Annotated in this window: 114 protein-coding genes, 2 tRNA genes and 1 pseudogene; 53 read left to right on the top strand and 64 right to left on the bottom strand. The window is 66.4% G+C overall.

All coding sequences use genetic code 11. From position 1 onward, the window contains the following. Positions 1 to 7 precede the first annotated feature (7 nt). The gene (locus HNQ08_RS20800; protein WP_184136433.1) at positions 8 to 523 is read left to right on the top strand and encodes an HD domain-containing protein; all 516 of its coding nucleotides are present in this window, start codon (positions 8 to 10) and stop codon (positions 521 to 523) included. A gap of 13 nt (positions 524 to 536) precedes the next feature. Here HNQ08_RS20800 and HNQ08_RS20795 read toward each other — a convergent pair whose 3' ends face one another. Then, positions 537 to 1034, bottom strand: coding sequence for a hypothetical protein (locus HNQ08_RS20795; protein ID WP_184136431.1), 498 nt, complete (start codon positions 1032 to 1034; stop codon positions 537 to 539). 88 nt (positions 1035 to 1122) lie between these two features. Further along, positions 1123 to 3111 carry a hypothetical protein gene (locus HNQ08_RS20790; protein ID WP_184136429.1) on the bottom strand — a complete coding sequence of 663 codons (1989 nt, stop codon included), beginning with the start codon at positions 3109 to 3111 and terminating at the stop codon, positions 1123 to 1125. 65 nt (positions 3112 to 3176) lie between these two features. On the opposite strand from HNQ08_RS20790, the gene alr reads away from it, so the two are divergent. The 3 genes from alr to HNQ08_RS20775 are packed head-to-tail and all read left to right on the top strand — an operon-like array spanning position 3177 to position 5954. Beyond that, a complete protein-coding gene (alr, locus tag HNQ08_RS20785) occupies positions 3177 to 4250 on the top strand; it encodes an alanine racemase (protein WP_184136427.1) in 1074 nt (357 codons plus the stop codon). A gap of 13 nt (positions 4251 to 4263) precedes the next feature. Beyond that, entirely contained in the window at positions 4264 to 5127 is an 864-nt protein-coding gene (prmC, locus tag HNQ08_RS20780; protein ID WP_184136425.1) for a peptide chain release factor N(5)-glutamine methyltransferase, read from the top strand. After that, positions 5124 to 5954 carry a VC0807 family protein gene (locus HNQ08_RS20775; protein ID WP_184136423.1) on the top strand — a complete coding sequence of 277 codons (831 nt, stop codon included), beginning with the start codon at positions 5124 to 5126 and terminating at the stop codon, positions 5952 to 5954. Before prmC ends, HNQ08_RS20775 begins: the two co-directional genes overlap by 4 nt. 59 nt (positions 5955 to 6013) lie before the next feature. Here the strand turns inward: HNQ08_RS20775 and coaD are convergent, their stop codons facing one another. The 3 genes from coaD to HNQ08_RS20760 are packed head-to-tail and all read right to left on the bottom strand — an operon-like array spanning position 6014 to position 7384. Next, complete coding sequence (gene coaD / locus HNQ08_RS20770) at positions 6014 to 6544, bottom strand: pantetheine-phosphate adenylyltransferase (RefSeq protein WP_184136421.1); 531 nt, start codon at positions 6542 to 6544, stop codon at positions 6014 to 6016. Continuing rightward, positions 6541 to 7089 (bottom strand): RsmD family RNA methyltransferase, encoded by a 549-nt coding sequence (locus HNQ08_RS20765; protein ID WP_184136419.1) that lies wholly within the window; start codon positions 7087 to 7089, stop codon positions 6541 to 6543. Before HNQ08_RS20765 ends, coaD begins: the two co-directional genes overlap by 4 nt. 22 nt (positions 7090 to 7111) lie before the next feature. Further along, a complete protein-coding gene (locus HNQ08_RS20760) occupies positions 7112 to 7384 on the bottom strand; it encodes a hypothetical protein (protein ID WP_184136417.1) in 273 nt (90 codons plus the stop codon). A 47-nt stretch (positions 7385 to 7431) separates the two neighbouring features. On the opposite strand from HNQ08_RS20760, the gene HNQ08_RS20755 reads away from it, so the two are divergent. Beyond that, on the top strand, positions 7432 to 7695 hold the full coding sequence (locus tag HNQ08_RS20755; RefSeq protein ID WP_184136415.1) for a DUF3248 domain-containing protein: 264 nt from the start codon (positions 7432 to 7434) through the stop codon (positions 7693 to 7695). Between the two features lie 25 nt (positions 7696 to 7720). Next, positions 7721 to 8224 (top strand): DUF3809 domain-containing protein, encoded by a 504-nt coding sequence (locus tag HNQ08_RS20750; RefSeq protein WP_184136413.1) that lies wholly within the window; start codon positions 7721 to 7723, stop codon positions 8222 to 8224. Between the two features lie 95 nt (positions 8225 to 8319). Here the strand turns inward: HNQ08_RS20750 and rsfS are convergent, their stop codons facing one another. The 5 genes and pseudogenes from rsfS to cdaA form a co-directional block, all read right to left on the bottom strand. Beyond that, entirely contained in the window at positions 8320 to 8712 is a 393-nt protein-coding gene (gene rsfS / locus HNQ08_RS20745) for a ribosome silencing factor (RefSeq protein WP_229790211.1), read from the bottom strand. Beyond that, positions 8709 to 10031 (bottom strand): LCP family protein, encoded by a 1323-nt coding sequence (locus HNQ08_RS20740; protein ID WP_184136411.1) that lies wholly within the window; start codon positions 10029 to 10031, stop codon positions 8709 to 8711. The genes rsfS and HNQ08_RS20740 overlap by 4 nt, the downstream gene beginning before the upstream one ends. Beyond that, a complete protein-coding gene (gene yqeK / locus HNQ08_RS20735; protein WP_184136497.1) occupies positions 10028 to 10588 on the bottom strand; it encodes a bis(5'-nucleosyl)-tetraphosphatase (symmetrical) YqeK in 561 nt (186 codons plus the stop codon). Before yqeK ends, HNQ08_RS20740 begins: the two co-directional genes overlap by 4 nt. A 270-nt stretch (positions 10589 to 10858) precedes the next feature. Further along, the gene (locus HNQ08_RS20730) at positions 10859 to 11851 is read right to left on the bottom strand and encodes a CdaR family protein (protein WP_184136409.1); all 993 of its coding nucleotides are present in this window, start codon (positions 11849 to 11851) and stop codon (positions 10859 to 10861) included. Between the two features lie 184 nt (positions 11852 to 12035). Then, a pseudogene (gene cdaA / locus HNQ08_RS20725) lies at positions 12036 to 12780 on the bottom strand (diadenylate cyclase CdaA); the annotation flags it as partial. A 125-nt stretch (positions 12781 to 12905) separates the two neighbouring features. Between cdaA and HNQ08_RS20720 the strand changes: the two are divergent. Beyond that, a complete protein-coding gene (locus tag HNQ08_RS20720; RefSeq protein ID WP_184136407.1) occupies positions 12906 to 13586 on the top strand; it encodes a metal-dependent hydrolase in 681 nt (226 codons plus the stop codon). 19 nt (positions 13587 to 13605) lie between these two features. Here HNQ08_RS20720 and HNQ08_RS20715 read toward each other — a convergent pair whose 3' ends face one another. The 7 genes from HNQ08_RS20715 to HNQ08_RS20685 all read right to left on the bottom strand — a co-directional run bounded on the left by HNQ08_RS20715 (position 13606) and on the right by HNQ08_RS20685 (position 20226). Then, positions 13606 to 14346, bottom strand: coding sequence for a segregation and condensation protein A (locus HNQ08_RS20715; RefSeq protein ID WP_229790213.1), 741 nt, complete (start codon positions 14344 to 14346; stop codon positions 13606 to 13608). 13 nt (positions 14347 to 14359) lie between these two features. Next, a complete protein-coding gene (gene trpS / locus HNQ08_RS20710) occupies positions 14360 to 15358 on the bottom strand; it encodes a tryptophan--tRNA ligase (protein ID WP_184136405.1) in 999 nt (332 codons plus the stop codon). 146 nt (positions 15359 to 15504) lie between these two features. Next, positions 15505 to 16212: an ABC transporter ATP-binding protein gene (locus HNQ08_RS20705; protein ID WP_184136403.1), complete on the bottom strand. Its 708-nt coding sequence runs from the start codon at positions 16210 to 16212 to the stop codon at positions 15505 to 15507. Further along, positions 16205 to 17008 (bottom strand): ABC transporter ATP-binding protein, encoded by an 804-nt coding sequence (locus tag HNQ08_RS20700; protein WP_184136401.1) that lies wholly within the window; start codon positions 17006 to 17008, stop codon positions 16205 to 16207. The genes HNQ08_RS20705 and HNQ08_RS20700 overlap by 8 nt, the downstream gene beginning before the upstream one ends. Next, on the bottom strand, positions 16995 to 18005 hold the full coding sequence (locus HNQ08_RS20695) for a branched-chain amino acid ABC transporter permease (protein ID WP_184136399.1): 1011 nt from the start codon (positions 18003 to 18005) through the stop codon (positions 16995 to 16997). Before HNQ08_RS20695 ends, HNQ08_RS20700 begins: the two co-directional genes overlap by 14 nt. Continuing rightward, on the bottom strand, positions 18002 to 18862 hold the full coding sequence (locus HNQ08_RS20690) for a branched-chain amino acid ABC transporter permease (RefSeq protein ID WP_184136397.1): 861 nt from the start codon (positions 18860 to 18862) through the stop codon (positions 18002 to 18004). The genes HNQ08_RS20695 and HNQ08_RS20690 overlap by 4 nt, the downstream gene beginning before the upstream one ends. A 224-nt stretch (positions 18863 to 19086) precedes the next feature. Next, entirely contained in the window at positions 19087 to 20226 is a 1140-nt protein-coding gene (locus HNQ08_RS20685; protein ID WP_184136395.1) for an ABC transporter substrate-binding protein, read from the bottom strand. A 192-nt stretch (positions 20227 to 20418) separates the two neighbouring features. Between HNQ08_RS20685 and HNQ08_RS20680 the strand changes: the two genes are divergently transcribed. From HNQ08_RS20680 to HNQ08_RS20630, 11 genes are all read left to right on the top strand, one after another. Next, on the top strand, positions 20419 to 20880 hold the full coding sequence (locus HNQ08_RS20680) for an acyl-CoA thioesterase (protein ID WP_184136393.1): 462 nt from the start codon (positions 20419 to 20421) through the stop codon (positions 20878 to 20880). 198 nt (positions 20881 to 21078) lie between these two features. After that, the gene (locus tag HNQ08_RS20675) at positions 21079 to 21888 is read left to right on the top strand and encodes a response regulator (RefSeq protein ID WP_184136391.1); all 810 of its coding nucleotides are present in this window, start codon (positions 21079 to 21081) and stop codon (positions 21886 to 21888) included. 334 nt (positions 21889 to 22222) lie between these two features. After that, entirely contained in the window at positions 22223 to 23488 is a 1266-nt protein-coding gene (locus tag HNQ08_RS20670) for an argininosuccinate synthase (RefSeq protein ID WP_184136389.1), read from the top strand. 2 nt (positions 23489 to 23490) lie between these two features. Next, the gene (locus HNQ08_RS20665; RefSeq protein ID WP_184136387.1) at positions 23491 to 23967 is read left to right on the top strand and encodes a GNAT family N-acetyltransferase; all 477 of its coding nucleotides are present in this window, start codon (positions 23491 to 23493) and stop codon (positions 23965 to 23967) included. After that, positions 23964 to 24431: a GNAT family N-acetyltransferase gene (locus tag HNQ08_RS20660; protein ID WP_184136503.1), complete on the top strand. Its 468-nt coding sequence runs from the start codon at positions 23964 to 23966 to the stop codon at positions 24429 to 24431. Before HNQ08_RS20665 ends, HNQ08_RS20660 begins: the two co-directional genes overlap by 4 nt. Then, the gene (locus HNQ08_RS20655) at positions 24428 to 24814 is read left to right on the top strand and encodes a hypothetical protein (RefSeq protein ID WP_184136385.1); all 387 of its coding nucleotides are present in this window, start codon (positions 24428 to 24430) and stop codon (positions 24812 to 24814) included. Before HNQ08_RS20660 ends, HNQ08_RS20655 begins: the two co-directional genes overlap by 4 nt. A 16-nt stretch (positions 24815 to 24830) precedes the next feature. Then, a complete protein-coding gene (argH, locus tag HNQ08_RS20650; protein ID WP_184136383.1) occupies positions 24831 to 26240 on the top strand; it encodes an argininosuccinate lyase in 1410 nt (469 codons plus the stop codon). Positions 26241 to 26243: 3 nt separating this feature from the next. Further along, the gene (locus HNQ08_RS20645) at positions 26244 to 26774 is read left to right on the top strand and encodes an HIT family protein (protein ID WP_184136381.1); all 531 of its coding nucleotides are present in this window, start codon (positions 26244 to 26246) and stop codon (positions 26772 to 26774) included. Continuing rightward, complete coding sequence (locus tag HNQ08_RS20640) at positions 26771 to 27268, top strand: GNAT family N-acetyltransferase (protein ID WP_184136379.1); 498 nt, start codon at positions 26771 to 26773, stop codon at positions 27266 to 27268. The genes HNQ08_RS20645 and HNQ08_RS20640 overlap by 4 nt, the downstream gene beginning before the upstream one ends. Before the next feature lie 123 nt (positions 27269 to 27391). Next, on the top strand, positions 27392 to 27862 hold the full coding sequence (locus HNQ08_RS20635; RefSeq protein ID WP_184136377.1) for a GNAT family N-acetyltransferase: 471 nt from the start codon (positions 27392 to 27394) through the stop codon (positions 27860 to 27862). A 91-nt stretch (positions 27863 to 27953) separates the two neighbouring features. Continuing rightward, complete coding sequence (locus HNQ08_RS20630; RefSeq protein WP_184136375.1) at positions 27954 to 28481, top strand: N-acetyltransferase; 528 nt, start codon at positions 27954 to 27956, stop codon at positions 28479 to 28481. Here the strand turns inward: HNQ08_RS20630 and xseA are convergent. Then, a complete protein-coding gene (gene xseA, locus HNQ08_RS20625; RefSeq protein ID WP_184136373.1) occupies positions 28465 to 29691 on the bottom strand; it encodes an exodeoxyribonuclease VII large subunit in 1227 nt (408 codons plus the stop codon). The genes HNQ08_RS20630 and xseA overlap by 17 nt on opposite strands. A gap of 10 nt (positions 29692 to 29701) precedes the next feature. Next, positions 29702 to 30082, bottom strand: coding sequence for a fluoride efflux transporter CrcB (gene crcB, locus HNQ08_RS20620; protein ID WP_184136371.1), 381 nt, complete (start codon positions 30080 to 30082; stop codon positions 29702 to 29704). Positions 30083 to 30146: 64 nt separating this feature from the next. On the opposite strand from crcB, the gene HNQ08_RS20615 reads away from it, so the two are divergent. Continuing rightward, positions 30147 to 31064: a magnesium transporter CorA family protein gene (locus tag HNQ08_RS20615; protein ID WP_184136369.1), complete on the top strand. Its 918-nt coding sequence runs from the start codon at positions 30147 to 30149 to the stop codon at positions 31062 to 31064. Positions 31065 to 31119: 55 nt separating this feature from the next. Here the strand turns inward: HNQ08_RS20615 and HNQ08_RS20610 are convergent, their stop codons facing one another. Together HNQ08_RS20610 and HNQ08_RS20605 are read right to left on the bottom strand one after the other, a co-directional pair. Beyond that, positions 31120 to 31755 (bottom strand): cyclic nucleotide-binding domain-containing protein, encoded by a 636-nt coding sequence (locus HNQ08_RS20610; protein ID WP_229790214.1) that lies wholly within the window; start codon positions 31753 to 31755, stop codon positions 31120 to 31122. A 203-nt stretch (positions 31756 to 31958) separates the two neighbouring features. Then, positions 31959 to 32873: a histone deacetylase family protein gene (locus HNQ08_RS20605; RefSeq protein ID WP_184136365.1), complete on the bottom strand. Its 915-nt coding sequence runs from the start codon at positions 32871 to 32873 to the stop codon at positions 31959 to 31961. Between the two features lie 374 nt (positions 32874 to 33247). Between HNQ08_RS20605 and HNQ08_RS20600 the strand changes: the two genes are divergently transcribed. Next, positions 33248 to 34594, top strand: a complete 1347-nt coding sequence (locus tag HNQ08_RS20600) for a S8 family peptidase (RefSeq protein ID WP_184136363.1) — start codon at positions 33248 to 33250, stop codon at positions 34592 to 34594. A gap of 87 nt (positions 34595 to 34681) precedes the next feature. Here HNQ08_RS20600 and HNQ08_RS20595 read toward each other — a convergent pair whose 3' ends face one another. From HNQ08_RS20595 to HNQ08_RS20550, 10 genes are all read right to left on the bottom strand, one after another. Further along, positions 34682 to 34948, bottom strand: a complete 267-nt coding sequence (locus tag HNQ08_RS20595; protein ID WP_184136361.1) for a hypothetical protein — start codon at positions 34946 to 34948, stop codon at positions 34682 to 34684. 127 nt (positions 34949 to 35075) lie between these two features. Continuing rightward, complete coding sequence (locus HNQ08_RS20590) at positions 35076 to 36185, bottom strand: enolase C-terminal domain-like protein (protein WP_184136359.1); 1110 nt, start codon at positions 36183 to 36185, stop codon at positions 35076 to 35078. Next, entirely contained in the window at positions 36182 to 36961 is a 780-nt protein-coding gene (locus tag HNQ08_RS20585; RefSeq protein WP_229790215.1) for an AAA family ATPase, read from the bottom strand. Before HNQ08_RS20585 ends, HNQ08_RS20590 begins: the two co-directional genes overlap by 4 nt. Positions 36962 to 37021: 60 nt before the next feature. Then, positions 37022 to 38335, bottom strand: a complete 1314-nt coding sequence (locus tag HNQ08_RS20580; RefSeq protein WP_184136357.1) for a VanW family protein — start codon at positions 38333 to 38335, stop codon at positions 37022 to 37024. A 71-nt stretch (positions 38336 to 38406) separates the two neighbouring features. Next, positions 38407 to 38886 carry a fasciclin domain-containing protein gene (locus HNQ08_RS20575; RefSeq protein WP_184136355.1) on the bottom strand — a complete coding sequence of 160 codons (480 nt, stop codon included), beginning with the start codon at positions 38884 to 38886 and terminating at the stop codon, positions 38407 to 38409. Positions 38887 to 39138: 252 nt separating this feature from the next. Beyond that, positions 39139 to 40392 (bottom strand): glycerate kinase type-2 family protein, encoded by a 1254-nt coding sequence (locus HNQ08_RS20570; protein ID WP_184136353.1) that lies wholly within the window; start codon positions 40390 to 40392, stop codon positions 39139 to 39141. Positions 40393 to 40478: 86 nt separating this feature from the next. Next, positions 40479 to 41366, bottom strand: coding sequence for a 2-hydroxy-3-oxopropionate reductase (locus HNQ08_RS20565; RefSeq protein WP_184136351.1), 888 nt, complete (start codon positions 41364 to 41366; stop codon positions 40479 to 40481). 48 nt (positions 41367 to 41414) lie between these two features. Beyond that, a complete protein-coding gene (locus tag HNQ08_RS20560) occupies positions 41415 to 42206 on the bottom strand; it encodes a hydroxypyruvate isomerase family protein (RefSeq protein WP_184136349.1) in 792 nt (263 codons plus the stop codon). Positions 42207 to 42317: 111 nt separating this feature from the next. Continuing rightward, positions 42318 to 44093: a glyoxylate carboligase gene (gcl, locus tag HNQ08_RS20555; RefSeq protein ID WP_184136346.1), complete on the bottom strand. Its 1776-nt coding sequence runs from the start codon at positions 44091 to 44093 to the stop codon at positions 42318 to 42320. Positions 44094 to 44376: 283 nt separating this feature from the next. Continuing rightward, a complete protein-coding gene (locus tag HNQ08_RS20550; protein ID WP_184136344.1) occupies positions 44377 to 44958 on the bottom strand; it encodes a MarR family winged helix-turn-helix transcriptional regulator in 582 nt (193 codons plus the stop codon). 323 nt (positions 44959 to 45281) lie between these two features. On the opposite strand from HNQ08_RS20550, the gene rpmH reads away from it, so the two are divergent. From rpmH to yidC, 4 genes are all read left to right on the top strand, one after another. Further along, complete coding sequence (gene rpmH / locus HNQ08_RS20545; RefSeq protein ID WP_184136342.1) at positions 45282 to 45425, top strand: 50S ribosomal protein L34; 144 nt, start codon at positions 45282 to 45284, stop codon at positions 45423 to 45425. An 87-nt stretch (positions 45426 to 45512) separates the two neighbouring features. Next, positions 45513 to 45944: a ribonuclease P protein component gene (rnpA, locus tag HNQ08_RS20540; protein WP_184136491.1), complete on the top strand. Its 432-nt coding sequence runs from the start codon at positions 45513 to 45515 to the stop codon at positions 45942 to 45944. Next, positions 45941 to 46288, top strand: a complete 348-nt coding sequence (gene yidD, locus HNQ08_RS20535; protein WP_184136340.1) for a membrane protein insertion efficiency factor YidD — start codon at positions 45941 to 45943, stop codon at positions 46286 to 46288. Before rnpA ends, yidD begins: the two co-directional genes overlap by 4 nt. After that, entirely contained in the window at positions 46288 to 47940 is a 1653-nt protein-coding gene (gene yidC, locus HNQ08_RS20530; RefSeq protein ID WP_184136338.1) for a membrane protein insertase YidC, read from the top strand. Before yidD ends, yidC begins: the two co-directional genes overlap by 1 nt. Before the next feature lie 151 nt (positions 47941 to 48091). Here yidC and HNQ08_RS20525 read toward each other — a convergent pair whose 3' ends face one another. After that, positions 48092 to 49186, bottom strand: coding sequence for an App1 family protein phosphatidate phosphatase (locus HNQ08_RS20525; protein ID WP_184136336.1), 1095 nt, complete (start codon positions 49184 to 49186; stop codon positions 48092 to 48094). Between the two features lie 79 nt (positions 49187 to 49265). Next, entirely contained in the window at positions 49266 to 49592 is a 327-nt protein-coding gene (locus HNQ08_RS20520) for an HNH endonuclease (RefSeq protein ID WP_184136334.1), read from the bottom strand. A gap of 93 nt (positions 49593 to 49685) precedes the next feature. Between HNQ08_RS20520 and HNQ08_RS20515 the strand changes: the two genes are divergently transcribed. From HNQ08_RS20515 to HNQ08_RS20500, 4 genes are all read left to right on the top strand, one after another. Continuing rightward, positions 49686 to 50480, top strand: a complete 795-nt coding sequence (locus HNQ08_RS20515; RefSeq protein WP_184136332.1) for a thymidylate synthase — start codon at positions 49686 to 49688, stop codon at positions 50478 to 50480. Next, positions 50480 to 50995: a dihydrofolate reductase gene (locus HNQ08_RS20510; protein ID WP_184136330.1), complete on the top strand. Its 516-nt coding sequence runs from the start codon at positions 50480 to 50482 to the stop codon at positions 50993 to 50995. Before HNQ08_RS20515 ends, HNQ08_RS20510 begins: the two co-directional genes overlap by 1 nt. A 544-nt stretch (positions 50996 to 51539) precedes the next feature. Beyond that, entirely contained in the window at positions 51540 to 52865 is a 1326-nt protein-coding gene (gene der / locus HNQ08_RS20505) for a ribosome biogenesis GTPase Der (protein WP_184136328.1), read from the top strand. 72 nt (positions 52866 to 52937) lie between these two features. Next, positions 52938 to 53354 carry a pyridoxamine 5'-phosphate oxidase family protein gene (locus HNQ08_RS20500; RefSeq protein WP_184136325.1) on the top strand — a complete coding sequence of 139 codons (417 nt, stop codon included), beginning with the start codon at positions 52938 to 52940 and terminating at the stop codon, positions 53352 to 53354. A gap of 68 nt (positions 53355 to 53422) precedes the next feature. Here HNQ08_RS20500 and HNQ08_RS20495 read toward each other — a convergent pair whose 3' ends face one another. After that, entirely contained in the window at positions 53423 to 55210 is a 1788-nt protein-coding gene (locus HNQ08_RS20495) for a copper amine oxidase N-terminal domain-containing protein (RefSeq protein WP_425321363.1), read from the bottom strand. 329 nt (positions 55211 to 55539) lie between these two features. Here HNQ08_RS20495 and ftsH point away from each other — a divergent pair, with 329 nt between their 5' ends. Further along, complete coding sequence (gene ftsH / locus HNQ08_RS20490; RefSeq protein ID WP_184136323.1) at positions 55540 to 57414, top strand: ATP-dependent zinc metalloprotease FtsH; 1875 nt, start codon at positions 55540 to 55542, stop codon at positions 57412 to 57414. Between the two features lie 122 nt (positions 57415 to 57536). Here the strand turns inward: ftsH and HNQ08_RS20485 are convergent, their stop codons facing one another. From HNQ08_RS20485 to HNQ08_RS20465, 5 genes are all read right to left on the bottom strand, one after another. Continuing rightward, on the bottom strand, positions 57537 to 58154 hold the full coding sequence (locus tag HNQ08_RS20485; RefSeq protein WP_184136487.1) for a hypothetical protein: 618 nt from the start codon (positions 58152 to 58154) through the stop codon (positions 57537 to 57539). Beyond that, entirely contained in the window at positions 58151 to 58717 is a 567-nt protein-coding gene (locus HNQ08_RS20480; protein WP_184136321.1) for a GNAT family N-acetyltransferase, read from the bottom strand. Before HNQ08_RS20480 ends, HNQ08_RS20485 begins: the two co-directional genes overlap by 4 nt. 83 nt (positions 58718 to 58800) lie before the next feature. Then, on the bottom strand, positions 58801 to 59184 hold the full coding sequence (locus HNQ08_RS20475; RefSeq protein ID WP_184136319.1) for a diacylglycerol kinase: 384 nt from the start codon (positions 59182 to 59184) through the stop codon (positions 58801 to 58803). A gap of 4 nt (positions 59185 to 59188) precedes the next feature. After that, entirely contained in the window at positions 59189 to 59656 is a 468-nt protein-coding gene (gene ybeY / locus HNQ08_RS20470) for an rRNA maturation RNase YbeY (protein WP_184136317.1), read from the bottom strand. Between the two features lie 78 nt (positions 59657 to 59734). Then, on the bottom strand, positions 59735 to 60739 hold the full coding sequence (locus HNQ08_RS20465; protein WP_425321364.1) for a PhoH family protein: 1005 nt from the start codon (positions 60737 to 60739) through the stop codon (positions 59735 to 59737). 432 nt (positions 60740 to 61171) lie between these two features. Here HNQ08_RS20465 and aroE point away from each other — a divergent pair, with 432 nt between their 5' ends. From aroE to HNQ08_RS20445, 4 genes are read left to right on the top strand one after another with little or no spacing between them, the layout of a single operon-like run. Next, a complete protein-coding gene (aroE, locus tag HNQ08_RS20460; RefSeq protein WP_268240034.1) occupies positions 61172 to 62017 on the top strand; it encodes a shikimate dehydrogenase in 846 nt (281 codons plus the stop codon). Then, positions 62014 to 65577 (top strand): CHASE domain-containing protein, encoded by a 3564-nt coding sequence (locus tag HNQ08_RS20455; RefSeq protein ID WP_229790258.1) that lies wholly within the window; start codon positions 62014 to 62016, stop codon positions 65575 to 65577. Before aroE ends, HNQ08_RS20455 begins: the two co-directional genes overlap by 4 nt. Then, positions 65574 to 66782 (top strand): ATP-binding response regulator, encoded by a 1209-nt coding sequence (locus tag HNQ08_RS20450; RefSeq protein ID WP_229790257.1) that lies wholly within the window; start codon positions 65574 to 65576, stop codon positions 66780 to 66782. The genes HNQ08_RS20455 and HNQ08_RS20450 overlap by 4 nt, the downstream gene beginning before the upstream one ends. A 50-nt stretch (positions 66783 to 66832) precedes the next feature. Then, the gene (locus HNQ08_RS20445) at positions 66833 to 67420 is read left to right on the top strand and encodes a DUF1802 family protein (protein ID WP_184136311.1); all 588 of its coding nucleotides are present in this window, start codon (positions 66833 to 66835) and stop codon (positions 67418 to 67420) included. Positions 67421 to 67463: 43 nt separating this feature from the next. On the opposite strand, the gene HNQ08_RS20440 is transcribed toward HNQ08_RS20445, so the two are convergent. Continuing rightward, positions 67464 to 67925 (bottom strand): hypothetical protein, encoded by a 462-nt coding sequence (locus HNQ08_RS20440; RefSeq protein WP_184136309.1) that lies wholly within the window; start codon positions 67923 to 67925, stop codon positions 67464 to 67466. A gap of 208 nt (positions 67926 to 68133) precedes the next feature. Here HNQ08_RS20440 and HNQ08_RS20435 point away from each other — a divergent pair, with 208 nt between their 5' ends. From HNQ08_RS20435 to HNQ08_RS20410, 6 genes are all read left to right on the top strand, one after another. After that, entirely contained in the window at positions 68134 to 68913 is a 780-nt protein-coding gene (locus HNQ08_RS20435) for a class I SAM-dependent DNA methyltransferase (protein ID WP_184136307.1), read from the top strand. After that, positions 68910 to 69878: an NAD(P)H-dependent glycerol-3-phosphate dehydrogenase gene (locus tag HNQ08_RS20430; RefSeq protein ID WP_184136305.1), complete on the top strand. Its 969-nt coding sequence runs from the start codon at positions 68910 to 68912 to the stop codon at positions 69876 to 69878. The genes HNQ08_RS20435 and HNQ08_RS20430 overlap by 4 nt, the downstream gene beginning before the upstream one ends. 307 nt (positions 69879 to 70185) lie before the next feature. After that, positions 70186 to 73227 carry an adenosylcobalamin-dependent ribonucleoside-diphosphate reductase gene (locus tag HNQ08_RS20425; RefSeq protein ID WP_184136303.1) on the top strand — a complete coding sequence of 1014 codons (3042 nt, stop codon included), beginning with the start codon at positions 70186 to 70188 and terminating at the stop codon, positions 73225 to 73227. Between the two features lie 233 nt (positions 73228 to 73460). Then, positions 73461 to 73799, top strand: coding sequence for a hypothetical protein (locus tag HNQ08_RS20420; RefSeq protein WP_184136301.1), 339 nt, complete (start codon positions 73461 to 73463; stop codon positions 73797 to 73799). A gap of 69 nt (positions 73800 to 73868) precedes the next feature. Continuing rightward, positions 73869 to 74810 carry a diacylglycerol/lipid kinase family protein gene (locus tag HNQ08_RS20415; RefSeq protein WP_184136299.1) on the top strand — a complete coding sequence of 314 codons (942 nt, stop codon included), beginning with the start codon at positions 73869 to 73871 and terminating at the stop codon, positions 74808 to 74810. A 2-nt stretch (positions 74811 to 74812) separates the two neighbouring features. After that, the gene (locus HNQ08_RS20410) at positions 74813 to 75541 is read left to right on the top strand and encodes a PHP domain-containing protein (RefSeq protein WP_229790256.1); all 729 of its coding nucleotides are present in this window, start codon (positions 74813 to 74815) and stop codon (positions 75539 to 75541) included. Between the two features lie 674 nt (positions 75542 to 76215). On the opposite strand, the gene rny is transcribed toward HNQ08_RS20410, so the two are convergent. The 3 genes from rny to HNQ08_RS20395 form a co-directional block, all read right to left on the bottom strand. Next, on the bottom strand, positions 76216 to 77916 hold the full coding sequence (gene rny / locus HNQ08_RS20405; protein WP_184136297.1) for a ribonuclease Y: 1701 nt from the start codon (positions 77914 to 77916) through the stop codon (positions 76216 to 76218). Positions 77917 to 78337: 421 nt separating this feature from the next. Further along, positions 78338 to 78898: a dCTP deaminase gene (dcd, locus tag HNQ08_RS20400; RefSeq protein WP_342355715.1), complete on the bottom strand. Its 561-nt coding sequence runs from the start codon at positions 78896 to 78898 to the stop codon at positions 78338 to 78340. 30 nt (positions 78899 to 78928) lie between these two features. Further along, on the bottom strand, positions 78929 to 79129 hold the full coding sequence (locus tag HNQ08_RS20395) for a hypervirulence associated TUDOR domain-containing protein (protein ID WP_184136293.1): 201 nt from the start codon (positions 79127 to 79129) through the stop codon (positions 78929 to 78931). Positions 79130 to 79287: 158 nt separating this feature from the next. Here HNQ08_RS20395 and HNQ08_RS20390 point away from each other — a divergent pair. The 6 genes from HNQ08_RS20390 to HNQ08_RS20365 all read left to right on the top strand — a co-directional run bounded on the left by HNQ08_RS20390 (position 79288) and on the right by HNQ08_RS20365 (position 85543). After that, positions 79288 to 79361, top strand: a tRNA-Gln gene (locus tag HNQ08_RS20390). A gap of 209 nt (positions 79362 to 79570) precedes the next feature. Continuing rightward, the gene (locus HNQ08_RS20385; protein ID WP_184136291.1) at positions 79571 to 80182 is read left to right on the top strand and encodes a DUF4384 domain-containing protein; all 612 of its coding nucleotides are present in this window, start codon (positions 79571 to 79573) and stop codon (positions 80180 to 80182) included. A gap of 509 nt (positions 80183 to 80691) precedes the next feature. Then, positions 80692 to 82173, top strand: coding sequence for an O-antigen ligase family protein (locus HNQ08_RS20380; protein WP_229790255.1), 1482 nt, complete (start codon positions 80692 to 80694; stop codon positions 82171 to 82173). A gap of 3 nt (positions 82174 to 82176) precedes the next feature. Continuing rightward, positions 82177 to 83040, top strand: a complete 864-nt coding sequence (locus tag HNQ08_RS20375; RefSeq protein ID WP_229790254.1) for a WecB/TagA/CpsF family glycosyltransferase — start codon at positions 82177 to 82179, stop codon at positions 83038 to 83040. Between the two features lie 152 nt (positions 83041 to 83192). Then, on the top strand, positions 83193 to 84449 hold the full coding sequence (locus tag HNQ08_RS20370; RefSeq protein WP_184136287.1) for a cation:proton antiporter: 1257 nt from the start codon (positions 83193 to 83195) through the stop codon (positions 84447 to 84449). Between the two features lie 74 nt (positions 84450 to 84523). Further along, on the top strand, positions 84524 to 85543 hold the full coding sequence (locus HNQ08_RS20365) for an NADP-dependent oxidoreductase (protein WP_184136285.1): 1020 nt from the start codon (positions 84524 to 84526) through the stop codon (positions 85541 to 85543). A 13-nt stretch (positions 85544 to 85556) separates the two neighbouring features. Here the strand turns inward: HNQ08_RS20365 and HNQ08_RS20360 are convergent, their stop codons facing one another. The 4 genes from HNQ08_RS20360 to HNQ08_RS20345 form a co-directional block, all read right to left on the bottom strand. Further along, complete coding sequence (locus tag HNQ08_RS20360) at positions 85557 to 86186, bottom strand: thiamine diphosphokinase (protein WP_184136283.1); 630 nt, start codon at positions 86184 to 86186, stop codon at positions 85557 to 85559. Positions 86187 to 86210: 24 nt separating this feature from the next. After that, positions 86211 to 87224 (bottom strand): hypothetical protein, encoded by a 1014-nt coding sequence (locus HNQ08_RS20355; RefSeq protein WP_184136281.1) that lies wholly within the window; start codon positions 87222 to 87224, stop codon positions 86211 to 86213. 60 nt (positions 87225 to 87284) lie between these two features. Beyond that, complete coding sequence (locus tag HNQ08_RS20350) at positions 87285 to 88253, bottom strand: ABC transporter ATP-binding protein (RefSeq protein WP_184136279.1); 969 nt, start codon at positions 88251 to 88253, stop codon at positions 87285 to 87287. A 61-nt stretch (positions 88254 to 88314) separates the two neighbouring features. Beyond that, complete coding sequence (locus HNQ08_RS20345; protein ID WP_184136277.1) at positions 88315 to 89862, bottom strand: ABC transporter permease; 1548 nt, start codon at positions 89860 to 89862, stop codon at positions 88315 to 88317. Between the two features lie 165 nt (positions 89863 to 90027). Between HNQ08_RS20345 and HNQ08_RS20340 the strand changes: the two genes are divergently transcribed. The 4 genes from HNQ08_RS20340 to HNQ08_RS20325 all read left to right on the top strand — a co-directional run bounded on the left by HNQ08_RS20340 (position 90028) and on the right by HNQ08_RS20325 (position 93633). Next, on the top strand, positions 90028 to 91047 hold the full coding sequence (locus HNQ08_RS20340) for a 4Fe-4S binding protein (RefSeq protein ID WP_184136275.1): 1020 nt from the start codon (positions 90028 to 90030) through the stop codon (positions 91045 to 91047). Between the two features lie 81 nt (positions 91048 to 91128). Continuing rightward, the gene (locus tag HNQ08_RS20335) at positions 91129 to 92313 is read left to right on the top strand and encodes an acetyl-CoA C-acetyltransferase (protein WP_184136273.1); all 1185 of its coding nucleotides are present in this window, start codon (positions 91129 to 91131) and stop codon (positions 92311 to 92313) included. A gap of 1 nt (position 92314) precedes the next feature. Continuing rightward, the gene (locus tag HNQ08_RS20330; RefSeq protein ID WP_184136271.1) at positions 92315 to 92971 is read left to right on the top strand and encodes an ankyrin repeat domain-containing protein; all 657 of its coding nucleotides are present in this window, start codon (positions 92315 to 92317) and stop codon (positions 92969 to 92971) included. 110 nt (positions 92972 to 93081) lie between these two features. Further along, positions 93082 to 93633, top strand: coding sequence for a hypothetical protein (locus tag HNQ08_RS20325; RefSeq protein WP_184136269.1), 552 nt, complete (start codon positions 93082 to 93084; stop codon positions 93631 to 93633). A 64-nt stretch (positions 93634 to 93697) separates the two neighbouring features. Here HNQ08_RS20325 and HNQ08_RS20320 read toward each other — a convergent pair whose 3' ends face one another. The 8 genes from HNQ08_RS20320 to HNQ08_RS20285 form a co-directional block, all read right to left on the bottom strand. Next, positions 93698 to 94024, bottom strand: coding sequence for a non-heme iron oxygenase ferredoxin subunit (locus HNQ08_RS20320; protein WP_184136267.1), 327 nt, complete (start codon positions 94022 to 94024; stop codon positions 93698 to 93700). 71 nt (positions 94025 to 94095) lie between these two features. Next, entirely contained in the window at positions 94096 to 94728 is a 633-nt protein-coding gene (locus HNQ08_RS20315) for an SDR family NAD(P)-dependent oxidoreductase (RefSeq protein ID WP_184136265.1), read from the bottom strand. Positions 94729 to 94786: 58 nt separating this feature from the next. Further along, the gene (locus HNQ08_RS20310; RefSeq protein ID WP_184136263.1) at positions 94787 to 95173 is read right to left on the bottom strand and encodes a hypothetical protein; all 387 of its coding nucleotides are present in this window, start codon (positions 95171 to 95173) and stop codon (positions 94787 to 94789) included. Positions 95174 to 95219: 46 nt separating this feature from the next. Then, positions 95220 to 95765, bottom strand: a complete 546-nt coding sequence (locus HNQ08_RS20305) for a 2'-5' RNA ligase family protein (RefSeq protein WP_184136261.1) — start codon at positions 95763 to 95765, stop codon at positions 95220 to 95222. 11 nt (positions 95766 to 95776) lie between these two features. Then, positions 95777 to 97729 (bottom strand): acetate--CoA ligase, encoded by a 1953-nt coding sequence (gene acs / locus HNQ08_RS20300; protein ID WP_184136259.1) that lies wholly within the window; start codon positions 97727 to 97729, stop codon positions 95777 to 95779. 383 nt (positions 97730 to 98112) lie between these two features. After that, positions 98113 to 99687, bottom strand: coding sequence for a right-handed parallel beta-helix repeat-containing protein (locus tag HNQ08_RS20295; protein ID WP_184136257.1), 1575 nt, complete (start codon positions 99685 to 99687; stop codon positions 98113 to 98115). A 362-nt stretch (positions 99688 to 100049) separates the two neighbouring features. Further along, a tRNA-Pro gene (locus tag HNQ08_RS20290) sits at positions 100050 to 100126 on the bottom strand. 71 nt (positions 100127 to 100197) lie between these two features. Further along, positions 100198 to 102612 (bottom strand): putative bifunctional diguanylate cyclase/phosphodiesterase, encoded by a 2415-nt coding sequence (locus HNQ08_RS20285; protein WP_184136255.1) that lies wholly within the window; start codon positions 102610 to 102612, stop codon positions 100198 to 100200. A gap of 260 nt (positions 102613 to 102872) precedes the next feature. Between HNQ08_RS20285 and HNQ08_RS20280 the strand changes: the two genes are divergently transcribed. The 4 genes from HNQ08_RS20280 to HNQ08_RS20265 are packed head-to-tail and all read left to right on the top strand — an operon-like array spanning position 102873 to position 105161. Next, positions 102873 to 103664, top strand: coding sequence for a tetratricopeptide repeat protein (locus HNQ08_RS20280; protein ID WP_184136253.1), 792 nt, complete (start codon positions 102873 to 102875; stop codon positions 103662 to 103664). A 59-nt stretch (positions 103665 to 103723) separates the two neighbouring features. Further along, positions 103724 to 104287, top strand: coding sequence for a DUF2239 family protein (locus HNQ08_RS20275; protein WP_184136251.1), 564 nt, complete (start codon positions 103724 to 103726; stop codon positions 104285 to 104287). After that, positions 104284 to 104610, top strand: coding sequence for a GIY-YIG nuclease family protein (locus tag HNQ08_RS20270; RefSeq protein WP_184136249.1), 327 nt, complete (start codon positions 104284 to 104286; stop codon positions 104608 to 104610). Before HNQ08_RS20275 ends, HNQ08_RS20270 begins: the two co-directional genes overlap by 4 nt. Next, positions 104568 to 105161 carry a hypothetical protein gene (locus HNQ08_RS20265; protein ID WP_184136247.1) on the top strand — a complete coding sequence of 198 codons (594 nt, stop codon included), beginning with the start codon at positions 104568 to 104570 and terminating at the stop codon, positions 105159 to 105161. Before HNQ08_RS20270 ends, HNQ08_RS20265 begins: the two co-directional genes overlap by 43 nt. An 89-nt stretch (positions 105162 to 105250) precedes the next feature. Here the strand turns inward: HNQ08_RS20265 and rplL are convergent, their stop codons facing one another. The 9 genes from rplL to HNQ08_RS20220 all read right to left on the bottom strand — a co-directional run. Continuing rightward, a complete protein-coding gene (rplL, locus tag HNQ08_RS20260; RefSeq protein ID WP_184136245.1) occupies positions 105251 to 105616 on the bottom strand; it encodes a 50S ribosomal protein L7/L12 in 366 nt (121 codons plus the stop codon). Between the two features lie 76 nt (positions 105617 to 105692). After that, entirely contained in the window at positions 105693 to 106196 is a 504-nt protein-coding gene (gene rplJ, locus HNQ08_RS20255; RefSeq protein WP_184136242.1) for a 50S ribosomal protein L10, read from the bottom strand. 216 nt (positions 106197 to 106412) lie between these two features. Then, entirely contained in the window at positions 106413 to 107108 is a 696-nt protein-coding gene (gene rplA / locus HNQ08_RS20250; protein ID WP_184136240.1) for a 50S ribosomal protein L1, read from the bottom strand. Beyond that, positions 107101 to 107535, bottom strand: a complete 435-nt coding sequence (rplK, locus tag HNQ08_RS20245; protein ID WP_184136238.1) for a 50S ribosomal protein L11 — start codon at positions 107533 to 107535, stop codon at positions 107101 to 107103. The genes rplA and rplK overlap by 8 nt, the downstream gene beginning before the upstream one ends. Before the next feature lie 146 nt (positions 107536 to 107681). Then, positions 107682 to 108254: a transcription termination/antitermination protein NusG gene (nusG, locus tag HNQ08_RS20240; protein ID WP_184136236.1), complete on the bottom strand. Its 573-nt coding sequence runs from the start codon at positions 108252 to 108254 to the stop codon at positions 107682 to 107684. After that, positions 108251 to 108430, bottom strand: a complete 180-nt coding sequence (secE, locus tag HNQ08_RS20235) for a preprotein translocase subunit SecE (protein ID WP_184136234.1) — start codon at positions 108428 to 108430, stop codon at positions 108251 to 108253. Before secE ends, nusG begins: the two co-directional genes overlap by 4 nt. Positions 108431 to 108505: 75 nt before the next feature. Then, on the bottom strand, positions 108506 to 108673 hold the full coding sequence (gene rpmG / locus HNQ08_RS20230; protein WP_029479293.1) for a 50S ribosomal protein L33: 168 nt from the start codon (positions 108671 to 108673) through the stop codon (positions 108506 to 108508). Positions 108674 to 108827: 154 nt separating this feature from the next. Then, entirely contained in the window at positions 108828 to 109403 is a 576-nt protein-coding gene (locus HNQ08_RS20225) for a pyridoxamine 5'-phosphate oxidase family protein (protein WP_184136232.1), read from the bottom strand. Positions 109404 to 109469: 66 nt separating this feature from the next. After that, positions 109470 to 109564: EF-Tu C-terminal domain-related protein (locus HNQ08_RS20220; protein WP_133009300.1), on the bottom strand; the 95-nt coding region annotated here is incomplete at its 5' end.

Below are 109564 nucleotides of genomic sequence, written 5' to 3'. Positions count from 1 at the left end.
GCCGCTCATGACTTCCCGACGCCTGTCTGACCGTGTGGGACGCCGGGCGCTGGGCTATGCAGCCAAGGCACGGCGGCTGGCGCGTAGTGTGCGCGCCGGGGACGCCCACCCCGACGACGCCTGGGCCGTGTCCTTGCTCACCCCAGGCGAGGGGCGGGTGTACCAGGGGATGGACCCCCGTGACCGCGAACACGCCTGCCGCGTGACCCTGCACCTGTTGCGCGAACATCCGGCGGCTGATCCGGAACTGGTGGCCGCTGCTCTGCTGCACGACTGCGGCAAGAGCGTGCGCCCCTATCACGTGGCTGAGCGTGTGCTGGTGGGGCTGGTGCCCACCCGACTGGCCCGGCTGCTGCCGCCGCTGGGGGCGCTGGGCATCCGTGCGCAGCACCCGGAACTGGGCGCCGCTCTGCTGACCCGCGCCGGGGCCAGACCGAGAGTGGCCGATCTGGTGGCCCGTCACCACCGCCCCGCCGGGGATCCGGACGCTGAACTGCTCCACCATTACGACGATCAGGAGTAGGGCTGCAGACTGGTCAGCGGACCAGCGGCTGGGCCACGACGTTGCGGCTCTGGGCATCGCGCAGCCAGTAGGTCCGACCGCTGGCGTCCTTCAACTGGGCAATCACCCGCACGTCGTCGCCCGCCGCAAAGCCGCTCGCCCCCCCGCTACCCTGGGCGCAGATGCTGGCGAGGCAGTTGCGCGCCTGAGAGACGTCGTTTAGCTGAGGCGACTGCCACAGGCCCGAAGGCGTGACCACGTATAAGCCCGTGACTTTCAAGGTGGCGGGCGCGGCGGCGCGGGTGGCCGGGCCACTGGCCTTCACGGCGACCCGCACGCGGAAACGGTTCATCTCCTGCGACAGTTGCGGGTTTGCGGTGAGTCGCAGCACCTGTCCGCCCAGATTCAGGGTGGCCGGTGCCCCCAGCAGGTCCCCGGCCGCCGGCGTGGGGGCACTCCCCAGCGAACCGCAGCCCATCAGGCCGAGGCTGCCCAGCATCAGACCGCACCACAGGCCCCGGTTGAGTTTCATGCCCCCATGTTAACCGGAATCACCCGCTGTGGCTGGGGCAAACGCCTCATTTTCAGTCGTGCCCGTGCGCTTTCACCTGCCTCGCCTCCTACCAGCCCAGGTCCGGTGCGGTGACCACGCGGTCAGCGGGCAGATCGCTGAACAGCGTATAGGTCAGGGTGTAGGTGCCGGGAATCACGCGGCTCAGCAGAATGGCGTCGCCGTCCACGCGCGGCTGGACGTTGGCCAGGCTGGGGCCCTGCAGTTGCAGCGGGCCGCGCACACTGGGCTGGCCGCCGCCGGTGGGCAGCGGATCGATCAGGCGGACATTTTCCAGGGTGCTGTCCACGGTGAAGACTAGGGTGACCTGGTAGTTCTGTGCCCCGGCCTCCACGCTCTTGTTCAGGCTGGCCCGCGCTCCGCTTTGCACCGTGCGGGTCACGTTCGCGCCACCGGGATTACGAACCCGCGCCGCCCCGGTGATCCGCAGGCCAATCGGGTTCAGCACCGCCTCAGCCGTATCGCTGCGGCACACGCGCACGGGCACCTTCAACTTCAGCGGCTGGCCCCCGCTGAATTCCCCGGACAGTTCCAGCGGGTAATCGCTGGTCCAGCCGGTGGGCAGGTTCAGCGCCAGGCGTCCCGGCAGACGGTACGGAAAGTCGGTGCGGGCACTGGCGGTCAGCTGGGTCACGTCGCAGGCGTTCAGGATGTCCGGGGCCGTGATCAGGGTCACGTCGGTCAGCACCCGGTACTCGATGGTCACCTTGCCCGCCGTGCCGTCCGCGACGCGGCCCGGCAGCGGCGCCGTGAAAGTGCTGCCGGGAATCGGGGTAGGCTTGACCGGGTAATCGCCGGGCGAGAGCGGCACCGTGGCGGGGGTGTTCAGGGTGCGTCCGGCCACCTCGAAGGGCACGCCGGTCAGGGGAATGCGCTGATCGCCGTAGATCGCCACGGCGTCCACTGCCAGTTGCCCTTCCGGGGGCCGGGCCACGAAGCGGATCTTGGTGTAGCCCGGCTGGTAGCGCACCTCGGTGGGCGACACGATGTTGCCGGTGCCCTGCACGATGCTGGAGCTGATCGGCACGTAGCCGGGTGGCAGTTGCGGACGCACGCCGCTGGTACCGACGAGGGTATACGACGCCCCCGGAATGGGAAGGCCCTGCGGATCGACCACGTCCACCAGGAGTTGGTTGTCGACCTTCGCCCCGGCAGGTGGATTGAAGCCGCCCACCCGCGCCGTGACCGGCTGATCGCCCAGGCGGAACGAGTAGCGCACCGAGTTGCTGTACTGCTTGGTGGTGGGCAGCACCCGGATAAAGATCTGCCACTCGCCCACCATTTCCGGCGTGATGGTGAAGCGGTCCGTGCTGGTCTTGCCGTTGTCACTGGGTGTCAGGTCCGCGCGTTTGTTCCCCGGCTGGATCACGAAGGTCTCGGCCTCTTTGGGACCGTCGATGTCGTAGTTCAGGATGCTGACGGTCTTGCCCACCCAGTCGGGCGTTACATTCAACCGGGCAGCCAGCAGCGGCTCGGGCGTGTTGCTGCGGGCGTTCACGCTAAAGTCGCTGGTTTCCAGCGCGAACGGCGAGGCCACCCGCAGCGCATACGAGTTCTTGCCGTCGCCCCGGCTGTTGACCCGCAGGGTGTATGTTCCGGCCCCCAGGCCGCCCGCGAACAGGCTGTCCCAGGTGTGCTCACGGTTCTGGCCGTAGCGGCGCTCGGCCACCGTGCCGCCGGGACCCACCAGCGTGAAGGTGGTGTCGAAGGGTTCGTTCTTCTTGTACAGCTCGTCGCCGAAGTAGCCCGCCGCGCGCCGCCCGTCGACGTAATCGGCCAGATTGAAGGTCGGCGAGTACAGTTCCAGGCCCAGCGGTTTCCCGGCGTCCTGCGGGGAGACCTGAATGGTGTAGCTCTCCACGTCCTGAATCCACTTCTCGCCCACCGAGACCAGGGGAAGCAGCCCCCCCACCGGGGTGCCCTCTGCCGGTGCCGCCACCGTCTGGGCCAGGGCCACGGGTGAGAGCAGCAGGGCGGTCAGGAGGCTCAGGTGGACGGGCAGGCGACAGGCGGACCGGCGGGAGAAGACGTTGGGCATGACTGCGAAAATGATACACGCCCCCCTCCTGCCGCCGCCCACCCCGCGCTAGCATCGGCGCTGAGATGCCCCAGAACAAGCTCAGTGCCCGCGCCCATGCCCGCACGTCGGCCGCCGCCCTGGAGGGCAACCTCCGTGCCCTGTCCCGCCGCGCCGGGGTGCCGCTGCTGCTGCCGGTCAAGGCCGGGGCCTACGGTCACGGTCTGGACGTTGTGGCGCGCATCGCCGCCGGGCATCCCGACGTGTGGGGGCTGGCGGTGGCGACGCCGCAGGAGGCCGGGACGCTGGCGGGTCTGAATCCCGGCAAGCCCGTCGTGCTGCTCACGCCGCCGCGCCCCGCCGAGGTTCCGGTGCTGGCCGATCTGGGCGTGCGCCTGCCGGTCGCCTCGCTGGAGGAGGCCGAGAACCTGCCGCCCCACGCCCGCGCACACCTGAAGGTGGACACTGGCATGAACCGTCTGGGCGCACGTCCTGAGGACGCTGTGCGAATCGGGCTGCGGCTGGCCGAGCGCGGCGTGCTGGAAGGGGCCTACACCCATTTCGCCACCGCCGACGAGCCGGATCTGGCGTTCGCCTGGGAGCAGTTCCGGCGCTTTCAGCAGGTGCTGGCCCAGCTGCCGCCCCTGCTGGCGCACGCCTCCAACGGCGGCGGCATCCTGAGTCTGGGGGCGCTGCCGGGCATGGGACTGGCGCGGCCCGGTCTGGCGTCGTATGGCTTCGCGCCCGCGCACCTGAAAGACGTGCTGCCCCTGACCCCGATCATGACCCTGGAGGCCGAGATCACGCACCTGCATATGGCCCGCGCGGGCGAGACCGTCAGCTACGGCGGGTTGTGGCAGGCCACGCGCGACACGCTGCTGGCCACCGTGAGCCTGGGCTACGCCGACGGCTACCCGCGCAACGCCACCGGGCAGGCCCAGGTGATCGTGGCGGGCGAGCGCCGCCCGGTGGTGGGCCGCATCTGCATGGACCAGTGCATGGTGGACGTGACCGGACTGGCGGTGGCTGTGGGCGAATCGGTGCGCTTCTGGGGTCCGGACAGCATCACTGTAGGTGACGTGGCCGGGTGGGGCGGCACCAACGAGTACGAGGTGCTTACCGGGTTGGGCACGCGGGTCGAGCGCCTGGGTGCGGAATGAGGGTGCGGACGATTTGAAGCTGCGCGACCACCTTACCGCTGCCGTTCGGACCCTGCGGGCCGCGGGCGTGCCCTCGCCGGAACACGACGCGCGGGCGCTGATCCTGCACGGGCTGGGCCTCCCGCCCACGGCGTTTTTGCTGCGGGGCCTGGAAGAGGTGGGTGAGGTTGACGCTGCGCGCCTTGCCGCCCTGACCGCTCAACGGGCGGACCGGGTGCCGCTGCAACACCTGCTGGGCACGGTGGAGTGGGGTGGCGTGCAGCTCCGGGTAGACGGGCGGGCGCTGATTCCCAGGCCAGAAACCGAGTGGCTTCTTTCTCTGGCGCTCGCTGAGCTGAAAGCTGTCAGTGCGCCCCGTGTGGTGGATGTCGGGACGGGCAGCGGGGCGCTGGCACTGGGGATCAAACGGGCGCGGCCAGAGGCGACGGTGGTAGCCGGTGACCTCAGTGGTGACGCTCTGGCGCTGGCGGGGGAAAATGCGGCGCTCAATGCCCTGGACGTGACGTTCGTCGAGAGCGACCTGCTGGCTGCGCTGCCTGGTCCCTTCGATCTGATCCTCGCCAATCTGCCCTATCTGCCCGAGGAGGACCGCGCCCACGCCCAGCCGGAAGTGCGCCACGATCCCGAGCTGGCGCTGTATTCCGGCCCGGACGGACTGACGCTGGCCCGCCGCCTGATGCCGTCCGCCCACGCTGCCCTGGCCCGGACGGGGGTGCTATGGCTGGAACTGGATCCTCGCAACGCCCCCGCCTTCACCGCCGAATTGCAAGCTCAGGACTGGGACGCTGCGCTCCATGCCGACCTGACGGGCCGGGAACGGTTCGTGCGGGCCGCGCCATTGCCCTCACGCAAGGGTGAGACAATGCGGCCCGTATGAGCGACCCGGCCTCCGAACCCAATTCCACTGCCATGCCCCCCAAGAAAACCCGTGCCCGCGTGCCCAAAACCGTGTGGGACCTGGTCTTCACGTTGCTGATTCCCATTCTGATTCTCAGTCCCAACATGCTGGGCAGCGGCATCAGCATTGCCGATCAGGTGTTTGGGGGTGGGACGACGGGCAATGTGCGGGCCTACCTGCTGGCCGCGCTGATTCCGGTCGCGTACGTGCTGTGGGATCTGGGTGTCAACCGTAACGTCAGCCCAGTGGCCCTGATCGGTGGGGCCGGCGCGATCTTCTCCGGGGCGCTGGCCTTCTGGTACGTGGACGGTTTCTGGTACGCCATCAAGGACAGCGCGCGTTCCTACCTGACCGGCATTCTGTTCCTGATCAGCGCGGCGACGAGCGTGCCCCTGTTCCGCGTTTTTCTGGACGCCGCCAGTATCGGTGAGAAGCCCGAGGACCGCGCCGCCACGCAGCAGGCCATGCGTGATCCCGGCGTCCACCGGGGGCTGGTGCTGGGCACGGTGGTGTTTGCGGTGGTGGATCTAATCGGCGGTATGGTCAACAGCGTCGTCAATTACGCCCGCGTGACCGCTAGATTCGGCAGCGACGATTTCAACGCCCAGATCGCTGCCGTCAATGCCGTGATGCGTGTGCCGGGGCTGATCATCAGCCTGGTGGGCGTCTTCGCGGCGATCTGGTTCGTGCAGCGTGCCGTGAAAGTCCGCTTCGGGCCGGACGCCAGCCTGCTGGAGCCTGCCAAGCTGGCCGCCGTCATGCGCGAACGCGGCGAGGTGCGGAGCGAACAGGCTGGCCCTGTCTGATCAGGCCGGGACGTCAAGGCGATGCGCCAGCCTTGATCAGGGCTGGCGCATTCTCTTGTTCATTCCCGGGGAGCCGCAGTCATGGCACTGGTCCGTTCCCGCTCGTCGTACACGTCCGCGTATTTCACTCTTAAAGCGTCGGCACTGGCGCGCGGGACCATCTCACGGATGTCGCCGCCGTAGCTGGCGATCTCGCGCACCATGCTGCTGGACACAAAGCTCCAGCGGGTGGCAGCCATGATGAATACCGTTTCTACCTCCCCGATCTGGCGATTCAGGTGCGCGATCTGCAGTTCATATTCGTAGTCGCTGACCGCTCGCAGGCCGCGCAGGATGATCCCCTTCTGCTCCTGCGCCATGTAGTCGACGAGCAGGCCGCCGAAGGAATCCACGCCGACGTTTTCCAGATGCCCGGTGGCTTTGTGCAGGATATCGAGCCGTTCGTCCAGCGTGAACAGATGGCGCCCCTGCTTGCGGGCGTTGTGCATGACGGTCACGGTCACCGAGTCGAAGATGCGGCTGGCGCGGGTCAGCACATCCATGTGGCCGCTGGTGATGGGGTCAAACGATCCGGGGAAAACGGCTTTCATGCGTTCTCCACTGTATCCGCCTGTGCCTCACGCTGGTAGAGGGTCAGGCTGTTGCTGCCGTACTCGCGGACCTCGCGGGAGTAGCCGGGGTGCTCGGGCAGGGACAGGCGGTCCGGGTGCTGGCAGATCAGCAGGCCGCCCGCCGCCACCACGTCGCTGCCCAGCAGCTGGGTGGTCAGGGCGGGAAGATCGGCCTGGTACGGCGGATCGCTGAACACGATGTCGAAGCGGCCCAGCCGGGCCAGCAGCTTCTGGGACTCGCCGCGCACGATCCGCACGCGCAGGTTCAGGGCGCGGGCATTGGCTTCCAACGCCGCCACCGCGCGGGTGTCCTGCTCGATCAGCGTGACTGCGTAGCCCCGGCTGGCCGCCTCCAGACCAATGGCCCCGCTGCCGCCGTGCAGGTCCACGAACGTTCCCGTCGGCGCCCGGGCCGCCAGCAGATCGAACAGGCTCTTGCGAACCCGCGCGCCGCTGGGCCGGGCACTGTCGGGGACCTTCAGGCTGCGTCCCTTCGCGCTGCCCCCCAGAATCCGCAGGCTCACGTCAGGCTCCCCGGTGCGCGATTCATGGTGTCAGGGCTTCATACGCCCCGAAGCCGTCCAGCGCCCCCGGCTCCAGCTGCCAGTCGTCCTCGTGCTTGTGCGCCTGTCCGGCTTGCACCAGACGGTTCAGCTCGGCGTCTACCCGCTGGGACACGCGGCGCAGGGGCATCTCTTCGGCGTTTTCCACGCCGCGCCACGTCAGAAAGCGGCGGTGAAAGGCGGGCAGGGCGTCCAGACCCACGCGGGTTTCCAGTTCGCGCCACGACAGGGTGGGGGCAGAGGCATGGGGAGTCATCTCGTCTCCCGTTCTACCCCGCCCGGCCCGGCGGGTACAATGGTCTCATGAGCGACTCGCCGCCACCAGGTTCCAGCGCCGGGCCGGAGGACCTGCCCACTGGCATTCTGCCGCAGGAACTGGATGCCCTGGGCGGTCAGCTGGTCTGGCGCATCGGCAAGGACGAGGTCAGCGATGACGTGATCGTGCGTCTGGGCTACGCCTCGGCCACGCCGCGCTTCGCCCATCTGCCCAGATTGCGTAGCGCCAACGACGCCGATCTGCTGCTGGCCGTCAGTGAGGGCCGCGTGGTGATCGAGTGGGTGGACTGAGCGCGTCCGCCCGCCCGGTGGCGGTGTGATCATCGAGGCCGGGCGGCACTTTACCCTGCAGGCCCCCGGCTCGTCGGCGGACACCCTGGCTTTCGTGCGTGACCCGGCCCGCGCCCTGTCCCGCCTGCACTTTCTGCGCGGTCTGCAAGTTGATGGCGATCAGGTGCGCGGCGAGCTGCTGGTGCCGCTTCCGGTGCTGGGCGAGGCTGATCTGCCCTTCCTCTGCGTGCTGACGCAGACCCCCGACGGCGCGACGCTCACGCCTCAGCCCATCGCGGGCGAACGCGCCTGGGTGGAGGTCACCGGGCAGGCCCAGGTGCTGGAGGGCGTGCAGGCTGCCGGCAACGGCGAAACGGCGGTAGAGGTGGCCTTCAATTTCCTGTTCCGTGCCTACTTAGCCACTCCCGACGCTCAGGGCTGGGGCGGCGCGGCCTTTGAGAAGATGGTCCGGGCCGCTGCCGGGCGCACCCTGGAGCGGGTCACGCAGGAACTCCCCGAAGGCTTGCGCGAGGCGCTGGAGGCAGGCTGAGACCGCCCAGGAAGGGGCTGGTGGCTGATTGTCCTCAGCATGCAAAGGAGGGGCAGGCCAAGTGGCCTGCCCCTCCTTGTGCTCTGAAATCGCCCTCAGTCTTCAGGAAATTCCAGGGTGCGGGCATCGCTCCACAACCCTTCGAGGTCGTAATACTCGCGGGCTTCCTTGGTCATGATGTGAACCACGATGCTGCCGAAGGACAGCAGCAGCCAGCGCTCGCTGGGGCCCTCGACGCTGGGACGCGGCAACCCTGACTCCATCGCCTTATTGCGAATATTTTCTTGAACGGCGTTGAGCTGTAACCCGGCGGTGGCCGTGCAGATCACGAAGTATTCCAGGGTGCTGCTTACGTCCGAGAGGTCCAGCACGCGCACGTCCTCGGCGCGGCGCTCACGGGCGGCGTCCACAATGGCGCGCAACTGGCGCTGGTCGGTGTCGCGGTTGGAAGATTTGGCGGGGGCGTTGGCTTTGGTATTCAGGGTCATGGGGTCTCCGTGGGGGGTGGGGCACTGGGCGCCGGTAAAGCACTGGGCGTGACGGGTGGCGGTGCCTGCAACTGGGCATAGGGAAAAAGGGCCGCGAGATGGTCGCGGGCGTCTACGCCCAGCAGGATACCAACCTCGCCCGCCTCAACCGGGAAACGCTCACCCTGCAGGCGCGGCAGGCCCAGCAGCTCGGCCAACGCATTGGCGTCGGCCACGTCCTGGTCGGTAAAGACCTGACTGGCCTCACGGCTCTCGGGCAGCGTGCGGACCTCCACCCGCCCATACCCCAGGGTGTTCAGCGCGCGCTGAACGGCCCCGCCCAGTCCCGCGCCGCTGGCGTCCACCACGCTGACCTTCACGTTCGGCGTGGGCGAACTGGGCACGGGCTGGTCTCCCCACAGTTTGGCAAGCTGGTCGCGGTTGACAGCGAGGTTAAAGCTGCCGCGAATGGTGTCGGTGGGCAGCGTGGCAAAGCTGAGCTTGAGGTTGGACAGGTACGGGCGCAGCGCCGTGAGCAGTTCGGGATCGGCGTTGGTTTCCACCCCGTTGCCGATCCCGCCCAGGATGGTGGGCAGCGCGGCCAGCCCACGCGGACTGCGCAGTTTGGCCGCCAGTTGCGCCAGCGCCTGCTTCTGGTGATCGATGCGCCCGTAATCGTCCCCAAAGCCTTTGCGGACACGCAGGTACAGCACTGCCTTCTTGCCGTTCAGGTGGTGCGGCCCCGCCTCCAGCTTCAAATTGACCCCAGCTGCATTGTCCACCCACTCGATGCCGCCCTCTGGCACGGTCACGTCCAGACCGCCCAGGGCGTCGATCACCCGCTCGGCGTAATCGGTGCGGACGATGACGTAGGAATCTACCCGCTCGCCCACCACCGTTTCCACCGCGCGGGTCAGGGCTTCCGGGCCGCCGGAACCGTAGCGGCTGTTGATCTTCTGGACGCTGGGGCGTTCACCGGGATCGAAGGGACCGACATTGGTGTCGCGTGGAATGTTCAGCACCCGCACACGCGAGCCGTCTACCTTGACCAGCATCAGCGTGTCAGTGTTGGGCGGCTCCAGCGCCCCCTTGGGATTGTCCTGATCCTTGCAGGGCTGGTGGTAGTAGCAGTACACGATGTCGCGACCAGCCAACAGCACAGTGAATTGCGGCGCGGTCCCGGCGCCCAGCGCCAGCCCGGACGCGCCGCCCGCACCCTGTAGCAGGGCCAGCCCCCCCAACGTCAGCGCGGCCAGACTCAGACCAAAGGTCTGCAGCGCGCGCAGACGCGCCAGGGGACGATTCGGCTGGGGTGCGGCCGTAGAGGGGGAGGTCGTCACCGGAAAGCGGAGGAGGTCACGGGCTCGGCCGGAGGACAGGAAGCGGCCAGATGGGCGCAGCAGGGCAGCGCGTGGTAGGAGCGCAACGTACGTGGATGCACCGTAATGCCCTTGCCCTGCAGGTAACTGACCTTGGAGATGATGGCCCGTTCCAAAGCCGCAGTCAGGTCCTGCAGAGCCAGCTCGCGAATATCGGCATTGACGCCCCGTCCGGGTTCGGAGACATCCGCGATGTACACCGCCTGGGCCACCCCGTTCCCGCCACGCGGACCGGTGGTATGGTCCTCGACAGCCTCCAGCACCACTGGGTCCGCGTAGCCCCAGCGTTCCAGGAGACTGCGTCCGGCGCGGCCATGCAACGCCAGCGGGTGCAGCCCGTCAATTTCGCATTCTGGCGGCGCGAGGCGCAGCAGTTCGGCGTCTGGCAGATCGCGGGCGACGTCATGCAGAATCCCCGCGGCGTAGGCACGCGCCACATCAAGTCCATTGGCCGCCGCAATCTGGGCCGCCAGTTCAGCCACCCGCACCACATGCTCAAAACGCCGGGGCCGAACCATTAGGCGCACCCGCTCCTCCCAGCCGGTCCAGGCGGTGGGGTGGGCGTGCAGCGTTAGAACGGGGGCAATCACGAGGCGATCACCGGGCCATGTGGCCGATCCTCCACATCATTGGGCCACTATACGCTGCCTGTCTGACACTGAGTTGACCTGGACAACAGTTGGAATCAGTTCCAGTCTCATTGAGAACACACAAATTCTTTGGCATCACTTGGTGGCGGTGACCACCTCGAGATTAGGAAGGAAGGCTGGCACCCACTCCTGTCCCCTTTAGCGGGTCACAGGGGGGTTGGCTGGCACGACGCTCAGGCTCACGGTCACGTTCTCCAGGGCCTGGGCACCTGCAGGCAGGGCCAGCTGCACCGGAGCGCTGTAGCTGCCGGGGCGGTAGACCACCGTGCCGCTGATCTCGCGCAGGCGGGCAAGCAGATCGGGAGCCGCCACCACCCGTACGGCGCTGGGCTGGATGCTGCGGGCCGTGACCTTCAGGTTGGCTGGTGGAGCATTCAGGGTCACCGGCAGCGTCTTGATCGGCAACTGCCCAGTGTCCAGACGACGCACCGTGACTGTGGCCGGATTGGTCTGCACGCCTTCAACGGGCTGTCCTTCCTCGTCCAAGGCGATCAGCGGCACCTCCTGCTCGGAGGAGGCACCCAGGCTCTCCGGGCTGGTCACCAGTTTCGACACGTTCACGATGACCCGTCCGGGGCCGGTCACGCGGGCCTCTGTGGGCGTGACGGTGTAACGCGGCAGGCTGGCCTCCGGCGGCGTGACCACGCTCAGGACGATGGGCAGCGTGCGGGTGAGCTGGGTGTCCACGAACCCCTGCACGGTGTCCGGCGACTTGCGACTGACCGAGGTGCCGTTGGGCGCCGCCACCGTCACGGGCCGGGTGAAGCTGCCTTCCGGTGCGCCGGTCACGTCCACGATGGCCTCGATGTTTCCGGCGCGCAGTTCGCGCAGCCGTTCGGGGCGCCCGGACAGGGTCACGCGGACGGTGGCCGGGTTCAGGTCACTGGTGGCGCGGGTGCCCTCGCCGCGACCGCCCGTCGTGTCGCGCACCGTGACGGGCACATCGTAGCCCTGTTCCACATTGGCCCGGCGGTCCGCTGTCGCCACGAACCACAGCGTCAGGGCCACGGCCACCGCCAGCAGTTTCGGGCCGAGGTTGTGAATGCTGCGCTCCCACGCGTAGCGCGGTTCCAGCCAGCGCCGCCATGCCGCCCCCTCCTGCGGGGGTGTGCCGGAATCGCCGCCGCTCACGTCCCCTCCTTGCGGGCCTCAGAACGTGTTTCGGGCTGCACTTCAGCCCGCGAGTTAGGGGAAGGGCGGGCCTCTGCTCCAGCTTCAGCCCGCGCCTCTTCCGCGTCCCGCCCGTCTGCCGACTCCGCTGTCGCAGCCTTGGCTGTTGTGCCGGGCTTGACTGGTGTACTGGGGCGGCCCGCCGGATAGTCGTAGACCAATTCCCGCAGTTGCTCCCGCAACTCGGTACCGTTTAGGTCCGGGCCGAGGCGTCCGGCCAGGGCTATCCGCATGCTGCCGCGTTCCTCGCTGACCACTAGCACCACGGCGTCGGTCAGTTCCGACAGGCCAATCGCCGCGCGGTGGCGGGTGCCGTAACGGCGGTAGGTGCCGTCGGCGGGCTGCAGCGGAAACAGGCAGCCTGCCGCCACCACCCGCGCCCCCTGCAAGATGATGCCGCCGTCATGCAGCGGAGCGTTGCGGGCGAACAGCGCCTCCAGGAACGGCACACTGACCAGGGCATCGATGTTCACGCCGGTCTCGGCGTACTCGCCCAGCGGGGTGCGGCGCTCGATGGCGATCAGCGCGCCGGTCTTGCGCTCGGCCAGGCGTTCCATGGCGCGGGCCAGGTCCTGCAGCGCGGCCCCGCTGGCACTGGCGTCGCGTCCACGCGGGCGGCCCACCCGCTCCAGCGCAGCGCGCAATTCGGGCTGAAACAGCACCAGCAGCGCGAAGATGCCCACCGTCCCGGCCCGGCCCAGCAGAAAGCTCAGGGTGGTCAGCCCCAGCAGTTGCGCCGCCACCCACACGCCCGCGAACACCAGAATCCCGCGCACCACGTTCACCGCCCGCGTTCCGGCCACCAGCAGGTACGCCTGATAGATCAGGAACGCGACCACGACGATGTCCAGGATGTCCTGTACACCAATCTGGCCGAACGGGGTGGTCATCAGAGGAACGGAAGACTCCTTTAGAAAAATTGCGGGCAGGCAGACGGTCGAACGTGCGGGTTGCGCGCTTACTATACGGTCTGTCCGTCCGCCACGCTTCCGAACGCCCTTCAGGAGGACCATTCATGCACATCCGTTTTCTCGGCCACAGCACCTTTTTGCTCCACAGCGGTGAGCACCGCCTGCTGATCGACCCGTACATCACCGGCAACCCAAAGTCTCCGGTCACGTTGGAAGAGGCCCTGACCTGGCAGCTGAGCGCCGTGCTGATCAGCCACGCGCACGGCGACCACTGGGGCGATGCGCTGGCCTTCGGCAAGGCGGGCACGCCCATCATCGCCACCGCCGAGATCGGGGGCTATGCCCAGAAGCACGGCGCGGCCAATGCCGTGGGCCTGAACATCGGCGGCAGTTACGCCGCCGACTGGGGCAAGGTCAGCCTGACCCCCGCGTGGCACAGCAGTTCTTTCCCGGACGGCACCTACGGCGGCATGCCCACCGGACTGGTGATCGAACTGGGCGGCAAGCGGGTCTACTTCGCCGGGGACACCTGCCTGTTTTCCGACATGCGCCTCATTGGGGACCGGGGTCTGGACGCCGCGATCCTGCCAGTGGGCGATCACTACACCATGGGACCGGAGGAGGCCGCCCGCACGCTGGCATTGCTGCGCCCGAAAGTCGCGATCCCCATGCACTTCGCCACCTTCCCGCCGCTGACTGGCGATCCCCAGATTTTCAAGCGGGACGGCGAGGCGCAGGGTGTGGAGGTTCGGATCATGGAGCCGGGGGAAACGACCGAACTCTGAAGTGGGGCCGCCCCGCCTCTCAGCTTTCGGCCAGATGTGACTGCACGGCGATGTCTCCGTAGGTTTCGGCCTGCTGAACGCTGAATTCGCCCTCCTTGACGCCTTCGAGGAGGGCGGCGAAGTAGGTGGTTTGCTCCGGCCAGTCCTGCGCGGGCAGGCCTCGGAAAGTAAAGTGGCGCAGCCGGGTTCCGAAAGCGCGCAGGGCGTGCAGGGCGTCGGCCAGGGTCAGGCGGTCGCGCGACAGCAGCGGCGTGTCCACCTGCCGTACAGCGTTCTGCGCGGCGCGGACCAGTTTGGCCAGACTGCCCGCCGGGTTGCGCGGGCGTTCGCGGCGTGGCAGGTCCAGCGTCACGGGCCGCGCCGGGATCAGGCCCTCGCGTTCGCGGCGGCGGGCCATCAGAAAACCCACCAGCGTGTCCAATTCGGCCAGTGCCTCCACGCCTTCCAGCAGCTCCTCCAGCAACTCGTCGGGGGCGTCCTCGTGCCACGCTTCCGGCTCTGGCTGAGGCAGCAACAACCGGGCCTTCAGGGCAATGACGGTGGCCAGGGTGGGCAGCAGGTCCGGGTGCGCCTCGGCAAAACTGCCCCCGGTCAGCTGCTGGACCCAGGCCAGCACGCTGCGCGTCAGCGTCAGCAGGGCCACCTCCTGGGGCAGGACGCGCCCGCTCCGTAGGGCGGAGGCGAGTTCGGCCAGCGTGCCGCTGAAGGTGGGCAGCTCCACCAGAAAGCCGCTGGAGGGCGCAGATACGGCGACGGTCAAGCCCCCGGCCTCCTCACAGCTTCAGGAAACCCACCTTCTCGCGGACCTCCTCCATGATGGGCGCGGCGATGGCGCGGGCCTCCGTCGCCCCCTGTGCCAGCGCGTCGCGGATGTCGTCCGGGTTCCGGGCCAGTTCCGACGCACGCTCCTGAATGGGGGAGAGGCCAGCGGTCACGCCTTCCATCAATGCCTTCTTGCAGTCCACGCAGCCGATTCCGGCCCGGCGGCATTCCACGTCCACCATCTCAATGGTCGGCAGATCGGAAAACAGCTTGTGGTAATCGAAGATCAGGCACACGTCGGGATTGCCCGGATCGGTGCGGCGCACACGTGCCGGATCGGTCGGTGCGGCCCGAAGTTTCTGCCAGATACTGCCCAAGTCCTCCAGCAGGCCCAGGGTGCTGTTCTCGCCCTTGCTTTTGCTCATCTTGCCTTGGCCGTCCACGCCAGGAATCCGCAGGGCGTCCTTGGTGTACACGGCTTTCGGCTCCGGGAAGGTCTCGCCGAAGGTGTGGTTGAAGCGCCGGGCAATCTCGCGGGTCAGCTCGATGTGCTGGGTCTGGTCCTCGCCCACCGGCACGGTGTCAGCCTTATACAGCAGGATGTCGGCGGCCATCAGCACCGGGTACATCAGGAGCCCTGCGGGAATACTTTCCAGCTGGCCCGCCTTGTCCTTGTACTGGGTCATGCGCTCCAGTTCGCCCACCGGGGTCAGGTTGGTGAAGATCCAGCTCAGTTCCTGGTGTTCAGGAACGTGCGACTGGGCGAAGAACACCACCTTGCTGGGGTCCAGGCCCACCGCGAAATTCGCCAGCGCCATTTCATAGGTGCGCTTGGCCAGCAGCCTGGGGTCAAAGGCCGCCGGATTGGTCAGTGCGTGCAGGTCCACCACGCAGTAGATGCTGTCCTTGCCGTACTGCTCGCCCAGCGTGACGTAATTGCGCATGGCCCCGAAGTAGTTGCCGATATGGGGTTCACCGGTGGGCTGAATTCCTGAAAAGACGCGGGACATAACCGGGGCATTGTAGCGGGCCAGAGGGGAAGCGCTTTGTAGCAGCTGGCGGAGAAAAGGCAGGCGAAGGCGCAGCTCCTGCTGACCGGCCAGACGGCGAGGAGAGAGCTGCGCTCAGGGTGAAACGCTTGGCTGCTGAGAAGCCTTTAGACCCCCAGGTAAGCGCTCCTGACCCGGTCATCGGTCATCAGTTCCTGCTGGGTGCCCTGCAGGGTCAGCACGCCGCTTTCCATCACGTAGCCCCGGTGCGCGATGCCTAAGGCGGCAAAGGCGTTCTGCTCGGCCAGCAGTACGCTGACCCCGGCCTCGTTGACGCGCTGCACGGCGGCGAACACCTGTTCCACCACCAGTGGCGCCAGGCCGAGGCTGGGTTCGTCCAGCAGCAGCAGGGAGGGACGGGCCATCAGCGAACGGGCAATCGCCACCATCTGCTGCTGCCCGCCCGACAGGCTTCCGGCGGGGGCATGGCGTTTCTGTACCAGATCAGGAAACAGGGTATAGACGCGCTCCAACTCGCGGTTCGTGCCCGCCGTGTCCTTGCGGTGGACGAACGCGCCCAGCCGCAGATTCTTCTCCACACTCAGTTCGGGGAACAGCAGACGGCCTTCGGGGCACTGCGCGACGCCGTGCGCCACGTTGTATTCGGGTTTGCCCCCGGTCAGTGGCGTGCCGTTCCACTTGGCCGTGCCGCCGCTGGCCCGTTGCAGGCCCGACAGCGTGCGGAACAGCGTGCTCTTGCCCGCCCCGTTGGCCCCCAGCATCACCACGATCTCGCCGGGATTGACGTTCAGGGAGACGCTGTGCAGCGCAGTGAAATGGCCGTAATTGACGCTCAGATCCCGGACCTCAAGCATGGGACGCCTCCCCGGCCCCGGCTTGACCCATCTGGCCGCCGTGGGCGTGGCTGCCCAGGTACGCCTCGATCACGGCGGGGTTACGGCTGACCTGCGCGGGCGTGCCCTCGGCGATTTTCTGGCCGTGATGCATCACCAGGATCTCGTCGGCCAGCCCCATCACCAGGCTCATCTTGTGCTCTACCAGGGCCACGCTCAGGCCACCCCCCACCAGTTCGCGGATCAGGCCCATCAGATTGACGGTCTCCTCGGGGTTCATGCCGGCGGCGGGCTCGTCCAGCAGCAGCAGTTTGGGATCACTGGACAGCGCCATCGCAATTCCGACACGTTTCTGGCCCTCCTGCGTCAGCGCTCCGGCGGGGAGCCCCGCCTGCGCGGCCAGCCCCACGCGTTCCAGCGCTGCCATTCCCCCCGCGCGGCTTTCCTGCTCGTCGCGCCTCTCGCGTCCGGTGCGCAGCAGGGCGTCCCACAGCCCGGCGCGGGTGCGGACGCGGTGGCCGATCATGGCGTTGTCCAGCACGCTGAGTTCCCGGTAGATGGTGGTGGTCTGGAACGTGCGGGCAATGCCGCGCGCCACCACGTCGTGCGTGGCCAGGCGGGTGATGTCCTGGCCCAGAAAGTGAATGCTGCCCGAAGTCGGCTGGTAGAAGCCTGAAATCAGGTTGAAGAAAGTGCTCTTGCCCGCTCCGTTCGGCCCGATGATGGCGGTGATCTTCCCGGCTTCAATGCTGGCGGTCACGTCCTGAACGGCGTGGTTGCCCCCGAAGCGGATGCCCAGCCCCTTAACTTCCAGCACGGCTGGCCTCCTTCTGGGTGGGTGGTGCGGCGGGTGGCGGCGTGCGCCGGGCCGTCAGGCGACTCCACAGCCCCACCAGACCCTGCGGCGCGAACATGATCAGCAGCACCAGCAGCGGCCCGAAGACGATGTACTGGTAGTCCTGCAACCCTTTCAGGTTCTGCGCCAGCGTGTATAGCAGCGCTGGCCCCAGCAGCGGCCCTGCCAGGGTGCCCAGCCCGCCCACCAGCAGGTACAGCAGGATGGTGAAGGTCTGGACCGGGCCAGTGGCCGCTGAGCCCAGGAAGCCCACGTAGGTGGCGTACAGACCGCCCGCGAAGCCCGCGATGGCAGTGGACAGCATCATGGCCCTCAACTTGTGCGAGTAGACGTCGATGCCCGCGCTGCGCGCCAGATCGTCGCCGCCGCGAATGGCGATCAGGGAGCGCCCGAAGACGCTGCCCCGGGCACGGGCCACCGCGAGCACCGTCAGTGCCAGACTGATCAGCGCCAGATAGTAGAAACCCCCCGAGAGTTTCAGGCCCACGCTTCTGGACAGGGCTTCCAGGCCGGCGGGAGGAAGAATGCCGTTCAGGCCGTCGTTGCCGCCGGTCAGCGAGTCCCATTTGTTGATGACCAGCATGATGATCACGCCCACGCCCAGGGTAAAGATGGCGAAAGTGTCCCCCTTGGTGCGGAAGGCCACCAGTCCCAGCAGCAGTCCGGCCAGCGCGGTGATCACGACCGCCGCCGGCCACGCCAGCCAGAAGCTCCAGCCGGCCTTGAGGGTCAGAATGCCGGTGGCGTACGCGCCGATCCCGAAGAATCCGGCGTGCGCCAGCGGCAACTGCCCGGTGTAGCCCAGCAGCACGTTCAGGCCATAGGCCAGAATCGCGTAGATCATGATGTTCACGCCGATATCCAGCACGTAGCCTGACGGCCTGAACAGGGGAACCAGTGCGGCCAGGACGAACACGGCTACCCACCCCCACACTCCACCTGGCAGTCGCCCTGTCATACGCCCCTCTTGAACAGCCCCTGGGGCCGGAGCGCCAGCACCAGCACCAGCATGGCGAAGCCGATCACATCGGCAAAGTCCAGGTTGATGTAGTACCCGCCGAACACTTCCGAGAAGGACAGCAGGAAAGCGCCCACAATGGCCCCCGGCACACTGCCCATGCCGCCCAGGATGATGATGGCGAACACCTTGAGGTTCATGACCTCGCCCATGCTGGGGGCCACCGCATTGATGGGGGCGATCAGCGCCGCGGCGACGGCGGCCAGCGCCCCGGAGATGGCGAAGGTCATCGCGCCCACCCGGTTGGTGTTGATGCCCACCAGCCGCGCGCCCTCACGGTTCTGTGACATGGCCTCGATGGTCGCGCCGGTCAGGGTGCGTTTCAGGAAAAAATTCAGGCCCACCATGACGATCACGCTGGCGATGATCACGATCAGGCGTTGCCACGTAATGATTACGCCGCCCAGATTCACGATGCCGCTCACGGGTTCGGCAATCTGCTTGAAGTCCGGCCCCCAGATCAGTTGCACGGCGGCCTCCAGGAAGAACAGCACGCCAATCGCGGCGATCATGGGCGACACATGCGGCGCGTTTCTCAGCGGATAGAAGATCACCCGTTCCATCAGGGCGGCCAGCAGCGCCACCCCGATGGCGGCCACGATCAGCGACGGCACATAGCCGATGCCCAGCGCCGTCAGCGAGGCGTAGGTCAGGTACGCGCCCAGCATATACAAGCCGCCGTGCGCAAAGTTCGGCACGCGCATCACGCCGTAGACCAGGGTCAGGCCCAGCGCCACCAGGGCGTAGACCCCGCCCAGCGCCAGCGCATTGAAGAGTTGTTGCAAAAAAGTGGTCAAGGGGCAAGTCCTCCGGAAGGGGTGAGCGGGGCGGTCTTGGTCAGAAGAGGTGACCTGAGCGATGGGACTGAAAGGACTGAAACTGGAAGGTGGGGCCGCTTATCGGCGGGACCGTCTCCACACTCCGGCTTCCAGCAATCAAAACGCGCCCCGCAAAGATGCGTCGGGGCGCGGGCAGCGGGACGGGGCACTCAGGCAGACCCTGAGGCGTCGTCCCACCCGCCTTACTTGAAGACCTTGCCGACGCGCAGCTTGGTGTATTTACCGTCCTTGACGCTGGCGATGAGGAATTCGGCATCGGCGTGTCCGTCCGGGGTCACGCCCAGCATCTTGAAGACGGTCCTGTTCTGGGGCAGCGCTTTGGCGGCGGCGTCCAGCTTGGCCTTGATCTTGGTCGGATCATCGGTGGTCCCGGCCAATTCCATCGCCTTGGCGATCACGTTGATGCCCATGTAGTTCAGGGCCGCTTCGCTGGTGGGGATCTTTTTGTAGGCCCGCTGATACTGGTTCACGAAGAGCTGGGTCCCGGCGAACTCCTTGGTGGGCAGCACCCCCACCGAGCCGTTCAGGTACGACACCGGCACCACCTGATCCATCTGCTCGAACTTCGCCTGATCCATCACGATAAAGCCGCCCTTAAAACCCTGTTCGCGGGCCGCCTTGACCACCAGCGCGGTGGGCTGGCTGGGGCCGCCGATGAACAGCACGTCGGGCTTCTCCGACAGCGCCTTGGTCACGGCGGCGCTGTAGTCCACGGTGGTGCCGTAGTCCACGCCGTTGTCCGCGCCCACGGTGCCCCCCTGCTTCTTCCATTCGCCGGTCACGGCCTCGGCCCACTGCTTGCCGTAGGCGCTGGTGGTGCCGACCATGCCCAGCTTCTTGCCGAAGGCCTTCATCTGTGTGCTCACGAAGGGCTGCAGGTAGTTGTCGTAGCGCGGCGGCAGCATGAAGGTCAGCGGGTTCTTGGCCTCCAGAATCTTGGGCTCGCTGGAGTAGGCCACCAGCAGGAACTCGGGATCGCGGGTGGTCATCGGCTGCACGGTCAGGATGCCCCCGGCATGCGGCACGAAGACGATGTCGATGCCCTGCGAGGTCAGGCGCTTGACGTTGGTGGCCGTCTCGTTGGGCAGGTACCGGTCATCCAGGCTGACGAGCTTGAAGGTGACCTTCTCGCCGTTCACGGTCACGCCGCCCGCCTTATTGATGTCGTTGATGCCCATCTCGATGCCACTCTGGACATCCTTGCCGTAGAAGGCCGCGCCTCCCGAGAGGGGGCCGGAGTAGCCGATATTGACCACCTTATCGGCGTAGGCGGACCCGGCGAGGGCCAGAACGAGGGCAGGGAACAGAAGTCTGGTCTTCATGGATGAACCTCCGTGATCCAGTCGCGTGGGCCGGGACTGAGCCGTGCCTCTGGTGCGCTGAACGCAGTACAAGTTGTGCGTGCTCACATGCTGTCATGGGCAGGCGGGGGTGTCAAATGCTCGGCCCCCAATTGATGAAGTTCGCGGGTGAAAGGTCTGGGCCGGGTCAGGCACGCACTACACTTCTGGCCGATGACTGATCCGCTTGCCGCCCCACCTGCCGTCACCCCAGCCCCCCGCAGCCGCGCCCGCATGCTGGAACTGGTCTTTCCCAAGGACACCAATTACCTGGGCACGGCCTTCGGCGGCTGGGTTCTGTCTCTCATGGACAAGGCCGCCAGCGTCGCGGCGGTCCGTCACGGCGGCGGCAACGTGGTCACGGCCCGCATGGACGGCGTGGACTTCCGCGTGCCGATCCGGGTGGGGGACGCGGTGGCCCTGGACGCGCAGGTGGTGCGGGTAGGGCGCAGCAGCATGACCGTGCGGGTGGATGTGTACCGCGAGACCATGACGACCGGAGAACAGGAACTGGCCACCACTGGGACGTTCGTGTTTGTCTCCGTGGACGAGGAGGGTCGGCCCTCGCCGGTGCCCCCGCTCGCCGAGGGACAGGACACAGGCAGTGCCCAGCCGGATCCAGACGCCCGCCCCTGAAGCTGGCGCAAATGTGGCTTTGAAGGACCTGCGGAGGCGGGCAGTGCTTGGTACAGGCAAGAGCCGGGAGGGGCGGCCACGCCCTGAATGGATTTCATGAAGAAGTCCGCACCTTAATAAATCCTTGTGAAATTCTCATCTTTAGAGGGGAATGCCGTAAGGCGTGCGATACAGCCCCCTGCTTAGGCTCTGGGCACTATGACGGCCTCTTCGCCCCACCCTTCGGTGCTGATCGTGGACGACAGTCCTGGTGTTCTGCTGTCCATGCACCGTCTGCTCTCCCCACATGTCAGCGTGCAGATGGCGAGCAGCGCCCGCGCCGCGCTAGAAGTGCTGACGCCCGACACCGCGCTGGTGCTCAGCGACGTGCAGATGCCGGGGATGAACGGGCTGGAACTGGCGCGCCAGTTGCGCGAGGGCCATCCGCAACTGGCCGTGGTCCTGATGAGCGGCGTTGTGGAGGAGAATCTGCGGCTTCAGGCGCGCGAACTGGGCGTGCTGGACGTCATGCGTAAGCCGCTGCGCTCCGAGGAACTGCTGGCGTCTCTGCGGGGCTGGCTCAGCGGCGGGCTGGAAGACGCCCACAATGACGTGCCTGAGACTGGCCCGAACGATCTGATGCCCAGTACCCCGGTCCTGCAGCCCCCGGAACTGACCTTCCAGGAGGCGCAGGCATACGTGAGCGGGATCAATCTGCTGCCCGGCGTGCTGTCGTCGTGCGTGTTCGGTGAGCAGGGCGAGCTGATCGCGGGTTCGGCGCAGCTGCCCGCCCAGCTCGGCGCCTATCTGGGCTTTCTGTCCAGCACCTCGGCCTCACTCAGCACCCATCTGGGCGGCACCCTACCCATGCAGGCTGTGCAGATTGAGTTCGGGGACCGGGTGCTGGTGGTTTGCCCTTTCGGCACAGGCATTCTGACAGCTGTAGTTCACGACACCCCCGCTGCCAGCGGCGTCAAATCCTGGATGCGGACGCGAGCGATCGGCCCAGGGCAGCGTTCACTGCATTAATAGTCATTCTTTCGAAATGGAAATTAAGTAGAGGAGACGCTGTGGTATGGACTGCGGCGTCTCCTTTGCAGTCAATGACCTGAAAAATTGGAGTACCGTCAGATTCTGACGGCGCTCCAATCACTGCATTTCGGCGCTCTGGAACAGCTTGACCCACTACTGCTCGTCTGCTAGATTATGCATAGCTATGCGCTTTAGCGCATAACAATACACTCAATGCCGAACTCGAATTCCCGACGCTAAAGACACCGCCTGACCCGAATTCCGGGTATAGGCGGCGTTTTCACGCGCCGGAATTTTGCGTTGCCTGACCTTTCTAGGAGACAATCAGCCCATGACAGACCCCCACACAACCGACACCAGCAGCCGCGACAAGATCGTCCTTGCCTACAGCGGCGGCCTGGACACCAGCATCATCCTCAAGTGGTTGCAGACCGAGCGCAATTACGACGTGGTGTGTTTCACGGCGGATCTGGGTCAAGGCGACGAGGTGGAAGAGGCCCGTGTCAAGGCGCTGAATACCGGCGCGGTGGCCGCCTACGCCCTCGATCTGCGCGAGGAGTTCGTGCGCGACTACGTGTTCCCGATGTTCCGCTCCTCCGCGCTGTACGAGGGTTACTACCTGCTGGGCACCTCCATCGCGCGTCCGCTGATTGCTAAGAAGATGGTGGAGATTGCCGCGAGCGAGGGCGCGGTGGCCGTGTCGCACGGCGCGACCGGGAAGGGCAACGATCAGGTGCGCTTCGAGATGACCGCCTACGCCCTCAATCCCGACATCGTGACGGTGGCCCCCTGGCGTGACTGGGACTTCCAGGGCCGCGCCGATCTGGAGGCTTTTGCCCACGAGCACGGCATTCCGGTACCCACCACCAAGAAAGACCCCTGGAGCACCGACGCCAACATGCTGCACATCTCCTACGAGGGCGGCATTCTGGAAGACCCCTGGGCCGAGCCGCCCGCACACATGTTCAAGCTGACGGTTTCTCCCGAGGACGCCCCCAACGAGGCGCAGTACGTGGAAGTCGAGTTCGTGAACGGCGATCCGGTCAGTATTGACGGCCAGTCGTTCTCGCCCGCTGAACTGCTGCAGAAGGCCAACGAGATCGGCGGTCAGCACGGTATCGGACGCATTGATCTGGTGGAGAACCGCTTCGTGGGTATGAAATCACGTGGCGTGTACGAGACCCCGGGTGGCACGTTGTTGTACCACGCCCGCCGCGCCGTGGAAAGCCTGACCCTGGACCGCGAGGTCCTGCACCAGCGCGACGCTCTGGGCGTCAAATACGCCGAACTGGTCTACAACGGCTTCTGGTTTGCTCCCGAGCGTGAGGCGTTGCAGGTCTACATCGACCACGTCGCGCAGTCCGTCACAGGCACGGCCCGGTTGAAGCTGTACAAGGGCAACTGCGACGTGGTGGGCCGCAAAGCGCCGCAGAGCCTGTACGACAAGGATCTGGTGTCCTTCGAGGCGGGCGGCGATTACAACCAGCACGACGCTGGGGCGTTCATCAAGCTCAATGCCCTGCGGATGCGTGTCCAGGCACGGGTCAAGGACAGGGCTGAGCAGAACGCTGAGCCCAGGGAAGCGGCGAAGGTCTGAGCGTGACCCTTCCCCTTGGCCTGACCCTGCGCCCCGCTGGCCCCGCCGACGCCGAAGCCATCCAGGCCCAGCGTGACGCCATGTTCACCGATATGGGCAGCGACGTGGCGCGGGTCCAGGCGAGTTCGGTTCCCGGCCTGGTATGGCTTCGCAGCGCTCTGGCCGACGGCTCGTATTCCGGAGTCCTGATTCAGGAAGGGGAGAACGTCGTGGCCGGGGCGGGCGTGCTCTGGCAGACGCTGCCGCCCAGCCCACGCACCGTGACCCCTCTGCGGGCCTACATCCTGAACGTCTACGTGGCCCCATCTCAGCGGGGGCAGGGCCTGGCACGGCAGTTGATGCGGGTTCTGCTGGCCGAATGCCGGGCACGCGGGGTAGAGCAGGTCAGCCTGCACGCCTCCGATGCCGGGCGGCCCACCTACGAAAGGTTGGGTTTCATGCCCACCAACGAGATGCGCCTGACGCTGGAAGCTCCGTGATCCGGCCGGCCAAGTCCACTGACCTGCCCGCCTTCCACGCCGTGATGATGGCGGCGGGCATGGACGCCCGCTCCAGCTGGAACCGCACGACGCTGAAGGACCTGGAGGAATCGCTGTTCGCCCTCGCCGCAGGCGGCTTTGTGGCCGTGGATAGGGAAGAGGTGATCGGTTGCGTCGGCTTTCGCCCGGACGGCCCAGAGACGTTGACGCTCAGTCGCCTTGCCATCCTGCCCCAGTCCAGGGGCCAGGGCCTCGGCGCTGCGCTGGTGCGGGCGGTGGAGGGCCGGGCCGCCCAGCACGGATTCGGTCGCGTGCTGCTGGCGGTCTCGCAATTCAATCTGGACGTCGTGCCGTTCTACGAGCGGCTGGGATATAGGCAAAGCGACGAGCGATATGCGTTTGCCAGTCTGGGAAGTCCGGCGCCGCTGGTTCTGGTCAAAGCCATCAAAGAAGGTCTGTCATGAACCGTGTCCGTCTTGCCCTTTCCGTGCTCGCCCTCGGATGCTCGCTGGCCTCGTGCGCACCCTCCATGACCAGCCCCGGCGGTCAGCCGCTGCAGACTGTACGCGGCGAAGCGTTCATCTCGGCCCACACTATTGCGCTGGCGGAGCTGAACGCCCAGACGCCCGCCGACGTTTACGTGACCTTTCCCGATTGCACCGGGGTCGCCGTGCTGGTGGCCGATGTCCGCTCCTTCGGCCCCGCAGTGGCCGACGAGGCGTGTAAACGGGCAGCGGCGGCCGGCCCCAGCGCAGGAAAATACATTCTGATCGGCGCGAGCGGCGCCGTGCTGGGCTTCGTGGCGTTTCTGGCCCTGGTGCGCCTGTATGTCGGCAGCATTTCTTGAGACTGGGAGAAACCAGATGACCAACACCAAGGATAAGAAACTCTGGGGAGGCCGTTTCGCTTCGGCCACCGACAGCCTCGTGGAACTGTTCAACGCCTCCGTCTCCTTCGATCAGCGCCTGTACGAGCAGGACATTCGGGGCTCGTTGGCGCACGTCGCCATGCTGGGACAGGTAGGCATCCTGGCCGACGAGGAAGTTGCGCAGATCACGGACGGCCTGAACGCCGTGCTGGATGACATCCGTGCGGGGAATTTCGAGTGGCGTCTGGACCGTGAAGACGTGCACATGAACATTGAGGCGGCGCTCCGAGACCGCATCGGCCCTGTGGCGGGCAAGCTGCACACCGCCCGCAGCCGCAATGATCAGGTGGCAGTCGACTTCCGCCTCTTTACCAAGGAGGCCGCACTCGATCTCGCGGCCCAGACGCGAGCCCTGCGCGCCGTGATGGTCTTGGAGGCCGAGCGGGCGCTGGAGGCAGGCGTGATTCTGCCTGGCTACACGCACCTTCAGGTCGCGCAGCCCATCTTGCTGGCGCACTGGTTCATGGCCTACGTCGCCATGCTGGAGCGGGACGAGGGCCGTTTTCTGGATGCCGCCGCCCGCATGGACGAGTCGCCGCTGGGCAGCTCGGCGCTGGCTGGGACGCCGTGGCCGATCGACCGTCACACGGTGGCCACGGCGCTGGGGTTTGCCCGTCCCACCGCCAATTCCCTGGACGGCGTGGGCAGCCGTGACTTCGCGCTGGAATTTCTGAGCGCCTGCGCGATCCTGTCGGCCCACCTCTCGCGCCTGAGCGAGGAACTGATCGTGTACTCCACCTTCGAGTTCGGCTTTCTGACCCTGCCCGATTCGCACACCACCGGCAGCAGCATCATGCCGCAGAAGAAGAATCCCGACGTGTCCGAGCTGGCGCGGGGCAAGGCGGGGCGCGTTTTCGGCAACCTGATGGGCCTGCTGACGGTGGTCAAGGGCACCCCCCTGGCCTACAACAAGGACTTGCAGGAGGACAAGGAGGGCGTGTTCGACAGCTACGACACCCTGAGTATCGTGTTGCGTCTGTATGCCGACATGATGCCGAAGTGCGAGTGGCATGCCGAAAAGACCCGCAAGGCGGCGGCGCGCGGCTACAGTACCGCCACCGATGTGGCCGACTTCCTGGCCCGCCAGGGTGTCCCCTTCCGCGAGGCGCATGAGGTGGTGGGCGGGCTGGTGGGGCTGGCCTCCCGCAGCGGGCGACAATTGTGGGAGCTGACAGATGGGGAACTGGGGGCGGCCCACCCGTTGCTGAACGCTGAAGTCGCGGCCTCATTGACCGTGGAAGAGAGCGTCAAGAACCGCCTGAGTTACGGAGGCACCGCGCCCCAACGGGTGCGGGAGGCGATTGATGCCGCCAGGCTGGCGCTGGGCATGGTTGCGGAGGACTGACCCATGGACGTGACGGTCACGCTGGACGAGAACCTCCTGGGCAAGCGGCAGGCGGAGTGGGCGCATTGGCTGGCACACCCGCAGGAGAATCCGCTGCTGCCGGATGACTCTGGACAGCTCAACGGAGCCGGATCCACGATCCAGAACGAGTTGTGCGTCTACAGCCAGCTCCAGCCCCAGCATTCAGAGGGCCTGCTTCACTCTGGCATCATCGTCACCCGGCGTCCCTGTGCGAGCGTCTTTGACCTGACATCCGCCGAGGTGTCTGGTGTCCACGCCCTGCTGGCCGAGGTCCGCGCCCATCTGGACGCCACCGTCAGACCAGACGGCTACACCGTGGGCTGGAATGTCTTTCCGGCAGGCGGGGCGCACATTCCCCACGTTCACCTGCACGTCATTCCGCGCTGGAACACCGACGCCTCGGCGGGCGCGGGCCTGCGTTATTTCCTGAAAGCGGCGGTGGCGGCCAGTGAGCGACGACCCGAGAACGAGGCCGCCGCTCCTGCCCTTCCCGCCTCAGAGGTCCTGTCATGATATCCACCACCCATTCCAACCTGTCCGAAATGCACGTCAAGCTGCGTCAGGCTACGCCGGAAGACTTTCCCACTGTCCTCGCGCTGCTCGCTGGCTGCGGGCTCCACACCGCCAGCGTCACGCCGGAGGGTAGCACCTACTGGATCGCGGACCTCAACGGCGTACCAGGGGGCTGTATCGGTCTGGAGCACGGCGAGGGCGTGTCGCTGATCCGCTCGACGGCTGTTTTGCCCCAGGCCCGCTCGCAGGGGCTGGGGCGCGCGCTGGTGCTCTCGGCGCTGACCCACGCCAGCCTGCGCGGCGACCGCGGCGTGTACCTGTTCAGCCAGGAGGCCGGGGACTACTGGGCCCGCTTCGACTTCGTGCCGGTGGGTGCGGACGAGGTCAGCGCCGCGCTGCCGGACACGCCGCAGGTCAGGAGTGGGGTGCTCAAGGGCTGGATCCACGACGAGCAGGCATGGAAGCGTGAATTGAACCGGGGAGATCAGGCATGAACGCGGGAGGCCATTCGCAAGCGCGGGGCGTGCGCTATTCTTCCGACGTTCTCAATTCCTATGCGCCGGGACCGCTCGGCGAATACCGTTTCCTTTGCCTTTCCTTTTCCGGAGGACTATCCCATGACCGAGCAGAACGTTCAGATCAGACTGGCCAATGCCAGCGACAAAGAGACCGTGGTGCGCGTGTTTCACGACGCCGGGTTGGACACCGACGAGGCGATGGCGACGGGCACCACGTACTGGGTAATGGAGCGCGGCGGCCAGCCTATTGGCGCCATTGGCCTGGAGCACGGCGATGGAGCCTCGCTGCTGCGCGGCGCAGCCGTGATGCCGAACGCGCGGGGCAGCGGGCTGGGACGGCGGCTGATCATGAGCGCCATCGAGTACGCCCAGGGGCGTGGGGACCGTGCGGTCTACATGTTCAGCAAGGGCGGCGACTGGAGCACCTTCGGCTTTACCCAGGTGCCCATGGCCCTGGTGATGGGCGACGTACCCGACGCCCCGCAGGTCAAGGCCTACCGCTCCGGCGGCGAGCGGCCAGGCCAGACCACCTGGATGCGCGATCTGAGCAGGGGGGCCAGCAAGGCGTAAAGAGGCTTGCGCCCTGTGGCCGGTGGGCCGTGTGGAGAACACCGTCCACAATTCACCGGCCACGCGCCACAAGCCCGCGCCGGAGGCGCGCATGACCCTTTCTCTTGACTCCATTGCCATTCCCGACATCCACCCGCAGGCCCCTCTGAGTGGGCGCAAGGCCAGATTGTCGGACATTGAGGCGATTCACGAACTGATCGGCTACTGGGCGGCGCGCGGGCAGATGCTGGTGCGTTCGCGCGCCCTGCTGGCCGAGACCATCCGCGATTTCCACCTGATCTTCGCCGCCGAACATGAGGGGCAGCCGGGTGGACTGGCGGGCGTCTGCGGATTGCACCTGCTGGCCCCCGATCTGGCCGAGGTGCGTGGCCTGGCGATCCACCCCCACATGCAGGGGCGCGGGCTGGGCAAGCAACTGGTGGCGGCCTGCGAGCAGGAGGCACGCGCGATCGATCTGCCGGCGCTGTTCGCGTGGACGTATCAGCAGGTCTTCTTCGAGAAGTGCGGCTTCACGCGGATCGACAAGACCAACCTGCATCCCAAGGTCTGGAGCGAGTGCCAGCGTTGCGCCTTCTTCGAAAACTGCAACGAGATCGCCATGCTCAGGGTCCTGACGTAGACGGCGCGTCCTGAGCCACCGCGTTCACGCGCCCATCCTGCCATTCCAGCGTCAGCCGTTGCCCCGCCGTCACGCCAGCGGCGCGGGTGACGGGCTGGCCATCCTCATCCCGCACCAGCGCGTAGCCACGGGCCAGGGTGCGTTCAGGGGTCAGGCCCAGCGCCTGCCGCATTAGGGCGTCCACGTTGGAGCGGGCCGTCTCGCTCTGGCGGTCGGCGGCGCTCAGGATACGGCCACGTGCCCACAACGCCGCCGCATCGGCCTCCACCAGCAGGGACGCGGCGGCGGCGCGGATGCTGCGGGCGTCCTCCTGCGCCGCCGCCGCCGCTCCGGCCACCGTGCGGAGGATCAGACCGGCGGCTTTGCTGGGCGTATCGGTGCGGACGCAGGCCACCTCGTCGGGCAGGGTGTCGTCGCGGGCATGGCCCAGGCCGGTGATGACCGGGGCAGGGAAGGTGGCCAGGGCGCGGGCGAAGGCCAGATCGTTGAGCCATGCCAGATCGGTGACGGCCCCGCCACCACGGATGACCACTAGGGCGTCCAGCGGGACCTCCTCATGCAGTTCGCGTGCCGCCTGCGCCGCCCGCAGCAGGCTGGAGGACGCCTCGCGCCCCTGAAAGGTGGCCTCCAGATACCGGAACTCGATGACTCCGGCGTCCTCCAGCGCGTCCGTCTCGCGGCGAAAGTCGCCCAGGCCCGCTGCCCCGGTGGGCGAGATCACGGCCACCCGCGCGAAATCGGCGGGTGGGGGCAGCAGCCGGTTCAGGCCATACACGCCCTCCTGCACCAGGGTCTGGCGCAGCGTGTCCAGCCGCAGCGCCGCGTCGCCCAAGGTGTACTCGGGCGAGAGGTCGAGCACGTTCAGGGAAAAGCCGTACTGCGGGTGAAACTCCGGCTGACAGAACAGCAGGACCTTCAGGCCTGCCGTCAGGGTGCCGCCTGTTGCCTGCCGGAACTTGCCCTCCAGCGAGAAGCGTTCGCGGGCCCAGACGGTGGCGCGGCACTTGGCGACCTCGCCTTCCTCGCCCAGCTGCACCAGGTCCAGGTACAGGTGGCGGCGGTCGGTCACCGAGGCCACCTCCGCTCGGACCCATACGGCGCCCGGCATGCCCCGCGCGATGACCTGCCCGATATACGCCAGTACTTCCGAAAGTTCCAGAAACTGCTCTGGCGGACGCGTCGGCGCGGTCTTTTTGCGTTTGCGTGTCACAGCGGCGTCCTCACAGCTTTGTCCCCAGCACCCGCCCGGCCACCGCCGCCGTCAGGCCCAGGCCCACGCTGCCCAGGGCGTACAGCACAGCAGAGACCGCCTGTCCGCGCAGCAACAGGGCGTCGAGCTCGGTGCTGAAAGTGGAAAAGGTGGTGAAGGCACCCAGCACGCCGGTGCCGAAGGCCACCCGCACTGCTTCCGACACCATGCCGCGTCCGGCCAGCGCCAGCGTCAGACCCAGCAGGAAGGAGCCCAGCACATTCACGATCAGCACGGCGTAGGGGAAACCCGTGCGCGCCACCAGCGGGGCCAGGGCCAGCACCGCTCCCTGACGGCAGGCTGCGCCCAGCGCGCCCCCCAGCATCAACGAGAACCACAGTGCGGGCGTCATGGGTGAAAGGATAGAGCGTGTCTGGAGGATGTTCTGTGTGTGTGCGCCGCGTAGCATCAGCCCCATGATTCGTGCCAAGTACCTTGCGAACGGAGAGTCCTTTGACTGGACCGGGCAGACGAAGGGCGTCTGGGTGGATGCCCAGGACGTGACCCCAGCCGAACTGGCCCGTTTGCAGGCCGCCTTTCCCCTCAATAACTTCGCGCTGGAGGACGTGCTGGAACATGGCCACTGGAGCCGCGCCGAGCAGTACCCCGAACACGCCTTCATCACCGTGCGTTCCTTCGCGCACCCCGCCGAGGAGGACGATTTCACCGAGCGGATCAGCATCTTCGGCTTTCCAGAGGCGGCGCTGTCCCTGAGCACTAGCGGCACCGAGGCGCTGCGCAACGTCTGGGCGCTGGTGGGGCGTGAGAACCTCAACTCGCCCGCCGAAGTCATTTACGAGTTGCTGGACCACACCGCCGACACCTTCTTCACGCTGGCCGACGCGCTGGAGGCACGCACCGATATGCTGGAGGAACGGGTGTTTCGGGACAGGCGCGACAATCCGGTGCCCGATATCTTCGAGGTTAAGCACCTGCTGTCGCAGGGCCGCCGCCTCGCTGGCGACGCCCGTGAGGCCACCGCCACCCTGGCTCGCTATATGGGCGAGACACCTGCCGATCTGGTGCGCTACCGCGACGCTCAGGACAGTTTCAACCGTGCCAGCAGCCGTCTGGACGGCCTGCGCGACTTCTTGACCAGTCTGCTGGACCTGCACTTGAACCTGCAGAACCAGCGCATGAACGAGGTCATGCGGACCCTGACCGCCGTCAGCGTCATCTTTCTGCCGCTGACCTTTCTGGCGGGCGTCTGGGGCATGAACTTCCGGGTCATGCCGGAACTGGAGTGGCCGCTGGGCTATGCCCTGGCCTGGGGCAGCTTTCTGCTGATCGGCGGGCTGCTGGCGCTCTACTTCAAGCGGCGTGGCTGGTGGTGAGGGCAAAAAAATCCTCTCCAACGCTGTGGAGAGGAAAGAGGTGGGTCAAAGCCGCTCAGCCGTGATAGCCGCTCAGGCCCTTGAGGCGCTCCTCGTCAATCAGGGTCAGACAGCGGTAGGCGGGCAGCAGCAGTCCGTCGTCGCGCATCTCGCCGATCAGCTTGCTCACGCTCTCACGGGTGGCCCCGGTGCCCTCGGCGATCAGTTCATGGGTGGCGCGGACGTAGCGTGCGCCGTCGGCGTGCTGGCCACCCAGGGTGCTGTCGGCGAGGTTGAGCAGATAGCGGGCGATGCGCTCACGCAGGTCGCCGTCCTGAATATGCACGCCGTCGGTCATCATGCGCTGGAGCTGGGCGCTCAGGCTGCGGGTTAGGTCCCACAGTTCGGCGGCGGACAGGTGCTCGGGATGAATCGGCGTCAGCGCGGCGTCGGTGAGCGCCACCACCTGATGGGCACGGGACTGTCCGTGCAGGGTTTCCTCGCCGAAGATGTCGCCGGGGTGGATGTGACGGACGGTCAGATTACGGCCCTGGGGCGTCAGCCGCACGGCGCGCATCAGGCCGCTTTCCAGGCGGTACAGGCTGGGTGAAGAATCACCCGCGTAGTACAGCGTCTGTCCGCGCCGGACCTGACGGGCGGAGAGATCGGCGTGGGCGCTGGGGCTGCTGATGGACGGGGCTGCGTAGGTCATGATCGCTCCTGTGGGGACAAGGGGCATTTCAGAAAAAAGGAGTTCCGCTCACCCGAGTCGAACCTAAGCGCCTAACCTGACGCCTCCTTCTGAACAGCCTTTCGTACAGAGAGTGTACAAGCCTTGAACAAACATAGAACGTTCAGGAGGCACAGTATGAAGAATGACCAAATGCAATGCCCGCTTAAATCGTGGTGTGGGCATTACCCGAAGACATCCAGGCCGTCAAGCACCACGCTGGCATGCGCCTGAATGGTCAGGCTATGGTCCCTGTTGTAGCCGCCCGCCAGGACGGTCACGACGGGGACAGCCGATGTTTTTGCCCAGCCCAGCACGGCCCGGTTGCGCTCACGCAGGCCCTCCAGGCTCAGGGCGAAGCGCCCGAAGCGGTCCCCGGCCAGCACGTCCGCGCCCGCCAGAAACACGAGCAGATCGGGTCGGAAGGCCTCAATGGCGGGCAGGGCCTGTCTGTTGAGGACCTGCAGATATTCGTTGTCGTTCACGCCATCGCCTAGGCCCAGGTCCAGCGAACTTTGCTCCTTGCGAAACGGGTAGTTGCGCTCGCCGTGAACGCTGAGGGTAAAGGCCCTCGCCTCTGCACCCAGCATGGCCGCCGTGCCGTTTCCCTGATGCACATCCAGATCGATGACCGCCACCCGTGAAGCCAGACCGTCGTCGAGCGCCACCCGCGTCAGCAGTGCGGCGTCGTTGAGCAGACAGAAGCCCTCGGCGCGGTCTGAGAAGGAATGGTGCGTGCCGCCCGCCAGATTGGCACCCCATCCGGTGTTCACGGCGTCGTGCAGGGCCGCCAGCGAGCCGCCAGCGGCGCGGCGTGAACGTTCCACCATCTCCGGAGACCACGGCAGGCCCAGGGCACGTTCCTCGGCGCGGTCCACCTCGCCCCGTCGCCAGCGCCGCAACCACTGCGGATCGTGGACACGCGCGGCGTCCGTCCAGCTCAGTGCGGGTGTGTCCAGCACGGGCAGGTGCGGGCGCAACACCTCGCGTACCCCCGCATACTTGTAATAGGGAAAGCGGTGGCCTTCCGGCAGCGGAAAATGGAAATCGGCGGGCGAATACGCCCGGAAGGGGTGGGAAAAGGTGGCGGACGCGGACACGCCGCCAGTCTGGAGCAGACAGCCACGTCAAAGGGGGGGAGAGGTTACGGGGGCGGGCGCCAGCGGTGAGCGACAGGAACCTGTTCAGGCGCTCAACCTCTTCGGGAAGGGGTACGGGTGGATTGCCTCGGCTTCCCCTCAATGTGCTGGCCGGGTAACGTCGTGAGAACTGTGCCAGGCGCGGATAGAGCATGGGGCCAGCGGCGTGACCTGTCAGGGGGTTATCGCGACCCGCTGCCGTTCACAGTGGGATGGGTTGAGGAGCTGGGCGTTACGGACTGTTTCACACGTATGAGACGCAGAATTGGCTTGAGGACAGAGAGAGTCCTCGGCTGATCCCACGCGTCTCAGACCCCCGCCCTGTAGCCTGGATCATGTCCCACCGTGTGTTGTTGCCCGCCCTGCTGTTGCCGCTCCTGCTCACTGCCTGCCCGGAACAAAGTCCGGCCCCGGACCCGCTGGCCTGCCGGTCCGGAAGCGTCGCTTCATTGGGAGTCGCTCCCTTGAACTGGGGGCAGGCCAGGGCTGACTGGAGCGCGGCGCGAGTGCCCGGTCAGGTGCTGCTGCTCACAGAGCGCGCCGCTGGAACGCTGAGCGCTCAGGCCCTGGGTGCCCTGTCGGGCGTACAGAGACAGGCAGTCGGGCCGGGCGTGCAACTGGCCCGGACCCCGGCGGGCGAAAGCGACCGCGCCTTCGCTCAGCGCCTGCAGGCGGCGGGGCTGCGCGTCCAGCCCAACTACGTGTACCGCGCACTGGCCCAGCCCGGCAATCCGCCGAACGATCCGGCCTTTCCGGGCAACGCGGGCCTGAACATCAGGGTGGGCGACAGGAGGGTCAACGTCTTCCAGACCTACCTGTCGCGCACCAGGGTTCCCGCCGCCTGGGACGCGCTGGGGGCCGCTGGGCGCACACCAGTGGGAGCCAGGGTCGCCGTCCTGGACTCGGCCGCTGACCGCAGCCATCCCGACCTGCGCCTGAGCGGCGTCGTGTCCTGCCTGCTGCCCGCCCCGGCGCGGGACGATCTGAATGTCAGCGAGCATGGGACCGAGGTTGCGGGCGTGATCGGCGCGAACACCAACAATGGCCTGGGCCTGACGGGTGTGGTCTGGAGCGGCCCACTGCTGAGCGTCGCGGTGCTGGACGGCAACGGCTCCGGCAGCACGGCGGATCTGGCGGCAGGACTCAATTACGCCGTTCAGCAGGGTGCCAGGGTGATCAACATCAGTCTGGGTGCCCCGGACCTTGAGGGGGACGCGGTGCTGGACGCCGCGCTGACGAACGCCACGAAATCGGCGGTGGTGGTCGCGGCGGCGGGCAACACGCCGGACGAAGGCGTGTACTACCCGGCCAGTCACCCGGACGTGATCGCGGTCGGGGCAGTAGGCAGCCGCGACGGCGAGCTGGCGTGTTACAGCGCTCGTCCCGACGCCCAGCACCCGCGTGCGCTGGACATCGTCGCGCCGGGAGGGGTCAGCGGCCAGTGTCAGGGGGACAGCCTGGCCCTGGACATTCCTGTTCTGGCTTCCGGCGGCAACTACAAACTGGAGGCTGGTACGAGCTTCTCGGCCCCGATGGTCAGCGGCGTTGCGGCCCTGATGCGCGGGGTGAACCCCGGCCTCAGCGCCGCGCAGACCCGCACGCTGCTGCTCAGGAGCGTCAACCGTACGGGCGGGCTGCCCCTGCTGGACGCCGCCGCCGCCGTGCGCGCCGCCCTGCCGTAAGCGTTAGAGAAAGGACGGCGGCGACCCCAGATGCGGGTCGCCGCCGTCCTTTCAGCCTGCTCTTTGATGGAAATGCGCTGGGCGCGGTTACTGGCTGGTGTTGCCGGGCATCAATGTGGGCGCCTGCAGGTGGCGCACCAGCAGAACGAACACCACCGCAGCGTGCAGAATCAGCAGGCCGAACAGACCCTCATCGGGAGAGGTGGCGTAGCCGTAGGCGCCCACCAGTTGAAACAGGGTCATGACCAGGAGGGCCCGCGGACGGCGCTCAGGGAAACGCACATACAGGTAGAGACCGCCGCAGATGCTGAACAGCAGGGGCAACACGAGGGCGTTGAGCATTCCTTGATCCATAACTCATTATCCTTCCTGTTTTCTGACAGGTCTGTCACCTGGATAGAAGTCTTGTGGGACGATGAAAGTGCTTCAAGTTACGAAGAATTAGAACGTAGACAAGATGTCCACTCTGCCTGAAGTGGACTTAGAGGCGGTAGCGCGCCAGTCTGGAAGAGTCTACGGCGTGGTTTCTAAGGCCATTGACGTCCAGCCAGCCATCCTGGAATGTGATGGGTTGATTCAGCAGATCGCCTTGCAACTTCAGCACGAAGCTCAGCTCGCACGGCTCGGTCACCTCTGCGTGGGTGGACAGCAGGGCAGCGTGCAACGTGCCCAGCCCGGTGCTGGCCTGGGACCCGACCATGCCGCGCTTGCCGTGCCGCGCCGCCTCGCGCAGCATCCACGCGCCGTCGGTAAAGCCGTTGCGGGCGGTCTTGACGTTCAGGACGTCGAAGGTGTCGAAGTCCAGTTCGCGGCTCAGGTCGGCGGGCGTAAAACAACTGTCGTCGGCCACGATGGGCAACGAACTGCGGCTGTGCAACTCGGCCCGTGCCCGGAGCTGGCGCACCGGTAACGGCTCCTCCACGTACAGCAGCCCGGCCTCCCGCATGGCGTTCAGGGCGGAGGGGGCGCTCTCGGCGCTCAGGGTCTCGTTGCTGTCGGCGTAGAGCAGCACTTCGGGACCAAAAGCCCGGCGCAGTTCGGCGATCACGGTCAGGTCACGGGCGTGGTCTCGGCCCACCTTGACCTTCAGGCAGCGCACGCCCGCCGCCACCACCCGTTCAGCCTCAGCCAGCATATCGGCGGGCGTGCTCAGCCCCAGGATAAAGCTGACGCGCACGCGCGGGTTTGGTCCCATCAGGGTGTCGAACAGGGTCTGGCCTCCCGCACGCGCGCGGGCATCGTGCAGCGCCATGTCCAGCGCTCCGCGCGCCGTCTGGTTGTTGGCCACGCTGTTGCGCGCCCGGTTCAGACCGTCCTCGTCGGCAATATCGAGCCCGGTCAGGGCGGGGGAGAGGTGGGCCAGGATCGCCGCCACGCTCCCGGGCGTCTCGCCGTAGATGGTGGGACGCGGCGTGGCCTCGGCCTGGCCCACCGTTCCGTCCGAGAGGATGACGCGCACCAGCACATGTTCGGCGGCGTTCATCGCGGAGTGTGCGCCCCAGGCGAGCGCCGAGGTCAGCGGCAACCGGTAGGGAATGGCCTCGATCCGCCGCACGGTGACGCCGCTCTGAGCAGTGGCGGGACCGCTCATGCCCAATCCTGCACGGCCCGCGCCACCTGCGCCGGGGTCAGGGCCACGGTGTCCAGAATCAGCGCCCGTTGCGGCGGCAGGGTTCGCAAAAAGGCCTCGGCGGCAGCGGGATCGTACTGGCGGCGCTCGCTCAGTACAATGCGCACCTTCGCCAGCACCCCGCTGGCGTTGGCTTCTGGCCCTTCCAGCGCGGCCAGGGCGTCCAGTTCCTCAGCATTGAAAACGGCAGATACGCCGGATAGCTTCCCCAGTTCGGCCCGCAGGTTGCCGTCTGGCCGCAAGGTTCCGGCCACCTGATCGAAGCCGTCCGAACGGCCCAGCAGGCGACGCACCCGCACAGCGTCGGGTGCGCCCAGAGCCACAAAACGCCACCCAGGAAAATTGCGGGCAGCGTAACGGACCTCGTCCAGTCCGCGCAGGCCGTCGAACAGGGGTGCGTGTCCCCAGTAACGGGTGTCGGCCAGCAGCGATCCCAGGGCCTGCGCCATGCCGCCAGGGTGGGCGGCGCGGTACTGCGCGGTCAGGGCAAAACGTTCCTCGCGGTCCGTGACGGCGCGGCCTGCCAGCGGCCAGATCATCACGGCGTCGGTCACCTCGCGGCGGTTGGGCAGCACCTTGTGCCCCCCCAGGCTCTGCAAGGCATTGAGCGCCGTGCTCTTGCCCACCCCGGTCACGCCCACCAGCACGGTCAGGGGCATCTGGCCCAGAGACTGCTCCTCCGCTTCGGGTGTCAGGGAGTCTGGACGAAGATGGGGTAAAGGCAGGCTCGCGCTCACACCGTTCAGGCTACATGGGCTGGGAGCCGGAGAGCGGCAGGAGGTTCAGCCCACCCAGACCTACCGGAGGCGCTCATCCCCTGGGGCCACCGCGAACACGCCGCCCCAGGCCTTGTAACGGCTGACGAACTCCTCTTTTTCCTGCTGGCCGTCTGCGAAAGTGACCGTACGGGTCATCACGGCTTTCATGCCGGCGGCGGGCATGTCCACGCGCCGGGCCTTGCCCTGCTCCAGAGTGCGGTCCACCATGAATGTCGGCTCGGGGGCGGGCCTGCGGGCGCTGATCACGGGTTCAGAGACGCGGACCCGGCGCCCATCGTCCACCCCGAACAGGCTGACCGTCAGCGTCGCGGCCTTCAGGTCCCACGTGGCCTGCACCAGCAGCGGCGCGGCGGTGTCGTTCTTCCAGCGCAGATCCTTGCCGGGAGCGTAGACCGCGGCGTCCAGGCCCGGTTCCTCGTAGTAGCCCACCAGATACGAGTGCTCATGGCGCTCGGTGATCGGCAGCCCGGCCTTGAAGGCGGCCCGGAAGACGGTGGTGCTGACCTGGCAGATGCCGCCGCCGTCCTCGGTGGACAGGGTGTTGCCGGTCACCACGTAGCCGGGCTGAAACCCCGTGACCGAGCTAATCGGGCCGATCAGGGCATTGAAGCTGAAGGTCTGACCCGGTGCGACCCACTCCCCCTGCACCCGCCCCGCCCCGGTGCGGATGTTGTGCACCCGGAAATCAGGGCTGCCCGCAAAGCTGGACTGCCCGCTCGCCAGGTGGGTCAGCCCCTTCTCGGCGGCCCAGCGCACGCTGCGGGCCGGCGCCTCCAGCGCAATGTTCAGGGCGCTGCGCGTTTCGCCGGCCTGGATCGCCCTCAGCAGCGCCGCCTCGCTGGCCTTGCGCTCCACCCGCCAGCCGGTACGGGCCTCACCGACCCAGGCCTTGCCGATCTGGCGAAAGCGGATGTCACGCGGCTGCCGGGCCTCGATCTCAGCATAGATTCCATCCAGTTCCTGCCGGATGGCCTCCAGTCCGCCACTCTCCCTGATCTGAGTGATTTGAGCGGAAAGCAGTGTAAGGCTGGTCGCCCTGTTCAGCAGCGGACGCTCCACCCTGCCGCCCACCAGGCGCGGCTCGGGTACGGTCCAGCGCAGTTCCAGTGTCAGCGGTTGTTTCGTCGACGGTAGCTGGCTGGCGTCCCGAGCGGCTGGGGCTTGGCTGAGCGGTTGTGACAGAATAGGGGCGGGTCTGGAGGGTTGCGGTGTGGCCGCCACGACAGGGGGGGCTTGCGTCACCACCTCGGCCTCGGCTGGTCCGCAGCCGGTGAGCAGACTGGCCAGCGCGGCGAGACTGGTTGAGATCAGCAGGTGTTTCAGTGCGGTCATGAAAGGTTCCCTCTCCGAATGACAAAAGGGGAAGAGGCCCGCAAGCTTCTTCCCCAGGTGATCACAGACGCTCAGGGCATCAGGACGGTATCAATGACGTGAATCACGCCGTTGCTCGCCATGACGTCGGCCTTGGTGACCGTGGCGTCGTTGATCATGACCGTGCCGCCGTTGGTGGAAACATTGAGATCCGCTCCATTCACTGTCGTGGCGCTGGTCAGCCCGGTCACCTGCGAGGCGGTCACCTTGCCGGGCACGACGTGGTACAGCAGCACTGCCTTGAGCTGGGCCGGATCATTGAGCAGCGCATTCAGGTCGGCCTGCGGGATCTTGGCGAACGCGGCATTGGTGGGGGCGAACACCGTAAATGGGCCGGGGCTGCTCAGGGTCTCCACCAGACCGGCGGCCTTCACGGCGGCCAGCAGGGTGCTGAAGTTGGGATCGTTCGACACGATTGCAGCGATGGTATTGCCCATAGGCATGGAACTTCCGCCGCCAGCAACGGCCACGCCGCTGAACAGAAGGGTGGTGCAAAGAAGCATCTTTTTCATGGTTGTTCCTCCCTGTGAATGAACTGCATGATTGCCAAAACCGACTGCAATTTAAAGAGAACGTCTCGTTTATGTAACATCGAGACTGTATTGCGTTCTCTCTGATGACGCATCCTAAGTGGCTTTCTCTTAAAGTGACGTACTCCGCAATACAGTCTGTGAAGGGCTTAAGTTCCACATTGGAGTGTAATAAAAAAGACCGAATCCTATTAGTGGATTCGGAATCATAGCTCTTTTAGTGGCAATTGAAATTCAGTCTTCCGGCAGCCCCACCCCGATCAGTCGCAGGTCATTGAGATTGTGGCCGCTGGGGCCGGTGATCAGGGCGTCGTTCAGCGCGGCGAAGAAGGAACCGGAATCGTTGCGCTCCAGAAAGTCGCGGGCATTCAGACCCGCCGCCCGTGCCCGGTGGAGGCTGTCGGGGGTTAGGAAAGAGCCGGCAGCTGGACTGGAACCATCCACGCCGTCCGAACCGGCGGAGAGGGCATGGAAACCGTTCTCACCCAGCGCCAGAAGCAACGCCAGCGCGAACTCCTGGTTGCGTCCGCCGACGCCGACGCCGCGCAGGGTCACGGTGGCCTCGCCCCCCGAGAGAAGAACCACAGGTGCTTGCACCGGATTGCCGAAGCGCTCCACGCTGCGGGCCACCGCCGCGTGCGCCCTTGCCAGTTCGCTCGCCTCGCCCTCGAAGCTGTCCGAGAGAATCACCGCCCGCACGCCCTGCCCCTCGATGTAAGCCTGCGCCGCCTCCAGCAGGTGTCGATTGGAGCCGATGACTGTGTTGGTGACGTGTGGCAATGTATCCGGCGTTTCGGGAATCTGGCCGTCCACGCCCCGTTGAAGATGCTGCCGAGCTGCCGGGGCAGCGATGCCGTAACGGTCCAGCACGGCCAGCGCCTGAGCAAAGGTCGTGGCATCCGGCACCGTGGGACCGCTGGCGATTACCGAGGGATCGTCGCCCACCACGTCGGAGATCAGCAGGGCCGTGACCCTTGCCCGGGTGGCCGCCGCCAACTGCCCGCCTTTGACGCGCGACACGTGCTTGCGAACGGTGTTGATCTCGCCGATGTCGGCCCCGGCGCGCAGCAGCTCACGGGTCAGTGCCCCCTTCTGCTCCAGCGTCACACCGTCTGGCGCGGCCATCAGCGCACTTCCCCCGCCGGACACCAGCACCAGGGCGTGCTGACCCTCTTGCAGTGCGCCCAGCCGCTCCAGCGCCGCTTCTGCCGCTGCCGCGCTGGAATCGTCGGGAACCGGGTGGCTAGACAGCATCAGCGTGGCGGAAGCTGGCAACTCCACATGCTCGGTGCCGCGGGGAGCGATAACCAGGGCCGTCACTCCAGGATACGCCTCCAGGGCGGCCCGCGCCATCGGCAGCGCCGCCTTGCCGAATGCCAGGATGAAATCGGGCCTGTCTCCACCGAGGTGCGGGGCCAGCAGCCGCGCCGGACTCGCGGCCTCCAATGCCGCGCGGTACGCGTGTTCCAGCAGTGAGCGGATGTTCATGGCAGCTTCCTTTGGGCCTGTGAAGAAGCGGGACGCAGGACGCAAAAAGGCGTGCGCTGCGTCCCGCCTGGGGTGGGACTGCCACCCTACTCGATGCCGCTCATCTGGGCGTAGAACTTCGCCATGCCGGAGTGGTCCAGATCACCGTCGCCCTGCGCGATCATGGCGTCCATGATGTTGGCGGCGATGCCAGTGGCGAACAGCGGCACCCCTGCCTCACGGCCCGTTTCCAGCGCCAGACGCAGATCCTTGCGGTGCAGGCCTATGCGGAAGCCCGGCTTGAAGTTGCCGTCCAGCATGCGCTGCCCGTGCAGGTCCAGAATGCGGCTCTGGGCAAAGCCGCCCAGCAGCGCCTCGCGCACCTTACCCGCGTCCACGCCGGACTTCTTCGCCAGCGTCATGGCTTCGGAGACGGCCTGGATGGTCAGGCCCACCACGATCTGGTTGGCGATCTTGGTGACCTGTCCAGCACCGGGGCCGCCGATGTGGACGATGTTCTTGCCCATGGCCTCAAATACCGGCCTGGCGCGGTTGAAAGACTCCTCGCTGCCGCCCACCATGATGCTCAGGGTGGCGCCTTCCGCGCCCACCTGTCCGCCAGAGACCGGGGCGTCCAGCGCGTCTGCCCCCCTGGCTGACAGGGCCTGCTGAACCTTGCGCGAGGTGTTCGGGGAGACGCTGCTCATGTCGATAAACAGCGCACCCGGCCTGATGCCCTCGATGACGCCGCCCTCGCCCAGCGCGACTTCCTCCACCTGCGGGGAATCAGGCAGCATGGTGATGATGATGTCGCTCTGCCCGGCCACTTCACGGGCGCTGTGGGCCGCGCGCGCACCCGCCTGCACCAGTTCCTCCATCACCTCGGGGGTGCGGTTGTTGACGGTCAGGGCGTACCCGGCCTTGATCAGATTCAGGGCCATCGGCTTGCCCATGATGCCCAGGCCGATGAATCCGATGGTTTCTTTCTGTGCCATGTGTGGCCTCCTGATTCAATTGGAATGTGGGCGGCAGGTCCGAGACACTCAGGCTTCCTGCAGTTGTTTCAGCCAGCCCAGTGTGTCTTCCGTCCGTCCCTCGGGGATGTATTCCAGGCCCACGGAGCCCGCGTAGCCCAGGCGATCCAACTCGGCCAGCAGGAAGGGGTAATTGATCTCCCCGGTGCCCGGCTGATGACGGCCCGGCACGTCAGCCAGCTGAATGTGGGCGATGCGGTCCAGGTTGGCGCGCACGGTTTCGGTCAGGCGGCCCTCCACGCGCTGCATGTGGTAGAAGTCGTACTGCAATTTCACGTTGTCGCGCCCCACTGCGTCCAGCAGATCCAGCGTGTTCTGCGTGCCGTACAGGTAGAAGCCCGGCACGTCGTAGGGATTCAAGGGCTCGACGATCAGCGTCAGCCCGGCTTCTCCCAGCCTGTCGGCGGCGTATTGCAGGTTGCTCACGACAGTCTTGCGGGTGGTGGCCTCGTCGGCGTCGGCCTTGCCCACAAGAACGTTAACGAGCTTTGGCCCCTGCACGCCCGCGTAAAGCACCTCGGCGTAATCCAGCGCCCTGTACACGCCCGCACGAAATTCGTCCTGCCGGCCCGGTTGCACGGCGATGCCACGGTCTCCGCCGGGCCAGTCGCCCGCGGGCAGGTTGAACAGCGTCTGCGTCTGCCCGTTCCGGTCTAGCCTAGCGCGCAGTTCGGCAGCCTCGAACGCGTAGGGGAACATATACTCGATGAACCTGAACCCGGCCCGGCCCGCCGCGTCGAAGCGGTCCAGGAAGTCGTGTTCCTGGAACAGCATGGTCAGGTTGGCAGCGTATCTGGGCATAAGACTCCTTTGGAGGGGCTGTGGTTGGTGACCTGGCGAAGGGCTCAAGAGCCTGTGGGACCTGACTGGAGCACAGTGAATCGCACTGACCCCAGCCCACAACCCTCCTGATCAGTCCAGCATTGCAATTGCCATGGGCGCGTCCTGACGCTCGTCGGCGAGTGCCTCGAATTCCACCACGTTGTCCAGCTCGGTGCCCATGCTGATGTTGGTGACGCGCTCCAGGATGACTTCCAGCACGACGGGCACCTGGAACTTCTGGGCCAGGGCCCTGGCCTCCTCCAGTCCATCCTTGATCTGATCCGGCTGGGTCACGCGGATGGCGCGGCAGCCCAGGCCCTCGGCGACGGCCACATGATCCACGCCGTAGCCGTTCAGTTCGGGAGCGTTGATGTTCTCGAAGGCCAGCTGCACCTGATAGTCCATCTCGAAGCCGCGCTGCGACTGGCGGATCAGGCCCAGGTAGCTGTTGTTGACCAGCACATGCACGTACGGCAACTTGAACTGCGCGCCCACGGCCAGTTCCTCGATCATGAACTGAAAGTCGTAATCGCCGCTCAGGGCCACCACGGTCTTGCTGCGGTCTGCGGCCACCACGCCCAGCGCGGCGGGCAAGGTCCAGCCCAGCGGCCCAGCCTGTCCGGCGTTGATCCACTGACGCGGCCCGTATACGTGCAGGAACTGCGCGGCGGCGATCTGCGACAGCCCGATGGTGCTGACATACACGGTGTCGCGCCCAAAGGACTTGAGCATTTCCTCGTACACGCGCTGGGGCTTGATCGGCACGTTGTCGTAATGGGTCTTGCGCAGCATGGTGCGCTTGCGCTCGCGGCACGCTTCGGCCCACTGGCCGTAATCGGGCAGCCGGCCCTGCTGACGCCACTCGCGCGCCACCTGCACCATCAGTTTCAGGGCCGCGCCCGCGTCGGACACAATGCCGTAGTCGGGACCGAAGACGCGCCCGATCTGGGTGGGCTCGATGTCGATGTGGACGAACCTGCGCCCTTCGGTGTACTTCTCCACGCTGCCGGTATGGCGGTTGGCCCAGCGGTTGCCGATGCCGTACACGAAGTCGGATGCCAGCATCGTGGCGTTGCCGTACATCTGCGAGGTCTGAAGGCCCGCCATGCCCGCCATCAGTGGGTGGTCATCGGGAATGCTGCCCCAGCCCATCAGCGTGGGAATCACGGGAATGCCGGTCAGTTCGGCGAACTGCACCAATTCCTCGCACGCGTCCGCGTTGATGATCCCGCCGCCGGCCACCAGTAGCGGGCGTTCGGAGGCGAACAGCATCTCCAGCGACTTCTCGATCTGCGCGCGGCTGGCCTGCGGTTTGTAGGCGGGCAGCGGTTCGTAGGTGTCGATGTCGAACTCGATCTCGCCCATCTGCACGTCGAAGGGCAGGTCAATGTGCACGGGACCGGGGCGGCCCGAACGCATGATGTGGAAGGCCTGCTGGAACACGCGGGGCACCAACGCGGGCTCACGTACGGTCACCGCCCACTTGGTCACCGGCTTGGCGACGCTCTCGATGTCCACGGCCTGAAAATCCTCCTTGTAGAGGCGGGCGCGGGGGGCCTGTCCGGTGATGCACAGGATGGGCACCGAGTCCGCGATGGCCGCGTACAGGCCGGTGACCATATCGGTGCCCGCAGGGCCGGAGGTGCCGATGCAGACGCCGATATTGCCTGCCCTGGCGCGGGTGTAACCGTCGGCCATGTGCGAGGCTCCCTCAACGTGCCGGGCCAGGATGTGCTCGATCCCTCCGAGCTTCTTCAGGGCCGCGTATAGCGGATTGATCGCCGCGCCGGGAACGCCGAAGGCGATATTCACGCCCTCCTTCTTGAGGACTTCCACCGCCGCCTCGATTGCTCGCATCTTTGCCATCCGCTTTCCTCCTCTGAATCTGTGAAATCAGGTTAAAACTTAGACGTCTATTTGTCAACATATAGAATTTATTTTCACTCTGTAAAATTTAGATATGGATCCCTGTGACCTGTTATCGGACAATTCAGGGACAGCAAGTGAGCCATCGTTTGCCCTATTGCCTTTGCGGTTTTTCCATCCTGGCGGTCTACTGGCGTGAAGTGGGTAGATGGCAGCAACGAAAACGCAGCCTCCTGTCCATCAGGTGGGCTGCGTCTTTCGTCTGTTCTGAGGGGTCAGCGTCTCAGGTTCCGCCCTGCGCGCTCGTGTCCTCTGCGGCCAATCCCCCTTCCAGATGCTCCACCAGCTTCCTGGCGATTGCGGTCAACGCGTTCAGCTCCTCGCCGCTCAGCACGCTCAAGGCCTGCTGTTCGCGCTCCAGGTGCTGGGGCAACAGGCGTTCGACGAGTTCGCGGCCCTGCGGGGTCAGGCGCACCAGCGCCGAGCGGCGGTCCTTTTCGCTGACCACGCGCTCCACCAGTCCCTTGTCCAGGAGGCGGGTGACCCGGTTGGTCATGGACGGTCCGGAGATCGCGGTCAGCTCGCTCAGCTCGGTGTGGGTCAGCCCCTGCGGCGGTGCGGAACGCAGCAATGTCAGCAACAGGTCCCAGTTGGACGGATTGATCCCTTCCTCGCTGTAGGTCTGCTCGATATGCCGTGCGAAGGCGTTGCCCAGCCGGTCCAGCAGCAAGCCGGTCAGCATGGGCGTGGCGTCGAGCTCGGGCCGCATGCGCTGCCAGTCCTGCTCGATGCGGTTAAGCAGGGTCACAGTGTCCTTCGACAGGGGGAGGGGCGAGTCCTGCTCCTGGGTGGACGCTGGGGTCATGGTGCATGGTTCCAGGAATCGGGCGTGCGCTGAGGGTCCATACGATGAAAATTGTAACTGCTGAGCGCGCGGCGGGCGCGTCTTTTGCCTTCCCAGGCCCATCCGAAGCTCAAGATGCCTGTCCTGTCGCTGATCTTGTAGGGAAAGACCAGTGCTGCTGTGAGGGGCAGCCTCCCCCCTTTTCCCGACTTGTGCCAACATGCTACACTTCTCCAGTTTGCCCCCGAGCGGGGGCGGGACTTGCTGCGTTTACCGGGCAAGCCCATGCAGAACTGGCCGCGCCCACGGCACAACCGGGTGGGCCGCCTGGAAGGAGAACGATCATGAAGCGTACTTACCAACCCAACGTCCGCAAGCGGGCCAAGACCCACGGCTTCCGCGCCCGCATGAAGACCAAAGCCGGCCGCAACATCCTCGCGCGTCGCCGTGCCAAGGGCCGCCGCCAGTTGACCGTCGCCGACGAGTAAGGCCGACGGAAGCAGGACACCATCGTCCATCCTGAACAGCCCAGCGCCACGCAGGCACGGCCCCGCCGTCCGGTGGCGCTGGATTCTTTGCGTGGGGACCGCGAGTTTCGCAAGGTCCGCAACCACGGCGCGGCAGTGCGCGATCCACTATTCACCCTGCGCCTGACGGAATACCGCCCGCGTTACGGCGAGCCGTGGCAGCCGCGCGCGATTATGGGCATCGTGGTGTCCAAGAAGACATTGAAACGCGCTGTGGACCGCAACCGCGTTCGTCGGCGCGTGCGCGAAGCCCTGCGAACGCTGCCGGGGGGCCTGCCGCCGTGCCGCGCCATCCTGCTGCCCAATCCAGGCGTGCTGACCGTGCCGTTCACTGACCTGCAGGCCGCGCTGGCCCGCGCTATTGCCAAAGCGCCCGCTCAGGGCAAGCGTGGGGGAAAGTCCGGAAACCCCGGACGCTCCGGGCGCGTATCTGAACGGGTGACCTCGGCTCCCCCTGCGCCACCCAAGGACCGCCCGTGAGCCTCGCCTCACGCGGGCTGGTGGGGGCCGTTCGTTACTACCAGCGGGTGTGGTCGCCGCGCAAGCCGATGCCGACGTGCCGCTTCACGCCCACCTGCTCGGAGTACGCGGCGCAGGCCATCGAGCGACATGGTGCGGTCAGGGGGGGCTGGCTGGCCACCTGGCGGGTGCTGCGCTGCAACCCGCTGGTGCCAGGGGGGTACGATCCGGTGCCTGAGCATTTTGCCGGACCCCGCGCTGCCACTCAGCCCACCCCGCCACAGGCCAGCAACGTTCCGCCTCCGGCCCCCTCATCATCGCCCCAGCAGAAACGCCCTTCCCCTAAAAAGAGACACGTATCCTGATGAAACCCAGACTGTTACTTCCTCTGATCGCTGCCACGGGCGCGCTGCTGCTCACGGGCTGCGGGCAGACCGGGCCGCTGCCGGTTTTCGGCAAGGCCATCACCTCCGACTGGATCAAGGCCGACTACGACGGTCAGCCGGGCGATGAGTACATCGCCACCAGTAACCTGCAAGATGTGGTGTTCAACGCGCGCGGCGAGGTCATCGGCTGGTTCGTCAAGAGCTACGCGGGCACGCCCTACATCAAGCGCAAGGCCGACGGCAGCGTCGATCTCAGCGGACTCAAGACGCAGGCCAGCCTGGTCAACATGGTGGGGGACCGCAAGGCGCTGGCGCTGACCGGCGGCGGCCTTGATCCGGCGCAGCCTGCCGAGACGACGGAGCCACGGCTGAACACGGACCTGCCAGCCAACGAGCAGACCGCTGTCTTTCAGTACACCCAAAACGGCGTCTCGGTGACCAAGACCGTCACGCTGCATCCGCGTAACTTCAAGATTGACCTCAAGACGGACGTGACCGGCGGCCCGGCGAACGTCGACATGCTGTTCCCCGGTCTGGGCAAGGCCGACAACCCCAGCGTGAAGGCGGTGCCCATCGGGGGTGAACCCGCCGCCGTGCAGGGCAGCGGTACGCTGGAAATCAAGAACATCCAGTACGCCGCGCTGCAGGAAAAGCCCAATCAGCTGGCGCATGCGCTGATTATCCGCCCGCAGGGCGAGACCACCGTCAATGCCAGGCTGACCGGGGGCGCACAGGGCCTGATCACCGCCAGCGTGCCGGCCGCGAGCAATCTGGAAATCTACGGCGGCAAGAACGAGCTGATTCACCTTTATCAGAGCGGGTACTCCGAACTGCCGGGCCTGTTCCAGCCCAATATCTTCGGTCAGATCAGTCTGGTGATCGTCAAGATCATGGAATCCATCTACAAGGTGGTGGGCAACTGGGGCCTGGTGCTGCTGCTGCTGACCGTGCTGCTGAGGGCGATCATGTGGCCGCTGATGCAGGCGCAGGGCCGCACCACGGCGCGCATGCAGGTGATGCAGCCGAAGATCAAGGAGATTCAGGACAAGTACAAGGACCGTAAGGACCGTGATTCCCAGGTGGCCATGCAGGCCGAGATGCAGCGGCTGTACAAGGAGTACAACTTCAACCCGGCAGGCTGCCTGTCTACCTTCGTCCCCTTCCCGGTATTGATCGCGCTGTGGTCCACCATCCGCAACTTCGAGTTCGACAGCGGCTTCCTGTGGCTGCCGGACCTCGCGATTCCCGATCCCTTCTACATCCTGGCGCTGCTGTACCTGATCGTGAACATTGGGCAGCTGTACGTGATGACCCGCAAGAACCCGCAGATGTTCCGCCAGCAGGCGTTCATCTACCTGATCTTCCTGTACTTCGCCCTGACCTTCCCGGCAGGCGTGACCATCTACATCATCGTGTCCACCCTGATCGGCATCGTGCAGCAGGTGATCATCAACAAGCAGGTGGAGGCCGAGACCGCCACTATTGGGCAGCGCATCCAGAAAACCACCGTGGCTGCAGGCGCAGGCAACGCGGGGGGCAGCAAGACCGTGATCGCCAAGGCAGCCCCCAACATGCCCGGCACAACCAAGCCCCGCAAGCCGCCCAAGACCCTGGACGCACCGAAAGACTGAGCTCTGAATTTGAGTTCCAGAGCCCGCCCCGCCGTAATGGTGGGGCGTTCGTTTGGATGCCCTGCGGACGGTGATCACATCGCCTGCAAAATAGAGCTGACCTGGCCGCTTCGCGTGGTGTGCAGACCCCACACAGGGCGGGATTCGGGGTTCAGTGTTCGGTGGGGCCAGTCACGCTGACCAGTACACTCCGGTATTCGCCGGGCGTGATCAGGCCCATCGCCATGGCGTGTCCGGCAGCGTTCAGGCTATCGGCGGCCAGCACCAGATCGACGCCTGCTCGGGCCAGTTCGCCGCGCAGCTTCAGCACCCCCTCGTCGCGGAACGCGCCGGTCAGGTCGCGGATGTACACGGCCAGCACGCGGCCCGCGTATTTGCGGACCACCTCCGAGTAGATCAGGGTGTCCTGCTCGCCGCTGTCACCGATCAGCACGAATTTCAGGTCTGGAAAGCGCTCGAACAGGCGGGTAATGACCCCATGCTTGTGGCCGCCGTGTCCGGCCAGCAGGCCGTTGCCCCAGCTGCGCAGGAACATCGGTCCCAGCGGAATACGGCGGTAATCCAGGAACTGCCACAGCAGATCGAAGAAGTTCCACGGACTGCTGGACACGTAGAAGACCGGGTTGCGGCCCACGCCCTCGCGGGCCAGCGCGCGGTACAGCGCCCCCACTCCCGGAAACGGCGAGCGGGTGCGAGCGTTGCCGGTTAGAGCGGTAAACAGCATGCGCGGCAGGCTGGTCACGTCCGACCGGATCACGGTGTCGTCCAGATCGCTGATGACCCCAAAGCGGGCCTCGTCAATGACTTGCACGCGGGCGCGGGCCTGGCTCCTCTTGCCTTCCAGACTCAGCACGGCCTCGTGCCAGCCGCCGGGCAGTGGGCTGAGGGGTGTGAACGTCAGCGTGAAGTAGCCATCATAGTCGCTGACTGTGCTCACGCTCAGGCCGTCCAGCACGCCGCTGACCCGTGCACCGCCCACCTCGCGGGAGAACAGGCGGCGCATGCTGTTCACGAAATTGCGCCAACGTCGGTCCCCGATGGTTGGGGGCGACAGGGTGCGCGGCAGGAGCACGCGGCCCGTTAACTCCACGCTGTGCGGGGTGCCCCAGCCCACGTAGGGCTGCAGGATCAGCTTGCCCCGCGCCCGGCGCGGCTGGACGTACCCGCTAATGGCCCGGTCCGCGGCCAGGACGGCCCGCTCCAGCACGGGCAGCGCCAGCTTAAAGGCCGTCTTGACGGGGTTCATGCCGGCAGTCTACGGGGCAGGGACGCCCGCTGGCTGAAAGCTGCGTTTACCGCGCCCTTTAGAGTTCCTGTTCCGGCTCTTAGTGGACCCGCACGCCCTTGGTCAGCGGTTGCTTGCGGACCCAGGCCACGAACCGCTGGATGTCCTCGCGCTCCAGCATCGCCTCGACGGTGTTCAGCTCGCCCGCCAGTTCCGCATTGCTGAAGGTCTTCTGCAAGTAGCCCTGGCAAGCCGCGCACATCCGCACGGTGGGAATCTCGCCCAGCTTGACGCCCTGCCGCCGCCCCTGCGATTTAGGAACCAGATGGTGGTCGGTCATGTTGGGGGCCTCGCGGCCACACAGCACGCAGGGATCGGCGGCTCTGGGCGGGGCGTACCAGCTTGGATCGGGTTTGTTGCGGGCCATGTCCGCCAGGATAGGGCCAGTGAGGAGCCGCAAGGGGTTGCCGCGCAGGGGTGGGACGAACCCAACCGACCTTCCGTTGCCTACACTGTGGCCATGCAGCCCTACCTCGACCTGATGCGGCAGATTCTGGAGCATGGGGCGGTTAAGACGGACCGCACCGGCACTGGCACCCGCAGCCTCTTTGGCGCGCAGCTGCGCTTTGATCTGGCGGACGGTTTTCCGCTGGTCACGACCAAGAAGATTCACCTGAAGTCGGTCATCCATGAATTGCTGTGGTTCCTGTCGGGCAGCAGCAATGTGGGCTACCTCAGAGACCACGGCGTGAGAATCTGGGACGAGTGGGCGGATGAGGCGGGCGAACTCGGCCCGGTCTACGGTGTGCAGTGGCGCAGCTGGCCCACGGCGGACGGGCGGCAGATCGACCAGATCAGGGAGGTGGTGGATGCAATCAGGGCCAACCCCGACTCCCGCCGCCTGATCGTGTCGGCCTGGAACGTGGGCGAGATCGGGGCCATGGCCCTGCCGCCCTGCCACGTGCTGTTTCAGTTCTATGTGGCCGACGGGCGGCTGAGCTGTCAGCTGTACCAGCGCAGCGCGGACATGTTCCTGGGCGTGCCCTTCAACATCGCCTCCTACGCCCTGCTGACCATGATGGTGGCGCAGGTCACGGGGCTGCAGCCGGGAGACTTCATCTGGACGGGCGGCGACTGCCACCTGTACAGCAACCATCTGGAGCAGGCGCGTGAGCAACTCTCACGTGATCCTAGGCCGCTGCCCACCATGCACCTGAACCCAGAGGTGCGAGACCTGCTGGCCTTCCGCTACGAGGACTTCAAGCTGCTGAATTACGACCCCCATCCGCATATCAAGGCGGTGGTGGCCGTCTGATGCCTCCCTCCTTGACCTTCGTGGTGGCGATGGCGGAAAACCGCGTGATCGGCCGAGACGGCGATCTGCCGTGGCGCCTGCCTGCCGATCTGGCGCATTTCAAGCGATTGACCGTCGGCAAGCCGGTGGTGATGGGCCGCAAGGTCTACGACTCAATCGGCAAGCCGCTGCCTGAGCGGCAGAACATCGTGCTGACCCGCAACCCGGCATTTCAGGCTCCGGGCTGCGCAGTCGTCCATTCACCTCTGGAGGCGCTGGACGCGGCCGGGAACGTCCCTGAAATCATGATCATCGGCGGGGAGGAAATCTACCGGCTCTATCTGTCACAGGTGGGGCGGGTGGAGCTGACGCTGGTTCATGCGGAAATAGAGGGGGACACCGTCTTTCCCGTATTGCCGGGCGAGTGGAGCGAGACGGCGCGGCGTGAGCGGGCGGCGGACGAGCGCAATCCGTATGACCTCACCTTCATGACCCTGGAACGGGTGGCTGCGGAGGGGGGCGGCCAGCCGGACTGAGGGAGCCCGGATCTTCTCCGGCGCCAACGTTGGTTCCCGGTGGCCTCGCCCATTGGAGCGATCAGCGGGCTGGGCTGCTGTGTTAGTGCTCGGGCGTCCCCGGCCTCCAGCGGCGGCGAGATATAGAACCCCTGCGCCAGCGTGAAGGCCACGCCACGGACCTGAGTGAACTGTTGCAAGGCCACATCCGGCCCCTACCACGCCAGCAGATACAGCGTGCGTACCGCCGGGCCGAACCGGAAACTGGGCATGGCGTTACATCAGAATGAAACAAAGGTTCGTTGAAGAGAATTTCTCAAGACGCCTGGTCATCTCTAATTGGTTGTCTGATGATGGACAGTGGAAACCATTCCCCTATGCTCTGACCTGGAAAGAGGAATCCACAATAGTGCATCACGCAACTGTCCTTTAAGTGTAACCTCCTTTATAATTTTCCTCTTGTACTTCCTTTCCGCTTCGCCTCGTTGGCGAGAACCGTGGGTGGAAGATCGGCGGGAAAGTCCCTGACGCCGGGACTGACCGAAACCGAAGGAGCGTTGTCAACATGCATAAAGTTGCCATTGTGGGCCGACCCAACGTCGGCAAGTCAAGTCTGTTCAACCGCCTGGTGGGGCGACGTGAGGCCGTTGTGGCTGACTTTCCCGGCGTGACCCGTGACGCCAAAGAAGGAACGATGCTGTATCAGAACCACCGCATCACGCTGGTGGACACGGGTGGGCTGTGGAGCGGGGACGAGTGGGAGGCCGCCATCCGCCAGAAGGCCGAGTGGGCCATGGAGGGCGCGCAGGCTGTGATCTTCGTGCTGGACCCCCGCGAGGGACTTTCAGCCGCCGATTATGAGGTGGCCGACTGGCTGCGCCGCCTGGGCACCCCCGTGATCGTGGTGGCGAACAAGATCGACAGCCAGAAGCACGAGGTCTACCTGGCCGAACTGTGGAGCCTGGGCTTCGGCGACCCCGTGGCCATCAGCGCCGAACACGCCCGTGGCTTGGACGATCTGATGGATAGGGTGATGACCCATCTGCCCGAGGACGACGAAGACGTGCCGGAAATCGCCCCCATTCGCATCAGCCTGATCGGGCGGCCCAACGTGGGCAAGTCCAGCCTGCTGAACGCCATCGTGCAGAGTGACCGCGCCATCGTGGCGGATCAGCCGGGAACCACCCGCGACAGCCTGGACGTGGAGTGGGACTACGGTGGCCAGCGCTTCGTGCTGGTCGATACGGCGGGTATTCGCAAAAAGCCCGACACCGCCATCGAGGATTACGCCATCCAGCGCAGCCAGGCTGCGATCAGCCGCAGCGACCTGATCTGGCTGGTCGTCAACGCGGACGAACTGGGTGACCACGAACTGAAACTTGCCAACCTCGCCTACGACAGCGGCAAGCCCGTGATCGTGGTGGTGAACAAATGGGACCTGATCCCGGACGCGGATCTGAAAAGCACTGAGAAGGAGCTGAACCAGAAGCTGCACCACATCAGCTACGCGCCGCGTGTGTACACCAGCGCGATCAATGACTACGGCATCCACGACATGCTGGCCGAGGCCATGAAGCTGCACGACAAGTGGCAGAGCCGTATTTCCACCAGTGAGCTCAACCGCTGGCTGGAAGTCTGGCAGATGCGCCAGTCGGTGCCGAACTTCCACGGCAAGAAGTTGCGGATGTATTTCATGACCCAGGTGGAAACCGCGCCGCCGACCTTCGCCATCTTCTGCAACCGCGCCGATTTCGTGACCCGCGCCTACGAGGGCTTCTTGCAAAACCGCATCCGCGAGGATCTGAGCCTGGCGGGGATTCCGGTGCGGCTCAAGTGGAAGGAGAAAGGGCCGTACAAGCGCGGCCAGAAGGGCGAGGAAGCCGAGGCCTGAATCCATCCAACCTTAAAATGGCGTTCACCCAAGTTGCGGGTTGAGCGCCGCTTCGCCTTTCAGACTGGCCGCATGGCTGAAAAAAAGTTGGCTGACCTCTCAGACCGGATGCGCAAGATCGATATTGCCATGCTTTCCACCCACAGCAAGGGCGGCAACATCGCCGGGCGGCCCATGAGCAACAACGGGGAGGTGGAGTACGACGGCACCTCGTACTACTTTACCTACGAGGCCGCGCATACGGTGGGCGAGATCGAGGCGGATCCGAAAGTGTCGCTGGCCTTTATGGGCCAGGGAGGCTTCTCAGTGGCGGTGGAAGGGCAGGCCAGACTCAGCCGCGACAAGGCCGAGATGAAAGAGCACTGGTCGCCGGACCTGGACAAGTGGTTCAAGGACGGCATCGACACCCCGGACATCGTGATGATTCAGGTGGACGCCACCCGCGTGCACTACTGGGATGGCGAGGACGAGGGCGAGATCAAGCTGTAAAGGCGCGTTGAGAAGACCAGCGAGGGAACATCTCCTCGCTGGCCTTTTTCAGGTCTGTTGGTGCGTGTTTAAGGCTGGTAGGTCTTAAGCCCGTTGCCCACGCCCTCGGCGCCCGCGTTCCCGGCGCGGTAGAAGACCAGACTGATCGGCAGGTTGCTGCCGCTGGCCGGCATGAAGTCGATGTTCAGCCGGTCGGCCCCTGCCCGCCACAGCAGTACGGGTTCCTGCGGCTTGATGGCGTTACCGCTTTTGGGCAGCTTGATGGTCTGGCTGGTCGGGCCGTCCTGCAGGTTCATGGCGCCCCGGTACAGGCCCCCGCGCGGGCTGAGGGCCACGGCCGTGCCCGCCGCGCCGTTGACCTCCAGATCGTACAGCACACCGTAGTTCCCGGTCAGGCGCACGGGCTGTCCGGTCAGTTTGTCGGTCCCGTTGATGGCCGGATCGAGCTGCCCGTCGCCGATCACGATGCGGGAGGGCAGTGTGCTCAGGTTGACGCGCAGGCGCCGCACCGCATCGGGAAAGGTGCCTCGCACATGCTTGCCGTCGGAGGGCAGGTACGGCAATTGCTGCGAGACCTGGGCGCTGGGGGGCAGGCCGTCTTCCAGCATCAGAAAGGTCAGCTCCACGCGGCCTGAGGCATTCAGGTCCTGCAACATGTTCGCGCCGCTGCCCACGCCCAGGGTAGGGCTGGCATACACGGCGGCGGCCTGACCGGGGGCCAGGGTCAGGGTGGGGCCACCGGTGCTGGCGAAGTAGTCCAGCAGGGTGACCTGTCCCAGCAGCCCCTCAACGCGGGTGGGGGCCGTCTCACCCTGACGCAGCGTGCGGACCTCCACCGGGCGATCCTCGATGTTGCGGGCCAGCACGTACAGCCGCGCAGGCTTGCCCAGGCCATTCAGGTGGTACCCCAGCAGCCTGACCGGCCCTGCCACCGTGTCCTGGTACAACACCCCGCTCTGGGTGGGCACTTCCGGGCTGTCACTGAAGAGCAGGGGGAACGAGGTTCCGGCCACCGTCGTCACCGCCGCCGACGGGTAATTGAGCACCTGCGCGTCGGGGAAACGGTCACCGGGGGCCGCGTACTTCAGCGCGTAGGTCAGCGGGCTGTCCAGCGGCACCCCCTCCACGGTGATGGTCCGCGTGAACGCCTTGCTCTGCAGGCCCCGGCTGTTGCTCACGCTCAGGCCAACCGCATAGGTGCCGGGCTGGAAAAAGGCGTCCTGGCGGCCTGTCCACTTGCGGGACGTGATGTCGGCGCCGTCCGGGTCGTAGGCGTACTCGGTGTACACCACGCGCTCGCCGGGGGCGTATACGGTCTTGTCGGTGGAAAAACGTGCCTGCGGGGCCAGCGGGTCGCCGCCGTCGCGCAGGGCGGTCAGGGTCAGGGTCCGGCCCGTGTCGTCGGCAGCACTCAGGTTGGCGTCCAATGCGTCGGCCAGCGTGCGGGCACTCAGGTAGGGCACGCCGTCAAGGATCAGGGCCGTGCCTGCGGGTTGCGGAACCCCCGCCAGCGAGACGCTGCCGTCCAGCGCCACCACCGCGCGGCCCAGGCCCAGCTGCCCGCCCACTCCAGGCTGCACGGGGCGGCCCAGTAGCAGCGCCGTCTCGCGTAGCGGCAGCAGCATGCGCCCGCCGATCAACCGGGGGGGGGCCTGCCAGCGCGCGGCGTCGCCGTTCACGTTCAGGTCCGGGGCGTCCACCGTGAAGGTCAGTTGCACCGAGCCGGCGGTGACGGTGGCCGCCAGCGTGGGGCCGCTCAGCGTGGACAGCAGGGCACTCAGGACGAGGGTTGAACTTTTCAGGCGCGGAGCACGGCCTTTGAGCAACAGTGGAAGGAGGAAGGAGGGGGCGCGCACCGAGGGAGTATGCCCGCCCCACCTGACGCCGTTCTGTGCGGATTGTCCCTCCAACCCTTCATGAAGGATTTCCCGCCCGTCGTGTGAGACGCTGTTCCTTTGGCGGTCCTTCTGACGGGACCGTGCCGGTCAGGCTGAGCGGGACCTCGGAGGGGAGGCCCCTCGCTGGAAACACCCCTGGAAATGGCCAGAAGGACCGTCTTCATCGAGACGGTAGGGCCGCTGCAATGTCCACTTTCATTCCAAACTTTTCTGCGGCCTGCGGCATAGACTGAGCGTATGTCGCCCCGCACAATTGCCCGCTGCCCAGCCACTGGTGGACGGTCCGCATGAAGCGGTTGCCCTGGGGCTGGGGGTTGATGGGCGGTGTGCTGATGGTGCTGGTGGTGGTCAGCCTGACCCTGCCCCGTGGCAACGCCAACGAGATGACCCTGACCGATTTCGCCGCCAGCGTGCGCGGCGGCCAGGTTCAGAGCGCGAACATCACGTTCCAGAACGGTACGGCGGTGGTGAACGGTCAGCTTCAGGATGGCCAGCCCTACCGGACCCGCACCCTGGCGAACGATCCCCTGATCGAGCTTGCCCGCCTCCAGGACCGGGGCGTGACGGTGGCCTACACTCCGCCGTCGCGCCTGAGCGTGTTCGGCGTGCTGAGCGTGTTGCTGACCCTGGCCCTGATCGTGGGGCTGGTCATCCTGCTGTTGCGAAGCCGCCAGAACTCGGGGGCCGACGCCGCCGGAGCCTTTGGCAAATCGAAGGCGGCGGTGATTGCCGAGGGGCAGATCAAGCTGAACTTCACCGACGTCGCCGGCTGCGACGAGGCCAAGCAGGACCTGCAGGAAGTCGTGGACTTCCTGCGTCAGCCCGAGAAATACCACCAGCTCGGCGCCCGCATCCCCCACGGCGTCCTCCTCGTCGGTCCGCCTGGTTCCGGCAAGACCCTGCTGGCCAAAGCCGTCGCCGGCGAGGCCAAGGTGCCGTACTTCTCCATCTCTGGCTCGGACTTCGTCGAGATGTTCGTCGGTGTCGGCGCCGCCCGCGTCCGTGACCTGTTCGAACAGGCGCGCAAGAGTGCGCCGTGCATCGTCTTTATCGACGAGATCGACGCCGTGGGCCGCAAGCGCGGCGTCTCGATGCAGGGCGGCAACGACGAGCGCGAGCAGACCCTCAACCAGTTGCTGGTGGAAATGGACGGGTTCGGCAGCGGCCAGGAAGTGATCATCCTGGCCGCCACCAACCGCCCGGATGTGCTCGACGCTGCCTTGCTGCGTCCGGGACGCTTTGACCGCCAGGTGGTGGTGGACGCCCCCGACGTGCGGGGCCGCGAACACATCCTGAGGATTCACGCGCGCAAAAAGCCGCTGGACGTGAGCGTGGACCTGGGCGTGGTGGCCCGGCGCACGGCAGGGATGGTGGGAGCGGATCTGGAGAACCTGCTCAACGAGGCGGCGCTGCAGGCGGCGCGGGAGGGACGCAACCGCATCACCGGGCGGGATGTGGACGAAGCCAGAGACCGGGTGCTGATGGGCCCCGAGCGGCGCAGCATGGTGGTGCGGGAGGCCGATCGTAAGGTCACCGCCTACCACGAAGTCGGTCACGCCCTGGCCGCTCAACTCCTGCCTCACGCGGACAAGGCGCACAAACTGACCATCGTGCCGCGTGGCCGCAGCCTGGGTTCGGCGCTGTACACCCCGGAAGACCGGATGCACCACACCACGGGCGCGCTGCTGGACCGCATCTGTGTGGCGCTGGCCGGTCACGCTGCCGAGCAGGTTGCCACCGGTCAGGTCACCACCGGCGCGGCCAACGATTTCCAGCAGGCCACCAGCATTGCCCGGCGCATGATCACCGAGTGGGGGATGAGCGAGGTGGGGCAGCTGGCGCTGGCGCAGGAGAGCAGTGCCTACCTGGGTTACGGCCCGCAGCAGGGCGTTTACAGCGATCACACCGCCCAGCAGATCGATACCGAACTGGGCCGCATTCTGAACGGTCAGTTCGAGCGGGCCGTTACCCTGCTGACCGAGCATGTTCACGTGCTGCACCGCCTGACCGACGAACTGATCGCCCGCGAAAGCCTCAGCGGTGAGGACGTGCAGACCGTGCTGGTGGGGGGCACCCTGCCGCCGTTGGAACTGCCCGGTTCGGTGGTGGTGGCCGGTGACGATTCCTCGGCGAAGGGTGGACTAAAACCCGGCCCCGCCTGAGCGTCCTGTCCCTATAATCCACGTAAAAACAACGTCTTACCGCTAGCGGTAAGACGTTTATTCGGAGGATAGCCTGCCCAGAGGTGGCTCTGCCAGCAGAGTGGAGCCGTTCGGAAGACACGTCAGTCCCAGTCCCACTCTCGCCAATCGCTGGCTTTTGCCTTGCCTTTCTTGCGGCCCGGTGCAGCCTCCTGCTCCGGCGGAAGGGAATGTGGGGCTGGATACCACGCGTAGGCGGCGGCCAGTGCCTCGTCCAGTCGTTCGCGCAGCAACTCGCCCAGGCGGGCCTCCTCGCTGGCTGTCAATTTGGGAATCTCGCGTCGCAAGCGGTCCAGCGCAAAGTCAACACCGGCCAGATACGGCTCACGTGCCTTCCTGACCGCCCCCTTGCGGAGTGGCTCGGGGTGAACGCTGGGCGTGTATGACCCTACAGCCGCCTCCAGCAGCGCAGCACGCTTGGCGTCGCGGACGGCGCGGTTGCGCTCGGCGCGCTCGCGGGCGTCGGCGGCGCGGGCCTGGGCGGCCAGGAAGGCGTCGTCGCGCTCGACCTCCAGCACGCGGGTCTCGGCATACAGCTTGACGGGGGGCAGGCGCCGGCGGCCCATCCTGAGACCATTGGGCCGGGTCTGGTCGTGTTCGCCCAGGAAACGCATGATCAGCGTGGGGGTCCAGCCCCGGTCCTTGAGGTCTTGCGTCGCCAGAAAACCGGGCGGATTCAGCGGCGGCTTGTCCCGGCTCATCGGCTGGGCGGCGGCCCCGGGGGCGTCCACTCGCGGCGCAGCAGATCAAGGCGCACGCTGTCATAGCGCACGCCGTCCACCAGTCGGGCCTCGCGGATGCGGGCGGCCTCCTGGAAGCCCAGCCGCTGTGCGGCGCGGATCATGCGGGTGTTGCCGGCCCAGGTGGTGAAGGTCAGGACGTGGGCGTCGGTCTCGTCGAAGGTGGCCGTGACCCACAGCCGCAGCGCCTGCGTTCCGATGCCGCGGTTCCAGTGCGCTGGATCGTAGATCAGGATGCCCAGGTCCCACCAGCCGCCGCCTGCCGGTTCTTCCTGGCTGCGGTTGACCATGCCCACGCACTCGCCGTCCAGATCGATCACACGTTCGTCGGAGCGGGTGGGGGTGCGTTCCAGTTGCTCCACGTAGGCCAGCAGGGACGCCGTGGTGGCCGCTGCGTGAAAGTACGGCGCGTCCCACTTGCGCCACTCGGCCTGCGGGTCGGCCAGCCAGCGCCGCAGCACTGGCAGGTCACGCGGTCTGCGTCCCCGCAGGGTCACAGTCTGGGCAGGGGGAAGGGGGGACATGCCCGCATGATTTCAGACTGCGCGCGGCTTCGGTGAGAGGCGGGATTCAGTCTGGGGAGTGGGCGGCAACTGAGGAATGCTTTTCATCGGCTGCCCAGCCAGTTCCAGATGGGCGGCATCAGCACCGCTACGCCCACCGCCAGCGCCCCGGCAGAGGCCACCAGCACTGCCCCGGCCGCCGCGTCCTTGGCCACCTTGGCCAGCGGGTGCAGTTCGGGACTTGCCAGATCCACCACGGCTTCCAGCGCGGTATTGACCAGTTCCAGCGCCAGCACCAGGGCGCAGGCCAGGGCAATCGGGGCCAGCGGGGCGCGCAGCAGGATGGTCACCGTCAGGGCCAGCACACCCGCCCAGACCTCAATCCGGAAATTGGCCTGCGAGCGGTAGGCGTGCCGCAGACCTTCCCACGCGAAGCCCGCCGAACGCCACCAGCGTCGGGCGTTGAGGGCCGAGCCGTCCGAGCGCACGGCCCTAGGTTCCGGTAGGCAGCGCGGCCTCGGCAGCCTGCCAGGCCCCGTGGAACACCGCCCATTCGGGGCCTGTTGCTCCCTCCTCGTAACCCAGCCCCTCGGCGTGGGGATGGTCGTGGCCCACCAGATGGGTCAGGCCGTGACTGGCGAGCAGCGTGACCTCGCGCGTCAGGCTGTGGCCGCGCGCCGCCGCCTGACGGGCCGCCGTGTCCAGGCTGATCACGATGTCGCCCAGATGCGGCGGCACGAAGGGATCGCCCGGCTCCCAGGTGGGAAAGCTCAGGACGTCGGTGGTGGCGTCCTCGCCCCAGTGTTCCCGTTTCAGGGCGCGGATGGTCCGGTCCCCCACCAGCACCAGCGTGACCTCGCGGTCCTGCACGCCGAAATGGGCCATCGCCGCACCCAGCCCCGCGCGCACGGCGGGACGCAGGCCGGGGGGCGGGGTCTTGCGGGCCAGAAGGTCGATCATCTGGAACAGCGTAGTGCAAGAGGAATGCAAAGAGGGCCGAAGCGCAACCCTCGCCTCAGCCCTCCTCCTGCCCCCGGCCTAACCCTGGGGCTGTGGGTCGCCCTCACCTTCCGGAATGCTGGCAAATTCGCCCCGGCGGGCGGCGCGCTTGTCGTCCTCCGCGTTCTCGGCCTGCTCGTAAGCCTTGATGATGCGGCCCACCAGTGGGTGGCGCACCACGTCCACTTCGGTAAATTCGTGCCAGGCGATCCCGTCGATCTGGCTCAGCACGCGCTTGGCGACAGCCAGACCACTGGTGATGTGGCGCGGCAGGTCGATCTGGGTCACGTCCCCGGTAATCACCACCTTGCTGGAAAAACCCATGCGGGTCAGGAACATCTTCATCTGCTCGCCGGTCGTGTTCTGCGCCTCGTCCAGAATGATGAAGGCATCATTCAGGGTGCGCCCGCGCATGAAGGCCAGCGGCGCGATCTCGATGACCCCGCTGGTCAGGTACGCCTCAAACTTGTCCTGATCGAGCATGTCCTGCAGGGCGTCGTACAGCGGGCGCAGGTAGGGATCGATCTTGGCCTGCAGGTCACCGGGCAAGAAGCCCAGTTTTTCCCCGGCTTCCACCGCAGGCCGGGTCAGGATAATGCGCTTGACCGCCTTGGTCTTCAGCGCCTGAATGGCCATGGCCACGGCCATGTAGGTCTTGCCCGTCCCGGCGGGGCCGACGCCGAAAGTGATGTCACTGCTGGCGATCTGCTCTAGATACAGCTTCTGTCCCGGCGTCTTGGGCTTGAGGCCGCGCGGCAGACTCAGCCCGGACATCTGGGTCTCGGCGGCCAGACTGCGGCCCTCGCCACTCATGCGGGCCGATCTCAGCAGGCTCTCGGGGGTCAGCTCACCGCCGCCGCGCACCACATCCAGCGCGTCGCGGACCATGCGTTCGGCCTGTTTGACCTCGGCCTCGTCGCCGGTGATGGTCACGGTCTCGCCCCGCGCGACAAGCTTGGCGCGGGTCAGCTCACGCATGCGGCGCAGGTTGACGTCGCCCGCCCCGAGCAGGGCCAGGGCCTCGCGCTGGTCTTGCAGGGTCACCGTGGCGCTGGTGGGAGACGCGCCGACGGCGGGAGAGGTCGGGCTGTTCTGAAGCTGGTCTTGTTGCGGTTGCAGGTCAGTCACTCGGCTCCTGTGGTTGGCTCAACACGGTCCGGCGTGGCGTCCACGCACGGCGCACCCTCCCCCGAAGTCGGCTTCGGCGGAGAGGAAAGAGGAAGGGTCATTCGGATGCCTCCATTCTCGGCAGTGCGGGCAGGGTGTGGCGTGGTCTGCGGCACATTCTGCCTCTGGCGGATTTCAGCGCTTCTTGATCATGGCTTGAGCACCGGGTGTTGCTGACCGCCCGCACAACAAAACTTCACGGCGGCCCCGCTGAGCCGGTCTCAAGTTGATTGACCCGTGAGGAAACCCCCAACCTCCATGGTTGTTCACGCAAGGGTTCGGTCACAGCGCGCGGCTACACTGGGAGCTGTGACCGTGCCGGAGCGTCCCCACACCCCTCAGCAGGCCTACCTGTTCGCCGATCCGGCGGCCCATTCGCTGTCGCCGCAGATGCACCGCGCCGCCTTTGCCTATGCGGGGATTGACGGCACCTACACGGCCCGGCGCGTGCTGGCCGCCGAGCTGCCAGAGGCGGTGGCTGGGCTGCGGCAGTCCGGCGTTCTGGGGGCCAACCTCAGCCTGCCGCACAAGCAGACCGTGCTGCCCCTGCTGGATGAACTGACCCCGGCGGCGCAGGCTATTGGAGCGGTCAACACGGTCGTTCAGAAGAGCGGCAGACTGAGCGGTGACAATACCGACGCCCCCGGCTTTCTGGCGGCACTGGCGGACGCGGACGCCCCGAAGGGGGGCCTGAGCGTGGTGCTGGGCGCGGGCGGCGCGGCGCGGGCGGCGGTGTACGCCCTTCGGCAGGTCGGTCATGAGGTGCTGATCGTCAACCGCACCCACGCCCGCGCCCAGGCCCTGGCGACCCAACTGGGCGGGCGGGCAGCGTGGCCGGAAACCGTGCCGTGGTCCGCCGTGACCCTGCTGATCAACGCCAGCAGCGCCGGGCTGGATGCGCCGGACGACTCACCGCTGCCCGTGTTTCCGCAACTGGACACCCGCGCCCTGGTCTACGACATGGTGTACCGTCCGGCCGAGACCCGGCTGCTGCGGGACGCCCGTGCGGCGGGCCTGCGCGCCGAGAACGGGCTGGGGATGCTGGCGCACCAGGCGCGGCTGGCCTTTGCGGCGTGGAGCGGGACAGATGTGCCCGTGTCGGTGTTTCTGGAGGCGCTGAACCCTGCTGGGGCGGCTGGAGACGCCGGGCCATGACCCTGCGCACCATGACTCCGCAAGCGGCCAGTGCCTCTCGGCGTGCGCCGTTGCTGGTCATGGGGCTGATCCTGCTGCTGTCGCTGACCGCCGCGCTCGTGATCTCCGGCTTCGTGCAGGCGCAGCAGCGAGACCGCTTCGAGCGCGAGACGCTGGCCTACACCCTGGCCCTCAAGGACCGGGTAAACGACTATGACCGCCTGCTGCGGACCGCGCGGGCGGCCTGGCAGGTGCATCCCAATCTGCTGGATGAGGCCGAGTTCGTGCGTTTCGTGGACGGCATCGATCTGGTGCGGCGCTATCCCGGCGTGCAGGCACTGGGCTTCGGGGCCTGGCTGCCCGACGGCGACACCGCGCCCCTGATCGCGCGGCTGCGCCAGACGGTCACGCCCGGGTACACGGTACGTGAGGGACCGGACCCCCAGACCGCCCGCGCCCCCATCTCGGTAATCGCGCCCCCCAATGCCGAGAACCGGGCCGCGCTGGGCTTCGATCTGTACAGCGAACCAGGACGCCGTGCGGCGCTGGACCTGGCACGGACCAAGGCGGACGTGCAGGTCAGCGGGCGCGTGCCGCTTTTGCAGCGCGACGCGAACGGACAGCCTTTGCCGGGCTTCCTGTTGATGCTGCCGGTCTGGCCGACAGCTCAGGGAGGGGGACAGGCCACGGAGCCCGAGGGGTTTGTGTACATGGCGGTGCGCGCCGATCAGTTCCTGAGCGATCTGCGCCCGCCCGGAGTGCAAAATGGCCTCTCGGTGGGCGTCGCCCTGGCCGGAGAACCACTTGCGCGGGGCGGCGGTCCGGCGTATTTCAAGGACAGCTTGAACCTGATCCTGGCCGGTCAGCCCTGGACCCTGACCTACACCGCGCCGCGCAGTTTCGGGCAGGACGCGGCTGCTGGCGTCCCGGTCCTGGTCATGCTGGCCGGCCTGCTGATCTCGGGACTGGCCTACCTGCTAGTGGGGGCACAGGTGCTGGCCCGCAGCCGGGCCGAGGCGCTGAACGTCTCGCTGGGGCAGGCCCGGGCGCGACAGGAGCAGGCCCGCGCCGAGTTCGAGGCGATCTTCCAGTCGATGCAGGATCCCGCTGCCTTCACCGATCCACAGGGTCAGATCCGGCTGGTCAACCGCGCCCTGGAGCGGCAATTCGGCCACCCGGCCTCCGCCCTTATCGGCGCGCCGCTCTCGGTGCTGCACCACGATGCCCGGCTGGCCGAACGCCAGACTTTCCAGATCCTGACCACGCCCTACCGCCGCGCCGACGACAGCATTTTTACCGGCGAGGCGCAGCGCAGCGCAGTGCAAGATGCCAATGGCCAGCGCCTGGGGCTGCTGGAGGTGGTTCGCGACGTCAGCGAGCGTCTGGCCGCCGAACGGGCTGTTCAGCGTGGCGAGCGGCGCTACCGGGGCGTGCTGGACGCGATTCCGCACATCCTGCAGGTCAGCGATGGGGTGGGCCAGGTCACCTACGTCAACACCCAGCACCGGGAACTGTTGGGGGGCGACGAGCTGAGCGCCCGCATGACCCCTGAGGGCCGCGTCGCCTTTGAGCGGCTGTGGCAGGAGGTGCGCGAGCGCGGCGAGGTGGGGCAGCACACCGCCAGCGCTGAGGTCCAGCTGCAGGTGGGAGACGCGGGCCGCCGCTGGTTCACCCTGCGCCTGTCGCCCATTCGGATGCAGGACAGCTCTGGAAGCGGCGCCGGGGAGGAGCGGACCGAGGAATGGATCACCTCGGCCACCGACATCCATGATCGCCTGACCGCCGAGCGGCTCGCGCAGCGCAACGAGGAGCGCTACCGCAGCGTGCTGGAGGGTCTCCCGCAGATCGTCTGGCAGGCCGATCCGCAAGGCGAGTCGCTGTCATTCAACCGGCGCTGGGAGGAGTACGTGGGGCCGGAGCAGGCCACTGCCGGCTTCCTGGGGCTGCTGCACCCGGAGGACCGCGCCGACTACCAGCGGCGCTGGGCAGCGGCCATCCGCAGCGGGCAGCCCTTCGAGGCCGAGCACCGCCTGCGCTCGGCCGCAGGGCGCTACCGCAGCTTCGTGACGCGTGGCCTGCCAATTCTGGACCCTGCGGGCGCGGTGCTGGAATGGGTGGGCACCAGCACCGACGTGGACGATTCGGTCACCGAGGAAAACGCCGCCCGCCTGCTGGCTGACATTTCCGAGGATCTGGCCGCCCGTCGTCCGGAGCCCCGGCTGCAACCGGCCCGTTCGCCCGCCGCGCCTCCCGTGCTGTTGCCGCCCTACCTGAGCGCCCCTGCCCAGGACCGCCCGGCGGTCTACCGCGCCGCCCTGGGGCGGCTCACCGCGCGCTTCGCGGAGGGCGCGGCGCTGTGGTCCATTCCAGCGGGGGCGGTCAAGGGTGAGGCCGATCAGGCCAAAGCCCCGGAACTGCTGGCGTCCTCGTCGCTGCATCCGGCGTGGCAGACCGACCACATGCGGGCTTTCCTGGAGGGCCTGCTGGAACAGGTCATCCGCACCGAGGACCCCCTGTTCATCTCGTCTCACCCGCTGCTGCACGGGGTCAACTGCACCGGCGCGCTGCTGTACCCGCTGCTGGGCGCGGGCGGGCGGCTGTGCGGCGTGCTGGGGCTGTTCTACCGTCAGGAGCTGACCGGACGCGATCACGATCTGGCGCAGGAGATCAGTGGGCGCTTTGCCGCCGCGCTGGACAACGATGCCTTGCAGGAACGGGTGGCCGGGGCACAGCGCGAGCTGCAGGCCCTCAACCTGTCCCTAGAAGACCGCGTGCAGCGCCGCACCGAGGAACTGGAGCACGCCAACCACGAGCTGGAGGCCTTCAGCTACAGCGTCTCGCACGACCTGCGCACGCCGCTACGCCACATCGTGGGCTTCGGCGACCTGCTGGGCAAGGAACTGCTCAGCCAGCAGGCCAAGAGCGAGGCGGCGGGCCTGGGCACCGGCGGCGGCCTGAGCGCCAAGGGGCAGCGTTACCTCAACATCATCACCGATTCAGCCGGGCGCATGAGCCAGCTGATCGATGACCTGCTGGAATTCTCGCGCATGGGCCGTCAGGAGCTGCGCCGCGAGAGCGTGGACCTGCGCGCCCTGCTTAAAACAGGCTGGGACAGCCTGGAACCGGACCGTGAGGGCCGCGACATCACCCTGACGCTGCCCGACACCCTGCCGCGCGTGCCGGGTGACGCCGCGCTACTGGGGCTGGTGATCAGCAACCTGCTGAGCAACGCGATCAAGTACACCCGCACGCGTGAACACGCCACCATCGACGTGAGCGCGCAGGTGGACGCCGGAAGCATCACCTTAACGGTTCGTGACAACGGCGTGGGCTTTAATCCCGAATACCTGGATAAACTGTTCGGCGTGTTTCAACGTCTCCACCGCGCCGATGAATTTGAAGGCATCGGCATTGGCCTCGCCAACGTCCGGCGCATCGTGTCCCGTCATGGTGGCCGGGTGGGGGCCGATGCCCGCCCCGACGAGTGGGCCGAATTCTGGATCACCCTGCCGCTGAACGAGCCGCCTCTGGATGCGCCGCCCGCCGTGCCCGCCAGTGAAGCTGCCGGGGAGCGTGCGTGACCGGCCCCACCGCCGCGCCGCGCCGCAGCTACCGTTTCCCCAATCCCGGCGAGGCACTCAATGTGCTGCACCTGGAAGACAGCGAGCTGGACCACGAACTGGTGGTCATGCACCTGGATGGTGAGCTGCCCTGGCCCCTGCAGGTGCGCCGGGTGGAGGACGAGGCCGGATTCCTGGCCGCGCTGGAAACGGACCCGCCACACCTGATCCTCAGCGATTACGCGCTGCCCAGTTACGATGGCCTGAGCGCTTACCGGGCCGCCAGCACCCGGTTGCCCGAGGTACCGTTCATCATCGTGACCGGGGCGCTGGGCGAGGAGGTGGCCGTCGACACCCTGCGCCAGGGGGTCACCGACTACATCCTCAAGCAGCGCCTGGACCGCCTGGCCCCCACCATCCGCCGCGCCATTGCCGAGGTGGAGGCCCGCGCCAGCCGCGAGCGCGCCGAGCAGGAGGTGTTGAGTCTCAACCGTGACCTTCAGGCCCGATTGATCGAGGTGGAACGGCTGCGCAATACCGCCGAGCGGCAGAGCCAGCGCCTGGAGGTGCAGGCCAAGCAGCTTGAAGAGGCGCTGAGCATGCAAAAGACCTTTCTGGCCGAGACCAGTCACGAACTGCGGACGCCGCTGACCGCCCTGCACGGCTACCTGCGCCGCGCCGAGCGCGAGGCGGGCGGCTCGCAGACGCTGCTGGACGCCCAGCGGGTGGCCGAGAACATGACCCGGCTGGTGAACGATCTGCTCCAGCTCTCACGCGGCGAACTGGTGCAGGGCATCGAGATGCACTTCATGAATCTGGGCAGGGTTATCGCTCAGGTCGGGCGCGATTACGGCGTGCGCGCCACCCACCACGACGTCGAGATCGTGGGGGATCCGGTCCGCCTCAGTCAGGTGTTCATGAATCTGGTGACCAACGCTATCCGGGTCAGCGGCTCGCCGGAACTGGTCCATCTGGAAAGCAGCCTGCGCCCCGGTGAAGTGGAAGTCAGGGTGGTGGACACCGGCCCCGGCGTTCCGGACGCCATCAAGCCGCGTATCTTCGACAAGTTCTTCCGGGGCAAGGAAGCCGGTTCAGCGGGCCTGGGCCTGACCATCGCCCAGCAGGTCGTGACCTCGCACGGCGGGACCATCGATGTGATCGACACGCCCGGCGGGGGGGCCACCTTCCGCGTTCGCCTGCCGCTGCCCGACGAGGAAGACGAGTAAGGGCGGACCCCATCAACATTCCTCCGCACCAGCCACGTTACGCTGTGTGCATGGTTCTCTCCGTGTCCCCGACCGATTCCAGCGTCCCCCAGAACGTCAGCGCCCTCAAGGAGTGGGACGTGCAGTGTCAGCTGCTGACCACGGGCCGCGTCTCGCTGCTGCTGCGCAAGGGCGGCATCATGGAAACGCACGACGGTTTCGAGGTGGAACACCGCCAGTTTCTGCTTTACCCCACCTTCCTGCACCAGAATCCACAGGAGCTTCGGGGGGAATATCAGGCGCTGCTGCACCCCGATCCTGCCCCTGGTGAGATCGCGCTGCCCGCCCTGGCCGAGGTGGTGGCGGTGCAGAAGGTCGAATCGCTGGAAGGGGCACTACGCCTTGAACCCTTACAGGCGCTGACTGCCGGGGCCATTGAGCGCCGCTTCCATTACCGCAACCGTCTGTGGCTACACGCCCTGCTGTTGCGGGTTCGCCCCCTGATAACGCCGCTGACCCTGGAGGAAACGCCGGACCTGCTGGGCTGCGTCAGCTGGGTGCCGCTGGGGGACCTGAGGGTAGAAGCCGGGCCTCCAGCGGTCTCTGAGGAAGAATTGGAGCAACGGCAGGAAGAACTACAGCACTTGCTGAGCACCTGAAAAAGGGAGGCGCGTGGCCTCCCCAGTTCGATTCAGATAGGGGTTATTGAGCGTCCAGATCGTAGTTGTTCAGAACGGTGGTCTGCACATTGCCATCGGGGTTGACGAGGTTCCAGCCCTTCTTGGTGCCAGCGAAGAACTGGTTGTCGTTCTGGGCAAAGGCCAGGCGCTTGCCATTGTCCTTGCTAAGCACCGTGTCGCCCGCGTCGTAGCGGTTGTTGTTGTTGGCGTCACGGAACACGATCACCCGGTAGGTCCCGTAGGGCACATTGCTGGGTAGGTCCAGCGCGAAGCCGCCAGTCAGGAACTTGTCGATCAGCTGGCTCTCGGTGCCGTCGGCGGTGTACTTGCCGTCGTTGAAACCCACCAGTGCCAGACCCAGGTTCTGGTTGGCTTCAAAGCCTCTAATCTGTCCGGTCACGTCCTTCTTGACGGGGTTGCCCGCCAGGGTGCAGGCGCTGAGGGTCAAAGGAACGAGGGCCAAGGGAATCAGGAGCTTATTCATGGGGGAACCTCCGTTGGAGCTGAATTTTCGTGGCGATGGCCACACAGTTGACCCTCTTACCGTAACGGCAACCGCCGGGCGCGGCTACCGTGAAAGCCTTCCCGCTCGGCTCATCGAGTGCTCATAGGCTCCGAATTTGCAGGCGCTACCTGACGTCGCCTTGAGGTGGAAGGCATGTGAAGGGCGGGCCCGCCCTATACTCCGGCCCATGCAGCGCCCGCCGTTTACCGCCCTCGCCGCCGTGTACGACGCGATCATGGCGGACGTGGAGTACGACTACTGGGCCGACTTCGTCCTGACCTACGCCCGCGACGGGGGCCTGGCGCTGGAGGGGGCGGCGGCCCTGGACCTGGCCTGCGGCACCGGAGGCTTCACGCGCGAGTTGGCGGCGGCGGGCCTGCGTGTGACTGGCCTGGACGGCAGCGAGGACATGCTCCGCGAGGCCCGTTTGCGCCTGCCCGGGGTGGACTTCGTGGCAGGCGATTTGCGAACCTTCGCGGTGCCGGAACGTTTTGAGCTGATCACCTGCGTCTTCGACAGTCTGAACAACCTGTTGACTGTGGAGGACCTGACGGCGGCCCTGACGCGGGCACAGGCGCACCTGAAGCCCGGCGGTCTGCTGGCCTTCGACGTCAACACCCGTCTGGGCGTGCGCGAACTGTGGGAGGGTGACGCCATCGAGGGGCTGGCCCCCCTGCCCGGTGGCGGCGAGGTGCACTACCACTGGTCCCACCACCACGACGTGGCCAGCGACCTGGGCGTGGTGCAGGCGTTCTGCCGCATCCTGGACGGCGGCGAGCTGCGTGAATTCGTGGAAACCCACCGCGAGCGCGGCTACGATCCCGCCGATCTGGAAGAACCGCTGCGAGTGGCCGGCTTCGTACACTGGGAGATCGTGGAATATCCCGATTACGCGGTGCCCACGCCGGACGTGCCGCGTGTGTGGGTGTTCGCGTGGGTCGCCGGAAAGGCCGGGATGGAGGAATGAGCGCCCTTCCCGTGCTGGGGGCAGGCGGCTGGGGCACGGCGCTGGCCGTGAGCGCGGCGCGGAGTGGCCAGGACGTGGTCCTGTGGGCCCGTCGCCAGGAGCTGGTGGCCGAACTGGAGCAGACCCGCGTGAACGCCGACTACCTGCCGGGCGTGGCTCTGCCCGAGACCCTGCGCTTGACCGCTGACCTGGATGGGGCCGTTCGCGGGGCCGACTTCGCCCTGGTGGTGGTGCCCAGCGTGGGCGTCCTGCCGCTGTTGGAGCAGCTTCCACGCCGGCTGGGGGTGGTGTTGTGCGCCAAGGGTCTCGCGCCGGACGGTGGGCAACTGACGGCCCTGGCCCGTGAACTGGGGTTTGCGCGGGTGGCGGTGCTGAGCGGACCCAACCATGCCGAGGAAATCGGGCGTGGCCTGCCCGCCGCCACGGTGGTGGCCAGCGCGGACCAGCCGCTGGCCCTGGCCGTGCAGTCGGCGTTGATGTCCCCGGCCCTGCGCGTGTACACCAGCGCCGATGAGACCGGCGTGGAACTGGGCGGTGTGCTGAAGAACGTGATGGCCCTGGCCGCCGGACTGGTGGACGGCCTGGGGCTGGGCGACAACGCCAAGGCCGCCCTGATCACCCGTGGCCTGCGCGAGATGAGGCGTTATCTGCTGGCTCTGGGGGCACAGGAGGACACCGTGTACGGGCTGAGCGGGCTGGGTGATTTGGTCGCCACCGCCACCAGCCGCCACAGCCGCAACCGCGCGGCGGGCGAGGCGATTGCGCGCGGTCAGAATCCAGCCCAGGGTGGACAGGTGGTGGAGGGCCTGCGGACGGCGGGCCTGCTGGACGCCTGGGCGGGCGCCCACGGTCATGATCTCCCTATCGTGCGGGCGGTGGCGCGGGTGGCCTCAGGCGAGTGGACACCGGACGTGGGCATCGCCAGCCTGATGGAACGCGACGCCCGGGCAGAGGAACACGGGTAGGCCGTCCCCTCCCGCACGGTTGGACCCGACTGCTCAGCGGGTGCCGACGTGTCATGTGGCCCATTCTGGCGTCTGCAACGGCTGTTTGGCCATGTAGAGGGCGGGAGCTGGAAATGCCGCATCTTGTACAACATTCGGGACGTGGGTACAAGGGCTTGTACGCGCCGGGGGGCGGTGGTACAGTCGAGCCCTCGCCGGACACCGCGCCCTCACCCCAGTTCAAAGCACCTTCTTGCCTGCCGCCCTGCCCGGAGGTAGGGGTGTTGTGCTGCTCTTCCTACCCGCCCTCTTCTCAAGGAGTTTCACCATGACCACCCTCTCTGCCCAGCCGCTGACCACCTTTGATGACAACGCCCAGCACATCGCCAGGCGCCAGTACCTGCAGCCTGACGACGGTGACATCGGCGGTATGTTCCGGCGGATCGCCAACTGGGTGGCGGGTGCGGAGGCCCCCGAAGCACGCCTTTCCTGGGCGCAGAAGTACTATGACCTGATGGCCGACAAGAAGTTCTGCCCCGGCGGTCGCGTGCTGGCGGGGGCGGGCACCCAGCACGGCAACGTCCTGAACTGCTTCGTGCAGGGGGCCACCGAGCATGACCCTGCCTCCTTCGAAGGCGTGATGGAAGTCGCCAAGAAGCTGGCGCTGGTGACCAAGGTGGGCGGCGGCAACGGCGTGAATCTGGACGTGTACCGTCCTCGCGCCGAGGGCAGCCGCCCCGACGCTGGCGTGCGCGGCTGGGCCTACATGGCCGCCAGCCACGCGGACGTGACCGATTTCATTGAGGGGCTGATGCGCCCGCCCACGCAGCCCGACGGCGACAAGCAACCGGTGGCGGTGCGCAACTGGACGCGCGTGGTCTACGGGCAGGCCATCGCGCCGGAACTGGTGGCGCTGGCCCGGCAGAACGGTGTGCAGATCGTGCGCGCCCTGCCCGAAGGGGTGCAGAGCGTTCCCGACGACATGGGCGGCATCGTGGACGCGGCCCGGAAGGTGGCCGAGGACGCCAAGCTGGGGCTCGAACCCCGCCTCGACCTGTCCGAGATGCGCGCCGAGGGGGCGCCGATCAAGGGCTCGGGCGGCACCAGCTCCGGCCCCGTCAGCTTTTTGATGGAGATCTTCGACAACTTCCTGGAGTGGGCCAACCGGGGCGCCGAGGAGTCCGGGCCGATCAACACCCTGCGCTTCGTGTACGCGCCTGTGCTGCGGGTGGTGCGTCAGGGCGGGACGCGGCGCGGCGCGGGGATGGCCACCATCTCCATCGCGCACCCGGACGTGCTGGATTTCCTGACCGCCAAGGATCTGGACCGCGAGGCGTCCGAGGGGGATATCTCCACCTTCAACATCTCCATCCTGATCACCGCCCATTTCTGGGACACGCTTCAGGCGGGCGGCGTGTGGCCCATGAACGCGCAGGAAGTGCCGGGCAAGTATTACCTGGCCAAGCAGGAGGGAAGCTTTGAGGGGTCGTTGCCCGAACTGCCAGACCGCGCCGAGGACGGGGCGCGCGGCGTGCCGGTCTACAGCACGGGCAAGGGGCAGGGCTCTAAAAAGGGCGCGGGCGCCCAGAGCGGCATTCCCGCCGCGTGGCTGTGGGACCAGATCGCGCAGCACGCCTGGAGCACCGGCGAGCCGGGCCTGATCTTCAGTGACCGCGTGAACGAATTCAGCGCCCTGAAGAACCTGGGGGAGCGCTACGAGATCCGCAGCACCAATCCCTGCGGAGAGATTCCCCTGACGGTCGGGGAACCGTGTGACCTGGGGGCGATCAACCTCGCCGCCTATGTCCAGAACAGCACCTTCGACTACGCCACTTTCCGGGCCGATGTCCGCACCTGCGTGCGTTTCCTGGACGACGTGCTGGATGTGAACGTGTTCGCGCTGGAAGACAACCGGGTGGCCAGCCAGGACCTGCGCCGCCTCGGATTAGGCGTGATGGGTCTGGCCGACGCCCTGATCAAGCTGGGGCTGCGTTACGACAATGAGGCGGGCCGCGAGACGATCATGGAGATCATGTCGGCGCTGCGCGAGGAGGCGATTGCCGAGAGCGAACGCCTGGGCCAGGAGCGCGGGGTCTACCCGGTCTACAGCCGCAACGAGGCCAGGATGCCGCACGCGCCCCGGCGCAACGTGGCGGTGCTGACCGTGGCCCCCACCGGCACCACTTCCATGCTGATGGGCGTTTCCAGCGGCATCGAACCCGTGTTCTCGCCGTTCATCTGGCGCAAGATCGGCAGCGAGTACCGGGCGTTGCTGGCCCCGCTGTTCGTGGAATTGCTGGAAACCTACCCCGCTCCCGACGGCGTGCAGAAGGACGGCGGCTGGGACTGGGACAAGGTGACCGAGGCCGTCAGCGAGAACCACGGCAGCGTGGTGGGCCTGCCCTTTATCCCCGACGCCCTGCAGCAGGTCTTCGTGTGCGCCCACGACATCGCCCCGCAGGACCACGTGCGGATGCAAGGCACCGTGCAGCGGGCCTTCGACGCCGACGGCTTCGCCGGAAACAGCCTGTCCAAGACCATCAACCTGCCCAACAGCGCTACCGTGCAGGACGTGCAGGACGCCTATAGCGAGGCCTACCGGACCGGCTGCAAGGGCATCACGGTCTACCGCGACGGCTCGCGCCAGTTCCAGGTGCTGTCCACCAGCAAGAAGAAGGACAAGAAAGAAGGGGACGCCCCCGCACAGGCCGCCGCCGAGGTGATGGGGGAGACGGTGTCCGAGCAGGCGGTTCCGGCACAGCCCGCCGCCCAGCCTGCCGCCACACCCACCCCCAGCAAGCCCCAGGCCGCCGCGCCCAGCAAGCCCCAGTACGAGCGGCCCGCCCGCCTCTCGGGCATCACCGACATGGTCAAGCTGACCGATCCCACCAGCGGCCACCGCCGCTCATTCCTGGTGACGGTCAACCACCTGAACGGCAAGCCGGTGGAGGTCATGGTCATCAGCGGGCGTGCGGGCGACGAGGCCAATGCCGACAGCGAGGCGCTGGGCCGCGTGGTGTCCATTGCCCTGCAGCACGGCGTTCCGGCCCAGGCCCTCATCAAGACCCTGCGCGGGATCAACGGCGGCCTGTATGGCAGCTATAACGGGCGTCTGGTGGGCAGCAAGGCCGACCTGATCGCCGTGGCGCTGGAAACCTTCCAGAAGGACATGAACGCCCAGATGGGCGCGCAGATGGCGGCGCAGGCCGAGGCTGCCACCCTGCCGCCCCTGGCCGGAGGCAGCGGCGTCAGCGTGGACAGCATGGACGCCATGACCCGCGAACGCTGCCCCGTCTGCGAGGAACGGGCGGTGATCCGCGAAGAGGGCTGTCTGAAGTGCCAGGCGTGCGGCTATAGCAAGTGCGGGTGAATTGAGAGTTTTGAACAGGAACAGATATGCCTCTGAACGTGATTCAGGGGCATATTTTTGTCTTTCTGCAAGATCATGAAAAGCGTGGAATCAGCCCGGTCACTTGCCTCGCCGTAACGACCGGGGAGAGGAGAGCGGCGCCAGCGGAGCCGCTGATGAGCTGTCGCACCGCCCGTGATGATGTTCGGTATCTGAAGACACGTCCTCTCCGTCCAGACCCGCTACCCTGCACCATGAACCTCGACGACTATCGCCGCCCTGGCCCGGCCCGCCTCCGCCTGTACCTGTCGCTGCTGCTGATGCTGGTGTTGACCGCCATTGTCGGGAAAAAGCGCGCTGGCGATCTGGGCACCGTGGAGACCCTGAAACGCAGTTCGTTCGCGCGGATCATGTTCATGGACATCGGCGCGCTCAGCACGCTGGGGGCGCTGTACCTGGCGCTGAACGGCAAGACCAGGGTGCGCGTCCCGGCGGCAGTGGCCTCGCTGGCCGTGGGCAGTTTCTCGCTGCTGCCTGCCCTGGCCTACGAGGACTGGAAAGCCATGCAAGACCGTGATCCAGCTGAAGGCTGATACCGCCACCCCCGATAGGTTCACCGTTTTCTCAAGGCACGCTTTCGTGAGAGTGCGTACAGTTGAGCCATGACGGCCCATCCGGTTCTGGCAGTTCCTGCTCCATCTGTCGAGGCGGCGGCCACCCTCATCTTCAATGTGGGGGCTGGCGGCAGCGCACACAGCACTCCCGAAGCGCTGGTTGAGGCTCTGCACCAGATCGGCTACCGCCCGGTGTACCGCGCCACCGACAGCGAGGCCGACTTGCACCTGGCCCTGGACGATGTGACCGGGCCGGTGTTCGTGGCGGGCGGCGACGGCACCGTACGTGCGGCGGCGCTGTATCTGGCTGGGCGGCCAGACGTGACGCTGGGCATCATTCCGCTGGGCACGGCCAACAACGTGGCGCGCACCCTGGGGATCGCTGGGGACCCACTGGAGGTCATTTCCAGTTATGCCGGGGCACAGGCCGTGCCGTTTGATCTGGGCCGGCTCACCGCTCCCTGGGGTCACGATGTGTTTCTGGAAGCCCTGGGCTGCGGCCTGTTCGCCGAGGTTCTGGCGGCCTACGACCCAGAGCAGGGCAAGAGTCCGCTGCGGGCGGCAGGGGCGCTGGGCGCGGTGATGCGGAAATTCACACCAGCGCCGCTGACGCTCACGCTGGACGGCGAAGTTCAGCCCCCGCTGGACAGCCTGCTGCTGGAGGTCATGAATACCCCCGCCACCGGCCCCCGACTGCCGCTGTGCAGCGGTGCAGACCCCGGTGATGGCCTGCTGAACGTGGTCTGGGTAGACGCGGGCGAGGGCGAAGGTCTGCTGACCTACGTGGCAGCGCTGGCGGCGGGCGACTTTGCGCAGCTTCCCAGTGTGACCAGCAAGCCGGTGCGGAGCATCGAGATTCCGTACTACGGCCAGCCCTTCCACGTGGACGGTGAGGTTCGCCCGGCCCAGCCTGACACCTACGGCGTGGTGCGTGCGGAGGTCTGGGAGGCTGCCTTGCAGGTGCTGGTTCCTATCGGGGGGGCGCCGTAGCCATGCAGAACAATCTCGTCTTCCGCGCGGGCGTGCAGGTGATGAGGCTGGATCTGCATGTCCACACCGAGGTCAGCCACGACTGCCGCACCCCCCTGCGCGCTATCCCCGCCTGGATGTTGCAGACGAACACCCGCGTGATTGCCGTCACCGATCACGATCAGCAGCGCGGCGGCCCCGAACTGGCCCGCATCGTGGCTGATCTGGGCCTGGAAAATCGCCTGAGCATCATTCCCGGCGAGGAGGTCACCACTTCCGAGGGCGAGTTGAGCGCATTGTTCCTGCAACAAGCCATTCCCAAGGGCCTGACCCCGGAAGAAACGGTGCGCGAGATCAGGGCGCAGGGCGGTCTGGTGATGCTCCAGCACGGCTTCGATCCCCTCAAACGTTACCGCCTGCGCCCCGAGGCCACCCAGCGCATCGCGGACGAGATCGACATCGTCGAGGTCTTCAACTCGCGCCTGTCGCGCCACCACTGGAACGGGGTGGCGCTGGCCTGGGCCAGAGAGCGCGGCCTACCTGTCTGCGCGGGCAGCGACGCCCACACCCTGCACGACATCGGTGAGGCCTGGGTGGAAACGCCCTTCAGGACCGTCCGCACCCCCACCGATCTGCTGGAAGCGCTGCGCGACGGCGTGGTGGCCGGTCACTGGACCCATCCCGTCTACGCCTACGGGCGCAAGCAATGGCGAACCCTGAACGGCAGATTCCGGCGGCCTGCACAGCCCTGACTCCTGAAGAGAACGAAGCCAATAAAAAGACCGCCCTCTCGGACGGTGATAGGGAAAATATAGCGTGGAATACGGGACTTGTCAAACCTATGCATCGCCCCGGAATTCCTGTGCCAGGACGGCGTGCATCGAAGCAACTTGCTTCCACCTCTGCATATCTGGAATGGCATCACAACGTCCGATCCTCCCGCCGGCTCAGTGACAGGGAGCCCAGAGCTTCGGTAGAAGTTCAAGCTCGAACGGGTCAAAAACAAAAAATCCGCCCTCTTCGGACGGTGATAGGTCAAATATAGCGTGAGATGCGGCGGCTGTCAAACCTATGCATCAGGCCAGAATTCTCGCGCTGGGACGGCGTCAGCCGAACTCTTCGAAACCCAGGAGTGGGTATACCAGCTCTGTGCGGCGGGTTCGGCTGGCCTCCCTACAGCGCAGCCACTCGCAGGCTTGCGAAGTGCCGACTGAAGCCCATGTACCAGAAAGGCCGCTCAAAAACACAGGAAATAAAAAAGCCGCCCTTTCGGACGGTGATAAAGCCAATATAGCGTGAGATACGGCTGGTGTCAAATTCATGCAATCAGTCAGGATTTCTGCGCTGTGACGGCATCAAAAAGCCGTTGTTTCCAGTGGAAGTGAATAGGGGCGGTCAGAACCGGTCTGACCGCCCCAAGACGCGCCTAGTGTGCCACTTCCACGGCGCGGCTTTCCCGCACCACCGTCACCTGCACCTGACCTGGATACTCCATGTCCTGCTCGACGCGCCCGGCGATCTCGCGGGCCAGCAGGGTGGCCTGGGCATCAGTGACCTTCTCCGGCTGCACGATCACGCGCACCTCACGCCCGGCCTGGATGGCGTAGGCCTGCTGCACGCCGGGGAAGGACACGGCAATCTGCTCCAGTTGCTCCAGGCGCCGCACGTAGGATTCCAGTTCCTCACGCCGCGCGCCGGGCCGGGCTGCGCTGATGGCGTCGGCGGCGGCCACCAGCACGCTGTACAGCGTCTCGCCGTTTTCCGGATCGTGGTGGTGGGCAATCGCGTCGATGACCTCAGGAGTCTCGCCGAAGCGCTTGGCGAGGTTGACCCCGATCTCGACGTGGGTGCCGTCAATCTCGCGGTCAATGCTCTTGCCCACGTCGTGCATCAGGCCAGCGCGGCGGGCCAGTGCGGCGTCCAGGCCCAACTCGTCGGCCATGATCCCAGTCAGGTGCGCCACCTGAATGCTGTGCTTGAGGACGTTCTGGCCGTAACTGGTGCGGAAGTACATGCGCCCCAGCAGTTGCGTCAGCCCCGGCTTGATGCCCATCACGCCCGCCTCGATGGCCGCCTCCTCACCCTGCGCGTGGATGAAGGTTTTCATCTCGTCCTGCGCCTTGTGGACCATCTCCTCGATCCGGGTGGGGTGAATGCGCCCATCGGCCACCAGAGCGTCCAGCACATGCTTGGCCACCTCGCGCCGAACCGGGTTGAAGCTCGACAGGATCACCGCCTCGGGCGTGTCGTCGATGATCAGGTCCACACCCGTCAGCGCCTCGAAGGCGCGGATGTTACGGCCCTCGCGCCCGATCAGGCGGCCCTTCATGGCGTCGTTAGGAATCGGCACCACCGACACGCTCAGCGCAGCGCTCGTCTCGGAGGCGCTGCGCTGGATGGCCTGGGCAATCACGTGGCGGGCGTGCCGCTTGGCCTCCGCCGTGGTGCGTTCCTGCATGGCCTTGACCCGGATGGCCTTTTCCTCTTCCAGCTCGTTTTCCAATCGGCCCATGATCTCGTCGCGCGCGGCCTGCGGCGTGAGGCCCGCGACCTCATATAGCCTGAGGTCTACCGCCCGCCCACGCTCGGCCAGATCGGCCTCGTGTTCGGCCAGCAGGCGGGAGCGTTCCTCCACCCGCTCTTCGAGTGAGTCGAGCTTGTCGCCGCGCGCGTCGAGTTGCTCGGCCCGGCGATTGAGGCGCTCGATCTCGCGCTTGAGTTCCTCGCGCTCGGCGCGCGTTTCCTTGCGGTCGGCGGCCAGCGCCTCGCGCTCACGTGAGATCTCGCCCTTGGCCGACGCTCGCTCGGCCTCGGCCTGCGTCCTGAGTTTGGCGATTTCCTCGCGTTGCGCGCCGAACTGCGCGCCCAGCGCCGTGACCTGGGCCTCACGGTCCCCGGCCTCCTGAATCCTTCTGGCTGCGTCCTGTCTGGCCTGGTCGGCCTGCTCCCGCGTGGTCCGTGCCTCGGCCTCTGCCGCCGCGCGGATGCGCTCTGCTTCTGCGCGGGCTTCCCGTTGCAGGCGGTCATCGATCTCAGCCCGCTCGCGCAGGCCCCGCGACTGCCCTCCGAAAAACCCTCCGACCAATCCGATCAGGAGCGCCACGATCACCCACAGCATCGTTGGCATAACTGACTCCTTGTGGTTCTGTTTCAGGGCGGATGCGACCGCACAAAGGTTCGCCCCGCCCCGCAAAAAGTGAGAAAAGACGAACGCCGGAATGGATTCGGACGTTCGCCTCGCAGTCTAGCCCCAAACCCGAAGTTTGAAAGCGCTGCCGTTGCCTCCCGGCTGGTTTCTCTGGAATTGCTCTGGATTGTGGATACGTCTTGGCGGACGCCGGGACGGTCTTTCAGCGTGCCGCCGATGCCGCTCAGTGTCTCGCATCGGGCGTATGGCCGACAGAGGGGGGCAAGCTAGCTGTTTCGGAGCGTCTTACGCCCGGCGACCCAGCAGAGGAAGCCACTGGCGTTCGGCAGAGAGAAGGTCCGTGTTCTGTCTGGCACCAGCGTGTGCCATTGGTCTTAAAAAGTGGGGTCCGTCGACAGACCTAGAGCTTGGGCAGCGTCACGCCGCGCTGACCCTGGTATTTGCCCTTGCGGTCCCCGTAGGTCACCTCGGGCCGCTCGCCCTCAAAGAAGAGGAGCTGAACACAGCCCTCAAAGGCGTACATCTTGGCCGGAAGCGGAGTGGTGTTGGAAAACTCCAGCGTGACATGCCCCTCCCAGCCAGGCTCCAGCGGCGTGACATTGGCAACGAGACCGCAACGGGCGTAGGTCGACTTGCCCAGGGCCACCACCATCACCGTGTCGGGAATCTTCAGATACTCCAGACTACGGGCCAGCGCAAACGAGTTCGGCGGAATAATGATCTCGCTGGCCGTGATGTCCACGAAGCTGCGCTCATCAAAGTGCTTGGGATCGACGATAGCGCTGTTGACATTGGTAAAGATCTTCCACTCGTCGGCACAGCGCAGATCGTAGCCGAAGCTGCTGAGGCCGTAACTGATCACCTGCTCGTTCTCGGCGGTGCGGACCAGCCGATCCTCAAAGGGGTCAATCATGCCCGCGTGGGCCAGTTCACGAATACGCCAGTCGGGCAGAATGCTCACGCCCGTCATGCTACGGCAAAAGGACCTAATTCAGGCTTTCGAGAGGGCGTCTGCCGTGTGGGCGACGTGCTTGCCATCTTCCAACTCGATGATGTACCGCGGATCGTCCTGGCTGGCTCTGTAGTTGAAGCCGCTGACCTCGCCGTCCTTATGCGCCACGCGAACAACCCGTCCACTGGCCTCGCCGCCGTGACTGTTCCACTTCACCTGATCGCCGACCTTGAAAGTCATGCCTGAGCGTTGCACCCGCTCGGGTGGGTTGCCAGTTGGAACTAATACAGTGTGGAGGCCGGGTTAAGAGCCCCGCTGCCCCGCCAGTCAGCAGTTGACCCCCCGCGCTCGCCGCCGTTATACTCTTGACCGCCGTGCGTTAAAGCCGGAACAACTGTAGGGATATGGTGTAATGGCAGCACAACAGATTTTGGATCTGTTTGTCCAGGTTCGAGTCCTGGTATCCCTGCCACAAAGTAGAGCAGCTTCTCGGTTATCGGGGGCTGCTCTTTTGCTATCTCATGAAACCTAAAGTCAGCTTCCTCACCTTCAGTCAGCTGGGCTTCACCGGGCGTCAGCCGGCGCGGCGTAGCGTGAAGGCACAAGCGAGACGCGCCGAGTAAGCGTTCTGGGAGTCTTCCCAGTGCGACGGACCGTTGCTGCTTTCCCCGGAGGCCCGACATGATCCCATCTTTGAAAAAGCCCGCCCTGCTGCTCGCCGTCTCCGCCGCCCTGCTGGGAATGGCCGCGCCGGCCTTCGCTGCGCCGAAAATCAGCGCCCAGAGCATCATCGTGAACCCAGTGCCCACCAACCTCAGTGCCCGCGTGTGGGTGGACCGTGACCCCAGCGGCAGCCAGAACCCCACCTACCGGGTTGGCGAACACATCACGTTGTACACCAGCGTCAACGAGAACGCCTACGTGTACCTGTTCAACGTCAACCCGGACGGCAGCACCGACCAGATTCTGCCCAACCGCATCAGCTCCAGCAATTACGTGCGCGCCGGGCAGACCCGCGCCTTTCCAGCCAGCGGCGATCAGTTCACCTTTGACGTGAGTGGTCCCTACGGCCTGAACCGCGTGCTGGTCATTGCCAGCCGCCGTCCGCTGAGCCTGTCGCAACTCAGCAGCTATCAGAATGGCGAGAACTTCGCCACGGTCAAGCCCAAGACCAGCCAGGGTCTGGCGCAGGCGCTGAGCATCGTGGTCGATCCGGTGCCCAGTCCAGTGGTTCAGCCAGTGCCGCAGACCGATTGGATCAGCGATACGGCGTATTACACAGTCGGCTACTGAAGCATTGAAAGCGGGCTGAAGATGGGGCGGAAGGAACCGGGATGGTCCTTCCGCCCTAACACTGTGGAGGAATAACCCCATATTCGAGCCGGCTTATCTTCCTCAGGCCAGCGGGGCCGCTGAAGCCTCCCTGGTTCAGAAAGCAGAGTTGCAGGCGCAGTTTCTGGACGGCACATCAAGGGAGGGTTTCCGGTAGCAGTCCCTCCACCTATATTCCTCCACTACGCAAACAGTGTTGAGAGGAAGTCATGTGCTATTAATTTTCTGTTAGCGGCTTTCTGTCTAACTTTTGATCGGTCTCGCGGTCCGGGTCAGGTTCGAGTCCGGCCCACGGCCTTCCGTATCATCTCTGGGGGAAGCATGTCTGCAAGTCGTCCGTTCAGCCTGTCAAGCACCAGTGCTCTGCCACTCTGGCGTGGTCAGTGTTCCATCAAGCCAGGCATTCTGTGAAATCGCAGCCGATGCGCGCTGCCAGGCTCTCCCCCTCTCCGGCACCTGTCGGATGGGCCGTGTGGCTGGCGCTGTTCATGGCCGCAGTGCTGGTGGGTGTGCTGGCCGTGGAGCAACCATTGCTGGCGGCCGGGCTGGCCGTGCTGATGGTACTGCTGGCCGGGTTGACCCGCGTGTGGGACCGTCTTTCTCACTTTGCCCTGGGATTCATCGGCGTTTCGCTGGTCGGTTATGCATTTCTGGGCAAGGGGTACTCGTATATCGGGGTGCCGCCGCTGTTTGTGGGCGAGATGGCACTGGCGGTGGGTTTGCTGGCCCTGTGGCGGGTGGGCACGCTGGGCATTCGTCACTACCGGGGCCTGCTGGTGCTGATGGGCGTTTTCATGCTCATCGGCCTGCTCAATACCGTGCCTTACATCGGCGTTTACAAGGTGGACGCATTGCGGGACGGCGTGACCTGGGCCTACGCGGCCTTCGCGCTGATTGTTGCTGGCCTGCTACTGCGCCTGGGCTGGCTGGAGCGGGTGGCGCAGCAGTACGCCCGCCTGATTCCGTGGTTCCTGGCCTTCGCCCCCGTGAGTGTCGTGATCTTCAAACTGTTTGAGCGGTCTCTTCCTGAGTGGCCAGGCAGTGGGACGCCGCTGCTGTTTCCCAAGGGTGGAGATATCGCCGTGCATCTGGCGGGCATCGTGGCCTTCTTGCTGTTGGGGTTACACCAACGCTTCATGCCGTCGGAAAAACGCCGGAGCTGGCACGAATGGCTGTGGTGGGGCCTGCTGCTCCTGGGAATGCTGTCGATTTCTACGGGCCGGGCCGCACTGGTGACGATTGGCCTCAGTGGCCTGTTCATCGTGCTGATGCGTCCTCGCAGCGGCTGGGGGCGTCCGTTGTATCTGGTGGCCGTGGCCCTGACGCTGCTGGTTGTGACCAATTTCAGTGTCAATCTTGGTGGGCGACGCGACATTTCCGCCGAGTCCCTGCTGCTCAACGTCCAGAGCATTACAGGAGACTCCGGCTCGGATGTCCGTGAGGGCACCCGCACCTGGCGACTGAACTGGTGGAGCGACATCGTGGACTACACCGTCTACGGCCCGTACTTCTGGAACGGCAAGGGCTATGGCATCAACCTGGCCAACTCTGACGGCTATCAGGTTGAGCGCGATCAATCGCTGCGCAATCCGCACAACGGCCATATGACCTTCCTGGCTCGCTCCGGCGTGCCTGGCTTCCTGGCCTGGGTAGCGCTGCAACTGGCCTTCGCTTTCAGCCTGCTGCGCGCCTATACCCGTGCCCGTGCGGCCCGGAACACGCTGTGGGCCAACCTCTTCCTGTGGATTTTCGCCTACTGGATGGCCTTCCTGGTCAACGCCTCCTTCGATGTTTATCTGGAAGGACCGCAGGGGGGCATCTGGTTCTGGTGCCTGTTCGGCTTCGGTCTGGCGGCCCTGGAAACCTACCGCCGCCAACGCGCGCTGCCGGACCATTCTGAGGGGTCCACCCTGTCCGCCCTGCCCTCTTCTGTCCAACTCAAGGAGTCCTGAACGATGTCTTCTCCCGCTTCACCCGATCTGCGCCCCGGCGCGTCTGTCGTGCCTGCCGTGTTCCCTGGCGACACAAACCCGCGCCCCCCCCTGATCTCCCGCGCGATTTTGGGGATGCGGGTGGACGTCACGACCTACGCCGACGCCACAGCGCGAATCATCGACTGGGCGCGCTCGGCCCAGGCACGTTACGTCTGCGCTTCCAATGTGCATATGGTCATGGAGACCAACGACAGCGCCGAATTCCGGGACGTGGTGAACGGAGCCGATCTGGTGACCTCCGACGGCGTGCCGCTGGTGTGGGCCTTGAAGGCGCTGGGGGTGCCGCAGGCTGAGCGCGTGTATGGTCCCACCCTGATGCTGCACGTCTGTGAGGCCGCTGCCAGAGCGCGCTTACCTATTGCTCTGTATGGTGGTACCTCTGAGAGTCTGGAGGAGTTTGTCCTCTTCCTGCAGACCAACTACCCGGGGATTGAGATCGCCTGCCTGATCGCCCCGCCGTTCCGCCCTCTCACTCCCGAAGAAGATGCGATGTACACGCAGCAGATCGTCGATTCGGGGGCCAGAATCGTGTTCGTGGGCATCGGCTGCCCCAAGCAGGAGCGCTGGATGGCCGCCCATACTGATCGCCTGGACGCCGTGCTGCTGGGCATGGGAGCTGCCTTTGACTTCCATTCCGGGCGGGTCCGGCAGGCTCCCGCCGTCATGCAACGGCTGGGGCTGGAGTGGCTGTTCCGCCTGATCATGGAACCACGTCGCCTGTGGAAGCGCTATGCCAAGCACAACCCCCGTTTTGTGGGCAAGTTTTTGCTGCAATTGCTGGGCCAGAAGATCATTGACCGGGGACGGACCGCAAGCCGGAGCTGAGGCGGACACAGAACACTCAGAGAGCCGATTGATCTCGGCGGCACAGGGCGACAGGCCAGGGTGCCGCCGAGACTCCTGTTGCACTCGTTCAGACCCCATGAGTCGGGTTGGAACAGGGCGGCAGATGTTAAAGACGCTCTATCCTTGAGCCGATGCTGACCGCCTTCGCCACGCTGCTGTGCGTCACGGCGCTGCTCGCCTACCTCAACGAACGGTACCTCCACTTTCCGACGACTGTGGGTGTCACGCTGTCGGGGGCGCTGGCGAGCATCGTGCTGATCACCCTCGATGCCATGGGGCTGATTCCCGGCGTGCGCGGCTGGGCTGCGGAACTGCTGAAGACGCTTAACTTCACCAACTTTGTGCTCAACGGCATCCTGGCTGTGCTGCTGTTTGCCGGGGCGCTGAGTCTGGACGCCCGGCAACTGTTGCGTCAGCGTGGCAGCATCCTGACGCTGGCCTTTCTCAGTACGTTGATCAGCACATTCCTGATCGGCTTTGCCGCATACTTCGTCTTTGGGCTGATGGGGCTGGACGTGCCGCTGATCTGGGCGCTGCTGTTCGGGGCGCTGATCAGTCCCACCGATCCGGTGGCGGTGCTGGACCTGTTGAAGCGGGCGCGGGTGCCCAAACGGATCGAAACGCTGATTGCCGGAGAAAGCCTGTTCAACGACGGCGTGGGCGTGGTGATCTTTCTGGCACTGGCGGGCGTCGCCGGAATCGGTGGACGGCACGACGGCGGCGTGAGCGCGCTGGAGGTGCTGACGCTGTTCGCGCGCGAGGCGGGTGGGGGACTGCTGTTCGGGGGTCTCCTGGGGGGGTGTGGCTACCTGCTGCTGCGGAGCATCAACCAGCACGCCGTGGAGGTGCTGGTCACGCTGGCATTGGTGGTGGGCGGCTACGTGGCCGCCGCCGCGATGGGGGTCAGTGGCCCGCTGGCGATGGTGATGGCCGGGCTGGTGATCTCGGCCAACCGGCACGCGGTCTTCAGCCAGGAAACCGGCGAACTGGTGGAGAGTTTCTGGGAAACCATCGACCAGGTGCTGAACATCGTGCTGTTCGCCTTTATCGGACTGGACGTGCTGCTGACCCGCACCACCGGGGCGCAGCTGATCGCCAGCGCCGTGCTGATCGCCGTAGCGCTGGCGGCCCGCTGGATCAGCGTCGTGCTGCCCTTCGCGCTGGTCCGCGCCCGCGAGGGTTATGGCGCGTACACCGTGCGGCTGTTGACCTGGGGCGGTCTGCGGGGCGGCATTGCCATCAGTCTGGCCCTGAGCCTGCCCGCCACCCCGTACCGCACGCACATCGTGACCGTCACCTACGCCATCGTGCTGTTTACCATCGCCGTGCAGGGGCTGACGATCCTGCCGCTGGTGCGCAAGGCTGCCGCTGCCAGCCCGGACGCCTGAAGGGTGGGTCCAGGCTGCCTCTCATTGCATTCCGGCTCACAAACAATCGGTCCGGCACGCAGCCCAATAGCCCCATGACGACTTCTAAAAAAACGATGTCCCGCGAGATTCAACTGGCCGCCCGTCCCCAGGGGGCGCCGGTGGACAGCGACTTTGCGCTGGTGGAGCGCGAACTGGGCCAGCCCGGGGACGGCGAGGTCCTGGTCCGCAACCTGTTCCTGAGCGTCGATCCCTACATGCGCGGACGCATGAACGACACCAAATCCTACACACCGCCCTTCGCGCTGAACGAGACCATGACGGGCGGCGCGGTGGGCGAGGTGCTGGCCTCGAACGCAGACGGCCTGAACGTGGGCGATCTGGTGCTGCACGATCAGGGCTGGCGAACCCACGCACTGCTCCCGGCCAGGGCGGCCCGCAAGGTGGAGGCCAGGGAGGGCGTCTCACCCAGCGCGTACCTGGGCATTCTGGGGATGCCCGGCCTGACCGCCTACGCGGGGCTGCTGGACGTGGCCGCCTTCAGGGAAGGGGACGTGGTATTCGTGTCGGGTGCGGCGGGCGCGGTGGGCAGCGCGGTGGGCCAGATTGCGCGGTTGAAGGGTGCGGCGCGCGTGATCGGCAGCGCGGGGTCTGCCGACAAGGTGGCGCACTTGACCGAAAAGCTGGGCTTCGATACCGCCTTTAACTACAAGGACGGTTCAGTCGCCAGGCTGCTGCGCGAGGCCGCGCCGGACGGGATCGACGTGTATTTCGACAACGTGGGCGGCGATCATCTGGAAGCGGCGCTGTCCTCCTTCAACACCTTTGGACGGGCGGCGCTGTGCGGGGCCATCAGCCAGTACAACGCCACCGAGGCCCCCAGTGCCCCGCGCAATCTGGCGCTGGCCATCGGCAAGCAACTGACCCTCAAGGGCTTTATCGTCGGCACCTACAGCCACCTGTTTTCTCAGTTTGTGCAGGAGGTGGGTGGCTGGATCGCGTCCGGCCAGCTGCATTACGACGAGACGGTCGTGGACGGGATTGAGAACATGCCCGGCGCGTTCATGGGCCTGCTGACCGGACAGAACACCGGGAAGATGGTGGTCAGGCTGTAGGGCAGCCAGGTCCTCAGGCCTGCGCTCCGCTCCACAGGGCCGTGATCAGCGCATAGCCCCCTTGCAGGGCGGCGGTTACGGTCTCGCCGTTCGTCTCGTTGCTGATGGTCCAGCCGCTGCCCAGCGGCACGTCCGCGCCGTGCAGCGGCCAGCGCGCGCCGCCCAGCGTCAGGCCGCGCAGGTCATGGCAGGCCACGACACTCAGGGTCACGCCGGGGGGCAGGACCAGCGACAGGGGAGAGGAAGGCAGCAGCGGCCAGGCCCACTCGTCGCCGCTGGTCAGGGTCACGCGCAGGCCTTCCTGCGCCAGCCGCACGCTGCCCAGCAGCAGGGCCGCCGCGTGGTCAAAGCGCCCGCCGAAGGCCCCCAGGAACACCAGTTCGGTGGCCCCGCGTCCCAGGGCCAAGCGCACGGCCAGCTCTGCGTCGGTCTCGTTCTTGACCGCCGGGTGGACCTCGCGCGGAGCGTCCACCTGCACGCCTTCCGAGGAATCGAAATCGCCCACCCAGGCGTCCACAGTCACGCCCAGCCCTGCCGCGTGGCGTGCGCCGCCATCCGCCGCGACCACCAGCGCAGGACGCGGCAGCGTGAGTAGCGCGGGTGAGGGGGTCAGCCGCCCGCCAACGAGAATCCAGGCGATCACCCGAGCAGTGTAGGGGTTCCGCGTCTATAGACCGGGCAGACCCAGTGCGGTGTGCAGGTCGCCCAGCAGGGTCTCGACATTCCGGCTCAGGCCATCCAGTGCGGGGGTGGAGGTCCGCAGCGGGTTAAACGCCGACAGGTACAGCAACCGGGTCCCGCCGCGTGGATTGAGCCCCGGGTCAGCCGTGACGGCCAGTTGCACGAACTTTTCCTGGCCGCCAGGCAGCGTGTAGGTCACGCCGATCAACTGGTACGCCCCAGCGTTCTCGGTGGACGTGACCTTGAGCTGCACGCGTGAGGCGCTGGCCAGTGTGGCACTGGTGGCCGCCGCGTTCAGTTCCTTGACCTTGACCGGGTTGTAGGGATCGCTGGTGAACAGCGCGTTCATATCCGCGAAGGCCAGCGTCTTGAGCATGCCGGCCAGTTGCTCGACGGGCTGACTGGCCTGTGCGGCAGGGGGTGCGGCGGGCGCCGGAGCCGTCGCAGGCGCAGCCACCGTCTTGACCGCTCCCGTCTGGCCCAGATACGGAGTCAGCACGCCGCTGGCCGTCAGCTTCTGCACCAGTTTCCCGGCGCAGTCGGCCACTGCCTTGCCTTCATCGCTGTCGAGGTACACGCTGCCGCCCCACCAGCCCCAAGTGCTGACGCCGCCGCTGGTGCCCTCGCAGCTCTCATTCCATTTGACCGTGCCGCTGGCTGTGTCGGTCAGTTCCATGCTGGCGCGCACCGTCTTGCCACTCAGGCACCCCACGATGGGCAGGCAAACGCTCCCGGTGCCGCTGACGCTGGTGACGCCGCCGGCCAGCTCAAGCGGCGCGCCCTCCTTGCGAACAGCCTCCACGTATCCACTGGCAGTCAGCGCCTTGTTCATGGCCTCGTCGAAGGCGTTGTAGACGCTGCCCGAGCAGTAACCGCCCCGGCACCACCTGTCGCCGATGTACACCACAGCTTTCGGGCCGCTGTAGGTCTGTGCGCCCGCCAGGGTGCCCAGCAGGGCTGCCGTGAGGCCCAGGTTCCGTTTCCACCGCGTTCTGTTCATCGGTTTCCTCCAGGGGATTGATGCCGGGTTTGTCGTTACCACTACAGTATGTTACCCACGTCAGGCGCGGTCATCTATCACTTCCTGGACCTGCGTCATGGCCACCTCCAGCCGCAGACCCTGCCCGTCGATCAGTCCCACTTCGCGCGCGCTCAGGTTCAGGGTCAGCTGTCCCAGCGGATGCGCCACCGTGACCGTCTCGCCCGCTTCTGTGGCGTGGCGGGAAGTCAGTGTGAACATGTCGCCCTTGCCCAGCAGGACAGCCTTTTCGGGAACCAGCAGCGCCTGCCCGCCGTCCCGCTCCAGCACATTCGCCCAGCCCAGGAACGCGGCCACCCAGGCTGTGGCAGGCCGATCGAAGACCTCGCGGGCCGCGCCCGTTTGCACGATCTGCCCGGCCCGCATCACCGCCGCCTGTCCGGCCAGCGCCAGGGCCTCGCGCTGATCATGCGTGACCAGCAGCACGCCCGCGCCGACGCGCCTGAACAGGTCGCGCAAGTCGCTTCGCAGTTCGGCCCGCAGGCGTTCGTCCAGGTTGCTCAGCGGCTCGTCGAGCAGCAGCAGCGGCGAATTGGTCGCCAGCGCGCGGGCCAGTGCCACCCGCTGTGCCTGGCCGCCGGACAGTTGCCCCGGTTTGCGGGTTGCCAGCTCCGGCAGGTTGACCAGGGTCAGCGCCTCCTGTGCCCGCCCGTGCGCCTCCGCCCGCGCTGCGCCGCGCATGCGGGGACCGTAGGCCACGTTGTCCAGCACGCTCAGGTGCGGAAACAGCGCGTAATCCTGAAACACCAGCCCCGTGTGCCGCGCCTCCGGGGGCAGGGCGGTCACGTCGCGCCCGCCAATTTCCACCCGCCCCGCGTCCGGGCGTTCCAGTCCCGCCACCATCCGCAGCACCGTGCTCTTGCCGCAGCCGCTGGGGCCGAGCAGGGCCAGGGTCTCGCCCGCCGCCACGGTCAGGGAGACAGCGTGGGCTGCCTGCACGGAGCCGAAGGCCTTGGACAGGTGGTGGGTGGTGAGGGCGGGGGGCAGCACGTTCCTCAAGCTAGCGCCCAAACTACGCGCTGACCTGCCCGCACGGTGCAAAGCGGCAGCATCACGTGACCTCTCCTTCGCCACCGTCCAGCACCGTGAAGGCCGTCGCGGACAGTAGCAGCAGCACGGTGGCCAGCGCGCACGCCTCACCCAGATTGCGCTCGCCGGGGCGGCCCAGACGGTCATACAGGCCCACGCTCAGGGTGGCCCACTCCGGGCGGGTCAGCACCAGGGTGGCGCCGAACTCGCCCAGCACGGTGGCGAGGGCCAGCGCCACGCCGCCGCGCAGGGCGGGCAGCGTCAGGGGCAGCGTGACCGTGCGCTGGGCAGCCAGCGGGCCAGCGCCCAGGGTGCGGGCGGCCTCGAACAGCCGGGGGGGCAGTGCACGCAGCGCTGGCAGCACCGAGCGCACCACGAGGGGCAGCGCCAGCAGCGTGTAGGCCGCGATTAGCATGGGCAAGGTGGCCGCCAGCGCCGGATAGGCCAGCAGGTAGCCCACCGCCAGCGAGACGGGCGAGACCATCAGGGGCAGCAGCGAGACCAGATCGAGAAGGCGCGAACGCGCCAGCCACGCCCCCAGCGCGTATAGCCCGCCCAGTACGGTGGCGCCCACGAGCGCCAGCGCGCCGAAACGCAGGGTGTTGCCCAGCAGCAGCGGCGTGTCCGGGTCTGTCAGGATGCCCTGCCAGTACAGCAGCGTCGGCCCCCCCGAACCCAGCAGCCCGCGTGCCACCACGGCCAGCAGCGGCGCGAAGCAAATGAGCAGCGTGACCGCCCCCAGCCCCAGGATGCCTGCCAGGACGCCCCCCCGCGCGGGCGGCAGGCCGGAGACCGGTACGCCCGTACCGCCGCGCGTCAGGCCGGTATAGGCCCAGGTGGCGATCAGCGTCAGGAGCAACTGGCCCGCGATCAGGGCGCTGGCCTCCGACAGCCGCAGTTGCAGGGCGGTCAGGGTGTAGATCTCTACCTCCAGGGTCGCGTACTGCTCGCCGCCCAGCGCCAGTGGCAGCCCGAAGCTCAGGGCCGAGTACAGGAACACCAGCACCAGTCCCGCCGCCAGACCGGGCAGGGCCAGCGGCAGCGCCACGCCCAGCGCCGCCCGCCAGCTGTTCGCGCCCAGCGTCCGCGCCGCGCCGATCAGGTGAGGGGGCACGCGCGAGAAACCGCCGTGGGCCAGGCGAATCATCACCGGCAGATTGAAAAACAGGTTGCCCAGAATGATCAGTGCGGGCGTGTCGCTGAGGTCCACCCCGGTGAGCGTTGTCAGCCAGCCGCGCGGCCCCAGCAGCGCCGAGAGGCCCAGCACCGCCACGAGGGTGGGCGTCACGAAGGGCAGCAGCAGCAACCGCATGAACAGCCCCTTGCCCGGAAGGTCCGCCCTGGAGAGCAGATAGGCCAGCGGCGCACCGATCAGCAGCGCCAGCAGCGCCGTGCCGCCCGCCTGCGCCAGTGTCCAGCCCAGACGGCCCAGGAAGTACGGATCGCGCCACACGCCGGCCTGCACGCCGCCCTCGGCCAGCGTGCGCCCCAGGGGCACCGCCAGCAGCAGCGCCGTGAAGACCAGCGCGGGCAGGGCCAGCAGCCAGCCGGACAGGCGGGAAGGGGTCATGGGCAGGAGTCTAATGGGCGCGGGATGGCATTCCACGTCCCCGGGAGCCTCGTGGCCCTGCGTGTTCCCTGCATGGTGACCGCGCTGGGCCTGCTCTTTCAGGGAAGCCGTCTCATCGGGAGTTGGCTCCTCTTGTCTCTGCCGCTCCCCGCGTAGACTCCACCCATGCTTCAGGGCCTCCTTTCCCGCCTCGACGACTCGGGCAACCTCGTCCCGCGCTACACGCCGCCGCGTTGCCTGTTGGAACGTCAGGCGGTGGGCGGCTGCGATATCTGCCGCGACGTCTGCCCGCACAACGCCGTCCTGACCGGCCTGGTGGGGTCGGCCATCCAGATTGACGCCGACGCCTGCACCGGCTGCGGCATCTGCGTGCAGGCGTGCCCCACGGGGGCGCTGGAGTACGGCCTTCAGCCTACACTGCAGAACGTGCGCGATCAGAAGGCCGAGGACGGCGCCGCGGCGGGAGAGGGCGAGGCCAGCCTGACCTGTCCGCAGAGCGGCGCGGGCGGCCCGCAACTGCCCTGTCTGGGCCGCGTGACCCCGGCGGTGCTGTCGGCAGCGGGCGCGTGGGGCACGCCGCTGACCCTGATCCACGGCGAGTGTGAAACGTGTCCGGTGGGAGCGCCGAATGTGCCGCAACGCCTGGAAGCGGTGGTGGCCGAGACCGGGTTGCTCCGCGCGGCCACCGGCCGTCCGGCCCGCGTGACCGTGCGCGCCGCCACCCCCGAGGACGCCGAGCGGGCCGTGCGGGTCTCCCGCCGGGGGGCCTTTGGGGCGTTGTTCCGGGCGGGCAAGGCGCAACTGGCCCAGAGCATCCCCGAGTCGCCCCTGCCCTTCGTGGACTGGAGCGAACCGGAGGAGCGCACGCCCGAGGAGTGGAAGTGGCGCAGGCTGAGCCTCAAGCCCGCCCCCGCCCCTCAGGCCCCGGTTCACTGGCCCGCACCCGTGGTGGACGATACCTGCATCGATTGTCCGGTCTGCCACAACGTCTGCCCCACCGACGCCATAGACCGCGAGATAGGGGATGACGGCAGCGTCAGCCTGCTGCTGAATCTCAGCGCCTGCACCGGTTGTATGGCCTGTCTGCGGTCCTGCCCGCCCCAGGCCATTCACGAACAGACCGAATGGCTGCCCGCCGCCTTTGACGGGCCGATTCTGTTGCGCGAGGGCGCGAGCGTAATGTAGGCGCGGATGCTGGGGGCAACTGGACCGGAGCCTCAAGGGCGGTCCAACCCCTTCTGTGGCCTGTCCCGCTAGACTCAGGCCATGACTCACAACGGAACGAAGATCGTGATCGTGGCGGCCCGGCGCACGCCGATTGGCAGCTTTCTGGGCGGGCTGAAGGACGTGTCCGCCGCCGAGCTGGGCGTGGCGGCGGCGCGGGCGGCCGCCGCTGGATTGCCCGGCGACGACATCGCCGACGTGATCGTGGGCAACGTGTTGCAGGCGGGTGTGGGCATGAACGTGGCGCGGCAGGTGGCCCTGGGCGCTGGGCTGGCGGACCATGTACCGGGATTGACGGTCAACCGCGTGTGCGGCAGCGGCCTGCAGGCCGTCATCAGCGCCGCACAGGGCCTCAAGTCCGGCGACGGCAAACTGTATCTGGCGGGCGGCACCGAGTCCATGAGCCGCGCCCCGTACCTGCTGCCCCGCGCCCGCGAGGGTTACCGGCTGGGCCACGCGCAGGCGCTGGACAGCATCCTGAGTGAAGGCCTGACCGACGTGTTCAACGACTATCACATGGGCATCACGGCGGAAAACATCGCCGCGCAGTGGGGCCTTACCCGTGAGGAGCAGGACGCCTTCGCGCTGGAAAGCCAGAACCGGGCGGCCACCGCGCTGGCGGGCGGGCATTTTGCCGACGAGCTGGTGGCGGTGGAAGTGCCTGGCAAGAAAGGCCCCACCACTTTCGATACGGACGAGTACCCGCGGGCCACCTCCGCGGAGGCGCTGGCGAAGTTGCGCCCCGCCTTCAAGAAGGACGGCAGCGTGACGGCGGGCAATGCCAGCGGCCTGAACGACGGCGCGGCGATGCTGGCCGTGACCACCGAGGACTACGCGCAGGCCAACGGCCTGAGTGTGCTGGCCGAGATCAGCAGCTACGCGGCCATCGGCGTCGATCCGAAAGTGATGGGCATTGGCCCGGCGAAGGCCGTTCCTATCGCACTGGAGCGGGCCGGGCTGGGGCTGGACGACGTGGACCTGCTGGAGCTGAACGAGGCCTTCGCCGCGCAGTCGCTGGCTGTGGTGCGCGATCTGGGCGCGGATCCGGAGAAGGTGAACATCACGGGCGGTGCCATCGCGCTGGGCCACCCCATCGGCGCGAGTGGGGCGCGGGTGCTGGTCACGCTGGTCCACGCGTTGCGGCGCACCGGCAAGGAAACCGGCGTCGCCAGCCTGTGCATCGGCGGCGGCATGGGCATCGCCGTGGTGGTCCGGGCCAGGAATTAACATGACCACCGCCTCCGAAAAGGAACTGTTCCTGGCCATCCGCGCCAACGATGGGCAGGCGGTGCGTGAACTGATTCAGCAGGACCGCGCCCTGCTGGAGGCCGTCAGCCCCATGGGCGTGTCTCCGGTCCTGTTCGCCGCCTATTACCATCACCCTCAGATGGCTCGCGTGCTGGTGGAGGAGGGTGCGTCGCTGAACGTCTTCGAGGCGGCAGCTGTCGGCGAGGCGGGACGCGTGGGGGCGCTGCTTGACGCGGACGCCGCGCTGCTGAACGCGGTCAGTCCCGACGGCTTCTCGCCGCTGGGCCTCGCGGCCTTTTTCGGGCAGGCGGAGGTGGCGGCGTTGCTCCTTGCGCGCGGGTCGGACGTGAACGCGGTCAGCCAGAACGCCATGCGGGTGGGACCGCTGCATTCGGCGGTGGCCGGCAACCACACCGAGCTGGCCCGGACGCTGGTGGAGGCGGGGGCCGACGTGAACGCGGCACAGCAGGACGGCTTCACGCCGCTGATGGGCGCGGCGCAGAACGGCAACGCGCAACTCGTTGCGCTGCTGCTCGGGCACGGGGCGCGCCCTGAGAGCCTCACCGGGGATGGACGCAGCGCCGCCGATCTGGCGCAGGAAGAGGGCCACGGGGAAGTGTTGCTGCTGCTGAGCTGAGGCTGCCGAATCTGACCGGGCTGACTGGGTTGGGCGAATGTTCATGGAGCCTCAAGAAACCGGGAAGGCGGCGCGTATCCGCCTTAGGGGGTCCTGGGACAGACTGGGGCATGAGTGATGAGCGCAAGACCGACGTTCCCAACCCCAATGTGATCGGCCCGGAAACCGACGGGCGCAGCGGCGCGGTCACGGGCTTCGACACCCCTGATCCCAAGGACAACCACGCGGTGGTCTACACCACCACGCCGGGCGATGACCGCGTGGGGAGCAGTGACCATTTGCAGGGCGCCCCTCCGCAGGCTTCGGAGAGTGGCCATGACATCACCGGCAAGTACGATCATCTGGCGACGCGCGACGTGAAGGCGATGGAACATACCCCCGAATCTCCCGAATTTGCCGGGGCGGAGACTGTCGCAGGCTTGGGCGGTGAGGCGCTGGACGAGGTGGTGCCCACGGCAGGTTTAGGCGTCAACCCGGCGGCGGCCCTGGATCCCTATCCTCTGGTCGATCCCGATCAGAACCCCAGGTACACTCCTCCCAGCGAGGAGGTGGTGCCGCATGTGCGCGAGCAGCCCGGCGATCTGCCCCCCGGTGAGCCCACTGAACTCCAGAGCGAGATCGGCGGCACGAACCTGGGCGACAGGGACCGCAACCGCCGCTAGGCTGCAATAAGGGTGGAGGCCGCACCGGGGATTAGTTCGGCGCGGCCTCCTACCTTGTTGTCTCCTACAGCGCTGAGACGTACACCACGCCGTCCTCGATCTCGGTCCTAAACAGCCGGACCGGTTTCACGGCGGGCAGGGATTTGGGCTTGCCGGTCGTCAGTTCAAATTTTGCGCCGTGCTTCTGGCAGGTGATCCGGCCCATGCTCACCTCGCCGCCCAGCAGCGGGTAATCCTGGTGGGTGCAGTTGTTGCGCAGGGCGTAGAACTGCCCCTCGTACCTCACCACCAGCACGCCGACCCCGTCCATCTCCACGGCGGTCTGGAAGCCGTCGGGCATCTCGCCCTCCAAGCCTACGCGAATCCGTTCACTGTTCTGTGTGATGCCCATGCGCCGAGTCTAGGACAGCCGGCCTCCCAGAGGCTGCCGGAGATTGCTTTCCGCCAGATTGCAAGCGGGAATCAGGCAGAGACGCGGAGTTCTGTCCCGCCTGGCCCCGCCCGGTCTGCGGCAATGGCCCGCGCCACTTCTTCCGGCGTGATCGCCCCTCTGGGGGCCTTGCCCACCTGCGCCCACAGGGCTGTATCCACAGCGGGCGGGAGCACCAGTGTTACCGTGACGCCGCGCGCTTCCAGCCGGGCAATCTCGGCGGCGCGGGCTAGGGCGGCCTTGCTCGCAGCGTACTGTGAGAAGCCGCGAGCGGTAACCAGTTCCGGACGGGCACCCAGCAGGTACACCCGTCCGCCCGTGTTCAGGCGTTCCAGCCCGTGTTTCAAAACCCACAGCGCCCCGAAATAGTTGGCGTTCCACACCGCACGGACCTTAGCGGGGTCCGCAGCCTTGAGCGGTTCGGGCATGGCCGCCCCCGCCGCGTAGATCAGCGTGTCCAGCCCATCCAGGCCGTCAAACAGCGCCTTGATATGGCTCTCGTAGCCCACGTCGGCCACCCGCGAGGCGGCGCCCAGTTCGCTGGCCAGGGCCAACAGCCTGGCCTCGTCGCGCCCGCTGAGGGTGAGCTTGGCGCCCCCACCGGCCAGTGCGCGGGCCGTTGCCGCGCCGATTCCGCCTGTGGCTCCCAGAATCAGGGTGTTCATGGTCGCAGTAGACGTCACCCTGCGCGGGCTGTCGGTACGGGGCCGTACGGACTGCGCTTCAGGTGGAGTGGGAGGGGGCCTCGGGCCGCACGCGGCGGTCTCTCTGTGCGGGCTTGCGGCGCATCCACTCCCGCAAGACCTCCAGGCCGTCGGCGCTCAGGTGACCAGTGGGGTTGCCGCCCCCCGGTCCCACCGTCCAGCCGCGTCTGTTGGCCTCGTCGGGCAGACCATGCAGGGTATAGATCCCTGGCTCCAGCGCAGAGGCCAGATGCAGCGTTACCGCGTTGGAGAAGTACTCCTGCTCGAACCGTTTTTCCATGCGCGCCTCGCGCCCGTGGTCCGTGCCAGAGACGCCAAAGAACATGAAGAACGGCCCCAGATCCAGCGTCGGCCACCCTTTTCGCCGGGGCCGGACGCTCAGGCCCACCACTTCCGTCTCGTACATGCTGACTATTCTGGCCTAGCGGGTGCTGCCGGAAGTCCCCACGCGTTCATGCGAGCAGCGGCCACTCCTGCAACGGCGCGTAGAAGCCGCCCGGCCCCGGCTTGCGCATCAGGGTGATGGTCTGACCAGTAAATCTCAGCGGTTCCCGTTCCAGATCGGCAAATTCAGTCTGCGCGGCCGTCAGCACTTCGGGCAGGTCCACGCCGCGCCGTTTCAGGGCCAGCGAGAGGTGCAAGTTCAGCCCTGGCCCTTCGTAGCCAAAGAAGCGGGTCCCAGACTCGCGCACTTGCAGCGCCTCCAGCAGGGCCAGGTGAAGCCGCACCGCCGCCGGGCTGCTGGCCTCCAGATACAGTGCCGTGCCGTTGCTGAACAGCCGGGGACCGCCGATGGACATGGGTACAGGAGCGTGCCGGGCCACCACCTCCTGCAGACGCGCCTGCCACTCCAGGTCCGGCGACAGGCCGCTACGGGCCTTGACGGTGATATGCGGCACGGCAGCGGCATCCTTGAGGTGGTGGGCTACCCGGAAGCGCCCGATGCGCGCGGCCAATTGGGGTGGCGGCAGCACGGCCAGCAGAAAGGAGGAGGTCACCTTCTGGTGGCTTAGACCGCCGCCGTCTCGGCCAGTCGCTCCAGCACGCCGGGGTCTTCCAGTGTGCTGGTGTCACCCTCGATGGCCTTGCCCGCCGCGATCTGGCGCAGGAAACGGCGCATGATCTTGCCGCTGCGGGTCTTGGGCAGCGCGTCGGCGATGTAGATCGCGTCCGGGCGGGCCAGGGCGCCGATCTCGCGGGCCACGTAGGCACGCAACTCTGCCGGGTCCACCGTCTGCTCGCCCTGCGGCAGCACGAAGGCCACCACGCACTCCCCCTTGATGTCGTCGGGGCGGCCGACCACGGCGGCCTCGGCCACGCTGGGATGGGCCACCAGGGCCGACTCGATCTCCATGGTGCCCAGCCGGTGCCCCGAGACGTTCAACACGTCGTCCACCCGGCCCATGACCGTGATGTACCCGTCGGCATCACGGCGCGCCCCGTCCCCCGCGAAGTACACACCCTCGATCTCGCCCCAGTACGACTTGCGGTAGCGCTCGTCGTCGCCGTACACGGTCCGCAACATGCTGGGCCAGGGGCGCTTGATGACCAGCAGGCCACCGTCGTCCGGTCCCAGTTCCTCCCCCGAGCGGGTCATGATGGCGGGTTCGATGCCGTACATCGGCAGGCCCGCGCTGCCGGGTTTGGCGGGGTGTGCGCCGGGCAAGGTGGTCAGCATGATGCTCCCGGTCTCGGTCTGCCACCACGTGTCGATTACCGGGCAGCGGTTCCCACCGATCACGCGGGCGTACCACATCCACGCCTCGGGGTTGATCGGCTCGCCCACCGAACCCAGCAGGCGCAGGCTGCTCAGGTCATATTTTGCTGGAATGGCGTCGCCCTGGCGCATCAGCGCGCGAATCGCAGTGGGCGCGGTGTACAGGATGGTCACCCGGTGCTTCTGCACGATGTCCCAAAAGCGCCCCCAGTCCGGGTGGTTGGGCGCACCCTCGTACAGCACCACCGTCGCGCCGTTCAGCAGCGGGCCGTACACGCTGTAGCTGTGGCCGGTCACCCAGCCCACGTCGGCGGTGCACCAGAACACGTCGTCGTCTTTCAGATCAAAGACCGTCCCGGTGGTCAGGTAGGTCCCCACCATGTAGCCGCCGGTGGTGTGCAGCACACCCTTGGGCTTGCCCGTGCTGCCGGAGGTGTACAGCACGAACAGGGGATGCTCGCTGTCCAGTGGCGTGGCCTCGTGCTCGTCGGAGGCGGCCGCCAGCGCTTCGTGCCACCACACGTCGCGCCCCTCCTGCATGGGGGGGTTGCTGCCCGCGCGGTTCACCACCAGCATGTGTTTCAGGCCCGGCGTCCGGTCGGCGGCCTCGTCGGCGTTGCCCTTGAGGTTCACCAGCCCGCCGCGCCGCAGCCCCGCGTCGGCAGTGACCAGCACCTTGCTGTCGGCGTCGTTGATGCGGTCACTCAGCGCCGAGACGGAAAAACCCCCGAACACCACGCTGTGCACCGCGCCAATGCGGGCGCAGGCCAGCATGGCGATCGCGGCTTCGGGAATCAGTGGCAGGTACAGCGTCACGCGGTCCCCCGTCTGTACCCCCAGATCAAGCAGGGTGTTGGCGGCCCGCTTGACCTGCCCCAGCAATTCCGCGTAGGTGAAAGTGCGGACCTCGCCGTCCTCGCCCTCCCAGATAAAGGCCCGCTTGCTACCCAGGCCGCGCTCCACCTGCCGATCCAGGGCGTTATACGCGATGTTGGTCTGACCGCCCACGAACCAGCGGGCATGGGGCTCCTGCCAGTCCAGCACGGTTTCCCAGGGGGTCATCCAGCTCAGTTCTCCGGCCACCCCGGACCAGAAGGTGTCCGGGTCATCCAGGCTCTGGCGGTAGCGGCGCTCGTACTCTTCACGGGTGACGTGCGCCCCCGCCACGAAATCGGCAGGCGGTTGAATGACGCGGGTCTCGTGCAGCATGTTGTCGATGTGGTCGCTGGATGTAGGGTGCGGCATCGGGAAGAACCTCCGGGACAGAAGAGTCGGCGTGAGCGTGGCCCGGCAGCGCGGGGCGTCACAGGGTATGGGGCTTGCTGTCCACTGTAGCGCTGTCCCTGAGCCGGACAAGGCGACTGTCACCAGGCAGGAACTGGACCCGGTTCAATCCTGCGCCTCCAGTGTTGACTGCCGACGGCCTATCTTGGTGTTGTCTACCGGCCACCGCGCGCTAACTCCTAGGCTGGCAGTCACTTCTGACTCTAAGGCCAGTTTGAGTCGCCCTTCCGGGTCCAGTGGGTGGCTACAGGTCCGCTGGCTTTTGTCCCCGTTGAGCTGGAGGAAGTTGCTTCCCCGGTAGCGGCACCTGTCGCCGGGCCCAAGGTCGCCCAAGTCAGCTCCTCCTACAGTTCATCCACGTCGCTCAGCCCTGCCGCCCTGGCCCGTGCCTCCCAGTCGGCCACCGCCCGCGCCAGCATGGCCGGTGTAACAGGGCCTTTGGGGGCGCTGCGGTTCTTGATGCTGGTGACCTGTTTAGGGTCCAGGTTGTAATCCCAGCGGGCGTTCGGGTTGTCCTTCGTGGGACGGCCCCACCCGGAGAGGTTGTCCTGAAAGACGACAGTGGCTGGGTCACTCGCCTTCTTGCTGTAGTTGCGGGCGTAGAAGCCCGCGTCGGGATCGGCGTCCAGCAGGGTGCCGTCGGGCAACTGGCCGGTCCCCAGGACCACGTTGTCCAAGACGCGCATGTGATGGCCGCCCGCCACGGCAATGCCGTAATTGCTGGTCTCCAGGACCGTGTTTCCCACAGCCTCCTGATGCTCTCCGCTAGCGTCTCCCAAAAGGATGCCGCCGCCGCTGTACCGACCCGATGGCGGCGTGCCGTAGGCCCCGTTGATCAGATTGTCGTGCACCCGGATCGGCGAGGCCGCCGCGCCGCTGGACGCAAAAAGACTGATGGTGTCCTCGACGTGTGACTTCCGCGCCGTGTTGTCGATGCGGTTCCACCCGATGTCCACACCGGGCGCGTTCTTCACGTCGTTCAATTGCAGGAACTGGACCCGGTAGAACTTGTCCTGAAAGCCGCCCTTGCCGTTGCTGTAGCGGCCCTCGATGTCTCGTGCCCGGTTGTAGCGCACGGTCACTGGGGCCACGTTGCCGCCCGTCCAGCCGTTCAGGTAGATGCCGCTGGTGTCGGACAGGGCGTTGCGCTCGATGGTGACGGACTTGAACCCCTCGGCATGGACGAAACGGCCCGGTGTCCGGGTCACGTCATCCGGGTTCAGCCCCTGACCCGTGCAACCGCGCACGGTGAGCTGGGCAGCCACCCACGGGGCCTTGATTAGGATGCCCTTCCCGCGCAGGGCACAGTTCTCGATGACCACCGGCTCGCCGGTCATGACAAGCACGGCGGGCGTCTTTGCGTCCAGCGATTCCCACGCGCCGCTGTACGTGCCGCCTCGGGTGATCGTCAGGGGCGAGGCATAGACCAGTGGGGATGCAGGCGTGGGTTGTGCCCCGCTAGGCACAAATACCTGGCAGACTTTCGTCTTCCCAACGACTGGATCGCCGAAGGTGCCGTTGCCACAGGTGAGGGTGCCGCTCAGGCCGTCTTTGACAGTCCACACGTCGCCCAGGCCGTAACGCACGCGTCTGGGGTGGCTCAGGAAGAATCGCTTCCCTTCCGTGGTGAACGGAACCCAGGAGCCTGCCGTGTCGGCCGTGGAAGGATTAGATGCAAGGGCTGGCGCCGGCGCAACTGCCACGGGTGGGGCGGGCGGCAGCTTGGCCGTCATGGTGTCGCCTGGATTCAGGGCTCCACCAGCGGTCAGGGATTGGCCGTTGACGTGTCTGGTGGGCGAACTGGGGGTCACGTTCTGCGCGTGCAGGGTGCGCGGTGCGCTGGGCTGATGCTGTGGGCTCTGGCACGCCATGAGCAGCAATGGCAGCAGGCAGGCGTGCTGGAGAGAGGTCTGGGTCATGGGGTTCTCTATAGGACAGGAAACAGCCCCCGCTTTCAAGGCGAGGGCTGTTTTAAAGGGTAAAGCTGCCATCCGCCGGCTAGCGATCTATCAGGATTTGAGCTCCAAAGCATTGGCGGATTGCCTGGTCCATCCCGACGCCAGCACTCTATTGACGTAGGCGGCCATGTCTTTGAAGAACTTCGCGAATGTGCCCTCCAGAGGGTCAGGAACCTACTGCGTGAGCGGACTCCTGGGCACGAGATGCAACCCTAGAAATGGTCTCCCAAAGCCAGTTGCCGTCAGCGTTGTTGAGGGCTTCTTCTGGTGATCTGGCCTGCTCATCAAAACGAAAAAGACCTGCTCATTGAGCAGGCCCTTGCTGGTCGAGGCGGCGAGATTTGAACTCACGACCCCTACCACCCCAAGGTAGTGCGCTACCAGGCTGCGCTACGCCTCGATTCCCAGCCTCAAGACTATAGATGGTGAACAGGATTCGGTCAAGGGGAGGTGATCCTGCCCTGCCGGGGGTCACAGGGGAGGGAACGGCTGTTTCAGTGCGGCCCCGAGCCTGCTGGTGGTTTTCAGAGCGTTTTGTGGCTGACCCAGCCAGAAGCCCTGGGTGAGGGCACAGCCCAGCTCCGTCGCCGCTGCCCACTGCGCGCGGGTTTCAACGCCCTCGGCCACCACGCTCAGGCCGAGCGCTCTGGCCAGGGCGACGCTGGCCTGCACGGCGCGTCGGGCCTGTTCCTGCCCGCTCGGGGGACCATCCAAGGCGCCGATCAGGCCGCGGTCAAGCTTGATGAATTGCACCGGCAGTTGCAGCAGGGGCGCGAAGGCCGAACGCTGCACGCCGAAGCCGCCCAGGGACCAGTGCACCCCCTGTTCCTGCACGGCGCGCATGACGGCTGCGGCCTGAACCTCGACATCGGTGGGCGGCTCGGTGACCTCAAGTTCCAGATCGGGGCCGCTCAGGCCATACCGGGCGAGCGCTGCGCTGACCTGGCCCGGCAGGTCCTGACGCCCCAGCTGGCTGCGTGAGATGTTCACGGCCACCCGAAGTCCACCGCGACCGGCTGCGTGCCAGAGCGCAAGCTGGGCGCAGGCCTCGTTCAGCACCCAGTTGCCCAGCGCATCATCCAGCCCGAGATGCTGGACCGTGGGGAGGAACTGGCCGGGGACCAGCAAGCCCAATTCCGGACTGTTCCAGCGCAGCAGAGCCTCTAGGGCCACGGTCTGCTGCGCCGCGTTGCAGATGGGCTGGTAGGACAGGCTGAACTCGCCACGTGCCAGCGCGCCGCGCAGCCGCTCACTGACCTCGGCCTGGGACTGCTGCTGGGTCACCTGCGACAGGAAGAGGCGAGCGGCACCTTTACCGGAGCGTTTGGCCTCATACATGGCGACGTCGGCGTGCATATACAGGCTCTCGGCGTCAGCGCCGCTGTCCGGATACACGCTAACCCCCACCGAAGCACTGATCCTGACCGGATGGCCTCCCAGATCGAAGGGTGAGGTGAACAACTCCAGCACCTGCTGGGCGCGCGCCTGCGGCGGTTGCGAGGTCAGCACCATAAACTCGTCGCCGCCCAGCCGGGCCGTGAACTCGCCGGGCAGCTGTGCGCCGCGCAGGCGGGCGGCCACCTTGATCAGCAATTGATCCCCCACGGTATGCCCCAGCGTGTCGTTGACCCCCTTGAAGCCGTCCAGGTCAAGGAACAGGACGGCCAGCGGTGGGGCCTGCTGTTCCCCTGCAGGTGGCTGTTGCTGGCGCTCCACTGCTTCGCCCAGCGCGGTCAGAAAACCGGCGCGGTTGGGCAGGCCCGTCAACGAATCGTGATGGGCTTGCCACGCCAGCTCGCGGGCGTGTACTTCCAGCTGGGCGCGGCCCCGCTCGACCTCAGCGGTACGGGTGGCCACGCGGCTTTCCAGGGTGGCGTTCAGTGCGGCCAGCTGTGCGGTCAGGGCGGCATTGTCGGTCAGGGCCGCAATCTGGCGGGCAGCCACCAGCAGCGTTACGCCCGCCGTACCCCACAGGACGCCGCGTGCGGCCAGCGAATCCTCGCCCTGGGTCAGCAGGCTCAGGGCAAAACAGACAGTCAGGCCCAGATAGGGGGCCAGGGTGTACACGATGTGAGTGAATTGGGGTGCGGCGCGGGCCACCACTACCTCCGGATGGCCCGGCGGCACAACACGCCGGGAATGCCAGGCCGCCACTGCGAACAGCGTTGCTCCGGCGGTCCACAGAAGGTCTACCGGCAGACCGGACACGAAGCCGCCGTAGTCATCAACGAACAGATGCAGCGTGTTCGCTATGACGAAGGCCATGAGGCCCAGAGCCATCAGGCTTTCTTCCAGTCGCAGGCGCTCACGGCGTCGGATGACCATCAGCAGCAGCCCCAGCGCGTACAGCCCGAGGACCGGGTAGCTGAGGTTGACCAGGGTGCCGAACGGGCTTGCCTGCGTCGTCCCCTGCACCGAGGCCAGTGCTCCGTACCACAGCGATACGCCCAGGGCGCCCGCCACGATGCCGACATCCAGGGTCAGCCGCCAGGCCTGGGCCCGCCGCAGGGGCTGGCGCGGTAGGGCCAGGCAGGCCAGGATGAACAGCACGTAGAAGCCCAGGTAGAAGGTGTCCAGCGCCGGGGGAAAGGGCGCGGCCCCGTTCAGCCACCTGAGAAGGACGTAGAGCGTATCGCTCACAGCATAGAGGCCGAGCGCCCACGCCATCCAGCGCCAGGTCCGGGCGGTGTCGGGTGGAACGCGCGCCGCAAACCAGCAGGTCAGGGCCGACGCGTACAGAACACCCAGCGCAAAGGTCTGCGGCAACCAGTGCGCGCCCACGCCGCGCGGCTGTAGGGCCACCCAGACCAGATGGGCCAGCCCGAGGAGGGCGGTCGTCAGCAGGGCCACCCGCAGTGGCTGCCGGTCTGCTGGTCCCATGGTCATGTCGCCTCCCGCCTCACAGCGCGCTGGTCCAGACACCACCCGGCAATCCAGGAAGGCGCGCCCGCAGGCAAAGGTGGCTGGACATAGGCCCGTATCCTAAGCCGTGGCGTGTCACCACTTTCTTGTGTGGCGGCATCTCGATGAGAGTGAATTCACTTTTTGAACTTCCGGTCAATTGAACGGCCTCCGGGAGTGTTGTGTGCTGGCTGGAGCAATCCTGGCCCCTGTCTTCGGGCGGCTGGCCGTCTATCATGGGCCGAATGGACGCCATCCAACCCTACCTTCCGCTGATTTTTAACGTGTTGCGCGGGCTGGCCGTAGTGGGCCTGGTGCACGCCATCGTGACCCGTCAGCAGATCTTCTGGATGTTCCTGCTGGGTTTCGGGGCCCTGCTGGGCAGCATTTTTGGCATGTTGGGGGCTCTGGCTTACACCTTTCTGGTACTGATTCCCTCGCTGCGCGGCAGCGGACGGGTGGCCGGACAGGCAGTCTCACGTGGCGTGGAGGCCCTCAAGCCGCTCGATACCCGCATCCGTGATTCACAGGAACGCCTCCTGGAGAGTGACACCCTGGAGAACCGCGCGGGTCTGGCCGCCCTGCTGGCCCGCGCCGGACGCCGCGACGAGGCGCAGGCCACGCTCGATCCGCTCTTGAGCGGCATCTATGCCGACGACCCAGTGGTGCTGCTCACCAGCGCCGAACTGGATCTGGCGCGTGGCAACCCCGCTGAGGCCGAGATCCGATTGAACGCTGTGGACCTCAAGACCAGCGCCGCCACGCGGACCCGTGCCCTGACCCTGCTGGCCCAGGCCCAGGAAGCCCAGGGTCGCCCGCAGGCCGACGCCACCTACCGCGACGCCATGACCGCCGCCACCACCGAGGAGCCGCGTGCCCGCTACGCCGCCTATCTGATCAAGCAGGGCCGCACGGCCGAAGCGCAGACGGTCCTGGAGGCCATTGCAAAGACCGAGAGCCGCGCCACCGGGCTCTACCGTCGCCAGGAGCGCGAGTGGTTCGATCTGGCCTCTGGGTTGAGGCGTGAGCTGAAATAAGCCATTTATATTACCCGGGTGGTATTGCTCTGGTCATTCTACCCGGATAGTATTTTCCTATGGATCACTTGCCGACATGGACTGTCTTTCAGGGAGAGGAACGTCTGCTCACCGCCCCGCTTCAGGAAGTGCTGAGTCTTCTCAAGACTCACGAGAGGGCGGCTTCCCAGCCTCTGCTGACCTTCGACGATCAGACCGGCCGGCAGACCGATTTCGATCTGCGGGGCACCCTGGAGGAGGTGCTGGAACGACACACCCCCGCCCCCGCAAAAACGGGTCCGGGGCGCCCCCGGCTCGGCGTGGTGGCGCGTGAGGTCACGTTGCTGCCCAGGCACTGGGACTGGCTGGAGGCCCAGCGCGGGGGAGCCTCGGCGGCGCTGCGACGGCTGATCGACGAGGCCCGCAAGGCTGATCCGGACGGTGAGCGCCGCCGTCAGGCGCAGACGGCCACTGACCGTTTTCTGGGCGTGATGGCGGGTGACCTGCCCGGTTACGAGGACGTCACCCGAGCCCTGTACGCAGGCGACGGCCCGGCCTTTGAAGCTCAGGTGCGAGACTGGCCTGAAGACATCCGCACACACACCCTGTACCTGGCCGCCCCCGCCTTCGTGGGACAGGCATGACTGCGCCGCGCCAGTACAAGGATTTCACGCCGCGCATGGGGGTCTACCGCGTGACCCATACGCCCAGCGGATGCACCCTGCTGGGCCACAGTCTGCATCTGGAGGGCATGCTGAACCGCATCCGCTTTCAGCTTCAGAACGGTCTGCATCCGCAGAAAAGCATGCAGGCCGACTGGCGGGCCGATGGTGCCGACGCATTTACCTTCGAGGTGCTGGACGAGATTACCCCGAAGAATCCTGGCGATGAACCCGTGGACGATCTCAAGGAGTTGCTGGCGTTATGGCAGGAGAAACTGAATCTTCTCCCAGCACAGCGCTACTAGCGCCAGGGCTGACCGCGGCGCAGTTGACGCTCCTGGCCGCACACCCCTCGTCCAACACCCGCGCGGCAGTGGCGGGCCATCCCAACACGCCTGCCGCTGTGCTGGGGCATCTGGCTGCCGACCACCCTGCCGAGGTGCTGGGCAACCCGGCCCTGCAGCTGCTGCGGCTGGCCCAGCCTGATCTGCTGGAGCGCTGGCCGTCTGACGCCGTGTTGACGCTAGTGGCTCAGTCTCAAGCCCCCGACTGGTTGAGGCGTTACGCGCTGGCGCATGCCGACGCCCGCTTTCAGGTGGCTGTGGCCGCGCATCCTGCGCTGGACACACGCACCCTCCAACAACTCGTCCTGCACCCGATCTGGAAAGTGCGGGCGCGGGTGGCCGCCCGGCCTGAGCTCTTGCCGGAAGTGCTGGGCACGTTGCTTCAGGACGGCGATTACGGTGTGCGGCTCGTGCTGGCCGCCCGCGCCGATCTCCCCCCGGAGGCTGTGGAACTGCTGCGGCGGGACGCCTCGCTGCTGGTGCGGCAGGCTGTGGCGCAGCGAACAACCTGAGCGGTCAGCCACTCGACCACAAAAAACCCTCTGGCCATAGAGGACCAGAGGGCTGCACTCCCGGTTACGGGGTTTGGATCTAGAACGCCTTACTTCAGCTCGACGGTGGCGCCGGCGGCTTCCAGCTGGGCCTTCATCTTCTCGGCCTCGTCCTTCGCCACGCCTTCCTTCAGCGCGCCGCCCTTCTCGCTCATGTCCTTAGCTTCCTTCAGACCCAGGCCGGTGATGGCGCGGATTTCCTTAATGACGTTGATCTTGCTGGCCCCGGCGCTCACCAGAACCACGTCAAATTCGGTCTTCTCTTCGGCCACAGGAGCCGCCGCAGCGCCGCCACCGCCCATCGAGACAGCAGCGGTAACGCCCCACTGCTCTTTGAGGCCGTCGATCAGGTCCGCGAGTTCCATGATGGTCAGAGTGCCGAGTTGGTCGATCATTGCCTGTTTGTCGTATGCCATGTTGGTGTTCCTCCAGAAGTGGATTTAATGCTGGGAATGGAGCTGTAGAGATTTCGGTGGAAAATGGTGGAGACGCTTAAGCGCCCGCGCCGTCTTCTTCGAGTTTGGTTCTGTAGGCTTCGAGGATCCCCACGAAGTTGCTGAGATGCGCGCTGAGGACGCCGACCAGCTCGGCCTGCAGGGTTTCCTTGCTGCCCAGGCTGGCCAAGCGGTTGACGACGCTCACGTCAACCTTGTTGCCTTCCAGGAAGCCGCCCTTGACGGATGGGATGCCCCTGTCGTTGCCCTTGGCCGCGTCAGCCAGGGCCTTCGCCACACCGGCGGGGTCGGACTGGGCCAGCACCAAGGCGCTGGGACCTTTCAGGGTGTCGGCGAAGTCACGGCCGCCCTCCTGAAGGGCACGGTCGATCAGGGTGTTCTTGGCAACGATCAGCTGCCCGCCCTTCTCGCGGATGTCTTGGCGCAGTTTGCTCAGCTGTCCGGCACTCAGGCCCTGGTAGTCGACGACGTAAAACGTCTCGATCTCATTCAGGCTCTGCTTGAGGGTGCTGAGGGTCTGCACGTTCTTGGGATTTGCCACGCAGTGAACCTCCTCGTGGTTGAACAAGTCTGCAGGTGCAAGTTCGCCTTCTGGCACTTCGCAGCCTGGCAACTCGGCGGGATGTTTAAACCGGGCAAGGGTCCCCGCTGTCTTGGGTGCCGCACTAGAAACGAATTGGGAAGAGGTGCGAAGTTGCACCGGGGTGCCGGAAGTTAGGAATGAGGGAGAGGACTGACCGCTCCCTCAGGAGGATGGTCAGGACTGGGCGCTGAGGCTCAACGGAATGCTCGGCCCCATCGTGGTGGTCAGGAAAGCGGTCCGCAGGAACACGCCCTTGGCGCTGCTGGGCTTGGCCCCTTCCAGCGCGGAGACCAGCGCGGCGTAGTTGGCACTCAGGTTGGCCGGATCGAAGCTGGCCTTACCGATAGGTGCGTGGATCACGCCGGTCTTGTCGTTGCGGAATTCGATGCGTCCGGCCTTGAGGCTGGAGACCATGCCGGTCACGTCGGGCCCCACCGTGCCGCTCTTGGGGTTGGGCAGCAGACCGCGCGGCCCCAGCAGGCGGGCCAGTTTCTGACCCACAGAGGCCATCATGTCGGGTGTCGCCACCACGGCATCGAACTCCATGAAGCCGCCGGCGATGCGCTCGATCAGCTCGTCGCCGCCTGCCACGTCTGCGCCAGCCGCTTCGGCCGCCGCAATGTTGTCGCCCTTGGTGATCACGGCCACGCGCACGCTACGGCCCGTGCCGTGCGGCAGGGAAACCGTGCCACGCACGTTCTGGTCACTCTTGCGGGGATCGATGCCGAGACGGAAGTGAATCTCGACCGTCTCGTCGAATTTCGCCGTGGCGATGTCCTTGACCAGGGCAGCTGCCTCGTCGATGGTGTACTGGCGGGCGTGGTCGACCTTGCCTTCCAGTGCGCGGTAGCGCTTGCCGTGCTTAGGCATTGGGGCCTCCCTCAATGGTGACGCCCATGCTGCGCGCGGTGCCCGCGACGGTGTTGGCGGCGGCTTCCACGCTGCCTGCGTTCAAGTCGGGCATCTTGGTCTTGGCGATTTCCAGAACCTGATCCCAGTTCAGCTTGCCGACCTTGGCCTTATTGGGCGTGGCGCTGCCCTTCTGGAGGTTAGCGGCCTTGCGGATCAGGTAGCTCATGGGAGGGGTCTTTGTGATGAAGGTGAAGCTACGATCCGCGAAGATGGTGATCTCGACGGGGATGATCGCGTCGCCCTTATCGGCGGTCAGGGCGTTGAACGCCTTGGTGAACTCCATGATGTTCGCGCCGTACTGACCCAGCGCGGGGCCGACAGGCGGGGCCGGGGTGGCCTTGCCTGCAGGCAATTGCAATTTGACGATACCGGTCACTTTCTTCATTTCGACTCCTTAGCTCCCCCTGAGGTGTCCGGGGTGCTGGCGCTAAGTTCCGCCTGTGCTGCCCATGTCGGGCAGTTCGACAGCAACTTTTCCATTTTACTCGCTCAGCCCCCTCTCTGCCAAGTGCGGCAGCTGGGGGACCGGGCCTACTTGGCGACCTGGCTGAAATCCAGTTCCACGGGCGTTTCGCGGCCGAAGATGCTGACCAGCACCTTGACCTTGGCCTGCGGCACGTTGATCTCGCTGATCACACCGCTGAAGTCCGCGAAAGGACCACCGGTGACGCGCACCATATCGCCCGCCTTGAAGTCGGCCTTGACGCGCGGCGCTTCCGCGGCCTTGGGCTGCACGCCCACGCCCACCGAGGACAGCAGACGCTGGACCTCCTCGTACGACAGCGGAACGGGACGGGTGGCCGTGCCCACGAAGCCGGTCACGCCACTGGTGCCGCGCACCACTTCCCACGACTCGCCCAGTTCGCCGGGTGAATCGTCGTCTTCCACGTCCATCTGCACGAAAACGTAGCCGGGGAACAGCTTGCGCTCCACCGTTTCCTTTTTGCCACCCTCGCGCAGTTCCACAGCCTTCTCGCTGGGCTGCAGCACCTGAAAGATCTTGGTGCCGCGCATGCCCAGCTTCCCTGCGCGGTCCATCAGGTGCTGTTCGACACGGTCTTCCTGACCCACGTAAGTGTGGACGGCGTACCATTCGATGCTCATGGCAACACCAGTCGGATCAGGTTGCTGAATAGCAGGTCCAGCACATACACGATGAAGGACAGGGCCACGACGAAGATCAGCACGGCCTGCGTGCCTTCGAACACCTGCTGGCGCGTCGGCCACGACACGCGGGCCAGTTCAGCGCGCGAATCACGGAAGTACTGAGTCAAGTTCATGCATTCACCTGCGGGAGAGGAAGGAACTGAAACGGCATCTCTGGGCTGCAGACGCTGGCCCAGAGAGAACCGAAATCAGACCTTCTTCTCCTTGAAGACCACATGCTTTTTGGCCATGGGGTCATACTTGCGCAGTTCCAGCTTGGCCTGCGTGTTGCGGCGGTTCTTGGTGGTGGTGTAGTAGAAGCCTGTGCCAGCAGTGCTTTCCATTTTCACGATAATGCGGGGTCCGTCTTTCGCCATGGTGATCTGCTCCTTTCGCAGCTCCTCTAATCCAGAGGAAACGCTGCTCCCAGCGCCCGCTCGTGGCGGGATGATTCGCTGGTAAAAGCCCGCCGGGGTGGCGGGCAACACCCACGAGTATAAACCGTCATGGTCAAGGTGTCCACCGCCGGTTTCAGGAAGGCCGAGTTTCGGCGATGGGCATTTTGCCGATGAGCAGCCCTGTCGGAAAGCCGTCGATGCTGCGGGTATTCTTGCTCTGCTGATAATCGCTCAATTGTTCTTCGCCCAGTGTGCGGTGAACGTCATTCAGGGTTTCTCGCCCGGCCTGAAAGCCCATCAGCGGCACAGCCATCCCGCAGGAGGTCTGTACCAGATCGACGTCCATCAGGTAGATCTGACGCGCGGCCGGCAGCGGGAGGAACTGGGCGTAGAGGTCAGGCCACTCGGTCTGGTCCGGCTGAACCATGCGGGCTGTGCCGTACAGCCGCAGGATCAGCGGCGCACCCTCAAAAGCGCAGAACATCAGGGTCATGCGTGGCAACTGCAGTAGATGCACGGCGGTCTCGTTGCCGCTGCCCGTCACATTAAGCCACATCACCCGGTTAGGCCCCAGCACCCGCAGGCTGTCCATCCCCTTGGGCGATACGTTCACCCGCCCTTCCGCCGCCGCTGTGCCGACGAAAAAGACTGGCTGCTTCTCTATAAACGCCTGGTGGTCCGGGTCAATGGCTGCAAACTGTTTTGCCATACCGTCAGGCTAACCGAACGAAAAAGGGAAGGCCTGAAGGCCTTCCCTTTTTTATCGTCTTGGAACTTACTCCAGGACCTTGGTGACAACGCCGGCGCCGACGGTGCGGCCGCCTTCACGGATGGCGAAACGCAGGCCTTCTTCCATGGCGATGGGCTTGA

This window comes from Deinococcus humi, from assembly GCF_014201875.1.
GTDB lineage: Bacteria > Deinococcota > Deinococci > Deinococcales > Deinococcaceae > Deinococcus > Deinococcus humi.
The sequence above is the reverse complement of the archived record's forward strand: the minus strand, read 5'-3'. Positions and strand labels throughout refer to the sequence as shown.

Excerpts from the sequence above, each read along its gene's own strand:
- HNQ08_RS20800 (WP_184136433.1), top strand. The coding sequence starts at position 8 with ATGACTTCCCGACGCCTGTCTGACCGTGTGGGACGCCGGGCGCTGGGC.
- HNQ08_RS20795 (WP_184136431.1), bottom strand. The coding sequence starts at position 1,034 with ATGAAACTCAACCGGGGCCTGTGGTGCGGTCTGATGCTGGGCAGCCTC.
- HNQ08_RS20790 (WP_184136429.1), bottom strand. The coding sequence starts at position 3,111 with ATGCCCAACGTCTTCTCCCGCCGGTCCGCCTGTCGCCTGCCCGTCCAC.
- alr (WP_184136427.1), top strand. The coding sequence starts at position 3,177 with ATGCCCCAGAACAAGCTCAGTGCCCGCGCCCATGCCCGCACGTCGGCC.
- HNQ08_RS20775 (WP_184136423.1), top strand. The coding sequence starts at position 5,124 with ATGAGCGACCCGGCCTCCGAACCCAATTCCACTGCCATGCCCCCCAAG.
- coaD (WP_184136421.1), bottom strand. The coding sequence starts at position 6,544 with ATGAAAGCCGTTTTCCCCGGATCGTTTGACCCCATCACCAGCGGCCAC.
- HNQ08_RS20760 (WP_184136417.1), bottom strand. The coding sequence starts at position 7,384 with ATGACTCCCCATGCCTCTGCCCCCACCCTGTCGTGGCGCGAACTGGAA.
- HNQ08_RS20755 (WP_184136415.1), top strand. The coding sequence starts at position 7,432 with ATGAGCGACTCGCCGCCACCAGGTTCCAGCGCCGGGCCGGAGGACCTG.
- rsfS (WP_229790211.1), bottom strand. The coding sequence starts at position 8,712 with ATGACCCTGAATACCAAAGCCAACGCCCCCGCCAAATCTTCCAACCGC.
- yqeK (WP_184136497.1), bottom strand. The coding sequence starts at position 10,588 with ATGGTTCGGCCCCGGCGTTTTGAGCATGTGGTGCGGGTGGCTGAACTG.
- HNQ08_RS20720 (WP_184136407.1), top strand. The coding sequence starts at position 12,906 with ATGCACATCCGTTTTCTCGGCCACAGCACCTTTTTGCTCCACAGCGGT.
- trpS (WP_184136405.1), bottom strand. The coding sequence starts at position 15,358 with ATGTCCCGCGTCTTTTCAGGAATTCAGCCCACCGGTGAACCCCATATC.
- HNQ08_RS20705 (WP_184136403.1), bottom strand. The coding sequence starts at position 16,212 with ATGCTTGAGGTCCGGGATCTGAGCGTCAATTACGGCCATTTCACTGCG.
- HNQ08_RS20695 (WP_184136399.1), bottom strand. The coding sequence starts at position 18,005 with ATGACAGGGCGACTGCCAGGTGGAGTGTGGGGGTGGGTAGCCGTGTTC.
- HNQ08_RS20685 (WP_184136395.1), bottom strand. The coding sequence starts at position 20,226 with ATGAAGACCAGACTTCTGTTCCCTGCCCTCGTTCTGGCCCTCGCCGGG.
- HNQ08_RS20680 (WP_184136393.1), top strand. The coding sequence starts at position 20,419 with ATGACTGATCCGCTTGCCGCCCCACCTGCCGTCACCCCAGCCCCCCGC.
- HNQ08_RS20675 (WP_184136391.1), top strand. The coding sequence starts at position 21,079 with ATGACGGCCTCTTCGCCCCACCCTTCGGTGCTGATCGTGGACGACAGT.
- HNQ08_RS20670 (WP_184136389.1), top strand. The coding sequence starts at position 22,223 with ATGACAGACCCCCACACAACCGACACCAGCAGCCGCGACAAGATCGTC.
- HNQ08_RS20655 (WP_184136385.1), top strand. The coding sequence starts at position 24,428 with ATGAACCGTGTCCGTCTTGCCCTTTCCGTGCTCGCCCTCGGATGCTCG.
- argH (WP_184136383.1), top strand. The coding sequence starts at position 24,831 with ATGACCAACACCAAGGATAAGAAACTCTGGGGAGGCCGTTTCGCTTCG.
- HNQ08_RS20645 (WP_184136381.1), top strand. The coding sequence starts at position 26,244 with ATGGACGTGACGGTCACGCTGGACGAGAACCTCCTGGGCAAGCGGCAG.
- HNQ08_RS20640 (WP_184136379.1), top strand. The coding sequence starts at position 26,771 with ATGATATCCACCACCCATTCCAACCTGTCCGAAATGCACGTCAAGCTG.
- HNQ08_RS20635 (WP_184136377.1), top strand. The coding sequence starts at position 27,392 with ATGACCGAGCAGAACGTTCAGATCAGACTGGCCAATGCCAGCGACAAA.
- HNQ08_RS20630 (WP_184136375.1), top strand. The coding sequence starts at position 27,954 with ATGACCCTTTCTCTTGACTCCATTGCCATTCCCGACATCCACCCGCAG.
- crcB (WP_184136371.1), bottom strand. The coding sequence starts at position 30,082 with ATGACGCCCGCACTGTGGTTCTCGTTGATGCTGGGGGGCGCGCTGGGC.
- HNQ08_RS20615 (WP_184136369.1), top strand. The coding sequence starts at position 30,147 with ATGATTCGTGCCAAGTACCTTGCGAACGGAGAGTCCTTTGACTGGACC.
- HNQ08_RS20610 (WP_229790214.1), bottom strand. The coding sequence starts at position 31,755 with ATGACCTACGCAGCCCCGTCCATCAGCAGCCCCAGCGCCCACGCCGAT.
- HNQ08_RS20600 (WP_184136363.1), top strand. The coding sequence starts at position 33,248 with ATGTCCCACCGTGTGTTGTTGCCCGCCCTGCTGTTGCCGCTCCTGCTC.
- HNQ08_RS20595 (WP_184136361.1), bottom strand. The coding sequence starts at position 34,948 with ATGGATCAAGGAATGCTCAACGCCCTCGTGTTGCCCCTGCTGTTCAGC.
- HNQ08_RS20590 (WP_184136359.1), bottom strand. The coding sequence starts at position 36,185 with ATGAGCGGTCCCGCCACTGCTCAGAGCGGCGTCACCGTGCGGCGGATC.
- HNQ08_RS20580 (WP_184136357.1), bottom strand. The coding sequence starts at position 38,335 with ATGACCGCACTGAAACACCTGCTGATCTCAACCAGTCTCGCCGCGCTG.
- HNQ08_RS20575 (WP_184136355.1), bottom strand. The coding sequence starts at position 38,886 with ATGAAAAAGATGCTTCTTTGCACCACCCTTCTGTTCAGCGGCGTGGCC.
- HNQ08_RS20570 (WP_184136353.1), bottom strand. The coding sequence starts at position 40,392 with ATGAACATCCGCTCACTGCTGGAACACGCGTACCGCGCGGCATTGGAG.
- HNQ08_RS20565 (WP_184136351.1), bottom strand. The coding sequence starts at position 41,366 with ATGGCACAGAAAGAAACCATCGGATTCATCGGCCTGGGCATCATGGGC.
- HNQ08_RS20560 (WP_184136349.1), bottom strand. The coding sequence starts at position 42,206 with ATGCCCAGATACGCTGCCAACCTGACCATGCTGTTCCAGGAACACGAC.
- gcl (WP_184136346.1), bottom strand. The coding sequence starts at position 44,093 with ATGGCAAAGATGCGAGCAATCGAGGCGGCGGTGGAAGTCCTCAAGAAG.
- HNQ08_RS20550 (WP_184136344.1), bottom strand. The coding sequence starts at position 44,958 with ATGACCCCAGCGTCCACCCAGGAGCAGGACTCGCCCCTCCCCCTGTCG.
- rpmH (WP_184136342.1), top strand. The coding sequence starts at position 45,282 with ATGAAGCGTACTTACCAACCCAACGTCCGCAAGCGGGCCAAGACCCAC.
- yidC (WP_184136338.1), top strand. The coding sequence starts at position 46,288 with ATGAAACCCAGACTGTTACTTCCTCTGATCGCTGCCACGGGCGCGCTG.
- HNQ08_RS20525 (WP_184136336.1), bottom strand. The coding sequence starts at position 49,186 with ATGAACCCCGTCAAGACGGCCTTTAAGCTGGCGCTGCCCGTGCTGGAG.
- HNQ08_RS20520 (WP_184136334.1), bottom strand. The coding sequence starts at position 49,592 with ATGGCCCGCAACAAACCCGATCCAAGCTGGTACGCCCCGCCCAGAGCC.
- HNQ08_RS20515 (WP_184136332.1), top strand. The coding sequence starts at position 49,686 with ATGCAGCCCTACCTCGACCTGATGCGGCAGATTCTGGAGCATGGGGCG.
- HNQ08_RS20510 (WP_184136330.1), top strand. The coding sequence starts at position 50,480 with ATGCCTCCCTCCTTGACCTTCGTGGTGGCGATGGCGGAAAACCGCGTG.
- der (WP_184136328.1), top strand. The coding sequence starts at position 51,540 with ATGCATAAAGTTGCCATTGTGGGCCGACCCAACGTCGGCAAGTCAAGT.
- HNQ08_RS20500 (WP_184136325.1), top strand. The coding sequence starts at position 52,938 with ATGGCTGAAAAAAAGTTGGCTGACCTCTCAGACCGGATGCGCAAGATC.
- ftsH (WP_184136323.1), top strand. The coding sequence starts at position 55,540 with ATGAAGCGGTTGCCCTGGGGCTGGGGGTTGATGGGCGGTGTGCTGATG.
- HNQ08_RS20485 (WP_184136487.1), bottom strand. The coding sequence starts at position 58,154 with ATGAGCCGGGACAAGCCGCCGCTGAATCCGCCCGGTTTTCTGGCGACG.
- HNQ08_RS20480 (WP_184136321.1), bottom strand. The coding sequence starts at position 58,717 with ATGTCCCCCCTTCCCCCTGCCCAGACTGTGACCCTGCGGGGACGCAGA.
- ybeY (WP_184136317.1), bottom strand. The coding sequence starts at position 59,656 with ATGATCGACCTTCTGGCCCGCAAGACCCCGCCCCCCGGCCTGCGTCCC.
- HNQ08_RS20455 (WP_229790258.1), top strand. The coding sequence starts at position 62,014 with ATGACCCTGCGCACCATGACTCCGCAAGCGGCCAGTGCCTCTCGGCGT.
- HNQ08_RS20445 (WP_184136311.1), top strand. The coding sequence starts at position 66,833 with ATGGTTCTCTCCGTGTCCCCGACCGATTCCAGCGTCCCCCAGAACGTC.
- HNQ08_RS20440 (WP_184136309.1), bottom strand. The coding sequence starts at position 67,925 with ATGAATAAGCTCCTGATTCCCTTGGCCCTCGTTCCTTTGACCCTCAGC.
- HNQ08_RS20435 (WP_184136307.1), top strand. The coding sequence starts at position 68,134 with ATGCAGCGCCCGCCGTTTACCGCCCTCGCCGCCGTGTACGACGCGATC.
- HNQ08_RS20430 (WP_184136305.1), top strand. The coding sequence starts at position 68,910 with ATGAGCGCCCTTCCCGTGCTGGGGGCAGGCGGCTGGGGCACGGCGCTG.
- HNQ08_RS20425 (WP_184136303.1), top strand. The coding sequence starts at position 70,186 with ATGACCACCCTCTCTGCCCAGCCGCTGACCACCTTTGATGACAACGCC.
- HNQ08_RS20420 (WP_184136301.1), top strand. The coding sequence starts at position 73,461 with ATGAACCTCGACGACTATCGCCGCCCTGGCCCGGCCCGCCTCCGCCTG.
- HNQ08_RS20415 (WP_184136299.1), top strand. The coding sequence starts at position 73,869 with ATGACGGCCCATCCGGTTCTGGCAGTTCCTGCTCCATCTGTCGAGGCG.
- HNQ08_RS20410 (WP_229790256.1), top strand. The coding sequence starts at position 74,813 with ATGCAGAACAATCTCGTCTTCCGCGCGGGCGTGCAGGTGATGAGGCTG.
- rny (WP_184136297.1), bottom strand. The coding sequence starts at position 77,916 with ATGCCAACGATGCTGTGGGTGATCGTGGCGCTCCTGATCGGATTGGTC.
- HNQ08_RS20395 (WP_184136293.1), bottom strand. The coding sequence starts at position 79,129 with ATGACTTTCAAGGTCGGCGATCAGGTGAAGTGGAACAGTCACGGCGGC.
- HNQ08_RS20385 (WP_184136291.1), top strand. The coding sequence starts at position 79,571 with ATGATCCCATCTTTGAAAAAGCCCGCCCTGCTGCTCGCCGTCTCCGCC.
- HNQ08_RS20375 (WP_229790254.1), top strand. The coding sequence starts at position 82,177 with ATGTCTTCTCCCGCTTCACCCGATCTGCGCCCCGGCGCGTCTGTCGTG.
- HNQ08_RS20370 (WP_184136287.1), top strand. The coding sequence starts at position 83,193 with ATGCTGACCGCCTTCGCCACGCTGCTGTGCGTCACGGCGCTGCTCGCC.
- HNQ08_RS20365 (WP_184136285.1), top strand. The coding sequence starts at position 84,524 with ATGACGACTTCTAAAAAAACGATGTCCCGCGAGATTCAACTGGCCGCC.
- HNQ08_RS20355 (WP_184136281.1), bottom strand. The coding sequence starts at position 87,224 with ATGAACAGAACGCGGTGGAAACGGAACCTGGGCCTCACGGCAGCCCTG.
- HNQ08_RS20345 (WP_184136277.1), bottom strand. The coding sequence starts at position 89,862 with ATGACCCCTTCCCGCCTGTCCGGCTGGCTGCTGGCCCTGCCCGCGCTG.
- HNQ08_RS20340 (WP_184136275.1), top strand. The coding sequence starts at position 90,028 with ATGCTTCAGGGCCTCCTTTCCCGCCTCGACGACTCGGGCAACCTCGTC.
- HNQ08_RS20335 (WP_184136273.1), top strand. The coding sequence starts at position 91,129 with ATGACTCACAACGGAACGAAGATCGTGATCGTGGCGGCCCGGCGCACG.
- HNQ08_RS20330 (WP_184136271.1), top strand. The coding sequence starts at position 92,315 with ATGACCACCGCCTCCGAAAAGGAACTGTTCCTGGCCATCCGCGCCAAC.
- HNQ08_RS20325 (WP_184136269.1), top strand. The coding sequence starts at position 93,082 with ATGAGTGATGAGCGCAAGACCGACGTTCCCAACCCCAATGTGATCGGC.
- HNQ08_RS20320 (WP_184136267.1), bottom strand. The coding sequence starts at position 94,024 with ATGGGCATCACACAGAACAGTGAACGGATTCGCGTAGGCTTGGAGGGC.
- HNQ08_RS20315 (WP_184136265.1), bottom strand. The coding sequence starts at position 94,728 with ATGAACACCCTGATTCTGGGAGCCACAGGCGGAATCGGCGCGGCAACG.
- HNQ08_RS20310 (WP_184136263.1), bottom strand. The coding sequence starts at position 95,173 with ATGTACGAGACGGAAGTGGTGGGCCTGAGCGTCCGGCCCCGGCGAAAA.
- acs (WP_184136259.1), bottom strand. The coding sequence starts at position 97,729 with ATGCCGCACCCTACATCCAGCGACCACATCGACAACATGCTGCACGAG.
- HNQ08_RS20295 (WP_184136257.1), bottom strand. The coding sequence starts at position 99,687 with ATGACCCAGACCTCTCTCCAGCACGCCTGCCTGCTGCCATTGCTGCTC.
- HNQ08_RS20285 (WP_184136255.1), bottom strand. The coding sequence starts at position 102,612 with ATGACCATGGGACCAGCAGACCGGCAGCCACTGCGGGTGGCCCTGCTG.
- HNQ08_RS20280 (WP_184136253.1), top strand. The coding sequence starts at position 102,873 with ATGGACGCCATCCAACCCTACCTTCCGCTGATTTTTAACGTGTTGCGC.
- HNQ08_RS20275 (WP_184136251.1), top strand. The coding sequence starts at position 103,724 with ATGGATCACTTGCCGACATGGACTGTCTTTCAGGGAGAGGAACGTCTG.
- HNQ08_RS20270 (WP_184136249.1), top strand. The coding sequence starts at position 104,284 with ATGACTGCGCCGCGCCAGTACAAGGATTTCACGCCGCGCATGGGGGTC.
- HNQ08_RS20265 (WP_184136247.1), top strand. The coding sequence starts at position 104,568 with ATGGCAGGAGAAACTGAATCTTCTCCCAGCACAGCGCTACTAGCGCCA.
- rplL (WP_184136245.1), bottom strand. The coding sequence starts at position 105,616 with ATGGCATACGACAAACAGGCAATGATCGACCAACTCGGCACTCTGACC.
- rplA (WP_184136240.1), bottom strand. The coding sequence starts at position 107,108 with ATGCCTAAGCACGGCAAGCGCTACCGCGCACTGGAAGGCAAGGTCGAC.
- rplK (WP_184136238.1), bottom strand. The coding sequence starts at position 107,535 with ATGAAGAAAGTGACCGGTATCGTCAAATTGCAATTGCCTGCAGGCAAG.
- nusG (WP_184136236.1), bottom strand. The coding sequence starts at position 108,254 with ATGAGCATCGAATGGTACGCCGTCCACACTTACGTGGGTCAGGAAGAC.
- secE (WP_184136234.1), bottom strand. The coding sequence starts at position 108,430 with ATGAACTTGACTCAGTACTTCCGTGATTCGCGCGCTGAACTGGCCCGC.
- rpmG (WP_029479293.1), bottom strand. The coding sequence starts at position 108,673 with ATGGCGAAAGACGGACCCCGCATTATCGTGAAAATGGAAAGCACTGCT.
- HNQ08_RS20225 (WP_184136232.1), bottom strand. The coding sequence starts at position 109,403 with ATGGCAAAACAGTTTGCAGCCATTGACCCGGACCACCAGGCGTTTATA.